The following is a 115,343-nucleotide window of genomic DNA, read 5'->3' as shown; positions in this document are numbered from 1 at the left end:
ACTGTACGCGGCGTGTCCCATGTACTCTGGACCGGCAAGCCGACACAGCCCGGCGTGGACGCCCGCAACGCTGTGTTCTATGGCGACCGCGCCATCGACCGCTCTCCCTGCGGCACCGGCACCAGCGCGCGAATGGCGCAATGGTTCGCCAAAGGTAAACTGAAAGTCGGCGATACCTTTGTGCATGAAAGCATCATCGGCAGCCTGTTCCAGGGCCGGGTGGAAGATGTGGCGACAGTTGGCTCCTATCAGGGGATACGACCCAGCGTGCAGGGATGGGCCAGAGTCTACGGTCACAACACTATCTGGGTGGATAGCGAAGACCCCTACGCCCATGGATTTGAAGTGAAATAATAAGCACGCCCGCACAAATCATCGCTCGCCCAGAGGAAATTTTCTTGACTACTGCAGCGAGCGCCTAAAATGATACTATTAATCAGGCGGATAAATAGCTTCCTTCTATTTGTCCGCAACGACAGGACCTGCGCATGTCAGGCCCTGTCTCCCGCGGCTAGCCGCCGCGCAGGCGCATCCATGCGCCTGAGTATTAACATGCCAATATCATTGCCATGTTAATATCGCCTCCTTTTTTGACACCCGGGATCATTTATTGTCCGTTATGAGCACCGCAGCCGTTTATAAAACCCGTACACAGATGGTCGCAGATATTCTGCGTAAAAAAATTCTCTCTGGAGAAATTGTGGCGGGGGAACCTTTGCGACAGGACGCCATCGCCAAAGAGTTTAACGTCAGCCGCATCCCGGTGCGGGAGGCGCTGTTGCAACTGGAAGCGCAGGGGCTGGTTTGTTTTGAGCCCCACAAAGGCGCCACGGCGACAGAGTTGCGTCCTTCGGAAATTCGCGAGCTGTTTGAGCTGCGGGCGTTGATTGAATGTCATGTGCTGGACCAGGCCATCGACAACATGACTGATCTGGATCTGGCCGCGGCGGAGAAAATACTCAAAGCCTTTGAGGAAGCGGTGGAGAGCGGAGATCAGGTGGAGAGCTGGAGCGAGCTGAATTACGAACTGCATGCCGCCCTCTATCATCCCGCCAACCTGCCTCAGGCGATGGAAGTGGTGCGTAGTCTTAACATCAAATCCGACCGCTATATCCGTCTGCAATTGTTGTTCACTACCGGCATAGAAAAGGCCGAAAGGGAACACGCGGATTTATTGGAATTCTGTCGCCAGCGCAACAAGAAAGCGGCGTCGGCGTTGTTGAAAAAACATATTCTGGAAGCCGGTCAGGCCATTCATGATTTACTGATCGAACAGGCGGGCGGCGCGAGCCACTGACCACGCAATATCGCCGCCGCGCAGGCGCATTCATGGGCCTGTTTATCAACATGCCAATATCATTGCCATGTTAATAATAACGCGTTAAATCGAGGTGTTTATGACATCGTTCTGGGTGGTGGATACGAAATGTAAAGTCGCGCCGGAGAGCACTCTGCCGCAGGATGGCAGCGCCTATTACTATGGTCGCAGCGTCGTTCCTGCGCAGACCCGGGAAGAAGCAATCGAGAATCTGACGCGCTATCTTGCCGACGACGGCATTCTGGTCGAGGAAGTGCAATCAGCCGTGTTATATGAAAACGGCCACTGGGATGCAGTGGACGAGTTTGAATTGCCCCAAAGCTATGCCGACGCCAAGTTGAACAACGAGATTGAAATCGGGTGTTTTATCTCGGAAAACGCCCGCAATGAAGTTTAAGGCGGCGATCCCTGCCACCTTTCTTCTTATGAGTGGCTCTAACGCGGCGAGGTGATCAGGCGGCTGTCCGCGCTTTTGATTGCGCCGCTTTTCTAACACCTGCGCCAAGCAAGCCCAGGGATAACAGCGCCCAAGCGGCTGGCTCCGGCACATCATGTGGCTCTCCGGCGTCAAAGGGCGTAAACTCGCCAGCGACCTGCAGACCGGTGATGGCGCCTTCAAAGATAGCGAACCCAAAGCCCAGTCCGAACGCATCGCCTACGCCGGCAATGCTCCCATCCACGGGATATTCGGCGAAGTCCACCTGATAGAAAATACCGTCGCCCCAGGCGCCGTCCGCCCGGTAGCGGGAGTTGGGCGCATCCGGCGAATAACCGATTTCACTGTACGCCGTCAGCAAGGCGAAGCGCAGATCGTCAGTGCCGTAAATAGTCAGCTGATAAGGCGAGAAGCTGGCTCCGGAGAAAAAGACGCGGTTGATACCGTCAATATCGTCCGGCGCGGCGCCGACGCCTGAATCTGAAAGTTCATTGCCGCCGGCATGGTGATAAACGACATCCCCTGCATGGTCCGTCCAGGCGACGCTGGCGTCAAACTGACGGCCTTGTTCATCGCGCAAGAACGCAGGAGAGTCGCCCACCGCCACTTGATTCCAGTGCGCGCCGTCCGCGCCGACGTAAGCGGTTTCAGTGTTGTTCGCTGTGAAGTCGATATTGATCACTGTGGCGGATGCAGGAAGCGCGCAAAGTGCGAACATGGTCGGCGCCAGGGATCGGCTGAGCTGTTTCAGTAGGGGATTCATAATGTGACTCCAATGCCTTTGATGAGCAATTCTCCCAGAGGTCTGGAAGAGCGTTATAAGTTGCGAGCGATGCTTGCTCTGCGTTGGAGTAAACTTTAAGAGATTCGGCGCGGGTCTTACTTGTCAATTTCTGCTATCTTCATGTCAAAACCGCTCATTAAGAGCGAGTACAAGTGTCGAGACGCGTTATTCATCCCTGAAATAGCTATTCAGCTCTGACATAGTCACGCAGATGCGCCAGTAATTCCGGTACGCTGATTTCGGAATAAGCCTGCGTCAGTTCGAAGTAGCCATATTGAACCCAGTCGGCGTACCAGGCGCGGTTATGAGAAGGGCTGCTGATGGTGATGAGATCTTGCCCAACCGCCAGGAACTCTCTTGGACTCATGCCGTAGTACATCTTCACCGACTTGTTCAGATGCGACAGATCGTAGAAACCCGCCTCCGCCGCGGCGTGCGTCAGGTTATGGGCGATACTGTAGCGCTCGAAGAAATATTGCAGGCGACTGACGATCTTGTATTTGTTATAGCTCAGGCCGTTTAAGGCGCTGAATAAGGTCATGAAGCGGGTCGGGCTCAAATGCACCTGCGCGGCTATCTCGTCGATGGACAGATCGCTGGTTGGATTGCGGATGATATGGGCGACCGCCTTGGCGATACGCTTATCGTATTTCTTCAACGTAATGAGGCTTTCCTCCCCATAGATGGCGTTGAACAGACACCAGGTGGCGATGGGATGGGGGATGTCGCTTTCGTCAAGATAGAATAAGGTTTGCTGCAGCAAATCATTATCCTGCTTGTAAAAAATGTCTTCTACGCAGAGGTCCCAGGCGTAATTGCGCAGCAAAAAAACATGATCCTCGGCGGCGGGATTGAGCGGAAGCAACGCCATTCGCGGCGCTTCCGAACTCACTGTAAACGGTTTGTTGGGCGCCAGCAGAAACGTATTGGAACAATACCGCTCTCCCATGAATTCAATGACGAACGGCTGACTACCCATTAACAGTGTGGGCGTAATTCCCATTGAATGATGGGGCTGTGGTCGACCGTTGTAAAAGAGCAGGGACTTATCGCCCCATTCGTAAAGCTTTGGCTGCATGAACGTGAATAAATATAAAATCCAAACAAGAGATGATAAGGAGTTATGTTAGCAAATGCGCGCGACGCCAGCTTGCAATAACCTGTTGCGTCAGGCTTGTCCGGCTTGGTTTAAAACCACGGATAAACGCCTATAATCATTCAACAAAATGGATTTCCCCTGACCATCTGCAAGCAGACTGACAAAACCCATCATGGCTACTCTCAAATATATACTGGCTCCCATCTGTTTATTATTCGCCGCCGCTCATGTGAATGCGGAATACTGGTGCGGCTACAGTGATGACAATCTCCGCGACTGGCGGGTCAACAAGGCCAGCGAGTGCCGCTTGCCGACAGGAACGGGGGAGCTGGTGCTGATCGAAGCCGAAAAACACTTCAATGTATCCAGCAATACCTGGTTTACGCCGGTGAAAGGGCGTCACCCTGGCGCTGTCTTGCGCAAGTGTGAAGGGGGCAAGGCGTCTACATTAACCGGGGATACCATGCTGACCACCGCCAAGTTGCAGAAAATCTGCAGCCTGAAAAAAGATGGCGGGCATGAGCTACTGACTTCCGATGGCGTTCAGGCGACAGTGGAGTGCCAAAACTATCAGGCCACGAATATCAGAATTAAAACGGAAGCCGGCGAAAAAGACTGCGGTATGCCGGAGGTTCTGAAAGTGGCGACGCCGCACTTCAAAATCGAGTCAGCCAGGTATGGTCTCGACAGCGCGGACGTCACGCGACGGGGCATCGCGCCGGAAGAGGAACTGTGTTCGCTGGCGGTGACGGACCCAACCTATCCTGAAGATCTCACCATTGCGTTTGTCTGGGGTGATGTCGCCTGTCATTTGACCAACTACTACAAGAACAGGCATGCCTGCGGCTGGTTCGCTAATGATAACGGCATGCGCGGTTCGAAGATGTCCAGTTTTTACGCCCAGCCGGTGCTGGCCAAACTGTGCCAGAAGACCAAAGACGGCGAAGTGGAGGTCACCAAACCGTTTCGACGCCTCGATAACCATGATGAAAGCCTGTCCTACGTAAAGGGCTATATCCAGTGCGTCAAAGGCGCGCCGACGGGCATCAAGCTGGCGATTAAACCTCTGGTCGGGGAAACACAGGAAAAGCAGTGTCCCATACCAGAGGCGTTGCTGAAGGATAAGCCCGTTCATAAATCCTGACCGTCGAAGAATGGGCTCAGTGAGTCCCATTCTTTTTGTTCTGGTTGCTGCGTTGCGTTTTGTTGTAGCGATGTCTCAGTTCGCCGATGGCGGCCGCGGTCAGAATAAGGGCAATAATTAGCGCGATATTCATGGGGTTTCTCCGTTTGCGTTGTTGATGAAACGGATGTTAGGGCGACCCCATGCGCCGCTGAATCTCGCGGCTATCCAATCGCTCTCTAATTTATCTCAAATTTATATTAATGCTTGTAAATCAATGGATTGAATGGCGCGTGCGAGCCTGAAATCAGGCGGTTCAATCGAATAAATGATTGTCGATCAGCACGGCGGAGACCTCGCTGAGAGGGATGACTGCATCAAACGTTTCCCGATTGCGCAGCTCCTGCAGGCGAATCACTTTGGCTCCGACTTCTTTTAATACCCCGTGTAATTCGACGCCGGAATTCAGCAGCACACCGATCTTTTTGTCCGCCTGTCCTCGCAACACGTCTTGCAGAGAATCACTCTCTTTGATCACCAGTTTGGGCTCCGCGGCAAGCGAAGTCGTCGACATAAGAGCGATCCATATCCCAAGCAGCCAGGTTTTAGCATTCATGATCAGTACCTTTAAGATCCCAAGTGAACATTTATCTATCGGACTATTAACATGGCCTGACATGCGCAGGTCCGTCTGATTAATAATATAATGCGCAGGTCTTCTCAACGGGGTCGCCTACGACGGGCTTGAACGACAACTGAATCGCCTTGGGCTGCTGTTGGTCGCATAGCAGATAGGCGTCCAGCGAGGTTTTGTCTTTGTGCTCAGAACGCCACCAGCCTGTTGGGGTTAAGGCGATTTTGTCCGCGCCGTCGGCGCAGCGGCTTTGCAGTTGTTCCTGGGTGAAGAAGTCGCTCACCGTCGCCCCGGTGCGTTGCGCATTGTGACTGACCACGCCGCATCCAACCGGGTTTGAGCTGCTGTCTGTGCAGCGTTGTGAGCCCCATATCCAGCCGAACTCAATGGCGTCGATCCAGGTGGGGTCTTCCGCGGTGAGAAGGCAACTGGCGGTTTCATCAATGCCAAGACCTGCTAGTTCGTCACGGCGAACCCCGTACCAGTACTCCGGATCTTTAACGGCGTTAGGGTGATTCGTGGTTAAGGCGGCGGGCAGGGCGCAATGTTTTTCCGCCGTCGACGTCTGCAAATGAATGGATTGCGGCAGGTATCCCGCACAGACCAGCGACGCACGAGCGCCGCCGCGTTCGGCGATGTCGACTTCGCCGTCGCCTTGCGCCATGCAGCGATCTTTTAAAGTGACGAAATTCAGCAGGCTGTTATTTTTGTGCCCCTGTCGCTTGTGGTTGTTCTCACAGAAGAAGATGTCGCCAGCGATATCGCCTGTGTCCGCGGATTGGTAATAAGAGGAGCTGATCTGCGCCATGCGCTCACCGATGGCCAGACCAAACTGCCCCTGATCCGTCTCCAGCATGCAGGCGCTGGCGGGGTCGATGCCCAGACGTTCCATACGTCCTGCATCGACGCCACACCAATAAGTCAGCGCCGGCGGCGCATCCTCACGGCCATACATGAGCTTGACGATAAGCGCGACCCCCGCCAGCAGAAGTAGCGAGCCGCCCACTATCATGGGCCTTCTGCACCGTGGCGGGGCGATGGATGTGGTCGAGTGAGGCGTCGTCTCCGTTGCAGGTTCAACTGGCGGCGGCTCTATGGCGTTATTCGGCGTTTTTTTGGCCTCTGGTTCGGGAACTGGAGTCTCCAAGGGCTCCGCGGGAGGCGGGGAGGTCATATCCGGTTTGGGCGCATACGGAATGACGGAGACTTCCTTGAGCAGGCGGTAGCCCTTTTTAGGAATGGTCTCGATGTATTCAGGGGCTTCACTGCTGTCGTTGAACGCTTTGCGCAATTGCCAGATGGCGGTATTCAGCGCCTGCTCGCCGACATATTCGTTTTCATTCCAGACTTTCTGAATTAGAGTTTCCCGGCTCACTGTACGACCGGGATTTTCCGCCAGCGTCAGAAGCACTTTGCAGACTTTATCGCTCAGTTGATGCTCCGCCGCTTCACGATAGAGCCGGTTCGTTTCCACATTGATGCGCCACTCGCCAATTTGCATTTCTTCATAATCTCGGTCGGACACGGGGCACTCCTGCGCTGAAAACGGTTGGATTGCATTATACAAATCTCTTACCGGATATCAGCACAGGAGTTAAGAGTTATTCTCAATTCACTAGGCTCGCCTATGGTTGCTCAGGCCTCGCAGATTTTAAGTTCAGATTCGCTCAGCCATAACTGCGAGGGGCAGATGCCGAACAATAACTTGTGGCACTTATTTAAGTGCGCCAGATCCGCGAATCCGGAATCATGCGCGGCGGTAGTCAAATTACGGCTGCGAGAAAACTGCTTGATGAAATACAACACACGAACCCCCAGGCGAAAGCGCGAGAATGAAATATTGGTTTCCTGCTTGAACAATCGACTGAGATGCGCGGCGGAAATCGGCATAAGTTCCGCATAATCGTCGATGGATTGGGAAAGATCCGGATTCTTCAACAATAATTCGATCAGCTTGCGAACTCTACGATCCATTAAAGGTGGAGCAAGCGGATATTGTTTAGGGTTAAGAATCTGATCCAATATCTCCTTGGCGTCATTGGCGCACGGACGCCTCTTACATAAGTCCCGGAAAGCGCGTGCAATATCACACGCGTCCAGGAAATCAAAAAGAAGCCCGTCCTGCTCACAACAATAATAGTTATAGGTCAGGGTGGTTTTAATATTGCGCCAGAAATGAGATGACACAAATGCAATGCGCTGGTTACTTAAAATGAAATCGCAACGGACATTAGCGGGAATCATCAAACAGCGCGTGGAAATAACCTCGCCATTCGCCAGTTTAACGTCAAACTCATTATCCAGACTGACAATAAAACTATCCGCAATATGTTGCCAATGATAGGTCCCATCAAAGCGACCCATATAAAGACATAAATTGTTCCAATGATAATACAGCGACTGATCCATTTTTCACCTCTCGCATCGATCAAATGTCAATGCGATCGATTATCGAGAGGCGACGATTTTCATGAATCTCGCGGGTATCCGGTTTCTCTCCAATTTATCTCAAATTTATATTTATCCTTTATAATCAACTTGTTGAATGGTTGTTATTGGCGTGAGTTTAGCTTCTGATGGCGCCATCCTGAAAAGTCGAAGGGCTCAGTAAATAGGATGTCAACCACCAATAAGATGGTACGTCTCATAAGAATGTAAGCATGTGCATACGGCGCTGTTTTCGTAAACAAGAGGAGAGAGAAGTTTTGATGGCTTTTACACTGGACTCATTGGACAGGGGGATGTATCTTCTAAGTCTTGCATTTAAAAAGCGTGAATGCGAGACAAAAAATTATTATGTGTAGCGAGGCAGCATGATCTCACCTGTTCCTAATCAATTATGCAAAGAAAGTAGAGAGGACGGGCCTACATTACGTAGATTTATTATTGACACCGAATTAAAGAAATTAGGCAGTGTTGGCCATACTATTGGTGTTGAATATGAATACTCTAATGAAGATTATAGCCTGAGTTATTGGGTGATTTTCTTCGGTATTACCGTATACCAATGTTATCCATCACGAGTCCATGATTATTGGCACAGAATGCCGCCATTTTCTGAAGCTGGTTTTTGTTTTGTTTCAGATCCCTCAGATTTAATCCGTAAATTAGAAGAATCATCAGTTATTCAGGGGCAAAAACACTATATTCTTGAATTTGAGGATGATGTTATAGAGGTCGTCTGCGATAGACTGGTTTTTGGAGAGGGTGAATTTAAAGTCGAAAATTTTGTTGCAGCTAACACTAATATTCATTTGCACAATATTGTTGGTCGATTTTAAAATTGAAAATATAAGAGAACCCCTGAAAAACGTTGGCTAGGTCACGAGTGCAAGGTAAAAGTCGGCGAAAAAGCGCAGCTTATCGTGAATAAATGAGCATTTTGAGCCCACCTTTAACGCCGCAATGGCGCCGCCTGTAGCTTTTTTGCGGTTTCTTAAGTTTAAGGATATATGTAATGGGATTTGTCGAATCTCTGATGCCACTTAATGTAGTCTACGCTACACCATTTCAACCTCTCAGCTTGGTGCAAGTACTATTGGATTCTCAACGGTATATTGTAGAACAATCAAAAAATCCGTGTTTAAAACTAGAGATCGATACATAACAAAATATGCTATGGATATCTTTCCTTACTCTAATCGACGTCACTGGTGTTAAGCGAAGGGCTATATTTTGAGTCACGAAGAATCAAACATACACATTTCTCGATGCGATGAGTGCGGTAGCGAATTTTTTTTCTTCAGCTTCGAAGATGTCAGCGTTGTGCCCAGAATGCGCTCACCAATTATACGACTATGAAGCGTGCGACCACGAGTTCGATGAAGGGCGATGCATTAAGTGCTACTGGGATGGAACTGTTTCGGTTTATGTTGAAAACATAAAGAAATCGTAGTCAGGGCCGAGTCGGGACTTTAACCATCAAGGCAAAGGGTGGGGTCTGTTGGCGCATTAAACTGACTCTGAAATCTGCGCTGTAAATTTGACGTTAGGATCAATCAATAAGCGCCACTTTCAGTCAGCTCGGCCACACGGCTAGAAAAAAGCCGGCGCAAGGCCGGCTTGGAATCGGGCGCTACTTAGATGCTAGATCAAGAGGCCTTGCGGCGACGCGCCGCAAAAAGGCCCGCCAGGCTCAGGCCAAACAGGCCCAGTGCGGTTGGCTCAGGACACTCAATGGTGTCGATGGTCAGCATCTTCAATTTGAAGTGATCGTTCAGTTCGTTGCACAGCTCGCCCAACTCACCAAACGCGGGATTGTAAGCGCCAATCAACCAGAACTTGGAAACCAGATCCGTGCTGGTCGCGGTTTCTTTGGTCATGGTATTGGAGTAGTTACCAGCCACGTTCCAGCCGTCGCTGAGCAGGCCTTCCCAATCTTTATCATTCAGATTGTAGGTAGAAGCGCCGCCGGTGTAGGCGAGCAGGGAGACATCTGAATCGTAGGCGTACCAGCCGTTTTGAAATGAGCTCAGGCTGACTGCTTCAGAGAAGGACAACATGATCATGTCAAAATCGCCATCGCGACCTGGATCATTGTCTGTGGAATGCTCTGGGGTGGCGCAACGAGTCTTGCTGTATTCGTCGTCGTTACAGACTCCAAGACCATTCCAGCGGCCCAGACGGGCGCCTTCGATTTTATCGTCCGCAGGACCTTTTGTGTCGCTCCAGCCGGTTACGGTGAGGTTCATACCGTCTTTCGAATAAGAAAGAGAGTTATTGTATGAACCGTAACGAACGCCTTCGGTCAGGTCCCAGGTGATTTGGCTTGCATAGGCGGAAGACGCCGTCAGCGCTGATAATAACAATCCCTTGGTTAATGTTTTTAGCATATGAATACTTCTCTCCATTGTAGATTTACTTAACAAAGCAAATCGACCTCAGCAATTCCTATGCCATGCATATATATCAACGGTTTTGGCTGTATAACAAGTTTTTAATGTCAATTAGTTTGACAAAATATAAAGCGAAAACAATGTTATTTTAATGTGATGGTTAGTTACTTAAACAGGGCGAATTGATTATGAAATGGCCCGAAATAAACAATGTTAAGCAAAACTAATCTAAACCCTATAGTTAATAAGTTTGAGTCTGCCCGAATGGTCCTCCATTAAGGGATAGTCTTTTGAGAGTATATGAAAGAAAAAACCTAGGGTTTTCCAGTGTAAAGGTGGGATTACACTGAAACTGGCGGCTTTATACACTTTGCTTAAAGGGCGTATGGACGCTGTCAGCAAAGTATTAAATCAGCAGAAACGACAGGCTATTCGAACGTCAGAATGCAAAAAGGCGACAATGGTGACGGTCCCATTATCGCCAAGGATAAAGCTGCTAAGGCTTAAAGAAACGGATTATTGGAGATAAAAGTTAACGGTCTTCTCGTCGCTCCAAACGCCCGTCGCATGCTCGCCCTTGATGGAAATAACATAGTTGCCGGTTTGCCAGTTGCGGTATGCGCTGGACGGCGCGAGTTCCACATTGTAGGTATATGAGTAGGGGGCGTTGGAGGAGCTGGTGGCCAGCACGTTCCAGTCGCTCCAGCACTGGCTTGTAGACGAGCCTGTCGCTGGATTAATGCATTGTCCGTTACGAGTAATCTTGCGCTGGAAGCGGGAGATTTTGTCGTAACTTTTTGCGTTCCAACGAAACATAACATTACTGCTGTCGTTCTTACTGACCCGACTGGGAGACAAGGTAAGCTGGCTCAACTTGAAAGCGCCGCCAGTGACATTGATGAACGCCGTATTGCTCAATTTGCCGCGGTTGTCTTCCGCCACGACGCCCCATTCGCCGGACTGCGGCAGCAGGTTGTCTTTGGTTTTGAAGGACACGCTGTAAAGCGTGTATGGGCGATAGTCATTGTCATACTCTACCCGGGATGAGAATTCCGGAGCGCTAGTGGTCACCGCCGTCGTCAATAGATCAACAGTTTTTGACGGTACGGATACGCCCCCCGGTTTCTCCGTCAGCCAGAGCCGTTGAATCGGCGACAGGGAAGTGAACTTATAGTTATTGCTCGCTTGATAGGTCACCTGAGGGAAGAAACTGCCGTTGATGCGGAAGTGAGGATCGCCGCCGCCGGCGAAATTCTCAATGCGCTCCACCCAGTTCTGGTCGAAAAAGTACGAATCGGAAATATCCGTGTTGTAGCGTCCTTTGAAAGGATCGACCAAATGCGGTGAAATTTCCATGTGCGTATGCGTGCCGCGTAGCCCCGCATCTCCTGAGTAGCCAATTCGCGCCAGCCGTTGCAGAGAGCCGACCCGAGCAGGTAACTGGATGCGGGAAGGTGGCGCAGGCGCGCAGTTATCCGGGTATCCAGTCACATCGTTGATCATGACTGTCCCGCACTCCAGATGCAGCAAACGCGTACTCATCTTGCTCCAGCTGGGAATATCATCGATACATTGTTTCAGGGCCGGGCCTGACGGAAATGCGCGAGCGCAATCCTCCGGCGTTTTGTTCAGGTAGGTGGTCAGGTACAGATGGTTGCCTGCCGACCCCACTGGTTGATTGGGCGCATCCTCCACACCGTCGTAAATGCCAGTCACAAATGTGTCGGCGCCTTTGGGGAATGGGTTAACGAGATAGTTGCCGGATTCGCCGGTTTTGCCGAAATCAATGAAGCTGGTCCAGAAGTCCGTTCCGCTGTGCCCATCGTAAACCGGTTTGCTGGCGTCGCCGTCGTACGGCAAGGTGCTGGAAGAGTGACTATGGTCGTAATAGCGCCAGATGCCCCGGAACTTTTTCCGTTCTACCGGTAAGGTGATTTTCGGATAGTAGCGACGGGCGAACTCTTTAGGGTTGCTGTAAAACAAGCTGCTGGCCTGCGCTTCGGTGATAGCGCCGCTTTGCAGGTCTTGTCGCAAGGGATTGCTAAAGTGATAGTCTTCAAAGCGCACGGTGGAGGCTTTCTGCGGCGACTCGACAGCGTGGGCGATAGTAACGACAGTCGCAGCGCTTATCGCCAACGCCAAAACGCCGGGGAATGTCCGCATAAATAAGTGTGGTGAAGAACGGTTAGATTTTGTTGATAGAGATGAACGCGACATAGATAAATTTCCTTTTACTATGATTGGATCTGCGCTGAGCGCTTCTTGGTGCGGTCGCTTTCAACGCAGCGAGGCCATCTTATCCACGAGGCATTTTGCTGACTTGTAAAAAAACGGCGCCATTAAAGAGGCGAGACTTAAGATATTGCGCACTTGGAGCATGCCGATGATGGTTGTAGTTATTCTGTCATGTTCATGGGGTATACCTATCAATAGCCAGTAGCGCTTCTCAAGCCCATTCTGATCCACGAATGGCCCCTTCAAATACGCAACAGAAGTCACTTATCTATGCAAGTACGGTTGGTTGATCACTCATGGTTGGCTGCCGGGGATGGAACTCTGGATACGGGGATGATGCTGTCCCTGGTCAATCGCAAGCTGGAGCAAATCAAAGACATTGCGCAGTGGATTGCGCGCAAAAGCGGGGAATGCGCTCTGGAGCGGGTGCTCAACTACACCGCTTTGGTGAACGCGCTTTTGCGTTGCAAAGATTCTCTTACCGACCATGACGAGTCCTTCAGACAGGAAGTTTTCTGCGCGCTGAACGCACACGCCACCGTGCAATTGCTGGCGGCGGAGCGGAAAATTCATTACGAGTTTGGGCATATGGATGTATGAAGCAGCTATTTCAGCAGTGAGAATAGACCCCCCTCCATGCCTTTCTGCTTAAAGCGAAAAAAGAAATCGCCTGCGTCCAATCAAGTAAAAATTTCAATAGAGTATCAGGTTTTTTTAAGTAATTATTATGTGTCTTTATGGTATCTTTTTGAAAATGGGTTGATGCGAAAAATAATATTCATTTTTTGGCGGTATTGAATATATGGTACTAGTATAAATTTTGGCGATATAGAGATCATGGGCGCACGGATTGCGAAGCTCTCTGTGCGGTATTGTATCGCTCCGCTTTAAATATGAATTTGAAGTCGGTTTCTTTCATCATGTTTAAAGGACTAAATTATGAACATGAAAGCGCTCGGAGCTATTCTATTTCTAATTTCAGTTAAATCCCTCGCATCCCCATGTAATCTAGATGGCGTTGAAGCATGGGCCGCCAGCTTTCCCAAAGCAGTAATTGAAAGTCATAACAACTCACCCACTCGGGGTGTTGGAGACGTGACATATAAGTATCTGTTTCCGGAATATGAATGCGGCAGAGGCGATGACTCGCCTCTGGATCTGGTTTTTATAACTATTGATGAGCTCGATGAGAGTCTTTTTGAGTTATTGTCCCGCTTGAGTGGCGAGTTGCCAATTGATGCGGTGGTGATGGAAATGAATCGCGGCAAAACAGAGTTGAGTGACGCCCGCTTTGGTTATTATCAATTTCTAGAAAAGGTGAAGGACTATCAGGCGATGGGGTGCCTCGACATGCCCCAGACGGAGCTTGCCTGCACAGTGCAAAGACAGTACGCCAAGCAGATGATAACGCAGTCCATCAGTAAATTTCGGGCGGGTCTGGACAGGTTCAACCCACAGATTGGCAAACTCCGATCCATGCGTAACAGCGGCGTAGGGTTTGAGGTGAAGCAGGGGCTGAGCAGTCTTCTCAGGCAAATCATACAGTTGACCTCTATTCAAAACACGCTTTTGTCCAGGGCGGTTGTTGAATTTAATGGCGCTGCGGACAAGCTCGGAGGATTGATTGACGGCGTACGTCAGCCCAGTCAAGAGATTGCTGACGCAGCTAGTGACGCTTGGTCAAGCTATTTGGGAAACGAAGGTCAAGTCCATAATTATTTTATTACCGCCTATGAGGAAATGAGGAATCAGCTCGTGGAAAGCGAGCCGGAAAATGTAAAGCTCAAGCAGTGGCTGGATTCTTCCGGAAACACGCACTGTACTCTTAAAGACGGTAATCTGGACATATATTTGATTGAGGAAGGTGACTGTGAAGTTGACGTCGCCCAGGATATAAGGCTCCTTCGGCAGAGAGAACTCTATTTCAATCAACTCTATATTCGCTCCACTGTTTTGCCATACGCCAGAAAAGTAAGTGACGACACAGGGAATGAGCTTTCAAATCTGGATTTGAAGGCTTGGTTTTACAGAATATATAACAATAGTCCTGAATATTTTGGTAGACAGGAAATAGATGGTGGCGACGGTTTACATGGCGTTATATTCTATCGGGAGTTGTTTGATCCATTGAACTACAGGACGCACTATCAGGGGCGTGATCAAGCGCTGGCCAAATATCAGGATGAACGATTCTATATGAATTATATAAAGCGCAGGGAAAATCTGTTCAGACGTTTTGAAAAGTATCCCAATATTCAAGGTTATGACAGCTACTTAACTCCAACAAAACGTATAGGCTCCTGGTCGCCGGACCCGAGTCGTTTTCTGAATCATGGGCTTTGGCGCGAGTATTACAATAATGAAGATAAAATATCCTTGCTCTCACAGCAAAGAGAGATATGGGAAAGTAATGACGACAACCAGGGGTTGTTGCTCAATGGATACTTTGTTGAGCCTGGGTTTGTGACATTTAAGTACAGACTTGAAAATGCACAAAGTCTCTCCAGCAAAGTGACTGTGTACATCGATGGACTCTCCGTACTTGAAGATAGCGGAGAGAGTGGGAGTTGGAGTCAGTTCAACGGCTATCTGTCAAAAGGCTTTCATACCTTGGAGGTATACCATTCAAATGCGGATAGCGTCGTTTTAGTCGCAGATGTAGTGCATCCGCCGCTAAGGCCGGTGCGCTGGGGCCAGACTGACGAGGCGCCGATACCCAGCGATATCGAACAGGAAGGAGACTGGCATGGCGTGCTGTGTCCTTATGGCGCCTATGCGTCAGGCGTTCAAGTCTCATTAGGGCCCTCCAAGTCTAATAACTGGGAAGATGAGCGCGGTATCGAAGCTATGCGCCTGTACTGTACAGACAAAAACGGGAACCGTTCCGTCATTGTCAAAATAAAGGATGAAAGCGTCTTTACCGACTGGGGTTTAAAGTCAGCCTGTCCCCCAGGGGAACATTTCATGGATGTGAAAGCCAGGAGGAATAGCGTTCATGACGGAGGCGATGAAACCGGCGTTAACGCCATTGAGTTCACCTGTAGCGGTGGAAGGAAAGTGGCGCCGGATAATGTTCTCCACATGGGAGAGTGGAGCGATCCGTTGTCTTCCGATAAACGGGCTATTTGCGGCGTCAAAGGGAAGATTCAGTCCTTTCAGGGAAGAGACCGCGATGATACCGGGCTAAACAGCCTGGAATTCGTCTTTTGCGGTTACGAGGAGGAAACGGAAAGTGACAGGGAAGCGGAAGCGCTATTCGCCGACTATGTCGACGTTGAGGATAAGCGGCTACGCATTTTCGATATCGGTCACCCCGCCAGCGCAAACCCTGACGCCGACATCAACCCTGGCGTCGCATGCGTGACTGTAGGGGATAAATTTCCAGAAATTTTTCACGGTGATTATGTGTTCACCCATACCTTCTATGGCGGTAGACCGGAATATCGTCGCACGGATGGCGGTTACATGTTGCGCTACTGGTCTTCCGCATGGCGACTATGGAAGCCGCGATGGGTTCCAGAAGACAATAATCGTCTCAGCTATTATTGGCAGACATGGTGGGGTAGCAGCGCCTATACGCCGGAGGAGTCCTCATCGTATATATCACCGTGCCTTTAGCATTGGTGATATCCGGGGTCTTTAGCTGGCGTCACTTGTGGTGCTGAAGCGGAGGTAAAGGGGTAAGGCTCCGATACCGATATTGATACCATGGACTCGGACGTGAGAGTTCGGGTCCATTTTTTTGCACTAATTCTGATGTCTGTCCCCTCTAGGCTGCACCGGATGCGAGCGAAGGTCTATGCGGCGTGGCTGTCAAATTGCCCTATTATAGGGCGAGACACTATATAACTTGCTGTTTCTAAATAGGTTTAATGAACCCCTGGCCTCTAAATTGCGTTATTGGAGTCAGCATTTGCGTGGCCGACGCCAAAGTGAGTCCATCACTGTAAATGAGCAGGGCATAAGGAGTATGGACAGATATTCCTGGAAAAGGACGCCAATTGGTCGTGACCGGCCAACGCCAAATGCCATCACCAAACTTATAACATGATGTGAGAGTTGCAATGGCTTACTTAATCCCCTCAGAGTTTGTGACCAAGATGGTCGATGCTGGCGAATCAAAAATCTTCATGTCTACGCGAGACACCTTGATCCGGGCGTATATGGCGGGCGCTATATTGGCGTTGGCGGCGGTATTCGCCGTCACGGTTGCGGTGCAGACGGGCGTGTTTCTGGTTGGCGCCATGTTGTTTCCTGTTGGCTTCTGCATGCTCTATCTGATGGGCTTCGATCTGTTGACTGGCGTGTTTGTGCTCACGCCTCTGGCCTTGCTGGATAAACGTCCGGGCGTGACGACCCATGGCGTTTTGAGGAACTGGGGGCTGGTGTTCCTGGGCAACTTCGCCGGCGCGCTGACGGTGGCCTTCATGATGGCTTTCGTGTTCACCTATGGTTTTAATACGGACCCCGGTGCGGTGGGAACCAAGATCGCCAGCGTGGGCGAGGCCCGTACTCTCGGTTACGCGCAATATGGCCTGGCCGGATGGCTGACTATTTTCCTGCGCGGGATGCTGTGTAACTGGATGGTGTCCATGGGCGTGGTCGGCGCGATGATTTCTACGACGGTTTCCGGTAAAGTTCTGGCGATGTGGATGCCTATCATGTTGTTTTTCTTCATGGGATTCGAACACTCTGTTGTGAACATGTTCCTGTTTCCCTCGGCCATGATTATGGGCGGCGATTTCTCTATCATGGATTACTTCATCTGGAATGAAATTCCGACGGCGCTGGGTAATCTGGTGGGTGGATTGGCTTTCACCGGACTGACCCTGTACAGCACTCACTACAAAACAGCGCCGAAACGCAAGCTGGCGGCGTCCGGTAAAGAAGCGATGGCTTGATCGGAGCGCCTGATTACACAACACCTGAGGACAGTTGCCGGCGTCTGCGAACGGACGTCGGGGCTCACTATATTTATGCGCAATGAGCTGACGCTTTCCTTCGGTCAATGGACCGATAAAGGCCGCAAAGAGATCAATCAGGATTTTCATGGCGGTTGTGTTCCCAAGGGCGTGCAACTGACGATGAAAGGCGCTGCGTTTGCGATGGCCGATGGGGTCAGCAGCAGCTCGGTCAGTCAGATCGCCAGTGAGACGGCGGTGAAAAGCTTTCTGGAAGACTACTTCTGCACCTCCGACGCCTGGACTGTGCAGCATGCGGCCCAACGGGTTTTGCGGGCGACCAACTCCTGGCTGTATGCCGAAGGCCAGCGCAGCGTGTATCGTTATGACAAGGAAAAAGGCTACGTCTGTACGTTTAGCGCGGTGGTGTTCAAATCCGACATTGCGCATATCCTTCATGTCGGCGACACCCGCGTTTACCGTCTGCGGGACGGCGCTCTGGAGCAGCTGACCCACGATCACCGTTTGTGGGTGTCGCAAAGTCAGAGCTATCTGAGTCGGGCGCTGGGATTCAGAGAGCATATTGAAATCGACTACCAACCATTGCGGCTCAAGCTGGGCGATATCTTTATCATGGCCACCGACGGCGTGTATGAATACTGTGACGCCCATACTTTAATCGAGGCGTTACAGGAGCCCGATGACCTGGACGCCATCGCCAAACGCATGGTCGATCATGCGTTGGAGCAGGGCAGCAAGGACAATTTGACGCTGCAGATCATTCGCGTAGACGCGCTGCCTTGTGACGTGGATTCTTTGTTTCAACAACAGGTGGAAACCCTGCCGCTTCCCCCGATTTTGCAGGTCGGAGCGGAGTTTGATGGCTATCAAATCCTGCGCTGCCTGCAAACCAGCAGTCGCAGTCATGTTTATCTGGCGGTAGATACTACCTCCAACACCAAGGTGGTAATAAAAACGCCAGCGACGGATCAGCAGGGCGATCCCGCCTATCTGGAGCGCCTGCTCATGGAAGAATGGATCGCCCGCCGCATCAATAGCCTGCATGTGGCGAAGGCCGCGCAATTCGAGCGACCGCGGCGCTATCTCTACACGGTGAGTGAATACATCGAAGGCCGAACGCTGAACCAGTGGCTGCGGGATCACCCGCGACCGGATCTGGAAACGGTGAGGGGCATTGTGGAGCAAGCGGCGAAAGGGCTGATGGCTTTTCACCGCATGGACATGCTGCATCAGGACTTAAAACCGGACAACCTGATGATTGATGCGTCCGGCGTGGTGAAAATCATAGATTTTGGCTCAACCCGGGTAGGCGGCGTCGCGGAGAACGATCAAGGGCTGCGCCAGCCCAACCTGCTCGGCGCCGCCTTGTACGCCGCGCCGGAATACTTCCTGGGAGAAGTCGGCTCCCCTGGCTCGGATCTCTATTCATTGGGCGTACTGACCTATCATCTGCTGTCCGGCGAATTCCCCTATGGCGCCGACGTCGCCAAAACCCGCACCGCCGGCGCACAGAAACGACTCACCTACAAATCCGTGCTCAGCGAAGAACGAGACATTCCCGCCTGGATCGACGCCACCCTCAAGAAAGCCGTCCAGCCCAATCCCCACAAACGCTACACCGAAATCTCGGAATTCCTCCACGACCTTCGCCACCCAAACCCCGCCTACCTCAACCAGACTCGGCCTCCTATTCTGGAGCGTAATCCGGTGATGTTTTGGCAGGGGGTATCGTTGGCGTTGTTGGCGATTTTGATCTGGCAGGTAATGAGATGATGAGTAAAGGCGTCACCCTTGTCAGTGCAAGAGGTTATATAACCTTGCGCGTGAATTTGTATTTGCCGTACAGAGTTGGCGAGTCTAAGTTTTTATTCTGAGCCGGAACATTTACCACTTCAATCTCAAAAGTTGGGAGGGAATGTGATGATAGCGCTACGTTTGGCAATTCCACAGTGATTGGCGTTATGAAATTAGTGGTTAGAAAATTAAAAGGATTGCCAAGTCGTTTAAAGGGGGTTGGTGAGAACATAATTTCCGCAGTTCTGATAGCCATCATATTTGGGCTTTGGAACGACTATTTCTATAAAGTTGATCGTTTGAGTGGGCGTTGGAAAGTAGAGTTCTATGTTGAGAATTCCGAGTACAACCCATACAAGGGAATGACAGCTACTCATGAAATTTTCTAATCCAAAATGGCCTTGGTATTTCTGGTTTAGGTGAAAAGGTAGCGGAAGAAACAAATAGCGAGTCCATTGCGTATCACCCTTCCAAGAGAAGCCATTCTGAAATTTCAGGCACGATAACGTATAAATTCTTTTCTGATAATCTGGTCGACTTAACTTTAAAGGAGGATGGGCTAATCAGAAAAAGCTCAACCTTTGTTCATTTAGTCGCCGAGTCAAGCGACAGCATGTCGGGGACATTCTTTTCGACAGCAGCAAATTCAAAAGGCGCCGTTTCTTTCAAGCGAATCCAATATGGCCAGTAGTTCTATTGCGTCTGTTCACACCTAATACCCCGACGGAGCCACCCCAAACGCCTGTCTGAAACTCCGGTTAAAATGGCTTTGGTCGTAGAAGCCGACGCGTTGGGCGATCTGTGCGATGGAGAGGGAGCCTTGGGTCAGCAGGGCGCAGGCTTGTTCCAGGCGGAGTCGTAATAGCCAGGCGTGGGGCGTCATGCCTACTGTGCGTTTGAACTGGCGGAGAAAGAGGAATCGGCCCAGTCCGCATAGGGTGGCTAAATCGTCCAAAGTGATTTTTTCAGAGAGATTCGCCAGACAGTAATCCTGCATGCGTCGCCACTGAGCATGGGAGAGGGCATTGGGATCGCGTCTGGGTTTGATGGCCCTTGTATACGTGAATAATGCCTCCAGCACTGACAGCCATTCTGACTGAATCTCCAGCGTGGAAACTCTCTCTGAGCGCATGGCGTTGTGAAGATGAAAAAGACGGGTCGCAGTCGCTGAATCCTCAAAGACATTGCCAAACAGTTCCGGGCCAAGATGCACGTCGCTCAGTTCTGCGCTGGCCTCCTGCATCAGATTGTAAGGCGCTCTAAAGGTCTTTAGCGTGTAGGCGTCGCTATCGCAGGCGCCGTCATGAATTTCTCCCGGTGGCATCAGCGAGATAAAACCGGGGCCCAGAACCCGTGTCTCCCCTTTGTATTGCTGACGCTGCACGCCTTCAGTAACGATACCGATGTGATAATCCAGATGATAATGACGGCCGAAATCAAACTGGGCGAAGCGACCTGCGCCAAGCACCAGTCCGGGGATGTCGGCGCTGCGTTGATACTGAATGCTGTCATTCATGGGCGATCGGAATAGCTGAAGTCAGACGTGAAACCTACGGAGCAAAAGGACTATAGCAAGCCTTATCATCTGCTGGAAGGCTGGGAACAGCGTCAATATTTTACAAGGCAGGTAGTTCTTTCTGAGCTATCGTCCGTCCAGACAGGAATATTTTCCATACAAAATCACGAGGAGATGAGGGGAGCGTAATGAGCCTGCATATCGAAACGCCTTTGCTGGAATCGCGACCATTGAGCATGGCGTCGCAACGTTCGATCTGGTTGAAGCTGGAGGCGCTGCAGCCGCCGGGCTCTTTCAAGATTAGAGGCGTGGGCGCCGCCTGTGAGCATCATAAAGCGCAGGGTGCGCAGCGTTTTATCTCCTCATCCGGCGGCAATGCCGGGTTGGCGGTGGCCTACGCGGGACGTCGTTTGGGCGTTCCCGCCCTCGTGGTCGTGCCGGAAACCACGACAGAAAGAGCCAAAGAGCTGCTGCGTCTGGAGCAAGCGGAAGTAATCGTTCACGGCGGAAGCTGGCAGGAGGCGAATGAGCATGCGCTGGCGCTGGTTGGCGCCACGGACGCCTTTATTCATCCCTTTGATGATCCTCTGCTGTGGCGGGGACATGCGACCATGATAGATGAAGTCGCCAAGACGGGAATGAAGCCGGACGCGGTGCTGCTCTGTGTGGGAGGCGGCGGCATGCTCTCTGGCGTGGTCGAGGGCTTGCAGCGCAGTCAGTGGGCGGATGTTCCCGTTATCGCTGTTGAAACTCAAGGCGCAGCGTCCTTTCACGCGGCGTTGGAGGCTGGTCATAGTGTGGAGCTTGAGCGTATCGACAGCATCGCCACATCCTTGGGCGCCAAGCGGGTATCGACAAGAGCCCTGGAGTGTGCGAGGCAGCATAGTATTCATAGTGTCGTCGTCTCTGACCCCAGCGCGTTATCCGCCTGTGAGCGCTTTCTGACGGATCACTGTATTTTGGTCGAGCCGGCGTGCGGGGCCAGTCTGGCGGCTGTGTATGAAAACCATCCTGTTCTGGCGACGTTCGACAGGATTTTGGTGATTGTCTGCGGCGGGGCGACAGCGACGATTGATCAAATTCGAAAGTGGGCGGAAGCAGGATAAGTTTGTCGCTCTGGGAGGCCCTTCGACAGGCTCAGGGCGAACGGGGGTGCCTAGTCGAGTAGTCTTCAGGATGGCCTTCGACGGAACGGGGTGGGGTTGTCGTTTGTGGTTTGCTTATGTGTCCTCTCCTTTATCGGAAAGGCGGCAGCGATCGGCTGTCTGGATAATAACAACCACCAAGAAACCGTTCGCCCTGAGCTTGTCGAAGGGCGGCAGTCGCGTACTGGCCTTGAGCAAAACTGACCCAACGGGAAATAACGTCCACTTGAGCCGACTGGTTTGGAGGCGCTTTGGAAAGCCCTTCGACAGGCTCAGGGCGAACGGAGTGGTGGGGGGCTGAGTCGGATAATCTTGCTGGGAGGTTCTTCGGCAGGTTTAATGCGAACGGGGCGTCAATCGCTGTTCTGCCAGGTCAGCACGCCTTTCCTGGGATAAGGGCCGAAGCCGTTGAAAAGTGAGCGGCCTTCCACTTCGACAATATTGATATGTATCCATGCTTCATGGGATTGACGAAGCATACTTCGGTCGACGCTGATTTGGTCATCAAGCTCATACTCTTTCAATATTGCTTCTATCGCCCGGGCGTCATCTTCGGATAGGCCGAGTGTCGCCCCTACGCCGAACCAAGGGTGGCCGGTGAAGTAATTTTCCAGTTCATTTTCAGGGCTGTCCAGATTCAAGTCCGGTATACCAATTGTGTTCGCGATCGGGATCAATACGCCTTCGTATTCGGGCTGCAAGCAGGCGGTTCCGCCGGTTTGATTGCTGTAAATCACCCCGGATTTACAACTGATAATAATGGCGGTTCCAACAGATTCGTATAAGGTGATTTTCATGGTTGTGCGAGACCCTGACAGGCTTTGGCTAGGAAAGCAGTTTCTAATTTATAACCAGCGCTTCGTTGATGCGGAATACTGTTTCGCCAGATTGCGAATGCGTTTATTGGCGCCTTGGTCTGCGAGTTCTTTCATCATTTCCCGATCCATATCGCTACGCTCCAGCAGGATACAAGGGATTCTATCACTTCCAGACAATCAAGGTCCTGAGGCTGTTAAAACTAATATGAATGTCAGCGTTAAGTGTCGACGTGTAACTTGTCGAAAACGTTAGAAATTCTTAAAACAAATCGCTCTGCAAATTAGGTAGGATTGGCGCTGACGCCAATAAAAATCAGGCGCAGGAAACAAGATAGAATATTACCTATAAGAGTATCCCTATGAGCATAGAATCCCTTGTCGGCACATGGCTGCTGGATGGAAGCATTTCCGTCAGCAGTGACATTGCACAGGAGCCGGGCGGCGAGCATGACGACAGAATCAAATCAGGGCTGCGCGGCTCTGGCGAAGAGTTGGTGGATAGAGTCGCTCCGGCTAGCGGGTTGACGTTAACCATAGAACAAAGCGGTTTCTTTACTGAAGAAAAAGAGGGCGAGCCTCAGGTTAAATGGTTCGACACGGACGGCGTTTTGACGCCGCAGGTGGTTCCGTTCAGCGGCGTGGTGAAATCACACAAGTCCGGCGTGTTTCTGCAGGCGGACGACATTCCCTCGTGGGCGGCCCCAACCAATCGATATTCAGTCATTCTCCGCTATGACGATGGCGACACCACCATCAGCGACCAGATTTATCGCGTGGACGATAAACTGGTGCGCACGGTGAATGTGGTGACGGATGAAGCCTATCTTGACCGCACGGTGATTGTTTACAGCAGACTCTAAAAAGCAACGCGGCGACCATCGATGAACAATGGTCGTGGCGAGCTTGTCACTCATCGAAGAAGGGATGCTTCGATAGAACTAAAAATGCGTGCATATAACCGTGCGACTTGCGGGGTCGCTGAGGTTATAAAACAGTTGCATGCAGTGAACGCGGAGCATGGCGGATACGGCGGCTGACCACTCTCATCCTTTGGATAATTGCGGGCGACCTTCTTCTACAGCCCTTTCCAGAGAATCAGCGTATCTATTCGCTCCAGAAAGATTTCCCGGCTAACCTTACACTTATTATCCTGGTCTTCGGCTTTGGAGCAGCCATCTGTTCCATGAAAAGCATTCCTGCTGAGTTGGGCTGCCGTATTATGACTGATTCTGGGAGTTATTTAGAGGTTCCCTAAATATGAAAGATAAAAACAAGGGTATTGGCCTAGGAAAAATGGAAATGACGAGTATTTGGATACTCATGGTAATGTTGTAGAAGAATATCCAAAGTCCGAAGAGTTTTAATGGGTTGTACACATGCCTTATATTGGAAATTAATTTATGAGGTATTCACTTTATGGTTTCTSAAAAATTAATTAAAAATTGCGTTTGTAATCTGAAAGATACTTTGGAATTTCTTTCAGATGAGGTTAAACAGGTTGAATACAAGAAAAATGTTTATTTTGTTCATGTCCCAGATGAATTGCTTGCTCAATGGGAAAACTATATGAGAACGGTTAAAGATGTGAAATGGTTTGGTGAATTATTTAATGAAGAAGAAAAGAAAGTATTATTATTTCTTGATGAATCTATAAAAACGTTTATTGAGAAGAGTGGCGATTCTATTCCTGATGTTGAAGAAATATTAAAAGACCAAGATTGGAAGATTGTTGAGCGGGATGCTAAGGTTGCTATTAGTAAAATAGTGTGGGATGAAAGAATTAAAGGAATAAAAGGGAATAATTAAAAATCAAAATGGAATATGGCTGTGGACGCGTTATAAAAAGAAGAGGTGGTTGTTATTGGAAAATTCCTGAATATACCTGAGGTGGTATTGAGAATAAGTATCTAAATAAAAGAAGGTTCCTTAATTTTCGCGTTATTGGATATTTGCCTCAATGTCCGTATGCGTCTACTTTTTAATCGATAGCCTGAGTGCAATAACAACCCCCTAACTGATGAAGCGGAGGTAAGTATGAACGTTTCAACAGAAGTCCAGGCCGCTATTCTTGCGGCGGAGAAGGTGTTTATGAACACTTTCAGCCAGGGCGACGCCGCTGGCATTGCCGCCTGCTACACCGATAATGCGCAACTGATGCCTCCCCATGCCGACTTTGTGGAAGGGCAGCCGGCGATTCAAGGCGCGTTTCAAGCTTTCATGGACATGGGCGTTAAGGAAATGAAACTGGAGACCCTCGAAGTAGAGGGATATGGGGACGCTGCGTCTGAAGTCGGCAAGTTCGCGCTTGAAGGTGAGGACGGGCAAGTGCTCGATCAAGGCAAATACGTTGTTATCTGGAAAAAAGAAGCCGGGAAATGGAAGCTGCATCGGGACATTTTTAACAGCAGCGTGCCGGTTCCTCAGTAACAGGATCGACGCTTATTGCTATTGGTATGCCGGACTGACTTCATGGGCGATCACGTTTACGCGTGGCGCCCTGAATGACGCCTTTGCGTCATGCCGTATTCAGGCTGCACCGTCCAGGCTTATCTCCCCACTTACGCCTATATCGGCGATAAAGTCCTGATCATGACTGACCACTAACAAGCTGCCGGTGAAATCACGCAGGGCTTGCGCCAACATCAGCCGGGAATCCAGGTCCAGATGGTTGTCCGGTTCATCCAACAACAATAGGGTGTCGCCGGGCTGATGACTGATAGCCAGCATGGCGACTTTCATTTTTTCACCGCCGCTTAAGGTGGCCACGGCTTGGTCCGCTCGCTCTCTCCTCAGTCCAATCCCCGCCAATAGCGTGCGCTGGTCTGTCTCCGACAGATGAGGGCAGAAATGCGCCAGGTTTTCCTGTGCGGACTTGGCGGTATCCAACAGAGTGAAATGCTGGTCCAGATAGCACAGTCCGGCGCGGACCTGAATATCTCCGTGAACAGGCGACAGGCGTCCGGCGATAGCTTTCAGCAAGGTGGATTTACCGCTGCCGTTGGCGCCGGACAGGCGGATTTTCTCTCCAAAATCGACAGAGAAGGTGATGTCGTTTTCCTGTTGGATATAAGGCAGGCGCACTTCGGTGATATCCAGAATGCGGGAGACGCGTTTTTCTGTTTTGCCCAGGGACAGGCTCTGCTGTTTGAGCATTTCATGCTGCTTGTTCAGCTTGCTGAGCTGCTCCTGCGCCTGCGCCATTTGGCGGTTCTGGTTGCTTTCCCGGGAGCCGCCGGCGCGTTCCGCGTCCTGTTTTTTGCTGTTCAGTAGAACCTTCGCCTGACTGCCTGATCGCGCTACCTGCTTGCCCTGGCCGGCCCGTTGCTGCGCCTTTTCCCGGTTCTTTTGCATGGTTTGGCGCATCTGTTTGATCTGCGTCTTTGCATGGTCGATGCGTCGTTCCTGGCTGGCCAGTTCATTGGCGCGCTGTTCGGCGTAAACGTCATAGGCTCCGCCGTAGTGATGCACGCCGAGGCTATTCAGCTCCAGAATGTCGTCCACGCAACGCAGAATATCGCGATCATGACTGATGATCAGAACGCCGCCGTGGAAGCGCCGCATTTGTTCGATCAGCCAGCGTTTGCCCTGTTCGTCCAGGTGGTTGCCTGGTTCGTCGAGAATGAGATAGCCGTAATCGGATTGGAAAAGTTGATGCAGTGCGAGCCGGGTGAGCTGCCCGCCACTCAGAGCCTGACAGGGTAAAAAGGGGTCTACAGGCAGTCCCAGCGCTAATAATTGCTGCTCCAGTTCTTCCCGCAGCAGCCAGTTGTCGCCGATCAGTTCGAAATCATGAGACTCACATCCGCCCTCAGCGACTCGGGAGAGGGCTTCCAGCTTATCGCGAACACCTAGAAAATCGCTGATAGTTTCATGCTGAACAAGCTTTTCCTCCGCGCCAATCTGTCGCAGCCAGCCCACTCGGCAAAAAGTGGTGACCGAACCGGAATAGGGCGTCTTATCCCCTGTCAGCAACGCCGCCAGAATCGACTTACCCGCCCCGTTGCGTCCGACCAGCCCGGTGACTTTATCGTCCAGAGTGAACGTCAGATCGGAAAACAGGGTGTCGCCGTTATCAAAGCGATAAGTTAAGTTTTGCACGCTGATGCTGGCCATAAAACCTCCTGTAAATGGCGGAAAGAGACGCGCCTTGGAATAACGCCAGGAATAGTTCGCTGATGAATGCGTAGCGAAAATGGCGTTGGGCGGCGCGTGGGAAAAACCACAAGTAGAGTAGCTCAAACCGGTTTTTGTTGCTATAGCTAACTCATTAACAAATATAGATATTTTATTTAAGCGTGGCGGTTCAGCGCGTCGCTTCTACGACAGGCAAACTGTCGACAAACTGCTCAAAACTGACGATTTTTCCCTGCTTCAGCGTCCACAGATGCATGACCCGGGCGGTGAAGTGTTTACCGCTCTGTTTATAGACCCCGGAATAATTTCCATAGGCCGCGACTTTGTCATCCTGCGCGACATAGCCTTCCACAGTGAATTGATAGTTATCCCAATCCGCCGCCAGACGCTTAAATACATTCTCAACAATCGCTTCGGGGCCAATGTACGTGCCGGCATAGGGAAACCCAGCGGCTTCCGTCCATCTGACATCCGTCGCCAGATGCTTCAACAAATTACGGCCATTTTCCTCTGAATTGGCGCCTTCATAAGTGCTTTTGATGATATCGAGATTGGTCATAAACCCTCCGCCTGTATTTTGGGTTAATCGGTATGAATTTAAATCAGGGGGAGGGAGTTTAAATTGCACAAAAGAGAGGAAAAACCGGGGAATAGTCAATTCACTGTTGCGTAGAGTGAGCAGGTAAACCTTGTCACTCACTGTTCCTCTCCGAGCTGGCGCATCCATGCGCCCGGTTATTAAGTCATATCGTCGTCATGCTGAAATCACTCACCTACATGCACAGAAAAACCCGTCGCCTGCGGCGCGATTTCTGGTTGCAGCGTCAGCTCTGGAATCCGGTAAGCGCCTTTGTTTTGTTGGCGATAGGGGATGGGTGGAGTGCTCCAAAGAGTGTCGAGTCGCTGTCCGAGTTGGTCGCAGATGTTGGAGAATGTGTCGTCATCGGTGCGGCTGGTGCGATAGACGACGAAGGGCGGCAGCACGTCAAAGCCGGGATAAAATAGGACACCGTGCTGGATGGGGAACAGAATGTCGTCGATGGGGCCGTTAATGCCTCGCGGGCTGTAATGGGATTCCCAGCCTCCCGTTGTGACGATCAACATGGCGCGTTTTCCCGCCAGGGTTCCTTCTCCGTAACGGTCGCCCCAGTGGGAGTCTGAATGCTCTCCCACGCCATAGGCGAAACCGTAGGCGTACACGCGGTCGATCCAGCCTTTTAAGATCGCGGGCATTGAGAACCACCATAACGGGAATTGCAGAATGACGGCGTCAGCCCAAAGCAGCTTTTGTTGCTCCGCTTCGATGTCTTTGCTCTGAACGCCATTCTCGAAGGCGCTTTTGGAATCCATAGACGGATTAAAGCGGTCTTGCGGATTCCGCGCGGTGTTATCCTGGGCATCCAGCGCTGCTTTCCAGTTCATCGCATATAAATCAGAAACCTGAACCTCATGACCCGTGTTTTCGAGACGACGGACAGCGAAGTCTTTGATTGAACCATTCAAGGATTTTGGCTCTGGATGGGCGTAAACCAGTAGAACTTTCATTACAGCTCCTTACGTAGCGTGAAGATTGTGTTCACTCAGAATAAGGAGTGCTAAGGTATTGTTGAAATGAATTTCTGAAATTCCAGGTATTGTTGTGATTAATTTCCACCGATTGGATTTAAACCTTCTGCTGACGCTGGATGTGCTGCTCACGGAACACAATGTGACCCGGGCGTCGGAGCGGCTACATCTGTCCCAGCCTTCTGTCAGCATCCATCTCGCCAAATTGCGGGAATACTTTGATGACCCGCTGCTATTGCCAGGGCCGCGGGGCATGCGTCCCACGGCGAGAGCGGAGGAGCTGCGCGAGCCGCTGCGTCTGGCGTTGGCGTCTTTGGCTGAGGCCGTTGCGCCAACTCGCGACTTTGACCCTTCTGTTGCGAGTCATACCTGGCGCATCGCGGCTTCGGATTACAGCGAGTCAACCGTTTTACAGCCGGCATTGCCCGGTTTACGTGAGCTCTCCCCTGATTCAAGGCTGGCGGTGCTGGATATCGTGCCGGCCATGCTCGCCCGACAGGCGGAGAGAGGGGAGGTTGACCTGATCTTTCACACGACGGAGGACGCGCCGCGAGGGTTGCATCAACAGGCGTTGTTTCAAGAGCGCTATGTGCTGGTGGGGCGCGCAGGCCATACAAAACTCAAGCGCAAGCCGACGCTCAATCAGTTCTGCCGACTGGAGCATGTCATTGTCTCCAAAGATGGAGGCGGATTTTATGGCGCAACGGACGAACAGCTGGCGAAGTCCGGCTTGGAGCGTCGCGTTGTACTCTCCGTGCCTCACTTCCTGTTTCTGAGAGAAGTCATCGCCACTTCGGATCTGGTGGCGATGCTGCCCTCGCGACTTGTCGCCGACAACGACAAATACCGCGTCGTTGAACCTCCGGTGGAGATACCGGGGTTCGAAATGTCCATGTTCTGGCACGAACGTTCGCACAGAGACCCTGCGCATGAGTGGTTGCGGGAGTATTTCGTCAGGGAAGTGGGGAGTACAATTCAGTGATGATAATTACTTCGTTATTAATAGGTTAGAGGCACTTGGGAAAATGACGCTTTACTAAGAAGTGAAAGGGCGCGTAGCGCCCTTTTTGCGGCGTATGTTGACTAGTTGCGCTGTGGAAACACTCCGTCTAGCGCAATGCAAAATGGTATGGACAGAAAGGGCTGTTTATTTTCATGTCCTGCCGATGCGCCAGTGACTGCAAGCATCTGGTTAGACATGGTAACCAGCGTACCCAAAGGAGGCTGCTTGTAGTCTGGCTGGACGTCACCTCCCTGATACGCAAATAACTGGTTTCCGGGCTCAGGTGTGGTTCCTGCGCTGGTCACCGCGCTTAACGTATGATTATGAGAGGGAATTTGACTGGATGTCAGCTGGATCGTAGAGTTGCCGCCGCTTTGCCCAGGTTGGTATCCACTCAGCCCAGTCCCTGTTCCCCAAGCAATAGTGGCGCGTCCCTGCAAGTTTGGAAGACCGAAATTAGTCGCGCCATTTCCTCCGTAAAGAGTGCCAATGACGGCATATAACCCAGGGTTTTGGCTAATTGGATATATTTGTCCGCTACAGTACGCCCAGTTTGCAGGTGCGAATTGATAGGTGAACATGCGGATTTCGCCGTAAAACGGGTCAGACATGGCTCCTTGCTCCTATAGTTAGTTGCGGGTCGGGTATGTTCCGTTCATGGAAATTATAAAAGCCAGTGCGAGATAGGGCATGATGTTAGAGTGTGCTCCATCTCCGCTGTTGTTGCCGATCGCTTGCGGCGATAAGGTCGTAATGCTTGTCGGGTCTGTCGTCGTTGTATAGAAACTGACGTCTGTGACTCCTGTCACTTGGTTCGACGGACTGACATTCGTTGTCACTGCGTTGTTAGACGCCTGCAGGGCGTGCGTATGAGAAGGGATATTCGCCATGGTCAGCGTCACCGTTTCCGTACCCGTGACGCTACCCAATGGTCGAGGGGTCAATCCCGACCCGGTTCCAGTGTGAATGGGCGCGCGCCCTCGCATGTCCGGTAGTGCAAAACTTACTGTTCCGTCTCCTCCGTAGGCTGTTCCCAGCAGGCTGTATAGAGCGGACTGCTGAGCAATGGTAAGGACTTGTCCGTTACAAAAGCTCCACTGCACCGGAACAAAAGGTCCTGCGAACATTCTGATTTCACCAAGAAAAGAATCTGACATGATGCATCTCCTTTGCTGTGACTAGTTGCGTTGAGGGTATGCGCCGGATAACGCGATACAGAAATTAATCGTCAGCGACGGCTGCATGTTAGCGTGAGGCGTTACGCTGCCGCTGCTTCCGCCATTAAAGCCAATCGCTTGCGAGTTCATTGTGGTCAGATTGTCTGCAGAGCAGTAAATATCTGGTGTTTCAGCGAATATGCGGTCGTTTTTGGGGCCGCCTTTATCCGCAGGAGACGATGAGGCGTAAACGGGGTGGATATGAGCCCCCATGGTGGACTCAGTAATAGTGACTTGCTCTAATCCGCCGGTGACGCCTACTTGGGAGGAATATGACGCGCCGAGGTGAACTGGCGTTCGTCCACGAAGATCTGGTAGCGCATAGGTTGATGTGCCGTTTCCACCAAAGAAAGTGCCAATGAGAGAATACAATGCCTGGTTTTGGGTGATTTGTTGGATCTGGCCATTGCACTGCGCCCAGCTTTCAGGTGGAAAGCCAAATCCCATCATGCTTATTTGTCCGATATACGGAGTCATCGAGGCGTCTCCTTGTTTGATCCTTGTACAGCCCTGCTGCGCCGACAGGACGTCAGCCAACAGGTTGGTATCGAGAGTACTAAACAGCCGGAATGGTCTGCATTTAAGGAAATGCGTAAAGGGAAGATTAGTTGGCGTTTTTTTAAGCAGCAAGAAAGTCAGACTCAGGCATGTTCAAGCGCTGGTTACTACGTTTTCAAAATGCATGTTGATATTGCCCCCCTATCTCCCATTCACACTCTCACCCACTTTATTTCTTTTTTACTCACGGCTTGCGAAATACCTGAGTGCTCTATACTTGATCATATTCTGAACACAATAAAAATCAGGTCGAGATGGATTGGAAATCCTCTTCGGAGAGAGGTCATATCTCGGTCCAGGGTTGGGAGACAGTATCTATTTCATGGAAAGCCAGGTTCACTTCATTGCAGGATTGCCCCGGTCGGGGTCTACGCTTTTATCCGCTATTCTCAGACAAAATCCCCGTTTTTACGCCGCAATCAGCAGCCCGATTTGCGCTCTGATGAGTGGATGCCTGGAGCAGATGGGCGCGGAGTCGGAGTTCTATACGCTGTTTGACGAAAACCGGCGCCGGCTGATCTGCAGGGGGATTTTTGACGCCTACTATCAGCCGAATGCGGACTATGCGTTAATTTTCGACACCAATCGCATGTGGCCCGCCCGTCTGTATCAATTGGTGGAGCTGTTCGATAACTTCAAAGTGATCTGCTGTGTGCGTAATCCTGCGTGGGTCATGGACAGCTTTGAAAGGGTGTGTCGCTCCAATCCGTTTGAATACAGTCGCATGTTTAATCCGCAGAGCCGACAGACCGTTTATACGCGATGTGAAGCGCTCGCCGCGGAAAGCGGTTCGGTCGGCATGGCGTTAACGGCGCTGAAAGAAGCGTTCTATGGCGAGTTGTCCGACCGGCTGTTATTGATCGATTACGATCTGTTGACCCAATACCCCCAGAAAACCATATCTCTCCTGTATCAGTTCATTGAGCAGCGAGAATTTCCCCATGATTTCGACCACGTTGAATTCGACGCCGATGAATTTGATCACGCCATCGGCGTAAAAGGTCTGCACCGGGTGAAGAAGAAAGTGGAGTTTCGCCCCAGGCCCAGCATTTTGCCTCCCGATCTTTTCAAGAAATACAGTGAGTTGGCGTTTTGGCTTGATACCTCCGGGACCAATGCGAGTTGCATCGCGCCCAAGCAATAGCAGCGTCAGGCGAAGACTTATGGATAACACGGACATCTGCGATGTCCGATAGCGAGTCAGACTTATGAATAGATTTCTGCTGAATGGATTAACCTCTGTCTTTGTTTCCCTGGGACTGAGCGGCGCTTCACATGCGGGCTTGGGCGCAGGCGGTGGGTATTCCTATCAGGGCGGACGGCGGGGAAGTTCTGGCGGGGCCTATGCCGGATTGCTGGCGCAGGGTTCTGCTGCGGCGCTGCCTGTCGGAAATGCGTTGTCGGCGGGATGGGAGCGCACTCCCGCGCCACGCTCAACGGCTGACGAACTGGAGCTGGCCAACGCCACGGCGACCAAAGAGCTGGTGATTATCGACGCCGCCGTGCCTGAGAAGCATCGAATCTATGAACAGCGGGCGGCGGGCGTGGCGTTTGAAGTATTGCGCGAGGGAGAAAGTGGTCTGGCGCAGTTAACGGCGATTCTGTCTCGCTATCGCAACCTTGAGGCCCTGCATATCTTTTCCCATGCTCAGGATGGGGCGCTTTACCTCGGCGACTCTGTGGTCAACAAGGAGGCGCTAAGCCAGGAGATCAACACGCTGGCGTCCATGGATCGGGCGATGAAGGATGGCGCGGACGTCATGTTTTATGGCTGTAATCTGGCGCAGAGTGAAAAAGGGGAGGCGTTGCTGGAGCTGGTGTCCGCAGCCGCTCATGTGGACGTCGCCGCCTCCAACGATCTCACTGGCGCGGAAGGACTGGGCGGCGATTGGGACCTGGAAATCAAAAAAGGCGACATCAAAACCAGGCCGCGTTTCGACTCTATCGCGATGGTGGATTACACCTCGATATTGCCATTCAGCGGTACGCTGGCCCTGGGCAATATGCCGACAGGTTACGCCAACGCCAAAAGCTACACGATCAGCGGCACCTCATACACTATCAAAGTTAAATCCGGCGGCAGCGGCTCCAAAGATCTGTACAACTACAACACCGGGTATGTCTACGTTTCCACTAACACGTCTTTGCAAACCACGACCAGCGTTTATTTCACCGGCGGCGAAACCTTCAGTCTGAGCAGCATCTATATCTATCAAGGCTTTGGCGCCCCTACCAAAACGATCAGGATCACCTCCAGCAAAGGCGGAACCCAGGATTCATCCGGCCCGGTCAGCGCCAGTTCGGGAACCACGATCAGCTTTTCCGGCGCGCAGTGGACGGACATCACCAGCTTTACGATCCAGTATGCCGACAGCACCACCATGCACTGGGTGAAGCTGGATAATATCGCCCTCACCAACCTGCAATCCGGGAAAGATTCCGACGGAACCCTGACCGCCTCCGCCGTCGTCACGGAACCTGTGGGGTTAAGCTCCACCGTGGACACAGCCGGGGAGGCGGTGAATCTGTTCGACTTCACCCTGACGGATGGCGGAGGTGGGGATGGCCTGCCCATGACCGTCAGTCAGGTCGTCCTGAATGTCACCGGCACCAGCTCGGATACAGAGCGAGGCAATATTATCTGGCGACTGAACGGAAATGACGCCAGCTTCGTCGCCGGCAGCTACAACGGCGCCTCGGACACCGTCACTTTTTCCAGCCTGAGCATTTCCGTTGCGGACAATAGCAGCGAAACTTACACAGTCAGCGGCTATTACGGGACCCCCACAGGGTTAACCGAAGATCACACCATTATTCTCAGTGTGGATGGCGATAGCGATCTTGTGGTGGGGGCATCCGGCACGCAGATGGCGAGCGGTCAAAGCGCTGTCACCAATGGTTCCGGCACAACGTTGGATATCGTCGCGTCCCAGCTGACGTTTTCGACACAGCCAGCGGGCTCCACCTCAGGCTCGGCGCTGACTACGCAACCGGTCGTGGCGGCGACGGATATTTTCAGCAACGTGGATGTGGATTACGCCAGCGACATCAGTCTGTCTGAATCCAGCAGCGGCGTTTTGTCCGGCACAACGACAAAGACGCCCGTCATCGGCGTCGCCACCTTTACAAACGTGGCCTACACCGCCACAGCGGACCAGGAAAACTTTGCTTTAACCGCCACCGCTTCTGGTCTCAGCAATGGGACGTCCAATACCGTTACTTCGGATGTGGTGGCGACCCAGCTGATATTTTCCACGCAGCCGGCGCCGACCAGTATTGATAGCGGCTCTTCCACCAGCTTTACCACCGTTCCGGTAGTGCAGGCGGTGGATGGCTCCAGTACGCTGGATGTCGGTTATAGCACGAATATTGCGCTTAGCGTAACGGACCCTAACGATGGCGTGCTGGATGGAACCGTCAACAGCATGTCGGGAACCGGCGACGGCGACGGCTCCGGAACCACGGTCACGCTCACGCCCAGCAGCGGCTCCGCCACTTATACCAACCTGGCGTTGCAGTACACCAACGGCGGCGCCACCGATACCATTGCGCTGAAAGCCACTTCAGGCGGGCTAAGCAGCGCAAACAGCTCGTCCATCACCTCCACCATTAATAACGCTCCCGTCATCTCCAATCTTAACGGTGATTCCGTCTCCTGGGCTGGCGTTGGAGGAACCGTGAATCTCGACTCTGGCGGTGACGCCAGCGGCAGCGATACGGAGCTGGATGCCCTCAATGGCGGCAATGGAGACTACTCCGGCGGAACCTTGACCGTACAGCGGGTTGGCGGCGCCGTCACCAGCGATCTGTTCGGGTTTAACACCAGCGGCGCTGCGTTTACGGTCAATGGGAGTGATTTGCAATCTTTAGGGCAAAGCTTCGCCTCATTCACCAACGCCAATGGCGTATTGTCGATCACGTTTAACAGCTCCAGCACTACCGCGACGACGGCGCTGGTATCGAATGTCATGAGCCGTATCACCTATCGCAATGATACACCGGGAGGGAACGCCGCAATCCGCTTCACCTTAAGCGATGGCTCCAAGTCCACCACCGCGGACGCCACCGTGCAGTCCGACAGCATCTACATCACTAACACCACTGATACGGCCTCTATCGATCAGACCAATGGGGTAAGTTTCAGCGAAGCTATCGCCATCGCCAATGCGGACGTAACGGGTACGCAAACTTTGATTCTCGCCAGCACCATGGCGGGGCAGACGATATCCGCTACATCTGCTTCCAGTCTGGCGGAGAGCCTGACTCTGGACCTGGATTCAGCCACCGGCGCCACCATCTCTGGCGGAACGCTGACCCTGGGCGGCGGCGTCACGCTGACAATGAATAACGGCAGCGGCGACACAGGGTCCATTGGAACCATATTTGCAGGTACCGGCAGCCTGAGCAAAACCGGCGCGGGCACGCTGACGCTGACTGGAATTCAGACTTATAGCGGCGCCACCACGATTAGCGTAGGCGCACTCAGCATCGCGTCTGACAGTAATGTGGGAAGTGGGCAGCTGGTGTTGAACGGAGGGACACTGGATGTGACTGGATCGACCACGATCAACAACGCCATCAATGTCGCGGCGGACAGCACATTCAGCGTCAGCAGCAGTGTCACTGCCTCCGGTTTGTTGTCAGGTTCCAACGCTTTGACGAAAATCGGCGCGTCAACGCTGACGCTGTCGAACACGGGGAACTCAGCCTCTTTCAGCGGCGCGATCACTGTCTCGGCGGGAACGCTGGCGATTTCCAGTGACGCTAATCTCTCCAGCAGCGCCATTACGCTGGATAGCGGTTCGCTGAACCTGACAGGCGCAACCTTTACCGTCGATAACTCCATCGTACTCGGGGCCGGAGGCGGCACAGTTACGGCGTTGGGCGGCGCCAAGGTTCTGTCGGGCGTGGTTTCAGGGAGCGGCAGTTTCTCTAAAACCGGCGGTCCTGCATTGACTTTGTCAGGCGTTAATACTTTTTCCGGCGGGGCTTCTATTAACGGAACAAACGGTTTGATTGTCACAGATAGCTCCAATCTGGGGTCAGGTAATGTGACATTAAAACTTAATAGCCTTCTCAGTGTGACGGGGTCGGGTGTCACCATCGCCAATAACCTGACCATGGAAGACAGCGCCACGTTGAGCAACGCTAACAATATTACCTGGTCTGGCGTGATCAGCGGCTCCGGCTCCCTGACCAAATCCGGAGCGGGAACATTGACGTTATCTGGCTCCCAGACCCAGACAGGCGGGCTTAACGTCACCGCAGGAAGCGTCAGTATCGCCGGAGACGGCAACCTCGGGTCAGGTACGCTGACGCTGGATGGCGGCTCACTCATTGTGACCGGCTCCGGGGTAACTATCGACAACGCTCTCAGCCTGGGCGCCAGCAATGGGACGATCAGCCACGCCAACGCGTTAACCTGGTCCGGCGTGATCAGCGGCTCAGGCGGACTGACTAAAACCGGTGCGGGAACGCTGACGCTGAGCGCAACCAACACCAATACCGGGTCCATAGCTCTTTCCGCTGGAACCATGGATGTCAGCGGCGCTGTCGGAGGCGCAGTCAGCGTCGCCAGCGGAACCACCCTGCAGGGCGAGGGCTCCATCAGTGGTCTGGTGACCGTGAACAGCGGCGCTACGCTGCAGATAGGAAGCTCCCCCGGCGATCTCACCCTGGGTAACGGTCTCACCGTTAACAGCGGCGGAACGCTGGTGACGCGCATCAACGGTACCACAGCCGGCTCCAGCTATGATCAATACAATGTCACCGGTACAGTCACTCTGGGCGGAACCTTGAGCGTCATCGGCAGTTACACCGGCAGCGGCGGCGAAAGTTTCGTGATCATTAGTAATGACGCCAGCGATGCTGTCAGCGGCATTTTCAACGGGCTGTCAGAAGGGGATAAATCCACGACGCTAAATGGTCTGCCGCTGACCGTAAGCTATCTCGGCTCCAGCGGCAACGACGTCGCACTTTCCATTGTGGCGCCCACCGTCACTGACGCCAAGATTTCCATATCCGGCGGCTCTGGAACCAGCGGCGCATATAAAATTGGCGATACCGTCACCGCCATCTGGGATGACACGGGCTCCGGCGATAACAATGGCGATATCACTGGCGTAAATGTTAACTTCTCCGCATTCGGCGGGGGCTCTTCCGTCGCCGCCAGCAATTCGGCGAATACCTGGACCGCGACCTACCTGATTACGTCCGGCTCAATTGACGGAACCAACCTGAATGTATCCGTCACGGCGACGGATGTAGACGGTCTCAGCAAAACCACCGCGGACACCACTGGCGCCACGGTGGATAATGTGGCGCCGTCGGTGACTTCCGGCAATATTTCCCTGTCCGGCGGCTCTGGAACCAGCGGCGCATACAAGACTGGCGATATCGTCACCGCTACCTGGAACAATACCAGCGGCGGAGAGAATAACAGCGACACTATCAGCAGCGTGAGCGTCGACTTCTCCGCCTTTGGCGGCTCTTCCGTCGCCGCCAGCAATAGCTCCGACACATGGACGGCGACCTACACCATTCTCTCCGGCGCCATCGACGCGACAAACCAGAATGTCACCGTCACCGCTACCGACAATGCCGGCAACACCAAAGCCACCGCTGGCGCGGATAATGTCACGGTGGATAATGTTGCGCCGACGCTGACCGACGCCAAGGTCTCAATTTCGGGCGCCACCGGAACCAGCGGGGCCTACAAGATTGGCGATATCGTCACGGCAACCTGGAACGACACCGCCGCGACGGGCGACAATAACAGCGACACGATTAGTACTGTGACCGTAAACTTCACCGCCTTTGGCGGCGGGGCCCCAGTCAGCGCTTCCAACAGCAGCGACACCTGGACGGCGACCTACACGCTGGTCGCCGGGGCTATCGACAGCAGTAATCTGAATATCTCCGTGACCGCTACGGACAACGCGGGTAACACCGCCTTCGTTTCGGACACCAGCAATGCGACTGTGGATACCCAGGCGCCGACAGTTTCCTCCGTTACCTCGTCAACCGGCAACGGGTCTTATAAAGCGGGAGATGGCGTGTCTATCCAAATCCTGTTCGACCAATCCGTGTTCGTCTCCGGCACGCCGCAATTGCAGTTAGAAACCGGCGCAACCGATCAAAACGTCAATTACGCCTCCGGTTCCGGCGGCTCTACGTTGAATTTCGCCTATACTGTGCAGTCCGGCGATACCAGTACGGATCTGGATTACACAGGAACCGGCGCGCTTGGCCTGAATGGCGGGTCTATTGTCGATGACGCAGGTAACGAAGCGACCCTGACTTTGGCCGTCCCTGGCGCGACGAATTCCCTGGGCGCTAACAAAGCGCTGGTAATTGACACCACGGCGCCGACTCTGAGTTTGATCACGCCCGTTACGACGCCGACCAATGACAATACGCCCAATATCACCTTCAGCACAGATGAAGCAGGAGCGCTCAGTCTGGGCGGCAGTTGCGGCACCAGCAGCTCTTTGACTATCGGCAGTACGGGCAATCACAGCATTACCCTGACGCAGACCGACAACAGCAGCGCGTTGTCGGATGGAACCTACAGCGACTGTACCGTTACCGTCACTGACGCGGTCGGCAACGCCAGTACGGCATTGGCGGTTACGGCGTTCACGGTGGATACCACAGCGCCCAGCGGGCATAGCGTCAGCTTTGACGACAGCACAATTAACGCCAGTGAAGCCGCCAGCCAAAGCTTTACTTTCGCCAGTGCGGAGGTCGGCGCGAGCTATAGCTACAGCATCAGCAGCTCCGGCGGCGGAACGACGGTTACCGGAAACGGGACCATCACCAGCGCCAGCCAGCAGGTGAGCGGGCTCAACCTGTCAGGACTGAATGACGGCACATTAACCCTGTCCGTGACCTTGACCGATCCCGCCGGCAACGCCGCTACAGCAGTTACGAACACCACCACGCTGGACAAAACGGCTCCGGCGGGGCATAGCGTGAGCTTTGACGATAGCGTCATAAACGCAAGTGAAGCCTCGAGCCAAAGCTTTACTTTCGCCAGCGCGGAGGTGGGCGCGGGCTACAGCTATAGCATCACCAGCGCTGGAGGAGGAACGCCTGTAACAGGATCAGGATCGGTCAGTAGCGCCAACCAGCAGATATCAGGCGTCAATCTCAGTGGACTGTCCGACGGGACCCTGACACTGTCCGTCACCCTGACTGACGCCGCCGGCAACGCCGCCACGGCGGTTACCAATACGACGTCTCTGGACCAGACTGCGCCCAGCGGTCAGAGTGTGAGCTTTGACGACAGCGTTATTAGCGCCAGTGAGGCCGTGAGCCAGAGCTTTACTTTCGCCAACGCGGAAGTAGGGGCGAGCTTCAGTTACAGCGTTTCCTCCAGCGGAGGCGGAACGCCAGTTACTGGTAGCGGTACAGTGACTAGCGCGGGCCAACAGGTTTCCAGTCTAAACTTGTCTGGCTTGAATGATGGTGCGCTGACCTTGTCGGTGACTCTGAGCGACACGGCTGGCAATGCCGCCAGCGCTGTTACGAATACGGCGACACTGGACCAGACTGCGCCCAGCGGACATAGCGTCAGCTTTGACGACAGCACAATTAACGCCAGTGAAGTCGCCAGCCAGAGCTTTACTTTCGCCAGTGCGGAGGTGGGCGCGAGCTATAGCTACAGCATCAGCAGCTCCGGCGGCGGAACGACGGTTACCGGAAACGGGACCATCGCCAGCGCCAGCCAGCAAATCACCAGTCTGGATCTGAGCGGACTTGCTGACGGAACCCTGACTCTGTCGGTCATTTTGACGGATACCTCCGGCAACGCCGCAACGGCTGTCACTAATACCGCAGCGCTGGATACAACAACGCCCAGCGGGCACAGCGTCAGTTTTGACGATGGCGCGATCAACGCCACGGAGGCCGCCAGTCAGAGCTTCACTTTCGCCAGTGCGGAGGTGGGCGCGACATTCAGCTATAGCATTTCCAGCTCTGGTGGCGGAACCAACGTGACAGGAAGCGGCTCACTCACCAGTGCGACGCAGCAGGTGACCGGGGTGAATGTGAGTGGACTCTCCGACGGGACATTGACCCTGTCTGTGGTGGTCACTGACGCCAGCGGCAACGCCGCTACCGCCGTAACCGCCAACGCCACGCTGGATGCGACGGCCCCGACGCTGGCGGAAACCACCGCCGTGTTGACGCCGACCTCCGACACCACCCCGAATGTAGGTTTCTCCACTACCGAGGCGGGAACCCTGGCGGTGGGCGGTAGTTGCGGCAGCGCAGCGGAAGGCGCCGTGCCCTCGGGAACGCAGACAATCACGTTGACAGGGACGGATAACAGCAGCGTCCTCGCGGATGGAACCTATTCCGATTGCACGCTGACAGTGACTGACGCCGCCGGCAACGCCAGTGCGGCGCTGACCCTGACCAGCTTCACGGTTGACTCCACCGCGCCCTCCGGGTTCTCGGTGGCCTTCAACGATACGCTTATCAACGCCAGCGAAGCCAGTGCGAGCACCTTTGTATTTACCTCCGGCGAAACGGGTTCAGAGTATAACTACAGCGTGACTTCCAGTGGCGGTGGAACCGCCGTGACTGGCTCTGGAACCTTGAGCAGCGCAAGCCAGAGCATTACCCTCGCCAGCCTGTCCGGGCTGAGCGATGGTTCGTTGACGCTGTCCGTAACGTTGACGGATGTCAGCGGCAACGTCAGCGCTGCGCAGACCGCCGCCGCCACACTGGACGCCACCGCGCCGACTCCGAGTCTCAGCAGCACGGCGTCTGACCCGACCAATGCGGCGTTCACCGTTTCCATAAGCTTTGGCGAGACTGTCAGCGGCTTCGTGGTTAGCGATATTGTCGCCGGCAACGCCAGCCTGAGCAGTTTCACGGACAATGGCGGCGGCAGCTACAGCGTGACAGCGACGCCATCTGCAGATGGAACTGTCACCCTGGATATCTCCGCCAGCGTGGCTCAGGACACCGCCGGCAACGCCAACGCGGCGGCGACGCAGTTCAGCATCGTCTACGACGGCACAGCGCCGACGCCGGTGATCAGCTCCTTCGCCAGCAATCCAACTAACGCTGCGTTCTCCGCCACCATCGCATTCGGCGAAACCGTGAGCGGATTTGCAGTCAGCGATATCGTCGCCGGCAACGCGAGTTTGAGTGGGTTTACCGATAACGGTAGTGGTAACTACAGCGTCACGGTTACACCGACCGCTGATGGTTCCGTCACCCTGGATATCGCCGCCAGCGCGGCCCAGGATACCGCTGGAAATAATAGCGCGGCGGCGACTCAGTTCAGCCTCAGTTACGATGGCAGTGGGCCCACGCTGAGCAGTTCAACGCCGGCCAACGGCGCTGTGGATGTGGAATATAACGCGACCCTGTCCTTGACCTTCGATGAGGATGTAGCGACAGGCAGCGGGTCTGCGACACAGATCAGCCTCTATCGCTCCGCCGATGATGAGCTGGTGGAAGCGATTGAAGTCAGCTCTTCTCAGGTGGTTATCAGCGGCGCCACAGTCACCGTTGACCCGACCGATAATTTCACGCCAAACCAGGGCTACTATGTGCGCATCGGCGCGGAAGCATTGACCGATACTCTGGGCAACGCCTACGCCGGTTTGACCAGCGGATTGTCTTTCACTGTAGGCAATCATGTTCCAGACGCGGCGGCGGATACGGCGACGACGGATGAAGATGTCGCTGTTTCCATCAAAGTGCTTAACAACGACACGGATGTGGACAGCCAGATCAACCCAGCCAGCGTTCTCGTGACTGCCGCCCCGAGCCATGGCGTCGCCAAGGTGAGCGTAGCCTCAGGTGTCGTCGTCTATGAGCCCGAGGCTGACTATAACGGCGCCGACAGCTTTAGCTATACCGTAGAGGATGTGCATGGCGGCGTTTCCGCTGCGGCCTTGGTATCTATTACGGTAGGGGCGGTCAATGATGCGCCGATAGCGGTGGCGGATGTCGCAGCTACTAATACAGGCGCGCCTGTATCCATAGATGTCGCCGCTAATGATACCGATATTGATGACGCGGTGGATGCGACCACGCTGACGATTGTCGCTACGCCTTCACAGGGCGCTGCGGTCGTAAACGCAGGTAAGATCGACTACACGCCGGTTGCTGGTTTTAGCGGTAGCGACAGTTTCTCCTACACAGTGAAAGACGGGCAGGGGGCTTTGTCGAATGTGGCGATAGTCATCGTCAACGTAAATGGCTCCAACGTCTTGCCAAATGCCGCCAATGACAGTGCGACGACGGATGAGGATACGGCCGTCGATATTGCTGTGCTGGATAACGACACCGATTCAGACGGCGTATTGCAAGCGTCCACCGTTACGCTTATCGCGAACGCGTCCCACGGCGCCGCAACGGTTAACGCCACTACCGGCGTCATACGTTATGAACCCGAAGAGAATTACCATGGCGCGGACAGCTTTACCTACATTGTGAAGGACAACGGCGGCTCTGCTTCCAATATCGCCACGGTCGCCGTGACGGTTAACAGCGTCAATGATGCGCCGGTCGCGAAGAATGATGCAGCGAGAATATTGGAAGTCAGCGCGCATGCGATCAATGTATTGGCCAATGACATGGATGTGGATGGCGTGTTGCAATCCGCGACGGTGGAAATCGTGGCGGCGCCATTGCATGGCGTCGTTAATATCAATGTCAGCACTGGCGCTGTCAGTTATACACCGTCCTCGACTTTTAGCGGAACGGATCAGTTCCAATATCGTGTGAAGGACGACAGCGACGCCTTGTCGAACACCGCCACCGTGACGCTGACAACCGGCTCCTTGAACGACGCGCCGCTCGCCAATAACGACAGTGCTACCACCAATGAAGACGCGGCCGTAGTGATCGAGATTCTGGATAACGACCAGGATGTGGACGGCGTACTGGACGCCTCCGCCATCAGTATCGAAAGCGCGGCAGGCAAAGGCGCGGTGACGGACAATGGCGACGGCACGCTGACCTACACGCCTGACGCCAATGTGTTCGGCTCCGACAGCTTTGAGTACAGCGTGAAAGATGACGCAGGCGACAGCTCCAACACTGCGACGGTGACTATCGCGATTGCGCCGGTCAACGATGCCCCGACGATCAGTGGAACGGCTACGGCCTCCATTCTGGAAGGGCAGGCCTACAGCTTCACCCCGACGCTGGTTGATGTAGACAGCGGCGCATTGACTGTGACCGCGACGAACCGCCCGAGCTGGCTGAGTCTGAACGCAACGACGGGCGCACTGACTGGAACGCCCGCCGTCGGCAGCGCCGGCGTCTACAGCGGCATTGTCCTGAGCGTCAGTGATGGACAGGCCTCTGCGTCCCTGGCGGCGTTCAGCATCACCGTCATTGGCGACAACGATACAGACGGCGTCGCCAATGATGTCGATACGGATGACGACAACGACGGCATGAGCGACAGCTTCGAGTTGCTATATGGCTTTAATCCTTTCGACAGCAGCGATGCCGCTGGAGACTTGGATGGAGACACTATCAGCAATTATCAGGAGTTCGTGGACAACACCAACCCGAACGACGCCAACGATTACGTCGATATTACGCCGCCAGTGGTGGTCGCGCCGGAAGACATTACTATCGACGCGATCGCGCTGTATACGCCGGTCACGTTGAGACAGATGTTGGGCCTGGCGTCCAATGCGTCTGACTCTGATGTGGAGGCCATGCTTGCGGTGCTGGCGACGGATAATGTGGATGGCGCCGATTGCTGCAGCGTGCGGGCGCAGGGGCTGTTGAACAATACCGCACTGCTGCCGCCGGGACGTAATCTCATCACCTATCGCGGCGTGGACCGTAAAGGCAATGCGGCGACCGCCACCCAGGTCGTCAACATTCGGCCGCTGGTGTCGGTGAATAAGGATCAGATCAGCGTAGAGGGCGCGACCGTGCAGTTCAGAGTGATTCTGAATGGACAGTCGCCGTTCTATCCGCTGACGATTCCTTACGTCATCGACAGTCTGAGCACCGCCTCTTCCAGCGATCATAATCTCGTCGACGGCAGCGTCACCTTCACCAAGTCCGGCAATCTCGGGCAGACGGAGGCCAGCGTCAGCATTACGCTTACCGCCGACAGCATTACGGAGAATGATGAACGCCTCATTATTCGTCTGGATGACCGCACCACCAATGCGGAAGATCTGGCGGGTGGTTATGATCCGACCAATATCTACGACATCAACGCCGGTGCGAAAATCAGGCATGTCATCACCATTGTTGAACGCAATGTGGCGCCGGACGTTACGCTGCGCCTGCGTCAAAACGGTGTGGACACCATTCAGGTCACCCCGGACGGAGGGCCGGTAACGGTTGTTGCGACAGTCACTGATCCGAATCCGGGCGACACGCACACCTACAACTGGAGCGCCACGGACAACTCGCTGGTGGATACGGATGGCAACGCCAGCAACGCTCAACTGGTGTTCAGTCCCGCCAGTCTCGCCAGCGGTCGCTATAAAGTGCAACTGACCGTCGCGGACGCCAGCAACGCCACTGATGAAGCCAAGCTGTATTTCCGTGTAGTAGCGGCGCTGCCAACGCTTGATCCGACGGTAGATTCGGACGGCGATGGCGTGAACGATGCGGAAGAAGGTGTTGCTGACGGCGACGACGATGGCATACCGGATTATCTGGATAACATCACCGCCACCAACGTACTGCCGGAAGTAGCGTCGGAAACCAGCTCTTATCTGGTGGAATGCGACCCTGGCGTGCGTTGTCGCCTGGGGCAATTCGCCATTCTGGGCTCCAACGGCGGCGCGCGACTGGAGCCGGAAGAATTGCAGACGCTGCCAGACATTAACACGGACGATTTGTTTGAGCCCCAGGGCGGCGTGTTTGACTTCGAAGTGCATGATCTGGCCACACTGGGTCAAAGCGTTCGCGTCGTGTTGCCGCAAGACGAGCCGTTGCCGGAGGGAGGCGTCTATCGGAAGTTCCAGAACAATAACTGGACGACATTTGTGGTCGACGCCAACAACGAGCTGCACTCCGCACCGGGTAATCCGGGGTATTGTCCGCCTCCGGGAGACGACAGTTGGGAAGTAGGACTGATCAGTGGATATTACTGTCTGCAATTGACCATCGAAGATGGCGGACCCAACGATGCGGATGGACTGGTCAACGCCGCCGTGGAAGACCCTGGCGTTGTGGCGGTGGACAAGCGGACGCCTTCCGACATAGATAGCGAGGGTGGCGGTTCCGGCGGCGGCGCTATTAACTGGACGCTATTGTTAGCGCTGCTGGGGCTGAGCATTCTGTCCCGGCGCTACCTGCAATTGCGCGCATCAGTCCTGGCGGCGTTTCTGATGGTCAGCCTGGGCGCGCCTGACGTCTCCCAGGCGGCGGACTGGGAGGCCATGAAGACGCGCTTGATGGACCGCGGATACCTTGAGTTTGGCGCTTATCACGCCAGCGGCTCCCAGGAAGCGGGAGAGTTCAAGCGCGGCCTGGAAAGCGAAGACGTTACAGTGAGCATCAACAACTATGACGTCTCCCGCTACGGCTATCAGTTCCTCGCCGGCTATCGTTATCACCCCTATATGGCGGCGGAAATCGGCTTTCTGGATCTCGGCAATGTCAAAGTCAGCATGAGCGCCAGCGCGCTGACCTCGGAAGCGCTCAAAAACGCCGTTGAAAAGCACTATCCCGTCAGCGGTTCCGGTTGGACGCTCTCCAACCGCTTCCTATGGCCCGTGCGGGAACAAATCACCCTTTCAGCGGAAGTCGGACTGTTCCTCTGGGAAGGCGACATCCAACTCAGCGGCGCCGACATCAATCCCGACCTCAAAGGCGACACCGACCCCATACTGGGCCTCGGCCTCAACTACCGCCTCCACAAAAACATCGACGCCTCTATACGCCTGAAACGCGCATTCTTCGATGGCCAGCATGTGGACTTGCTGGGAGTAGGGGCGGTCTGGCGGTTTAAGGGGTATTGATAATAGATTGACCTTGAATGTGATGCATACATCCGGCGTTCCTGCCAAAGGATAGAGTTATGGCCTTTGACTCTAATAAGTTAAAGAGTTTATATGATGAGCTTTCCTCACAGAGTGGGATGCGTGTTATTGAGTTTCAGATCAGCCTTGAAAGCCTATTTGGTCAGATACGGTCAATACAAGATATCTATGACTACAGACTTGGGAGAAAGCCTTGGAAGAAACTACGAGATGAGGTGATGCCAGTTTCTCGTTTTTTGAAATTCACAAATATTAAGGCCGACTATGTTCAATTTCCATTGAATAATAAAGTGCCAGATTGTTGGTTGCTGTTTAAGGACGGCTCTAAGAGGGGTATAGAAGTTACCCTTGAAAGAGGAAAAGAGAGGTTTTACTTGGCTGATGAGTTGAATGAAGTTGGTGAGGCCCCTGGTTTTATGGGGGTTCAAGATGATGCTCCTGAGGTTGAATTTGAACAAAAGAGGCGAGCAGCTGAACGTAATATGTATTCAACAGATCAGGCGCTTGATGCTTTTAAAAAGGGAATTTCTCGTTGTTTTAAGAAAAAAGGTGACGAGAAGAAATACAAAAATATATTCTACTTGATTCTCGATGCTGATTTGGAAGTTCTTCCCAGGAATAAATGGGATGTCATAAAAGCCGATCTATCTATGATGGCTGTTAATCTTCCATTTAAAGAGGTTTATGTAATTAATAATAGCTCTGAAAATATATTTGGTATTCATATAAAATAGACCGAGCGCAGTATTTAATTGAGTTGATGTAAACTCACTATACTTTCACCAAAGCCGCCTCCCGGCACACTTCCAATAACGATCCCGCCAGTTCTTCATCATTAATCGCCCGGGCGATGGCCATGCCGCCGATCATGACGACGGCTGTGCGCAGGGCTTGTTGTTCCGATGCGGCGTCTTCTGGGTTCAGGTGTTGTTGTAGGGCGTTGACGAAGCCTTTGAAAACTCGGGTGTAGGTGTCGCGTACTTGTTCTTCTCGTTGTGCGATGTCGGTGGTGAGGAAGGCCAGTGGGCAACGCACTTGTTCTCCCTGGCGATGTTCCAGGCTCAGGTAGCCATTGACCAATGCCTCTAGCTGTGGCGGCTGATTCTCGTCGGGGTGCAACATGGCTCGGCCCTGCAGGGCCGAGGTGACGATAGCCTCTGCGTAAAGCTGGGTCTTGGAGGAAAAGTGGGCGTAGAAAGCGCCGCGGGTCAGGCCGGCGTCGGCCATGACGTCGTTGATTCCCACCTTGTCGTAGCCGTTGAGGGCGAACAGTCGCGCTGCGCTGTCCAGAATTCGCTCTCGGGTTTGTTGCTTGTGCTCGGGGCTCCAGGGCATATGTTGTTCTCTCTAGGGAAGGTTCAGTGGGAAATCACAGAGTAAGTTAGTCAAAAAATATGTTCTTGATCATATTGTGTTGAAGGCTAGCATGTTGTCGGACACTAACAAAGACAGGAAATTCGATAATGAGCGCACAAGTACATATTTTTGGACCGCAATTCAGCACCTTTGTTCGTACCGTCATGTTGTGCTGCGAGGAAAAAGGCGTTTCCTATAGCCATGGCTTCAGCATCAATGGCGAAGAGGTTGAGTACAAAGGCGAGCGACACCTCAACATCAATCCCTTCGGTAAGGTGCCGGTGCTCATTCATGGTGATCGCAAGCTGTACGAAACAGCCTCCATTTGTCGTTATCTGGACGCGCAGTTCGAGGGGCCCGCATTGCAACCGGAAGACCTGTATCAGCGGGCGTTGGTGGATCAATGGTCTGCGGCGATCTCTTTGTACGTCGATCAGGCGATTGTGCGCGAGTATCTGACGGAGCTGGCGTTTCCTAAGGGCGAAAACGGTGAAGTGCGTTGGAATAAGGTGTCTGAGGCGCAGCCAAACGTTATCAAAATGCTGCAGATATTGGCGGCTCAATTGGGCGACGCTGCGTTTATCTGCGGCGAGCAATACACTATCGCCGACGCCCTGATCACGCCTATGCTGGATTATCTTTCCAACCTGCCGCAAGCCGCTGAATTGATCGCGCCAGACTCAACGCTAAGTGCTTATGTCGGGCGCATGAGACAACGCCCAGCCGCCAAAACTGTGCTGACAGCGATGGCGCGATAGACCAGTAACTTTACAGTAAGACGCGACGCCTTAAACGGGGAGTGAATGTTCCCGGGTTCTGGCGTCGTTGACATTATGAAGGGCTCAGTATGAATGACTCAGTCGTTCCGCCGGGCTGATCGCGGACTATACTCAAGGAGGAGGCCAAAATAGAAACTGCAGGACGGAATAGTGAGGAGGCGCAGGATGCTGACAAAGACTCACACAACCACCATATTCCTGTTGGCGACGATCTTATCTCTCTCCGCGTCAGGCGCAGATAAAACAGTCACGCTCACCAATGGCGAATGGACGCCTTATACCTCAGAAACCCTCAAACATGGCGGGGTGTTTACGCATATCGTCACCGAAGCTTTCGCGCTGTCGGGATATAAAGTGGAATATCAATATCATCCCTGGAAACGCAGCTATCAATTGGCGCAGGAAGGGAAAGCCGATGGTTCGTTGACCTGGGCTCCCACGCCGGAGAGGGAGCGGGACTTTATTTTTTCCGACGCCGTCACCTATAACAAGAAGGTGATATTCCACCTGAAAAGTTTTGATTTTGACTGGAAAAACATCGATGACCTGGTCGGGCTGCGTATTGGCGGCACTGACGGCTACACCTACGGCGAAGCGTTTGATAATGCGGCCAGGGCGGGACGGATATCTGTGGAATATGTCGTTTCCGACAAGCTGAATATACGAAAGTTGCTGGCGGGTCGGATTCAGGTTTTCCCCATGGAGATTGAAGTCGGTTATTCCCTGATCAGTCAGGAGCTATCGCCGGTGCAAACCTTACTTATCACGAATCATCATCGCCCGATAATGGAAACGCCTATCTGCGTCGCCATTTCCCGAAAGATTGATCCTGACCGAGCGAAACTGATACTGAAAGCCCTCAATGACGGCCTGGAAAGTCTCCGAAACTCCGGGCGCTACGAAGAAATGCTGTGGCAGTCCCGCATCGGAAAATACCGGCTTAAGAACAATACCCGTTCTCCTGGTGAAAGCGTTGAGATTCCTGGGCTGTCAAAAAATGGAGACAGACTGAGTGGACGAGTGGCGGCGGCTTTATAAACTGATCTAGCGCTTTTGGCGGATATTAAAAGCGCGCGACTTTCCCATAGAATCAAGCCTCATCAGTAAGAATTACTCCTTCAAATCAAGCTGTTTAAAGTGTTAAGGATAATTGCGAATGACAGTGTTCTACTACCAATCATTTAATTCAAACGCCAGTAAAACCCGAGACGCCATCGCAGCCTTGTCGCAGTCACATGCGCGCAGCACGCATGACAAAATGGCTTCGGGAGAAATCTTGACCGCCCGCAAAAGACCGGCGCCAGACGACGGAGATGATTCCGGTCCGCCCAAGAAAGTGGCGAAGCTGGCCGCGCCCACCGCTAATGGCGCGTCGCCGACAATTCCTGTTTTTGGTCCGCCCATGCGTTTGTTTATGGAGCCGGCAGGGGCCATGAACAAAGGCTCCCTGACGGTCGTGCAGTTTCAATCACTGGTGCAGGGCAAGGCGCGTGAAATCCATCAGGATGTGATCAGGTCCATCGGGGCTCCTATAGATCTGGGGGTATTTGGAGAAATCGACGGCAACCATTCCGACTGGAATTTCCTGAAGGATCACTTTGGAGACCTGCAACACGCCGTTTCAACGGGAAAAGCCTGCAATAGTTTTAGCGTCTATGACTGCGCAAAGCTCAAAGCCGAAATAATCGGGTCGGGGGATGGCTGGATAGCGGTTAAGAAGGACTGGATCAACATTGCGTTTGTACATGTTCCCAACGCCATCGCTAAAGATAAAGCGCGCGTCCAGCAGTTTTACCGGGATATCAACCAGGCCTTCATGTCAAAAGGAAAAGGGGGATTGGATATTGTGATGGGAGACACTAATCAGAGCAGCCGAGGATTTACCGCGACGGCGATCTCCGAAGCGCTTGATATCCCATTCACCAATGCCGGCGACTCACACGAATTCACTACCGCCGATACCCATGACAATCTCTTTCACGGCACGAACAGCAACGGTAAGGATGTCTACGATGTCGCTGTTTACAATACACGCTCGATAGATTTCAAAAAGTTCGACTATATCTCCCAGGCGGCGACTTCCACCAACTCCGCGGTGGCTTTCACCGATCATATGGGCATGGCGATTTCCGTCATGAAGAGAATTCCCTTCGTATAAAAAACAGATGGGCGGCAACCGAATGGGGAGCCGCCCGTCGCCCAATCTTTCTCCGTGAGACTGCATAAATTTTCATCATGCGCCATTGCGCAACCAAAAAGTTGCGCATATACTTGCAACCGAATAGTTGCATAATTGTTGCGATACCATGAAACGAGATATTTTCCAGGCGATCGCCGATCCGACACGCAGAGCCATTATGGTGTTGATCGCCGCGCAGGGCATGACGCCCAACGCCATCGCCGATCATTTCGAAATGACCCGCCAGGCGACATCCAAGCATATTCAGATCCTCAATGAATGCGGTCTGGTGACGCAGCAGAAGCAGGGGCGGGAAATTATTTACCAACTCAGGCTGGAAAAAATGCAGGAAATTGACGTTTGGCTGGAGCAGTTCCGTAAGCTGTGGGAAGACCGGTTCAGCCAGCTCGATGCGCTGTTAAACACCCTCAAATCAGGAGATAGAGAGCCATGAACGCGAATCTTCAGTTCGACTTCCTCGTTGATAAGGAAAACAATACCATTACTGTCAAAAGAGAGTTTCAAGCGAAGCGTCAACTGGTCTGGGATTGCTATACCAAAAGCGAGCTGCTTGACCAGTGGTTTGCCCCCAAGCCGTTCACGACGAAAACCAAAACCATGGATTTTCGCGAGGGCGGTTGCTGGCACTACGCCATGATCGATCCGGAGGGAACTGAGTACTGGGGAAGGTTGGACTATCAAACCATCCGTCCCATTGAAAACTACACTGCGCTGGACGGCTTCAGCGACGCTACTGGTGAAGTTAACCCCGCCATGCCGCGCTCCAAGTGGGACGTCACCTTTGAAGATAAGGCCGGGCATTCGCTGGTTCACACTGTCATTGCTTACAACACCCTGAAAGACCTGGAAACGGTGATTCAGATGGGCATGAAAGAAGGACTGACCTCCACATTGGAGCGACTGGACGAGTTGTTGTTAACTTTCAAGTAAGCGTCCATGCGAACTTCAAGTATAGTGTGATGAAAAACCGGAAACAGCCTGCTGGCTTGCTTCCGGTTTTTGCGTATCAGGACAGTAAAAAGGAACAGACAGAATGGGGCAGCAGTTTTCAGAAATTTCAGACAAATTGACGCAGTTTATCCAGGAACAAAAGCTGTTTTTCGTGGGCACCGCCGCCCGTGAGGGCAGGGTGAATATTTCTCCCAAAGGCATGGACTCTTTGCGGGTGCTTGGCCCTAATCGCGTCATCTGGCTGAACGTCACGGGCAGCGGCAATGAGACCTCGGCGCATATTCAGGAATGTCCCAGAATGACCGTCATGTTCGCTGCATTCGAAGGCAATCCTTTGATTCTACGCCTGTACGGCGAGGCCAAAGTGATTCATAGAAATGACCCGGAATGGGAAGAACTGTTCGCCCATTTCGGTCCGATTCCCGGCGCCAGACAAATCTTCGACCTGAATGTCGACCTGGTGCAATCCTCCTGCGGCATGGCCGTTCCTTTTTACGACTACGTCGAAGACCGTGAACTACTGAAAAACTGGGCCGCCAAGAAAGGCGACGAGGGCATCAAAGACTACTGGAAGCAGAAGAACGACGTCAGTCTGGACGGCAAAGAAACGCATATTGTTGAGAAGGGTGTTTGATAGGCGTTAGGCGATGATGATATCCGCCTCGTCATCAGGAGAGCCGACGAAGTCTGAGTAGTGCTCGTGCTCCCGATCTCGTTTTCGCAACTGTGTCTTTCTGTTGCTTTTGTGGGTTTATTGTATTGATTGTTTGGCCGGGCACATAGCGCGACTGGTTAGGACTGTCGGCCGGGTAGCGGCTTCGGGCGCGGCGTTTGGCGAATAGGGGGCGTCGATGATGGCGTTTTTGGGTGGAATCTGGGAGGTTTGCGCGTTCTCACTAATCGAACTATATATTTTTGGGGCTGCGCGCTCCGGCCGCAGGTCTGGGTTATCGATTGTCCGGACCGCGCGTAAAGGGAAGCGCGGCTTATCCATTGATTAGTGTGAGTTGATCAGGAAGTTTACTGCGCATGATCGTGGCGGGGTTGCTTCCGATAATATGCAGCACCACGGAGGATTACTCGACATGACATGCAAGAATGAGAAGCAAGGCGCGGTGCATAGCGGCCTGTGCGACGTCACCTATCCCTGCACCAGAATCGCTTCTTCCACAGATATTCGCGCCACGCACCAACGGGACTGCTCACTGGGAGGCGGATTCGTCGCTTTGGGCGATGTTCACCAGACATTGGGTTATGAGGCCAGCATGGACCTTATCAACCTGGACGACCTGATCAAATTTATCGATAACCGCGCCAAATTCGGCACCTATTGCAATATTCCCAAGTCTCGCGGTCGCGCTCACTTTTGCGTGGATAAAGGACGTCGAACCGTTGAGGGGCGGCGTTTGTCCTGGCTGTGGGTGTTTCCCGACGGGAATGTGCGTCCCGCCCATAAAATTCTGACTGACAACCCCACTTACGTGTGGACCAAACAGCAAATAATCGACGCCTATCGCGCAGCCAATAATCCGGGGTTGCCCATGTTCACCCGTCACGTGGACAAGCATTCGGAACTGGCGATTACCTTCTGTCTGCCGTTGCCGTAAAGGCGCGGCGCCACACTCATCAAATCCAGATCGCCGCTGACAGCGTATTTATCCAAGCCGGGTGAATACGCTGTCATGCACGCCCCAACCAGCCTTAAACGCTAACTCTGCTATCCTGTGACTGATAATAGCTATCGTTATGATCGAGAACCTATATTGGTCAACTCAACTGCGCACGTACTATAACTGAATCACTGGACGAGACCTGTTAATAGCTTGAATACGAATGGAGAGAACGCAATGTCTGATAGCAAATGTCCCTTTCATCACGCGCCAGCGGAGGGAACATCGAACCGGGATTGGTGGCCCAACCAGTTGCGGCTCGAAATCCTCCACCAGCGCTCTTCTTTATCTAATCCGCTGGGTGAGGAATTCAACTACGCGGAAGCTTTCAAAAGTCTGGATCTGGCGGCGGTAAAGCGGGATCTGACTGCACTGATGACTGACTCTCAAGACTGGTGGCCCGCGGACTTCGGCCATTATGGTCCCTTGTTTATTCGCATGGCGTGGCACAGCGCCGGCACTTACCGCACTGGCGACGGCCGTGGCGGCGGCGGAACCGGCAATCAACGCTTCGCCCCTCTGAATAGCTGGCCGGATAACGTCAATCTGGACAAAGCGAGACGCTTGCTGTGGCCGATCAAACAAAAGTACGGGCAAAAGATTTCCTGGGCGGATCTGATGATTCTCGCCGGCAACGTGGCGCTGGAGTCCATGGGCTTCAAAACCTTTGGTTTCGGCGGCGGGCGTGCGGATATCTGGGAGCCGGAGCAGGATATTTACTGGGGCGCCGAGAAAACCTGGTTGGACGACAATCGCTATTCCGGCGATAGAGACCTTGAGAATCCATTGGCCGCCGTGCAAATGGGCCTGATCTACGTGAACCCGGAAGGCCCCAACGGCAACCCAGACCCCATTGCGGCGGCCAAAGACATTCGCGAAACCTTTGCGCGCATGGCGATGGATGATGAAGAAACTGTGGCGCTGATCGCCGGCGGACACACTTTCGGTAAAACCCACGGCGCTGGCGATGCGGCGAATGTGGGGCCGGAACCGGAAGCGGCGGGCCTGGAAGAGCAAGGCCTGGGATGGCGCAGCAGCTATGGCTCCGGTAAAGCCGGCGACGCCATCACCAGTGGCCTGGAAGTGACCTGGACGGAAACGCCGACCCAATGGAGCAACAACTTCTTCGAAAACCTGTTCGGTTACGAATGGGAGCTGACCAAGAGCCCCGCTGGCGCTCATCAATGGGTTCCCAAAGGCGGCGCTGGCGCGGATAAAATTCCCGACGCCCATGATTCCTCGAAGCGTCACGTTCCGACCATGTTGACCACGGACCTGTCGCTGAGATTTGATCCCGCGTACGAGAAGATCTCAAGACGGTTTTATGAGAACCCAGATCAGTTCGCGGACGCTTTCGCTCGCGCCTGGTTCAAGCTGACCCATCGGGATATGGGGCCGCGCGCACGCTACCTTGGACCGGAAGTGCCTGCCGAAGAGTTGATCTGGCAAGACCCGATTCCAGCAGTGGATCACCCTCTGATTAACGACCAGGATATCAGCGCGCTGAAGAGCAAGATTCAGGCGTCAGGGCTGTCCGTCGCACAGATGGTGTCCACCGCCTGGGCGTCCGCCTCCACGTATCGTGGCTCTGACATGCGCGGCGGCGCCAATGGCGCGCGTATTCGTCTGGCGCCGCAGAAAGAGTGGGAGGTCAATCAGCCTGACCAGTTGGCGCAAGTGTTGAAAACCCTTGAAGGCATCCAGAGTGAGTTCAACAATGCGCAATCCGGCGGCAAGAAAGTCTCACTGGCGGATATGATTGTGCTGGCGGGTTGCGCTGGCGTTGAGAAAGCTGCGCAGAACGCCGGACATAACATCAAGGTTCCATTCTCACCGGGGCGTATGGATGCCTCGCAAGATCAAACCGACGTTGAAGCGTTCGAGGTGCTGGAGCCTATTGCGGATGGATTCCGTAATTACACGAAGGGCAAATACGCCGTGTCGGCGGAAGAGTTACTGGTGGACAGAGCGCAACTGTTGACGCTCACTGCGCCGGAAATGACGGCGCTGATCGGCGGCATGCGCGTTCTCAACACCAATGTCGGCCAGAGCAAACACGGCGTCTTCACTCAGCGGCCTGAATCGTTGACCAATGACTTCTTCGTTAATCTGCTCGATATGGGCACAGTCTGGAAAGCGACCTCCAAAGAGGAGGATATGTTTGAAGGGCGTGACCGAGTAACGGGAGAAGTGAAATGGACCGGCACGCGGGTGGACCTGGTGTTCGGCTCTAATTCGCAGCTCAGAGCCTTGGCTGAAGTGTACGCCAGTTCTGATGCGCAGGAGCGCTTCCTGAAAGACTTTGTCGCCGCCTGGAGCAAAGTCATGGACCTGGATCGCTTCGACTTGGCGTAACCAGAACAAGCCTTTCGCTGCAAACGCGGATTTAAACGCCTGCCCGACATCGGGCGGGCGTTTTTCGTTAGACAGGGTTTGCTTATTGTTTTAAGCAGTGCGCTTTTCGATCCAGGCAATGGCGGCGCGACAATTCCAGAGCCGCTCCTTATCCTGCATCGCGATCTCAGCGGCAGTCATGCTACCCGGCTTATGCTCAAGAAGTGACTCCAAACGGGTTCTCTCAACCTGTAACGCCGCCAAAACAGGGCCGTTGTCGCAGGTGAGCAGCAGCGCTGTAATCGCCTTGATGGTTTCCTCTTGGGAGGATTCGGCGGACTGGGAGAAAGGGTTGTCGGTGACGGCGAGGCAATTCGCCACCTGGCGCTGAAAGTCCTCGTCATTGTCCTTCGTGTGCATACTTCAATCTCCGCCTTGGCTATTGAGGAGCCTCTGAAAATGGTCAGTCTCTGAAGAGGGGACGGCAATCTGTTTCGATGCGTTCTGCACCCGCCGACACTACTCTTGCAAAGAGTTCACAGAATGTAAAAAAACATCAACAACGTCTACCTAAGCGACGGCCTGAATGCATCTATAATTGTCTGCATCTGGCGAACGTCCGTCGTTAGACTTCTAATAAAACCAAAAACGAAGCCTGGGGAGCAATTGCCGCTATTACGTTCAGGACACCCACATTTTTCAGGAGGAATAATGCTCATGTCGAATTACTCACGCGTTTTGATTTCAAACCTTCTATGGCCATTGCTATGGTTACTGGCCAGTACGTCTTTGCAGGCCGCTCCCCAGGCGTCAAACGTCAGCTATGTCACAGCAATTAATACGTCTCTGGACATCAGTCTGGATAGTCTGAGCTCCAGTCAGGAAGGGTTTAAGTTTGGCATTGTCGCGCCGCCGTCTCACGGTGCGCTCAGTCCTTTGGGCCCTGTGCCAGGGCAGTCTGCGGACGGCGCCAGATGGCGGTATACGCCGCAGACGGATTTTGTCGGCGTCGATGTGTTTGAGTTCTACATTCAGGATCAACAGGGGGAGAGGGCGCAGGCCCGAGTGACGGTTTCCACGGAAGATGGGGCGATCAACCGCTATGTTTTTTCTCCCGGCAATGGCTATAACGGCGTCTCGCATATGTATGGCCCTTATGTGGCGGATGCGGTGTATGGCGCTGGCAAACCGATTAACTTCCCCTATATTCAGCCCGGAGATCGTATCGAAATTGCGCCGGGAACCCGCAGCAAAACACTGCGCATCTGGGGTTTGCAAGGAACCCCTGAGCGCCCTATCGTGATCATCAATCAAGGCGCGGTGGAACTGGGCAAGGGCGGTCACACCATTGAACTGGACGCCTGCAAATATGTGCAGATCATGGGCGTGGGCGATGATGATCTGGATACAGGCATTCATATTCATGGCGGGGCGACCAAAGGCATTCGCATGGGGGAAGCCTATACGCAGCACATTGAGCTGGCCTATCTGGAGATCGATCATACCGTTATGGCGATCAGCTTCGGCAGCAAATATCCCCTGGGCGCTGCGCCGCCCACCGATGGTATTCACATCCACCACAATGATATTCACGACATCTCCGAAGAGGCCTTCTATCTTGGCAAAGCCGCAGACCAGGGCGGCGGCGCTTACTCCACCACTCATGACCTGACGGTCGCCTACAACCGGCTGCGTGACATTGGCTATGAAGGTATTCAGATTCGCGGTCTGCGCGGCGCCAACAATCGCATTCACCATAATGAAGTGATCAATACTGGCTGGTCCCATGACGGCGGACCCAACGACATGCACGGAATCTATGGCTATGACGTGCATCAGGTGAGCATCTACAACAACCTGATAAAAGGATCGGACCGCGCTGGCGTCTATATCAAAGAGTATGAGGACACCAACGACTCTCACTTCGAGGTTTTCAATAACCTGATTATCGACTCCGGTCGCGCGGATAACGGCAAAGGGCAGGGCATATTGATTTCTGCAGGCCACAGCGCGAATCTCTACAACAACACTATTGTGGGTGCGCGCGAATACGGCATTAGTTATTACAGCGACCTGGACAGCGCCCATATCGCCAACAATCTGCTGGTGGATATTCAGGATCTGATCAGCCCCATTCGCGATATAGGCAACCTCAGCATCCTGGTGGAAGGCAACCAGTTTTACGCTGATCCGGTCCAAGCGCAGTTCGTGAACGTTGCACAGGACGATTATCGGGTGGCGGCGACTAATGCCGACATCGTGGACAACGCGACGCCGCCTCTGATTGCATCGTCGGATTACGCCGACCATCCTCGTCCAGGCGGTCCCGCGTCAGATATAGGCGCGCACGAAAACCAGCTGCCGGTCTCATGGGATCAGACATTTGTTTATCCATCATCAGGTACGCTCAACGGGACGCTGGCGGGCTATGACCCCGAAACCGACGCAATCGCCTACGCGGTGGCGACGCCGCCACAGCATGGGAGCGTGACGCTACAGGGCGCTGACTTTATCTATGTCGCTGATCCAGGCTTCCCGGGGCAGGATCAGTTTACGGTGGAGCTGAGTGATGGAGTGGGGCGGTCGACTTTGGCGACGGTCAGTATCGCAGGCGAATAGACTGAGTTTGCTGTACGCTGGACCCGATATGACGCCCGGCGTTGTATCGGGGCCGCTCTGTATAAAGTTGAGGCCTCGCCAACGTTTTTCAGAGGTTCCTTAGATGACAGACAGTATTGAATATAACGGACGCACAACAGATAGAAAAAGCGCCATCGAGTCCGTTGAACGAGCGCTATTGCGCCATGGCGATTGGGGAAGTTACGGCGACTTCTCCAAACCGCTGAATGAGTTATCGGACGAATATAAAATAACCATTGAAGAACGGCCTGACAGTTTTTCCGTCACATGCATTTCCGTCATTCCCAATAGTGGTTTTGAAGTTTCTTTTTCTGTTTTAAAGAAAGACCTGTCTATCGATTTGCATAGCGTTGTAATTGGCGTTGATTGCCCGCCGCCAGATATAGGCGAATAACCGCTTTAATTCCCTGTCTTACGCTATAAATCGCCGCCCTTCATGCGCCCATGTTGTGGTACTCTACGCAGCCGTTGATATCCATCGCGTTACAAGTAAACAAGTCAAGGAAATGCGGCTCTGATCTATGTATTGGAGATTTTGGAAACAGGACGTTATTTATGACAATGGCCGTCGTCAAAGCGGAAGTTGAGTACTGCTTTAAAGAACTTATCGCTTCTCTCACCATCGCCTACCCAATATTGATTTCTCTCAGTCTCAGCATGATAGCGGGGCTGACGGATATGATCGTTTTAGGGCGGTTCTCAACGGTTTCACTTTCCGCCGCTGTGGTCGGCAACAGCGTCTTTATTATCTTTGCGACGGCGATCAACGGTTTAATCAGGGGAATGGTCCCGCTGTATTTTCAGTCTGAAGATGCTGCGGGTAAGCATCGGGTGATTCGCAGTGGCGCGCAACTGGCGTTGTTTTCCGGGGTAGTGGGATGTCTGCTGCTGCAGTTGCACGGGGTGGCGTTGACGTTTTTAAATCTGCCTGCGGACATTGCCTTCGCCGCCAGTCGCTATCTGGATGTACTGGCCTTGGGCCTGGTTCCCCTTTCACTCAGCATGCTGGTGACCAATTTGTTTGTGGTGACCAAGAACACCAAACCTCTATTAAAAATAAGCGCTTTATCTTTTGCGATGAACGCCCTGAGCACAGTGGCGCTGGTGTATGGCTGGCTGGGATTTACGCCGATGGGGGAGCAGGGAGCGGCGATAGGAACGGTTATCGGGTATGTCTTTGCACTGGCGTTTGGCTATCGCTTGTGCGGCGCTGGATTGTTTAACTTTCAGGCGGGAAAAGACCCGTTGCGGGTGGAGAGGAAAATGCTGAGGCGCATCATCCGAATCGGCGCGCCGATTTCCGCCTCGGTGATAGCCAAGTTTGCAGCCATGTCGGTTCTCGCGATGATCGCGGCCTATTCTGGAGCAGATTCCGCCGCGGCCTTCGGCATTCTCAACAGTATCGCTTCTATAGCGTTCATTTTCGCCATCGCCTACGGGCAAGCGCAAATGTCCCGCGTAGGGGCAGTCATAGACGTGCAAGCGGAACCGCGGCGCTGGTTTATTGCTTTTCTGTTTAATGGCGTCGTTGTGATGTCGTCTTTAATCGCCGTTGTTTATTTAATTAGCGATAAATTGGTCTATTTTTATACACCTGATAGGCGTGTCGCGGAACTGGCGCTTGAGATCGTTCCTCTTATGCTGCTGGCCTGTTTGTTCGACGGGGTGCAAGCATCCGCCGGGATTGTTCTGACGGCATTCAAAGACACATTTTTCTCATTCGTATCACTACTTATATCTTATTTCGTGCTTTGCATTCCCATGGTATTAGTATGGGGTAACGTTCAGGGTGAGGGGATCGTTTTCGATCTGTTTTTCTCCATGACGGTAGGCTTGTTTGTTTTATGCATTTTGCAGGTTGCGCGTTTACATTACGTCGCAACCTATGGGCGGAATACTCTTATAGCTAACCGGCCTAAACAAAGTCGCGCCGCATAGCCTACTCTTATCGATCAAACCCTCCCTGTAGAAGCAGAGTTTTTTGACAATTGGCGGCGTTGTGAACAGCGGTAAGTTGTTCTCGCCTTTAATAGAACTTATATAAAATAAGTGCGGTTTTCGGGTATAATGCGGCGCCAAAAATTTACACTACCTTTTGTGTATAAAAAAGCGACGGTCAAAAGCTGTTCGTTTTGCCACACTGGGTGACCTTTCCACAAACTTAGGGGGACTTAATGCCTAGTAATTCTAAAATCGTCTATACACTTACTGACGAAGCGCCTCTACTAGCAACCTATTCTTTTTTGCCGATCATCAAGAAATTCGCCGCAGCTGCGGGCGTAGACGTAGAAACCAGCGATATTTCCCTGGCGGCGCGAGTTCTCGCTAATTTCCCTGAATGTCTCTCTGAAGATCAGAAAGTGCCTGACGCATTGGCGGAACTGGGCGAGTTGGTAAAACAAGCCGACGCCAACGTCATCAAGCTGCCTAACATCAGCGCCTCTATCCCACAGTTGAAAGCGACCATCAAAGAGCTTCAGGAGCAGGGTTTCAACATACCCAGCTACCCAGAAGAGGCGACAACTGAAGAAGAGAAGAAAATCGAGCAGACCTACGCCAAGGTGCTGGGCAGCGCGGTAAACCCGGTTCTGCGTGAAGGCAACTCCGATCGTCGCGCGCCTGCGGCGGTTAAGCAATACGCCCGTAAGTACCCCCACAAAATGGGCAAATGGAGCCAGGCTTCCCGTACTCACGTTGCGCACATGCGTGAAGGCGATTTCCACGCGACAGAAAAGTCTGTGATCATCGATCGTCCCATGGTCGCCAGAATCGAGTTCGTCGGCAAAGACGGCGCGGTGCAATTGAAGCGCGAACTGAAGCTGCAGAAAGACGAAGTGCTGGACAGCATGCGTCTGAGCGTCAGAGAACTGTGTCAGTTCCTGGAGCAGGAAATCGAAGGCGCGCGTCGCGTCGGCATCCTGCTGTCTCTGCACGTTAAAGCGACCATGATGAAGGTGTCTCACCCCATCGTATTCGGTCACGCAGTGAAGGTGTTCTTCAAAGACGTGTTCAAGAAGCACGCGGAAACCTTCAAAGAGCTTGGCGTTGAACCCAACAACGGTATGGGCAACGTGTACGAGAAAATTCAACAGTTGCCGATGTCCAGACGCGAAGAAATTGAGAAGGATATCCTCAACTGCTTCGAGCACCGTCCAGAACTGGCGATGGTGAACTCCGACAAGGGCATCTCCAACCTGCACGTGCCTTCTGACGTTATCGTTGACGCTTCCATGCCTGCGATGATTCGTGAAGGCGGCAAAATGTGGGGCGCGGACGGCAAACTGAAAGACACCAAAGCAGTTATCCCGGACTCCAACTACGCCACCATCTACCAGGAAGTCATCAACTTCTGTAAGCACCACGATGCGTTCGATCCCACCACCATGGGCACCGTGCCTAACGTGGGTTTGATGGCGCAGAAAGCGGAAGAGTATGGCTCCCACGACAAGACCTACGAACTGGACGCAGACGGCGTGATGCGCATCGTCGACGACCAGGGCAATGTGTTGATGGAGCACGAAGTAGAGAAAGGCGACATCTGGCGCGCATGTCAAACCAAAGACCTGCCTATCCGCGACTGGGTGAAACTGGCGGTTACCCGCGCCCGTCTGTCTGGCATGCCGGCTATTTTCTGGCTGGACGAAGACCGTCCTCACGATATGAACCTGAAAAACAAAGTTGTCGAGTATCTGAAAGAGCACGACACTGAAGGTCTGGACATCCATATCATGGGCTACGACGTCGCTATGCGCACCACGCTTGAGCGTCTGCGTCGCGGCAAAGACACCATCTCCGTAACCGGTAACGTTCTGCGCGACTACCTGACTGACTTGTTCCCCATCCTGGAACTGGGCACCAGCGCGAAAATGCTGTCTGTCGTTCCATTGATGGCGGGCGGCGGCCTGTTCGAGACCGGCGCTGGCGGTTCTGCGCCTAAGCACGTACAGCAGTTCGCGGAAGAGAACCACCTGCGTTGGGACTCTCTGGGTGAATTCCTGGCGTTGGCGGTTTCTTTCGAAGACATCGCGGTCAAGACCGGCAACAAGAAAGCCGAGATCCTGGCCAAGACCCTGGACAAAGCGACAGAGAAACTGCTGATGAACGGCAAGTCGCCTTCCCGTAAGGTGGGTGAGCTGGACAACCGCGGCAGCCACTACTATCTCGCGATGTACTGGGCCGAAGCTGTTGCTGCGCAGACTGACGACGCTGAACTGGCGGCGCAATTCGCTCCTCTGGCCAAAGAGCTGGCGGCGAGTGAAGACAAAATCGTCAGCGAACTGCTGGCCAACGAAGGCACTGCAGTGGAAATGGGTGGCTACTACCACGCAGATCCAAAACTGGTCAGCAGAGCCATGCGTCCAAGCGACACACTGAACGCGCTGATCGACGGCTAAGCGACTTTCGGAGCTACGTTGCTTATGTAAGTCGTAAGTGACGTCCGCCGAACAGGCTTAAGAAAAAGGGAGCAATCGTTGCTCCCTTTTTTCGTTATGGCTAAATAGAAAATCACCTCAATGACTAAACCGCGTCGCCGCAAACTGGTTCAATATGCGATGCACCAGATAAGTGGCGAGTAAGGTCACTACGATGGCGAAGAAAATACTGCTGATTCGGTAGAGCCCGCTGAAAACCAGGTCGTTGGTGGGGGATAGATACTGGCCGAACAGGATGCCCAGTGTGGTCAGCCCGCCGAATCCCGCCCCGGAGCCGCTGGATTCTTTGACATGCAGATAGCTGAAGAACAATGCGCCAATCCACAGTAGCGGGATCACCAGCAGCAATACGCCAGTCCAATCATACAGAATCACCTGACACAGCAAGCCAAAGGCGACGCCCAGCAGAGTCCCCATGGCGCGTTTGCGGGCGTAGCCCAGCGCGCCGTTCCAGTGCATGGGAAACAACAGCAGTAAGGTGGTTGCTTGAGCGGACATGGAGTCATTCAGATCAAATATCTGAAACACCAGAAACGACAGGGTCGCCAGCGTCGCGCCCATCAGCGCTTCATGGCGCATGCGATGAGATCCCTTTGGCTCAGCCGGTTGTGGAGGAGGCATGCGAGGGGTGGCGTCCGGTATTAAAAAGGTGGCAAGGTAGGCGATCAATACGGACAGCAGTCCCGCCAGAATGTTGCTGACCACCAGATCATTCAGGTCCACCCCAGGATAGCTGGCGAAGTGCAGCATGATGCTTAAACTGAGCACGCTGTTGGCGCCGAACAGAAACAATGGGCCTTTGGACATGCAGGCGAATTTATACAGAAACAGCCCGAAAGCGATCAGGGTCATGATTCCGGGATGCGCGCCGAACAGGCCTCCCAGCAGAGCGACTTCCAGGCCGCAGATCGCCGATGACGCCACCAGTTGGCGCGCCAGGTGCGCGTTCATCACCGGCGCCAGACCAAGCAGCAATACCGGCGTGACGGTGAAGAAGACGCCATAGTTCCAGCCAAACAACTTACTGATAGTGAACCCCAACACCGCGCCGGTGGCGATGCGCAGGCTCTGACGCAAGTCATTCTCTGAGAGTGGATGATCCCATAATCGCATAACGACGCCTGCTTAGTAGATGTAGTGCAACAAGCTGAGGAAACGAATCTGCGCCTTGGCGAAGGTGGAGAAAATCGCCCCATCCGGCAGCAGTTGAACCGTAGCGCGTGCGCCAGATGGCAGTTGTTGCGCATCAGCGGCGTCCAGTTGCAGATGCAAACGCATACGCTGCGCATCGCGCACCCAGCGGTTGGATTGCGTGGGCGTCGCCAGACGACCGTCCGCATCGAACTGGCCAGCGCTGACGCCCGCGTCGAGACTGCTGACGCGGGCCTGGAATACCTGTCCGGGTTTGCCGTCGAAAGCGACCAGCGCTTCATTGTTCAAGTCAAAGTTACGCAGACTTTTTTCGCGAAAGTCAGCGATGACGTCCAGGTTGTCGGATACCAGCGCCACCAACGGCGCCCCCGCGACAGCGTAGGCGCCCGCCTCAAGTTGCAGGTTGGTGATAACGCCATCTTCCTCTGCCTTTATCCGGGTGTAGGAGAGATTCAATTGCGCCTGCTTTAACTGAGTTTCTGCGGTGCGAATGGTCAGGTTGGCGTCGCTAAGCTCGCCCCGGCTGACTTCCAGTTCTTTCAGGTGCGCTTTCACCGACGTCAACTTCGCCTGGGCGGTGGTTGCGTCGCTTTCCGCCTTGTCTAGCTGCTGCTGAGATACGACATTGCGTTGGAACAAGGTTTTCAAGCGCAGGGCTTCGCGGTTTTTCTGACTCAACGTCGCCGATGCTGCTTCCACATCCGCTTTGGCGGCGGCGATGGAGGCATCCAGTTGCGCGTTGTTTTGTTTAACCCGCTCCAGATTCAGCTGCGCCTGCTCGACGGCGATCTTGAAAGGTTCTGGGTCGATGTCGAAGAGAATATCGCCTTTGCGCACCGGCTGATTATTCTCTACATAAACCGCTGTGATGGGACCGCTGATGCGCGGCGCCACCTTGGTGACGATACGCGTCGCCATGGCCTGCGGCGTCAGCGGCATGGCGATGTCGGCGATAAGAAAGTAGGCGAAAACAAGAACGAAAGCGATGCAGGAGTACTTTATCCACTGCGCGAATTTTTGATCGGGGGTCATAAACTCTTACTTCTTTCAAAAGGGACTACGGGTTCTGAAACTCAAGGGCATTCAAGGCGATTTGCTCCAACATGACGCCGAGCTTTTTCTGATCGTTTTCACTGATTTGATTCAGCAAGCGCCGGCGCACTTTGAGTATGTGGGCTTCCATTTGCGCGATCAGTGACTTGCCTGCATCCGTCAGGCTTACGATGCGCGCCCGTTTGTCGTGAGTACAACAATGTCGCTGGATAAGAGATTGATCCTCCAGCTGCTTTAACGTGCGCATCAGCGACGCCAACTCAATTTCCAGCGCCTCCGCCAACTGCTTCTGGCTGATGTTGTCGCCCAGACGCTGCAGCTTTAATAACGCGGTCCAGCGCGGGTAGGTCAGACCCAGCGGGGCGAGCTCCCGGTCGGCAGTCATCTTCCAAAGGCGCGAAACGCGGCCAAGCTGCTCCGCTAGGGAAAGGTCTTTGAAGGTATTGGTGGGAGGGTTCATGGCGTGGCGCTCAAATTAGTTAGCATGCTAAACAATATAATATGCTTAGCAAGCTAAGTAAATGTGAGCGGTGGAGAAATCTGGTAAGGAGAAGTACGCAGACAGCGGATTTAGGTAAAAGTTACCGTTTTCGTATAGTCAGTCTCGGTCTAACGTACTGATTTCATTTCCTCAAAATCGCTAATCCTTGCGGGGGCGTCATGGCTGCAGACTTATTTCCGTTTTCTATTCAGGTGAAGCTTGATCATACCGCGATCTATAGCATTCCACAGAAACTGGACATCGTCGTTCGGGTAAATAGCGATACTCAGGAAAGAGACAACCTGAGTCAGTCAACCACGGAGGAATATCATCCCTTTGGCGTCACGACGGTATATAGTCTCGGGGGGGGTTTGGATGAAAGCTATCGTCCGGTCCGTTATAGCGGCAGGGGAGTCGATGAGATAGGGTTGAGTCATATGGATATCGGTACTACCAACCTTGGGCTGGAAAGTGGCTTATTTCTGACTATCAAGAGTCTACTGATCAAATGAACCTGTTCCAGGCCGTTAACAATCCGGCCAATAAATAGGTCAGCCAAAAAATAGACCCACCCTGATTCTTTTACTTTTCGATAAACGACAGGGCCAGTTCCTATCTGGCCCTGCTCGCCGCTGCCGGGAGATTAAATTTACTCCCAACTAAAACGTAACGATTTGTAATGTTGGTGACGGGGAGCGCTTTAGAAAGCTCGCTACCTGTATTGATAATTCTTATCAACACATCAACAGCAAGAAAAAGGAAAACAATATGGAAGTCTATTTGATTGGACATGGCGGCTGGCTGGAAGAAGATGGTTATTTCGACATGCCGAGAAATGTGGTGCTCCATTTTTACTGTCCTCACACCAAAAAGTTCGACAGCAGTTGGGAGAATGCGGTCAGAGCCGGGCAGGCTGTCGCGCATCAGGACTTCAGTCATGAAAGAGGTCCCCAGCGTTGCCGCAACTATCGTCTGGCGCACCCTGGCGGCATTAAATCCAAAGTCGGCTACGACTCTCTGCATCCCCTGATTCCCCCACATTATATCGGCGCTAACTTGCGTGATCAGTTGAACTGCGCCGTTAAAGATCGCGTCACCCACTGGTACGTACACCTTAAAGATATCCTGAATTCCATCAGGCCCAACGGCGCTGTCTGTCATGTGCATTGGCTCGCCTGCCGCGACGATCTGAAAGGCATCGCATCGGACTTTGAAAGAGAGGCCAAAGGCAGGTATGGCGGCATATACGGCGGTGAGCCGAAAAAAGCCGTCGGCAAGCTGGACATGAGTAAATTCCAGCTGAAATTCGGATAAGAAATCGACCGCCGGCCAGACCGCTTTCCGGGGAGCATTCTTCGCTCCCTGATTGTGAGTGGTTAGCCGGCGTTTTTCAATTTGATACGCCTTGGTTCGCCTTCCTCTGCAGTCCGTCACCTCCTCTCAACCGCTTTTAGTTTCTTGCATAACCAGCTGATAAATTTAAAGTTGTCGCGGATTTGACGCATCCGTTACACTGGTTTGAATTTATCTCCCTCTATTCCCGCACTGCGTTTAATGGCCAAAGGTTTGGTCTGCGCCGGGATATCAGACAAGGACCTACGAGATGCTGTCAGAACAACAAAAAGCCCAGTATGCAAAGGATGGTTATTTACTGTTGCCGGATTTGGTGACGCAGCCGGAGCGTGAGGCGTTAATCGCACGCGCCTACGAGATCATCGAAGAAGATAATCTGGCGCAAGCCGCCCGTTTCTCCACCATTGATCGCGCCCAGATCAATAACGCATATTTTCTCGGTTCCGCGGAAACGATTCGCTGCTTTTTCGAAGAGGAAGCCTTCAGTCCTGAAGGTGAGTTGTTGCAGCCGCGGGCGCAGTCCATCAACAAAATCGGCCATGCGCTACATGACCTGGACCCGGTCTTCAGACGCTTCGCGCAGCGCCCCGAGTTCGGCGATTTGGCCCGTGATCTGGGACTGTCGCACCCTGCGCTATATCAGACTATGGTGATCTTCAAGCAGCCGCGAATTGGCGGTGAAGTCACCTGGCATCAGGACGCCACGTTCTTCTATACCGAACCCAGCAGCGTCATCACTTACTGGTTCGCCCTGGAAGACGCCACCTTGCAAAACGGCTGCCTCTGGCTGGAGCCCGGCGGTCATCAAGGCCCCCTGCGCGAACGCTATTTGTGCGAACAGGACGACCTGCGCATGCAGCCATTGAGCGACCAGCCCTGGCCAACTGACAGTGGAACGCCCATGCCCGTCAAAGCCGGCAGTCTGTTGGTCTTCCATGGTCATCTACCGCACTACAGCGCCTCCAACCGTTCCGACAAATCCCGCATCGCTCTGACATTTCATGTGGTCGACGGGGCTTGTCAGTATGCGCCGGAGAATTGGCTGCAACGGGGGAGGTTGGGGAGTTTTTCAATATGAGGATGTGAGCGTTCGCCTGATTAATAATCATAAGAGGTTGCTCTCGAGCCCTGTTTACGGCGCCGCCATGACACAGGGCAGGCAAGCCGGTAATAAAGTTCTGCGTGAAGAACTCAAATCCCTATACTGTATTCAACAATCCCTGGTCTGAGAAAATGTTACTCATTTATACCGCCGCCAGGGGCTGATCGCCGCCGTTTTATAGATGTATTGTCGATATGAGGGACAAACCCATGTCTGGTCAGGACGCGTCACCGCTCAAGATCCACGCAACCTTAGTCGAAAAGATCAATTTTGCTTGCCATCAGAGCGCTTACGCCCTGTTGCGCGAGTTGAAAATTGAGAATTCGGGCGCGGATGATCTCCTCCATCTGGTGGTCACACTGGACGCTACGCCGGCGTTTCTTAAAAAGAAAACATGGACGATAGACAGTCTTGCGGCGGACGGACAAGTTGTGATCAAGGATCGTGACCTAGAGCTGGATGGCGGTTTCCTGTTTGGTTTGACCGAATCCATGCGCGGGAGCGTGACGATTCGCGTCAATTGCGGAGATGAGCTGCTTGCCGAGCAGGCGGTTGACGTTGAGTTGCTGGCCTGCAATGAATGGGGCGGCGCAGGCTTTATGCCGGAGCTTTTAGCCGCTTTTTGTACGCCTAATGACCCCGCTGTAGATCGTTTGTTGGGACAGGCCGGCAAAGTGCTGAGGGAGGCGGGCAAACCGGACGCCATTGACGGCTATCACTCTAAAAGCCGGGAGCGGGTATGGCTGATCGCCTCCGCGATTTACTCCGCCATTGTCAAATTACAAATAGGGTATGCGCTGCCTCCCGCCAGCTTTGAGCGCAACGGTCAAAAAATTCGGTTGCCGAATCAGATAGAAACCAACAAGGTGGCCACCTGTCTGGACACAACAATGCTGTTCGCTGCGGCGTTGGAGCAGGCCGGGCTTAATCCCATCGTGGTGTTAACAAAAGGGCATGCGTTGGTGGGGCTGTGGCTGCAGCCTGAAGATCTCTCAAGCGTTCTGGTGTATGAAGCAGAGGTTTTTCGCCAGCGTATCCCTTTGAAAGAGCTTATTTTAATTGAAACCACGCTGGTGACGTCGCATCCCGCCGCGCCTTTCTCCAAAGCGGTGCAGGCCGGGAGCCAGGCGGTGTCGTTGGAAAAAGACAGCGAGTTCGTCGCGGCCATTGATATTCGCCGGGCGCGGGCGCATCGCATAAATCCAGTCAGTCTGCAGACGCCGCGATCCCTGTTCGATGAGTCAGGCAGTGAGGACGAGAGCATAGAGCCGGGGTTAGAAGAGGCGCCGTCGTTGCCCTCCTATTCCGTTCCCGATGAGGAAGATCTTTCCGATAGCAGCCCAAGCGGTCGTCTAGAACGCTGGCAGCGCAAGTTACTGGATTTATCCGCGCGTAACCCGCTGCTTAATCACAGGCCCGGTAAAACCAGTCTGGCTTTTGTCTGCAGCGATCCCGGCGCATTGGAAGACGTCTTGGCCACAGGAGCGCGAATTTCTATCGCGCCGTTCCCCAAGTTTCATGTTCAGGAACAAGATCAGGATATCTATCGGCAACGCACCGGGGACGATTTGAAGGAAGAATATGCCCGGGACGCGTTGTCGAAAAAACAGCTGCTGGTTGAAATTCCACAAGAGGAACTGGATAAGCGCGCGGTTGAAATATATCGCAAAGCGCAGACTTCCCTTAAAGAAGGCGGTTCTAACACCCTGTTTCTGGCGATTGGTTTTCTACTCTGGAAACAGAAGGACAAAGACGACCGTCGCTACCGCGCGCCGTTGATTCTGTTGCCCGTTTCTCTGGAGCGAAAATCCGTTCGCAGTGGCGTCAAGATGACCGCCAGCGAAGACGATCCCAGATTTAATACGACCTTGCTGGAAATGCTGAAGAAAGACTTCGGTATTGAAATTAGCGGCCTGCATGGGCCGTTGCCGCAGGATCATAGCGGCATTGACGTGGAAGGCGTCTGGAACAAAATCAGGCAGGCGATCAAGGACGTGCCGGGATTCGAAGTAGTGGAGGAGGTCGTCCTTGGCCATTTTTCTTTCGCCAAGTACTTGATGTGGAAAGATCTGGTGGATCGCTCCGAGTCCCTGAAACAAAGCGCGGTGGTGAAGCATCTTCTGGAAACGCCAAGAGAGCCTTACGAGAGTGATATCCGCTTTGTTGACCCTGGAGATATTGATAAAGAGTACACGCCGGCGGATTTGCTGACGCCTTTGCCGGCGGACTCGTCTCAGATGTCCGCTATCGCCACGGCGGATCGGGGCAAAAATTTTGTCATCATCGGGCCGCCGGGAACAGGGAAAAGTCAGACCATCGGCAACCTTATCGCCCACATGATGGGCAAAGGCAAGAAAGTGCTGTTTGTGTCAGAAAAAACCGCGGCGCTGGAAGTGGTTCACCGGCGACTGAAAGACATCGGCCTGGGCCATTTCTGCCTGGAGCTGCATTCCAATAAGGCGAAAAAAGCTGACGTCCTGAATCAGCTGCGCACCTCCTGGGAGAGTTTTTCGCAATCGAAGGTCAATGAGTGGCAAACGGAGGCGGAGCGACTGAAAGCGCTGCGTGATCGACTAAACCAAGTCGTCAACGCCCTCCACAAACGTCGCCGAAATGGCTTGACGGCTCACTATGCCATCGGAGTCAAAGTCCGCGATAGCGAGCTTGCAGCGAAGGCGAAGCTAAGCTGGCCTAACGCGGATTATCATGATGGCTCGCAGTTGCAAAAGCTGCGGGAAGCCGCGGAATTGCTGGGCATTCAGGCAAAAGCCGTGGGCGAAATGGTTGATCACCCATTGCAAGTTATCGCTCATTTCGATTGGCGTCCCCAATGGCAGGAAGAGGTGGTCAACGCCGCCAGACAATTACAGGCCGGCGCCAGACAAGCGGCGAAAGACCTGACTGTATTTGAGGGCGCTCTGGGAGTTAGCTTTGGCGGCGCCGACTTGTCTAAGCTCGACGCGGTAGCTGAACTGGGGCAGGTATTGCTGGACTCCTACAGGACACAGGCGTCGTTCGCCCTGGAGCCGGACGGCCCTGACCGTCTGGAGGCGCTGGAAGAGGCGGTTGGACAGCTAAAAGTCTATATCGACGCGCAATCCAGGTTGAGTTGTAAGTATGAGGCTCTGGCGTGGAAGAAGCTTGATGCTGACAGTCTCGACGTCCAGTGGCGGGACGCTAATCAGACATGGTGGCCCAAAAGCTTTTTCGCCAAACGAAAAGTACTCAAACAGATGCGTCAGCATGGCGCGCTGGGTGATCCAGACCCCAGCAACGATATCCCGGTTCTGAAGCAGTTGCGAACCACAGGCGACCACATTGACCGTCTGGATGGAATGCTGAAGGGGTTGCGCGACTGGAACGTATACGACTCAGATCCCGATGTGATCGCGTCTCTCAAACTGTTGGGGTCTCGCGCTCGCATCGCGGTGAGCAAGCTCGCCGACGACGCGGAGGGGTTGATCTTCCTGCGATCAAAAATCAGGGGACTGCTGTACGACGCCAACGACCTTCTGGCCCCGGAGGCGACCGTTGGAAGAGGCATTGCGGATTTGCTGGCGTCACTGGAGCGACTCAAGGCGATCAGCCAGCCATTTGAGGGCTTGATTGGCAATACGCTGAATGGGTATCTACCGAGCAATACGCCGGCGTTAGAGGCGATGGACGCGCTTTGTCAGGGAATAATTGAACATCATCACTCCATGAAAGACTGGTGCGGCTGGGTGCGCAGACGCTCCGATGCCCTGGATCATAAGATGGGGCCGTTGGTGGAAGCGGTTGAAAAAGGCGATGTAAACCCCGAGGACGTCATGGATATTTTCGAAGCCGCCTATTGCGCCTGGTGGTCTTCAGCGGTGATTGGCGAGGATGAAATCCTCAGAACGTTCTCGTCGCCGGAACATGAGTCGGCCATACTCCATTTCAGAGATCTGGACTCCCAATTCAGTGAACTCACGGCGCAGTATATTGCGGCGAAACTGGCGGGGGATATTCCAGACCCGGACGACATCAAACGCAGTTCATCCTGGGGCGTTTTACGTCACGAGCTGCAGAAGAAAACACGACATAAGCCGGTTCGGGAGATGATGGAGGAAATTCCCGATGTAGTGACCTCTCTGGCGCCCTGTCTGATGATGTCGCCGCTATCCATCGCTCAGTTTCTGTCGGCGGAGCAAGCGCTGTTTGATGTGGTGATTTTTGACGAGGCCTCGCAGATTACGGTTTGGGATGCGGTAGGCTCTCTGGCGCGGGGCAAGCAAGTCATTGTCGCGGGCGACCCGAAACAGATGCCGCCCACTAACTTTTTCGCCCGCTCCGACGATGATCCTGATGGGGATATCGACGCTGAGGGCGATCTTGAAAGTATTCTTGATGAACTGATCGGCGCCAGTATCCCTCAACGGGTGCTGAACCTGCATTATCGCTCGCGTCGGGAGAGCTTGATCGCCTTCTCCAACAGTCGCTACTACGACAGCTCCCTGATCACCTTTCCGGCGCCGGTGCATCCGGACAAAGGCGTTTCACTGGTTCGCCCGGAAGGCTTCTACGCCCGAGGCAAAGCCCGCCACAATCAAGGTGAAGCGAAGGCGATCGTGGCGGAGATTGTACGCAGAGTCACTTCTTCCGATGCGAAAGTGCGCGCTCAATCCATTGGCGTGGTCACGTTCAACACGGAACAGCAGACACTGATTGAGGACCTGCTGGATAAGGCCCGTTCCGATGATCCGTCCATTGAATGGGCGTTTTCCGAGGAGTCGACCCTGGAGCCCGTATTCGTGAAGAACCTGGAGACGGTTCAGGGGGATGAGAGGGACGTCATACTGTTCAGCATTACTTATGGCCCGGATGAAAGCGATCACGTGACGATGAACTTCGGGCCGCTGAACCGCAATGGCGGGGAGCGACGTTTGAACGTGGCCATGACCCGGGCGCGCTCTGAAATGATCGTCTTTTCGACAATGACGCCGGAGCGTATCGATCTTTCCCGAACGCAGGCCAGGGCGGTGGCCGATCTCAAGCATTTTCTTGAGTACGCAGAGCGGGGCGCTTCCGCATTGGGCGCTGCGATTCACGGTTCAATTGGCGATTTCGAATCGCCCTTTGAAATTGCGGTAGCAAGAGCCTTGCAGGAAAAAGGCTGGATCATTCATCCCCAGATTGGCGTCTCCGCCTACCGCATAGATTTAGGCATCGTGCATCCTGATGCGCCAGGCCTGTATCTGGCGGGCGTCGAATGCGACGGAGCGATGTACCATAGCTCCGCCTACGCCCGCGAGAGAGACAAAATCCGCCAGGCGGTGCTTGAAGGGCTAGGGTGGACGCTGTTCAGAGTCTGGTCAACAGACTGGTGGACAAACAAGGCCAAGGCGCTAGAAGACCTTCACGCCATGCTACAGCGCCACCTCGAAAAAGTGCGTGAGGGAGAGGCACAGAAGGAAGCTGGCGCAGAGGTGGTCAGCTAGCGGGTGGTTGATGCATTGCGGGAGAGAGTCCCCGCAGTGATCTTCCAATGGAACCATGGGGCTGGTGGATGTATCTTCTGGAATAAGAATAGGTAAAACACGGATGCGGGTTATACAAATGTTAGGCATCAAGGATCGTAAGTGGAAATAATCAAGAATATTGAGCCGGGTGAATTTGGTATAGAAGGCGAAGTCTACTTTCGCTGCTTCGATAAATATATTGCGCTATCCGTAGAAGGCGAAAATATCGAATTTGCGCAAATGTGTGCGGAATACCTAAATGAGCTAACCGATGAAGTCATAAGTTCTTTATGTGAGGCCTCTATCAGGTATTGCAATGGCTTTCTTGAGGCAATTGGTGAGCCGATAAAGACCTTTGAAAAACCTACAGAAGTTCTTAGCTTGATTTATCCGAGCGTATTGTTGGTTCCAAGTCCAGGAAATGAGCGCGAGCCAGTAATTCACATGGAGCTAAATTGTGAGTGGGAGCCAGAGCATGGTATGGAATGGGTTGTTCGAGGTAATAAGGTGCTCTACGTCGGCGCCTTCAATGGTGAAGATCCTTGGTCCGATTTTTGTCAAAAGGAAGCCTGGAACTATGCCTAACTAAGGCAAGCTCAATCACCCAGTGCAAAAAACACATCGGGAGCGAGGTGCCTGCTTATAAATTTGCTGACCTTCTCGGTATTGAACATTACCAATGGCTGGCGGGGCATGATATACCTCGGCATGGCGAAGAAATTGTAAGAAGTAATCCTGGAGCTGAGTTGGTTGGCTAGTTCGCCTCTAACACTCAGCAGTAAGTGACCGCTGTGCTCGGCGTTATACACCTTGAGAGTTATGAGCAATTACATAAGAATTGAACGAATCCCGTATGAAGAGCCTTACCATGTGCAGCTTGTTTGGAACGTATCCAATGGTAGTGTTTCAACGTGCTTCGAATATTATGACAAAGCGGATTCATTAAAAGAAATTGCTGGCGGGTTAGAAAATTTTCCCCGGCACAGCAGTGACGTTTTCTTATATGAAATTGGCTCTGAGAAGCCCGAAGATAATTTTGCGTACTATTTCAGGCTTAGAGCTTTTACTACTGATTCACGTAGTAGCTCGGCGCTTCAAATTCGATTTAGCAACAACAGAGATTTACCATACCGAGAAATAGTCGAATTTTGTATCGAAGCAGAACCAGCAGCTATAAATAGGCTCGGCAAGCTCTTTCGAGAATTTTCAAATCTAAATCAAGAATACATGGCTTGGTCAGATACTGAATCATTTATAGGCAGAAAATACGAATATATATAGCAATGCCAAGGGCAATTGCCCGTGCGAAAAGCGCATGGGCTGAACCTTGCTGACGCTCCGTCTGTATTGACCTAAACAAGGCCGCTCTGCAACAAATGCAGCGCCAGGGTGGATAGTTTCTGAATAGATGGCTTCTGAACGGATAGCTTCTGGATAGATAATCATCGGGGGCGGCAGGTACTGCTCTTCCTGCATGCCCCCGACGAAATAACGCTTAATTACGGATTCAACAACCCAGGCCAGGTGGAGCTATTCACCGGCTTGGGATAGCCGTCGTCCACTTTGTCCTGGCTGATGTTGTAGCGCAGGTAGCGTTGGCCGGTCAGGAAGATGTAGCCGCGGCTGTCGCTCCATTTTACGGCGGCGGTGATTTCCTTGGCGTAGCTGCCCAGTCCCGGCCAGGTGTTGTCGTTGATCGGTTTAGGGTAGCCGCTGTCCACGGCGTCGCTGTTGATGTCGTAACGAATGTAATCGCCGTTGCTCAGGAAGAAGTACACTTTCTGGTTGTGCCAGCGCAGGGCGGCTTCTATCTGGTCTTTGTAGGGCTCCAGGCCGGGCCAGGTGGCGTTGTTGATGGGCTTAGGGTAACCGCTTCTTACCTTGTCGCCGATGTTGTCGTAATTGATGTATTGACCGTTTTTGAGGAAGTAGTAGCTGGTTCCGGCGTCTTTCTGAAAGCTGGCGGTGATCAAATCCCGATATGCTTCCATGCCCGGCCAGGTCTGGTTATTAATGGCTTTGGGGTAGCCGCCGTCTGACTTGTCCAGCACCTTGTCATAACGCACATACTGTTGATCATTACGGAAGAAATAGGCCTTGAAGGCGTCTTTGCTCAATGCGGCGTCGATCTGGAAATTATTCAGGCGCAGCGCCAATGGCGTACTGTTGATCTCCACCACATAGTCCGTGACGCCGGCGGCGGTCATATCTGGATCAGACCAGCCGCGATCCATTGAATAAACCTGATCCACTAACTCGCCGTTACGGTAGATATTCGCCGGTTTCTGCTCATCGGTATACCAGGTGAAACGCTGGGTGGTGGAGCCGTCCTCCATCAGTTTGCGCACCCCCAGATCGCCGATCAACGGCAAGCCGTCCAGGCGCCAGGAAGCGTCAATGGTCACACCAATATGACGTAACACGGTGGGAGCGATAGAGGCTTGCGACGGATAGCCGTAGAGCGAATTGAACTGCGTGTTGGGAATGTCCGTCACCTGTTGCGAGAACTCCGCGTTCATCGGCTGATTGGACCCGATAAAGATGGTTTTTTCCGGCTCAGTCTGATTGCCATGGCCGCAACCCACAATCGGCGTGCGACCGTGATCCGTGGTCACTAACACCAGCCAGTTATCGGCGTTCTGATTTTGCAGGCTGGCCACTTTATCCAGAAGCTGTCCCAGGCGGCGGTCAGAGTCCTGAACGGCTTTATCGTAGGCGCTGCCGAAGCAACTGGCGTGTCCTGCATGATCGGGATCGTCCAGGTGGAGGAACACAAAGTCAGCAGGCGTCTGGGAGAGGGTTTGCAGCGCGCGATTGACCACTTCTTCATCATTGACGCCGCTGACCACCTCATCAATATTGGCGACCTCATTGGCGAAGAAATTGGTGTTGATGGGCGCCCAGTTGGCGATGCTGGCCACATAAGCGTCAGGCTTGGCGTCCTTGACCCGTTTGAATAAGCCAGGAAACTCAGGATTGGCCAGGCCCGCGTCATTGGAATTGACCCCGTGCTTGGACAGCCACACTCCGGTCAATATGGTCGCCCAACCCGGCCCGCTGATCGTCGGTTGCTCCGACGCGGCGCCCTGAATACCGCCAGTGTAGGCCTTGGTGATGTTGAGCCGGTCAAAGTTGGGCGTGTTCAAGCGTTGAACCTGCTCCAGTTGCAGACCGTCAATCCCGATCAAGAGAACTTTATTATCCGCCACAGCCAAAGACGTCATCGCCAACAGGCCAACGCCCGCCGCGCAACTCTTCCAGTTAAGCATAATCTCTCCTAGTTTTTGGGTTTATCTGGTATATACCAGCCAAAAAAGAATAGCTGCGATTGGTGACAGTGGGGTTAACCTAATATGTACTTTATTCGGTTTTAGGAACTGGGTTCGATTCTGGGCGCTGAGTTCATTTATTGACTCAGGCGACAGACGATAGGGGCGTGCCTGTATAAGCGCCCGGCAAATGTCTAGAATTCCCCTTTCTTGAATGGTTTCCACCAAGGAATAAAACATAATGCCGAAAGCGTTAGAACCGTTGTACTGCAGTGATGCGTGCAAGAACAAAATGCGGGTGAGGTCGTTCAGCGCTTGTCCTGTTTGCAAGCAGATATGGGATGCGCAGCAGCCGGAAGGTAGCCTTCATTATCGAAATAATGCGTGGAAGATGTGTGAGGCCTGTTCCCTGGCTAATCACTGTTGTGTGGTCTGTGGCGCTAAAGTTGATCGTTGAGTTCTCTTGTTTAAAAAGTGCTAAGTAAGAGCCGACCAAAAACGGCGGGAGCAGTTAGCTTCGCCAACCCGCCACTTTCACGCATAACCCTTTGGCCAGCAGTTGTGCGCTGGGGGCGCCAGTCGCTGAGCCGCCGGGTTTTTCTATGGAAACGAGCAAATGCTCCGCGCTTTGAATTAACTCCCATTCTTGCTGTGACAGACTTCTTTGCGTTTGCCCCTTCAGTTCAATGGCTCCCAAACTACTGACGGTATTGTCATCCCTTGAAACGGCCCACAGTTGTAGCGTCGCATTCTGGGCGATGACGGGCTTTTCCACGATGTTCAGGGACAACTGGCGAGCCGCTTTGTCGACGGTCACCACCATAACAGCCTGCTCATCTGTATTCTCCATCACCGCGACATAGTTAACGCTGGGCGCAAGCGTCGCCAGTTCGGGACTGATCTGTTCGGAACCGGACAGAGCAGGGTAGAGCGCGATGCACAGCGCCAAAGACAGAGCGGCGGCGGAGAGGTATTTGTAGAAGCTCAGTTTGCGTAATAGCTTCTCCATCAACTGACTGGGCGCATCGTTGATACTGGCGGATATGGCTTTCCAGGTCGCCGTTTTGGGCGCTAAAGGCGCCGTCTTCTCATGCAGCGGCTGAAACTTTTCTTCCCACTGACGCACCCGTTTGGCGACGGTCTCGTCTTGGCGCATGATGGCTTCGAAGCGTTTGCGCGCTTTGCCTCGCAGTGCGCCGATGACGTAGTTTGACGCCAGACGGTCCAGAAGCTCTGGATTTTTGTATCTTAATGGCCGAGGCATTGCGCTAACCTCCCAAGACCCCGCTTCAGCCAGACTTTGACGGTGTTAACGGGTTTTTCAATATGCACGGCGATGTCTTCGCGGCTGTAGCCGTAGTAATAAGCCATGAGGATGGCGTTGCGGTTCAACACATCCAGCGATCTCAGGCAGCGGTGGATGCGGCATTTTTCGTTTGAGTTCAGCACGTCGCGCAGGGGAGAGTCGACGAGGTTCTGCTCAAGCAGTTGCTCGATCTCATCATGGCGCTCCCGGCGCGTCTGCTCCCGGTTTTCCGCTTTCAGCTTATCCAGGGCGCGATAGCGCAACAGCGACGTCATCCAGGTCATGGGTTCGCTAAGGCTGCGGCGATATTCGTCCGCCTTATGCCAGATCTGCAAAAAAGCTTCCTGCAGAACATCATTTGCTAAATCCGTGTCTCGTAAAATTATCATGGCTACTCCATTGAGCTTCGGCGCGACGCGTTTATAAAGCTGCTCCAGCGCCTTTTGATCTTTAAGCGCAATACGCGCCAACAGATTTTCCAGTTCGTCCGGGTCGAAAGTGTTTTCCATGGCACTAAAAAACTCGCCCCGACCCATGCGGAATGCGGGGCGTCCTTATTGTTGAGTCACTTGGACGACGTGATCAGGTGAGTCTGAATGCAGCGCAAGTTGAAGTGCGCTCAGATAAAAACGTCGCCATCTCCATTAGAAAAACGAGCGGCCCTCATCCATCTACGACACCCAGAGAGAAAAAGTTACAGCGGCGGAAAACTTTTTCGTCCGTATATTTCTGGGAGCGGTTATTTATTCTGCGACTCTCTGCGGGCGTTCATGTCACGCCGGCGCAGAGAGGAGAAGAGGGCGCTTAAAAAGGCGGTTACGGTTGAGCGACGTACCACACATTGCCGACGCCGTGGCCAGTGGCGTCACCCTGTTGACGGTCGCCCACCCACAGGTACAACGGTTGATTCTTGTAAGCCCATTGATAAGTCCCGTCGTTGCGAGCGATCACGGTAAACTCGCCCCAGGTTATGGCGTTCTGTTGCGCCAGGAACCGAGGCCAGCTGTCTGCGCAGGCGTCATAACAAACGGAGGCGCCGTTGCTGTCTTTCGTGAAGGTATACAGCGTCATGCCCTGGGCGTTCGCGAACACTTGGCCGACAGAGGTGGAGACTTTGGTGACGACGCGATTGGCGCTGTCGTTAGCAGCCGTTTTGACATAGTCGCCCTGGTTGCTGGCGCTTGTGTAGGCGGCGCTGCTATAGGTTTTCTTTGCATAGTCGTCATCGCAATAACGATCCGCTTTTCCTTCAGCGTGCGCGGCGGAAATGAAACCAGTGAAAGCAACCATCAAGGCGGTCAGTGCGGCGAAGTTCTTCATGAGAATGTCCTTTTAATCTGTAAGTTGAACGGCGTTGTTGTGATCTCATTGATTAAGACGACGCCGACGCGGTGTTTGGATGCAAAATATTTTTTATTTCTTTAATTATTTTTTGGGGGGGGATGAAGAGAGCGTGTTTGACGATGCATCGCCATAGACGCTCAGAATTAAGCTAAGGCGTAGAACGGATTCGCCCCGCCTTCCAAAGAAAGCAGGGCGGCTCCTGAATTACAGCCTGAAAGATTATTGAATCATCTGCGCGATGTGCTCAGGCAACTCAGACAGCAGAGCGAGTCTGGGGGGCGTGGTCGTCAGGTCCAAAACCTCGATATTGTCGGTGGCTGCGCCATCGATGGTCACTTTGGGGGCGCACACCAGATACTCGACATTCTTCGCGCTGATCGCGATGCGCAGTCCATCGTCGTCGGTGCGTACGCCGGCTTCAAAGTCTTCTGCGACGCCGCGTAAGGTGAATCGCACAATGTGGTCGAGATTCAACAGTTCCAGCTCCGCAGTATGTTCGCCTTTATCGACGACAGTGCAGAATCCCGGTGAGGTGGATACTTTGACCACGGGTTGATTGTTCTGGTCCAGAAAGATGCCGTCGAAATCCTGACTGCCTTCGCGTCCGGGCGGGCTCACGTTGAAGAACGGAGCGCCTTCTGTTGCGCCGTTGTTGTCCCGCTGCTCGCCAATGACGCCCAATACCAGGACATCCACGCCATCGCCGCCATCGAAGAAGTCGCTGCCGTCCCCTGGCGTCCAGATGAAGAGGTCGTCGCCGCCATTGCCGAAGGCTCTGTCGCGGTTGTCGGCGCCTTTGTTGTCGCCGTCGACGCTGGAATTGAAGTCTTCTGTACCGCCGATAAGAATGTCGTCACCCGAGGCGCCGAGCATGACGTCCACGCCCAATCCGCCTATCAGAATCGAGTCAACGCCGTCTTCCGCCTGCAGGACGTCCCCTGCGCGCTGGCTCTGGTTAGAGGAGCCTCCCGGTCCGCCGGGATTGAACGACAACAGTGCGGAACTCTTGGTGTTCAGGTCCGTTCCCTGGATGACTGTGAAGTTCTTCTGATTGATATCGCCGCCGTTCTGGCCGTCGTTGTTGTCAGGCCCTTTGCCGCCGTCGCCAGAGCTGGAACAGCCGGCCGCTGTCATCATGATAGACAAAATGATCGCGCTGCTCAGCGCATGCTTTGAGTGGTTCATACTGTATTCCTTGGTCGATTCTCGGTTCAGTGGAAGTAACGCGTTTAACGTAAGCTGGTAGGAGCTGTGGCGGCCGTGGGCGGCAAGTCGTCCAGCGTGACTCTGACGGGAGGAGACTGGGAGATGTCATAGACTTCTATTTCGTCGCCGGACCGCGAAGGGCACACAACAAACTCTGTATTTTTCAAATGAACCGAGATTCTCAAGCCTGTATCCAACGTATCTGGATCGATATTGGGATCGGCTGCGATGGCCTCGTCGAAATTATTGGCGGGGCCTGTCAGGATAAACTGAACCAGATGATCGAGGTTCAGTTCGCTCATGCCCTCAGTGGACTTATCCAGAATTCGGCAAAAGCCGGGAGTTTGTTCAATCCTCAGTTCTGGAAGGCCTACGCTGGGATTGATAAAAATGCCGTCGAAATCCTGGCTTCCTGGCGTGCCGGGAGGACTAACGTTAAAGAAAGGGGCCAGGTCCGTATTGCCTTCATTATCTTGGGACTCGCCAATCAGGCCGATAACCAGAATGTCCTGGCCTTCGCCGCCGTCGAAGAAGTCATTACCGTCGCCCGGCGTCCAGACGAAAATGTCATTGCCCTTGCCGCCGAAGGCGCGGTCGCGGTTAAAGCTGTTGAAGTCCTCGGTGCCGCCGATGATGATGTCATCGCCGTCATTGCCGAAGAGCACATCAATACCCAGACCGCCGATCAGAATGTCGTTACCGTCCGTGCCGTAAATCTGATCGCCAAATTGAAGGCTTTGGTCGCCGCCGCCATTGGAGCCGCGGTTGGCGGAATAGAGTTGGTTGATGGCGGCGTTTGCGCCTTCGATGGAATTGAGGTCGTTGCCAATGACGATGTCCGCCCGCGCATTCAGCGCTCCTCCCAGTAGGGAGAGGGAAACGGCGGTCGCCAAACATGTTTTCGACAGGTTCATACATTTACCCTTTAGTGTTGTTTAAATCGTGCTGTTTAAATCAAGATCATTGATTGATGTCGGGTGTTGACGGCCGTCATCACCTTTACGACACCGAAGGAAAAAAGTTACAGCTGGGAAAGTGTTTTCTTGGACGCGCGGTTCCGATTAGGTTCGTTTAAGCGTCCGTCGGTTAAGTTGGGTCTAAGCGCTGGCGGCTACTTCAACGCCAGCGCTAGCGAGGAGAGAAGGGCGCAGCTTGCGTCCAGTCTCTGTTGTTTGCGTTCTATCTTTATGGCTTAGCGGCGAACCACACATCGCCAACGCCATGGCCAGTTGCGTCGCCTTGCTTGCGATCGCCCACCCACAGATACAGCGGCTGGTTTTTGTACGCCCACTGATACGTGCCGTCTTTGCGAGCGACTACGCTGAACTCGCCCCATGTTTTCGCGTCCTGTTTCGCCAAAAATGGAGGCCAGCTATCCGCGCAGCCGTCGTAACAGGCTGACACGCCGCTGCTGTCTTTAGTGAAGGTGTACAGCGTCATGCCCTGAGCATTCGCGAATACTTCGCCAACCGATGTAGAAACTTTGGTGACCACGGTGGTGGGCGCGCTGGCGACGGTGGACGTTTTGACAAAGCCGCCGGTATTCCCGTATCCATCGCCATAACCATTAGAAGCGCCGTAGTTATAGGAACCCGCGCTGGCGGAGGCTTTAACGTTGTAACCAGGTTTGTCGTTGTCGCAGTAATCACCCCGATCCGCTTGCCCTTCAGCATTGGCGATAGAAGTGAAACCAGCGGCGATCAGAAGAGCGGTCAGTGCGGCGAACTTTTTCATGGGTCTGTCCTTTTAAAATTGTGTGTATGTGGTCGGGCCTGAAGACCCTGTATTTCGATCTCGTAGGTAAAGACGACGCCGCTTTGGGATTTGGATGCAAAAAAGTTAAAAAAAATTTCAGATGCCGTTTTTTTTACGTCTTTCCGGCCCTTGTTTAGCTTCAATCTCGGGTTAGATACAAAGACGTCGCCGGGTAGAGAAATAGATCTGTCGGCCAGTATGTAACTGCGCGCGCCATCGCTAATCTGTCAGCAATGATTTCAATAAATCTGCAATAACGATGGATGGAAAGGAGCGTTCAAATGAGCACGCAAAGAGACGTTTTCTCGCAGTGGTTAATGGAGCTTAACAACCAGTGGGGGCTGACCTGCCTGGCGTTGGATGCAAGCAATCAATGTCACCTGTTATTGGATGATCATGAACTGTCTTTCGGCCTGAGCAATGACGAGCAGGAGTTGTCGCTCTGGTCGCCGGTGGCGTCCGCCGAGTCGTTCCTGGGGAATGCAGAACGGCTGACCGAGCTTTTGGTTATGAACTTTAATGACCACTCCCTGGCTGGCACAACTTTCGCCATGGATAGCGGCCGCTCCCGTCTTTTGTTATGTTTCCGTGTCCCAATCAAAGGGCTTGACGCTCATTCTCTAGGTAATGTCCTGCGGAACTTTGGCGAGACCATCAGTCATGTTGAAGGCGAGTTGTTGGCGTTAGCGAATCGGGGAGTAGAAAGCAGCGAGTCTGCAGGCAGTTTTCCCTATCTCAGAGCCTAGGGCCGCAAGCCCTTCGGCAGACATGCGCGCAGCCGGTTATCCTCTTCAGGGTGTTACCCGACAATACCGCTTGTATATGCCTCCGTTAACCAGTCTCTCTAAAACTTAATGGACTGAACATATAAATGCATGTATAAAAATACAGTATCAATAATACTGACGAGTAACTGGTTATGTATCGAAAAGCGGCGTCAATTGGTGGGCATCAATAAGCATGGGAACAGCTATCAAAGACGTATTTAATCTGACGCTAGTGAGCGAGATTGCTGCGGAGCTACACCGCGCCCATACTCCGTTTGATGCAACAGCCTTTGTCGCGCATTCAATGGACGGTTTGGACAAGTTGGAGCTCACTGGCCGGGCCGCACATATTGCGGAGGCCCTGCACAAGTATCTGCCTAAGCCATTTTCTGAAGCGGCGGCAGTCATCGAAGCGGCGCTTGGCCCGGAGTTACCCGCAACCGGTGAAATTGGTCTAATTCAGCTTCGCTACATGCCGCATCTTGCTTTTGTCCAGAAATACGGCCTTGATGATTACGAGGCCTCCATTCGGGTACAGGAGGAGCTGACCAAAAGGTTTACCGCCGAATTCAGCATCCGCGCCTTTCTGGTGAAGTATCCTGAGCGCACCTATGCCCAGATGCTTGCATGGACAGGCCACGAAAATGCACACTTGCGCCGACTTGCTTCTGAGGGCGTCCGCCCGCGTCTGCCATGGGCGCCGCGCTTACACGCGTATCAGCAAGATCCGCGTCCTGTCCTGGACATACTGGAGCGGTTAAAAGACGATCCCATACTTTATGTGCGCCGCTCCGTAGCGAACAATTTGAACGACATTGCTAAAGACCATCCCATGCTGACCATTGAGACCTGCCGGCGCTGGGCTGTAGATGCGTCTGAAGGCCGCACCTGGATTATTCGCCATGCTCTGCGTTCATTGGTCAAGGCCGGTAATAAGGACGCAATCTGCATTCTGGGCGGAACCGAGAATCCTTCGGTGAACATAGACGACATATCCATCACGCCTCAGCGCGTCTCGCTGGGGGAGGCCGTGCGTCTGTCTTTTGAAATTAAAAGCACCGCACCCGAGGCGCAGCGCTTACTGATCGATTATGCCGTGCACTTTGTAAAAGCTAACGGCGGAACCCGGCCAAAGGTCTTCAAACTGCGTACTCTTACCCTGCAACCGAACGAAAAAACTACCCTTAACGCCATAGTGTCTTTCGCGGAATTGAAGACACGCCGCCATTACCCTGGGCGTCACCACATCGATGTCCTTATTAATGGCGAGCCCTATCCGCTTGGTGATTTCGAGCTGACTCCGTGAGGGGGGAAGCTACTGGTAGGCTGTACAAACTGGTTGACATATTAGGATGCTCGTCCTATTTTTGATGCTAGGACGCGTGTCCTAAATTGTGGCGTGACTTGATAGACTGCATTTTTCAATAAGTGTGGGTCGGTCAAATCGCCGCCGCTGTTCACGTTATTCTGTTTGGCGGTCATCAAGACAATGAGCAATCTCACTACGCGCGAGCTGATAGTGGAAACAGCCGATCAGCTGTTCTATCAGCAAGGTTTTGAGCACACTTCTTTCTCGCACATCGCCGGCGCTATCAGTATTTCGCGAGGCAACTTTTACCACCATTTCAAAACCAAGGATGAAATCCTGGACGCCGTGATTCGGCTGCGTCTGGCCAAGACGCAAAAGATGCTGGACCAGTGGGAGGCGGAAGGTAAACATCCGCGAGAACGCATCCAAAGCTTCATTCAGATTCTGGTCATGAATAAGAAGGACATTAAACGCTACGGCTGTCCAGTCGGTACGCTGTGCTCAGAGCTGGCGAAGCTGAACCACGGTTCCCTGGTAGACGCCAACGCTTTACTCACGCTCTTCCGAACATGGTTGCGCAAGCAGTTTGTATTGCTGGGTCGCGAGGCGGACGCGGATCAGTTGGCCATGCATGTGCTGGCTTTCAGCCAGGGCGTCGCCACTCTGGCGAATGCGTTCAAAGACGAGAAGTTCATTAAAAACGAAGTTAATCAGATGCTCGACTGGTTGAAGCGATGCGAGGAAAACATGAGTTCCTCTGAATCTGCTTCCGCACCGGAACTAACAGGAGAAAGATAACTGATGTTTATCGTGCTGCTGAAATTCTCAAACAATAAAAGCCAGGCTGGCCAGTACCTGTCAGGTCACAAAGACTGGATCAATCAAGGCTTCGACGATGGCGTCTTTCTTCTGGTTGGAAGCCTTCAGCCCAGCTCCGGGGGCGGCATATTAGCGCACAATACCTCTCTGGCGGAGCTGCAGGAGAGAGTCAATGCAGATCCGTTTGTGGCTGAGGATATTGTCGCCGCGGAGATCATTGAAGTAGCGCCTTCCAATACCGATGCGCGTCTGCAGTTTTTGATGAATTGAGACGACTTGCCTCTATTTTCAGACCTACACAACAAGGATAAAGATTAATGTCCGTCACGATAGAAAGTGCAGAGAGCAAACCCCGTTGCAGCTGGAGCCAGACGCCGGATTTTCATGCGTACCACGACAATGAATGGGGCTTTCCGGTGAGAGATGATTTTCGTCTATTCGAGAAGCTCTGCTTGGAGAGTTTTCAGTCCGGTCTCAGTTGGAGATTGATTCTCGCCAAGCGGGAAAACTTTCGCGCCGCCTTCCATCACTTTGACTTCAATAAAGTAGCCGCGTTCACGGAAGAGGACGTTAATCGATTACTCAAAGATGAAGGCATCGTGCGCCACCGAGGCAAAATCGAAGCCGTCATCAACAACGCCAAATGCGCCCAGGCGCTGGTGGAGAAAGAAGGCTCGTTGGCGACGTTCATCTGGCGCTTTGAACCCGCCCACGACCAACGCCAAAAACCACAGACCGCCTCAACCTCCCCAGAATCCGTCGCCCTGTCGAAAGCACTCAAAAAAATGGGCTGGAAGTTCGTCGGCCCAACCACTGTATTTGCATTCATGCAGGCCATGGGACTGATCAACGATCACGCGGAAGAGTGCGCCGTCAGGGCGGAAGTGGAACGCTCACGAGAGGTTTTTCAGAGGCCTTGAGTTTCTTTTCCTTAAACATGAATATTGCCAAACCCACCTTGGCTAATGACCCAACACCATGATCACGCCCACCGCCATTCTCATACACGTCAACGATATCGAAGCAGGTTTGGCCTGGTACAAGAAGGTTTTTCCGGCTGCGCAGGAGCGTTGTGTGGACGGGTTTCGGTATCTTGATGTTGAAGGTTTTCATATTGAGATTGTTTGGGCGGATGCAAAAGTGCCTGCTGGAAAAGCGGGGACGGTGTTGTACTGGTCCGTTGCGAATTTGGCGGATGAGATTGAGCGGCTTTTGGTCTTGGGATCGACTGTTTATCGTGGGCCTATGCAGATTGAAAACGGGTTGGGCATGTGTCAGGTGACGGACCCGTTTGGTAATCTCATAGGCCTGAGAGGGCCTTATTCTGCGTCCTGATTTTTCAGGTTGTTGCGCACCGATAGGCTGACTCTTCTCAGACGAACTCAAGCCAGCCTTGTCTGTTTATTCGATCACGTTAGCGCCGAGCGCGTCCCGGTATTTCTCGACCAATTCGATCCAGGTTTCTGAATTGGCCACGATGAACTGGTAGGTGTGGTCGTTCATCAGTGTGACCTTAAAGCCCTCGGGCAATAATGGGGGAATGCTGTGTTTTTCTACCTTGGCGATATCGGTGAGGGGGATGTTGTAGGGGCCGAGTCCGAAGTCTTCGTTATAGGGAGCGAAGTGCAGGGTTTCGGCGGTCATCCACAACTTGCCGTCGGCTTTTGCGACGCCTCGTTGGATTGTGGAAGTAGAAGATTTGATCACCTTTTCCGGAGCGGTGATGTCGGCTTGGGTTACCATTTGTGAGCCTCCTTGTGGCGTGTGAGTGGTTCGCTGCGGCATGAAATAACTGCATCAACAACAGCTCAACGTCCTGATAGCGAATATAGAACGGCCGACGGTAAAGATAAAGCGCGGCGAGAAGCAGGTGAGCCTTATATGACACCGGTCTCAAATAAGGCGATCAGAGCGTCCGCTACCTTGCGCACCCGTGGCGATCGTCGCAGGTCCGGGTGGATGACCAGCCACAGTTCTCGCACAATCGGACAGGCTGGTTCTTGAATGGGTTGTAACTGAGGATAAAAGCGCTCCATGAAACAGGGTAAGACGCCAACGCCTACGCCGCCGACAATCGCGCTGGCGAGCACGTTCAGATCATTGGAGCGGAAAACCAGCGGCGAGTGGGGCAGTGTATCCAGCCATTGTTGCTGCGGAGCGAATTGCATGCTGCGTTCGTAGCCGACGTACTCCCATTGTTCCTGGGAGCGCGTCGCCAGATAGTCGTGGCCGCCATAAAGGCCATACTGTAACTTGGCCAAGGGGCGCGCCGCCAAATCTGGCTCCTCTGGGCGGCGCATACGCAAGGCGATATCCGCCTCGCGCTCATGAAGGTCGGCGTTTTGCAGATCGCCCACCAGTTCCAGTTCGATGTGCGGCAACTGTTTACGTAGCTCACCCAAATGCGGCGCCAGTATCAGGCTGGCCAGCAATGGCGGTGTTGAAATGCGCACGCTGCCCGATAGCCCGGACATGCCGTCTGCGATGCGAGTAAAGCTTTGCGCCTGGGACGCCATCCGCCGCGCAGGCTCCAATAAGTTTTGACCGTCTTCAGTGAGACGCCAGCGTCGCGGCAGACGATCAAACAGCTTCACTTCCAATTCCCGCTCCAACATATCCACCCGACGCGCAACGGTGCTGTGCTCGACAGAAAGCGTGCGCGCAGCGGCGGACAGGCCGCCCGCCTCCGCCAGCGCCAGGAAATAGCGGATGTCATCCCAGTTAATCGATTTCATTGTGCAATTATGCACAAATGCTGTGTGGTTTTGGGGAATTTTCTACAAAGCATGCCGCAGTTAAAGTTTACGTAGCTAACAAGGAGCTAACAGGACACCCACCACAGTAAGAGCATTAAGGAGTTCAGAATGAGTACGCCTATCCGTATAGAAATGTCCCAAATTGGCGAGCCGTCCGTATTGCAGCCGGCGACCTTTCAACTATCGCCTCCGGCCCCGGGAGAAGTCCGCCTTCGCCACCGTATGGTGGGAGTGAACTTCGTGGATATCTATTTCCGTTGCGGACTTTATCCCATCGCCGAGGACCCCCGCGTATTGGGTGTTGAGGCAGTGGGCGTGGTTGAGGCGTTGGGAGACGGCGTCACTGGCCTGAGTATTGGTCAGCGCGTCGCCTATGCCGGCTTTCCGTTAGGAAGCTACGCCAGTCATCGAAATGTGGCGGCGGAGAGATTATTACCGGTTCCCGACTCGGTCTCTGATGAAGCGGCGGCCTCTGCATTATTGCGGGGAATGACCGCCCACATGCTGTTGAACCGGGTCAGACCTGTCGCGGCGGGTGATTCGATGCTGGTTCACGCCGCCGCCGGCGGACTGGGGCAGGTATTGGGACAGTGGGCGAGCAAGCTGGGCGTGAGATTGATCGGGACCGTTGGCAATGCGGAAAAGGCGGAAATCGCCCGCCGCAAAGGCTACGAAGATGTCATTCTTTATCGCGAGCAGGACTTTGCTGAAGCAGTGAAGCGGCTGACTGACGGCGCTGGCGTAGACTACGTCATCGATGGCGTTGGCGCGGACACGTTGATGCAAAGTCTGGCGAGCGTGGGGGCCTTTGGTACGGTCGCCAACATTGGGCAACCCTCCGGCATGTTGCAGAGCCTGCCGATGGAAGCCATGGCGCGTGCGGTTCAATTCACCCGTCCCAGCGTGTTGCTGCATATGATGGATTTACGCCACTACCGGATCAGCGGCAATGCGGTCATGGAACAACTGGCGAATGGGTTGACCGTAGATATCGCGGATACAATTCCCTTGGAGCAGGCCGCCCAAGCCCATGCATTGCTACAAAGCGGGCAGACGGTTGGAGCGGTGTTGCTGTCGGTATAAAAACAGGTTTGCGTCCGGTCGGCCCGGCTGGACGCAGAGGTTGTCAATCTTCTGCTGCGGCTGATAGGCTTTGGCGCAATCAAGCTCTATGATCAATAAGGATGATGCTTGTCGCTTTCTTCACTTAGGCCGGTCTGTGAATCCCCGGATATAAAGCACAAACAGCATGGGCGCGGTGAATATTACCGACGCCCCCATATAGACGGTTTGCAGGACCATTTCGAGGCGTCCAGTCAGAAACATGATGCCGGCGATTTCCCAGATGAGATAACAAAACCACGCCAGTTTGACGCACAGAAAAACCAGACAGACCGCGTATACATAACGCCATACCTGGGATGGCGGCGCGTTGAACGCATAATGGCAGGCGGCGATAAGGGCGATCACATCCGCCAGAATGAGCGGGATTTGAATGGGCGACAACTGGCCTGTCTTGAGAATTTTAACGACGCCCAGAATCAACAACAGCAAGTACAGGGCGATATACGCCAGCCACGCATTTCGGCGAAGTCGGGAAGGGGACGTCTGGAGATCCACGGCAATATCAGATGTTGGTTTTTGATAAGGGTTTTCCAGGTCCATAACCACCGCTCGCGTATAGATTCTCGAACTCGAATACCGGAATACTAACGCATGTCAGAATAGCTGAATTGTAAAATCCTGCTGTTTTTGATGGCGAGTGTTGAGAGATTAAAAATGGGGGCTGGGCCGCCCCCAAGAGGTGTTAGTTCAGTCTTCAGCATTTATGCGGAGGTGATTCCAGGTTAGCTTGAACCCTGTCACTCCTGGACTTCCCTTTTAGCAAGGCGGCGAGAGACGCCTGCTGATTCCGAGGTATTACTTACACAAAAGGTCTACCGCTAACCCCGTTAATTCTAGAAGTCGGCGTCGCGGTGTTTGTAGAATATTTGGTGAAACTTTTGTGGCGTTTTTGCAATAGAAGAGAGGTGGCCAAGAGCCGACCAATCAGAAAAAATATGAAATATCGACAGGACTGTAGGGTGAATATCGCCAGCCTCAAAGAAAAACTTGCCTCTGAAGATATTGACGACATTTATGATGCATTAATTGATATCGGCAAAACCAACCGTCACGAGTTGATGGAAGATGTCAGGCGCTTTCTGCAACACCCGGAGCCGGATCTCCAGCGCGCCGCCATCATGGTGCTCGGAACCTGCTGGAGCATACCGGACTTCAAAAATGAGCTGATCTCTTTGATGAGTAAAGATGAAAACGACGACGTCCGAGCGGCGGCGCTCATCAACTGGGTAGGGTATTACGTAGGGACAAAAGACCCAGCAGTCCTTCTCACGCTCAACGACCTGCTGCGAGATAAAACGGAAGACCTTTTCGTTCGCATGGAGGCGTTGAGAGGCATTGCCAGAGTAGCTCGAACGGATATCGACGAAAAATTGATGCACGAGCTGGAAAGAGCGTCTTCTTATGCGGAGTTTGAGTCTTTGATTCCGTGGGAATGGGTGGATGACATTATTGCGCATACGGTCTAGAGGACGCTTTACGCGTGTGCGAGCTTTTTGCTGACCCTGCAGCAATGTCAGGGGAAGAAAAAGACGAATTTGAAGCGGAAATGAAGCTGTCGGAATTGAAGGTACCAGGAGATTTTGCGTGTATATTGGCTGTTTTTAATGGCGTTGAGAGAAGTTGAGGGAATATGAGTCGGTCGTTATCTGTGAAAGGGTGGTTGGAGTGCACGGAGGAGGATGTTGTTCTGATAAGGGATCTTGTTGAGCGACTACCTGATTTAGAAGATATTCCTATTGAGCCTACTAAGGTCGAAAAGTATTCCTTTGGATGGGTGCTTAATCCAAGGCCTAAAGGGTGGATGTGCTATGCCTTTTATGGCTACGACATCAGGTCGCGAGATGTTGATTACGTTTATTGGAAGCTGGAAAAAATTACGGCTTTGATTCCCGAATTGAACGGTTACTTTCAGATTGATGATTTCGACGCGGAGTTCTCGATAAAGAAAATCACTATCGCCAATTCGGAAATCTCCATCACCGAGGAAGAGATTTAATCGAAAGTCATCAAAAGCTGGCGTCCGTATATGGAGAAGTCATCTTCTATTGCAAATCTCCTCGATAGGTAAGCCGCCCTGATAGCCGGCAGGGCGGCATATGACGTTTATCTATTGTTTCACAAAGGCCAGCAAATCCTGATTCAGCCGATCTTTATGAGTGTCTGTAATGCCATGGGGCGCGTCTGGATATTCAATGAGTTTGGCGTTTTTGATCAGTTTCACCGCGGCGCGGGCGGAGGCGTCGATGGGGACGATCTGGTCGTCGTCGCCGTGCACGATCAGCGTGGGGATGTCGAACTTCTTCAGGTCATCGCGGAAATCTGTGGCGGAGAACGCGGCGATTGAATCGTAGGTGTTCTTGTGTCCGCCTTGCATGCCCTGGGCCCAGAATGACTGAATCATCCCTTGAGACGTTTGAACGCCGGGACGGTTGAAGCCAAAGAATGGGCCCGATGCGATATCCAGATAGAGCTGGGAGCGATCTTTGAGAGACGCGTTGCGGATATCGTCAAACACTTGCAGCGGCAAACCGATGGGATTGCTGTCCGTCTTCAGCATCAGAGGCGTTACTGCGGAGATCAGCGCCGCCTTTTTGACCCGCTGCGTTCCGTGTCGACCAATGTAGCGCGCCACTTCGCCGCCGCCTGTGGAGAATCCCACCAGAGTGACGTCTTTCAAATCCAGTGTTTCGATCACGGCGGCGAGGTCGTCCGCATAATGATCCATATCATTGCCTTCCCAAGGCTGACTGGAGCGGCCGTGGCCGCGACGGTCATGCGCCACAACGCGATACCCTTTGTCAGCCAGGAACAGCATTTGCGACTCCCAGCTATCCGAACTCAGCGGCCAGCCATGACTGAAGACCACCACGGGCGCGTCTTTGGGACCCCAGTCTTTGTAGTAGATCTGTACGCCGTCTCGGGTGGTAATGTAATTGGCGGTCTGGGATACCGCTGCGGCGGCTTGCCTGATTACGGACGTCTCGGCGGCGGACGTCTGCGCGGCGCCAGCCAGTGTGAAAAACGCCAGGGTCAGTGCGTTGAGGGGGCGGGTAAATGATTTCATGTTTTCTCCTTAATGCTTTGATGTTTTTGGCGCTAGTGGTTTTGGCCAACAAGCAGGAGCAACTTTACCCTTATGCATGATACGATATATCACAAATAATCCTGATAACTTAACCCAGAGTATCTTTATGGTAGATCGGTTGGCGGCGTTGCTGGAACACTTTTCTATTAATGCCCGTGTGTTCAATACCGGCCCTTTGTGCGGCGTTACAGACGTATACGGCAAGGACCAATATGGGCAGCTTCATCTCGTGCGCCAGGGGGCGGTGGAAGTGCGGCATGGCAGGAAAGTCGTCGCCAAAGTGGCTGAGCCGAGTCTGTTGTTCTATCCGCGGCCTTTGCCTCACCGCTTTGTCACTGATCCAGTGGTTGGCGCTGATTTCGCCTGCGCCAACCTGAGTTTTGAGGGCGGGGCGAACAACCCGGTTGTCGCGGCGCTGCCGGAATTTATCTGCCTGCCTTTATCTTCATTGCCGGGCGCCGCGCCGGTGTTGGATTTACTATTTCAGGAAGCGTTCGCCGGTAACTGCGGACGACAGGCGGTGCTGGACCGTCTCTTTGAAGTCCTCCTGATACAGGTGCTGCGGTATCTAATGGAAGATGGACGCACCCAGGTCGGTATGTTGGCGGGAATGGCGCACCCGCGCTTAAAAATGGCGTTAGTGGCCATGCATGAGCAGCCTGGAGAGGACTGGTCATTGGAACAACTGGCGGATCATGCCGGCATGTCCCGCAGCGTATTCGCCAATCTGTTTCGCGATCGCGTCGGATGCACGCCGGGCGTTTACCTGCAGCGCTGGCGTATTAGTCTGGCGCAACGGGCCTTGCTGCAGGGGGAGCCGCTCAAGTTAATTGCGGGGGAAGTGGGTTATGGGAGCGAGGCGGCGTTGTCGCGGGCGTTCAAGGCCTGTGTGGGATGCTCACCGGGGGAGTGGCGAAAGCATCAGGTTCTTTAGCTTCCCGTTATCATCCATGATGCGCACAAAATTCAGCCAATATTGCGCCCCCTGATCGGGGCGTAGTCCGTTTGCGATATTGTGAAAGAGATCGCATCTGTTACTGTTTCGCCACTGAGTTTACTTAGTTAACTCCACTTGAACAGACATAACAAACTGACTCGATTGCGCCTGAAACCAAGCACTTGGGAAGCTGCTCTTGGGGGATGGCGTTGCTGGATTTGAGTCATGGCAGGGAATGCGTTAACCCGGCGAAATACAGATTTTTAGTAGTAGATATGATTAAGAAAACGGCAATATCTCTGGTTGTAATCGTTATTTTGGTGCTCCTTGTTTTTCGTGTGCTGGGGCCCTATTTGCGGCAAATTAAAAGCGATGAAGCTGTCGCCCTCAAGGCGATCCCTGTCACCTACAATTGTGCGAGAGGAAACTGCATCGCTTTTGATGTCGAGTCCGTCGGCGCAGAAAAATATCAGCAGTACGTCAACAATCTGATTTATCCCTACAGCGATTCGGAAGCGCAAGACGAAGTCGCCACACGCCTCGCGAATCTGCTATCGGACAGCCAGATTTCCGTGTGCATGAAAGGCGTGCTGCACCAGTTTCCCATCGACTACCTCCGTCCTTTCCACAAAGGCTATGGCGGGTATGATTTTCAGTTGATGGAGATAGGGGAGAGCGCCTGTGAGGAGTGAGAGCGACGCCTAAAATGGCTCTCACTCAAGGCGGTTTTATTGGAACGCCACGGCGGATGCTGCGACCACCTCAACTCCCACGCCGAATCCTCCCATGAACTGCAACAATTGATTGTGATGCGCAATGATCTGCTGGGCGGTAAGGACGCCGTTGTCGCAGGTGGAGTGGCCGTCTTTCACCAGGGTGACCTGGTATCCCAAAGGAAACGCCTGGCGGACGGTGGTGTCAAGGCAAAGTTCGGTCTGCTGGCCGCAAATGACCAGGCGCGTTACGCCGTGCTGTTGGAGCAGGGCGTGCAAATCGGTTTGGTGAAAAGAGTTGGGTGTCTTTTTACGCAAGTGGATATCTTCAGGTGCGGAAGTAAGGCCCGGACTCAAGCGCCAACCTTCCGTTTCATACACCAACGCCCCCGCAGATTCCTCATGCAACATAAAAATGACCGGCGCTTTGGCCTTTCGCGCCTTTACGGCAAGGTCATTGATACGCGCAATCAGGTTATCGACATCGAACGCGGCTTCCTCGCCCGTGCATAATCCAACTTGCATATCGATAATCAAAAGTGCGGCGCTCATGCCTGTGTCTCCATGTCGTGATTGGTTTAAATCCAGAGCGAACCAGTCTTAAGCGAACGGCTCGGTTACGCGTGAGATAATCCGGTATAAGGTATTAATAGTAAAGGAGTTGGCTGACATTGGGACAACATGTCAACCAATGCTGACCTTCCACTGTTCACCATATGGCTACACAGTTGCAGAAGCCTCAAGGCGCACTGGCTAAGAACCAATAATCGTTAGTTAACGTACTTATTAGGTGGGCGCGGTAGTCGGTCATATTGGGGGAATGACGGTTCTGCGTGGGAGAGTTGAGTGCGATGGCGCTGGACCTGAGAGCGACTTGCGCTAACCCGGCGGACGTCTATGATTGATAAGGAAGGATTCACTGGAGAAAGTGCTTGGCGTCCATTGATTTAACGTTGTCGGTGATCATTTGATTATGTGGCGTTGCTCATGATTCGCTGTGTCTTTTCTTACGTGTTTGGCTTCTTGCTGCTTGCCGGTCACGGCTTCGCCGCTGATCAACCGTTTTCGCGCCAACTGGAATTGATCACGTCTTCTTCTATCGCTCCCTATGTCATTGCCGAGGAAAACCGCGGTCTGGTGGTGGATATCATTCGCGAGGCGCTGTCGGAACGGGAGTATGCGGTTAACTTCATATACACCACGAACCGGCGTCTGTTTGCGGAGTTACGAAACCAGCGCGTGGATGGGGCCTTTAATCTGCCTCCGGGCAATTACTCCGAGGGCGGCTATTACCTTTCCGATCCTGTGGTTTACTACCAGAATGTAGTGGTGACGCTGAACGACCAGGCGGATGGGATTATCAAAGTGGATGACCTCAAGGATAAACGCCTGGTGGTGTTCCAGAACGCCCACCTTTATCTGCCTCCTGAGTACGCCAAGATGGCGGCGCAGAATCCGCACATTGAGGAAGTTGTGGATCAACAGGCGCAAGTGCAGATGCTGTTTTTGAAGCGTACCGACGCGATCATTCTCGATAAGCGCATTTTCCATTACTACCTGAACAAACTGCATTCAACCAGCCCAATTTATGAGGCGCCTTACACCGTTCATCCCTTGTTCAACAGCGCCCCTCGTTACGCCATTTTCAAGTCCGCCAAGCTGCGTGATTTATTCAATCAGCGGCTGCAGGAGTTGAAAGACAATGGACGCTATGAAGTCATCGCGGACAACTATCTCAAGCTGGCGCAATAGCTTCGCTGTGCTGCTCGCACTCCTTTCTGACGTCGCTTAAAACCTGTCCAAATTGTCACAAAATCCACGCTTGAAAAGTTGCGTTCCGACCATAAATTGGTAAACGCCAAGGATAGCCCCTTGGTCTTTTGACTTTGTTTATATTGCTTCAAAGCGGAGGATATACAATGAACTCAATCGACTTAACCCCACTTTATCGCAACAGCGTCGGCTTTGAACGACTGGCGTCGTTGATTGATCGCGCGCTCACCGGCGAGACCGACTCGCCCGCTTATCCGCCCTACAACATCGAAGCGTTGCAAGAGAACCAATACGCCATCACCTTGGCCGTGGCGGGCTTTGCACGTAGCGAGCTTGATATCACTGTGGAGAAAAACGTACTGACCGTGCGCGGCCGCAAGGAGCAGGACGCCTCCCGCAATTATCTGTATCAGGGCATCCCGGGACGGACATTCGAGCGCTCATTCAATCTGGCTCAGTACGTGGAGGTGAAAGACGCCTCGCTCAGTAATGGCCTGCTGACGATTACGCTGAAACAGAACATTCCTGAGTCGATGAAGCCCAAGCAGATTGCGATCAACGATGGTGGGCGTTTGCTGGAGCATGAAAGCGGCGCAGAGTCTGAGAAAAAGCCTGACGCCGCCAACGAAGCGGCCTGATGGCGGAGCGGCGCCGGCGTCCGTTGTGTCGGCGCCGCAGCAGTCCGGTGCAAGACATTGTCAGTACTTTTGGTTGCCTGTGATGCATGACTTTATGTGGAGGAACGGAAGATGAAACTGAACAAACTCAATCCCTGGAACTGGTTTAAACACGAGGATGAACGTCAGGAACGGCGTGAACAACTACCGATATCCCGACAAGACGCGGCGGCCGGCGTGAACCCGCCGGCTACAGCGTCCGGCGCGGACTCGCTGCTGCGTTTGCATCAGGAAATGGATCGGCTGTTCGACGATGTGTTCAGCGCTTTTGGTATGCCGTCCATGCTTTCCCGGCGCGGGGCGTCGCCCCTTGAACGCCTTGGCGCGAGCCGGGAGTACCGGCCTTTGATCGACGTGTCCGGCGATGAAAAGCGCTATGAAATCGCCCTGGATGTCCCGGGCTTGTCGGAGTCGGATTTGTCCATAGAGGTAAAAGGCGATCAGCTATTGATTCGTGGACACAAAGAAGAGACGAGCGAGAGTAAGGACAAACAGTTTTACCGCATTGAGCGCAGCTACGGCGCGTTTCAGCGCACGTTATCGCTGCCGAACGACGCCAATGTGGAAGACATTCATGCGCAACTCAAAAACGGCGTGCTCAAGCTGGAGATTCCCCGGCGCGAACCGGACGCCAAGGAGGTGAAACGTATCGCTATTCACTCGTAACCTGGCTATGCATTTGTAGCCTAACCACTCATTTTTCACTGCACCGGGGCGGGCCTTATGAGGTCCGCCTCCGGCGACGAGGCCCGGCCTCTCTGTTCGCCGCCATGAAGTCGTCATGACGACCCAGACGTAAGGGCCTCTGATCAACTAGGGAGGTCATTAACATGCAAAGCAAAACCCAAAAGACATTACTCGGCGTCGCCGCTGGTGTGGGATTGGCGGCGATAGCGGGCCTGGGTTATTACACCTGGGAACTGAATCAGAAAGTTGCCGCCCTGGAGGCGCGGACTACGCCCAACGTCAATCTCCCCTTGAGTGCAGCGCCTGATCCCTGGCCCAAAAACTGGGACCCCTGGTCGGATAATTGGGACCCCAGCGGACAGTTTGCGGAAATGCAGAAGCGCATGGATGAGATCATGAAACATATGGCGCCGGGCAACTCGACTTTCAGCCTGCAGGGCTTTGGATTGTCATCGCCGGGACCGAACATTGACGTGAATGAGAACGCTAAAGAGTACAAGGTCACGGTGACGGTTCCAGAAGGGGAGAAGGTGGAGCTGAACGCGGACCTGGATGGGGATACGCTAAAAATCTCCGGCAAGGTAAGAAGTGAGAGCGAGACCAGCTCCGGCGGCTTGGCGGGAAAAACCGTGTCCGCCAGTCAGTTTTCTCAATCCATGACGTTGTCTGATCCGGTGATTGAGTCAGGGATGACGATCAATAACAAAGGCAAGGAAATCGTTATTACCATCCCGAAAAATACGGGATGAAAACGGGAGCGGAAGGCGCTGGCGTGCGATCGAACGCCCCGGCGCCTTCACCAACCCCGGGACTTCATGCGCTTGAGCTGATACTCCATGGATGATTGATCCATCAGGCGGCTGATCTCTTTCAGGGACAGCTGCTTGTAGCGTCTTTGCTCTTTGGCGGCTGGGGTAGCGCCTAACATCACCGGTTCCTCTTCGGACCACTTTTCGAGGTCGGTCAGATATTCAGAGCGATAACGCTGAATCGCCTCTTCGGCGAGTTGGCGGGGAGATTTTTGAGACTGCGTATCCATATGCAACACCTGAGCTGAAATGCAAGTATAAGCAAGTCGAATTAAAAGGCATGATAGGATTGATGTCAAGTGTAATTGGCTTGTATTTCAAGGGAAGGCGGCCAAATGGCGGATAGGTGAGAGTCTGTATTGAAAGCAAAGTTGTATATCTAGTGAGCGTTCAGACAAATGAAAACCTCGCCGGAGTGACCGGCGAGGGAGTGATTTTTAACGCGCAATCAAGCGCTTAGCCTAAACGATTAAGATGCCTTGAGAGACTCCGGCAGGGTAACGTCGTTGGCTTTATACCAGCCTTGAGGATCTTTCTTCAGGTTGGCGATCAGCTTCTCCAAGTCATCGTACAGGGCGTGCCGCGGTTTCCAGTCGAGAAGGTCGGCGGCGCGGCTGACATCCAGCTCATAATGATCGGATGACATATCCACCATAAACGGCTTGATGAAAGGCTTCTCACCTTTATCGATGCTGTCGGGAATAATCGGCTCGGCCTTTTCCTCCACCCAGGCGCCGGCCTTGGCCACGGGCTTGGGAACGCGCAGGGTGCGCCAGTGTTCCTTGCCGTGAATCAACTCGCCAATTCGATCCTGCAATTCGCCATAACTCACGGCGCGGTCTTCGCCAATCAACATGATGTTTTCTTTGGGCAGATCGCGGCGGCGTTGTAATGTCTTCAAAAACGCCTGCATCAAATCCTGGCGGTGCACATAGGCCTGACCGGCGTCAGTGTCGCCGGGATACAAATGGCTTTCCAGATCCTTCTCATAGATACGCGCGATCTGCTGCGACAGGACCGGCGCGGCCTGCTTGTCGTCATACAGACCGGCGAGACGCAGGATGCTGTAGGGCATGGCGCCGGCATTCTCCTTGATGATGATCTCCGCTTTGGTTTTGTATTCGGGATACACCCAATCCGGGTCCAGGGGCGTCTCCTCGGTGATGGGCGCGCCATCAGGTTCGCTGGCGCGGTGGACCAGCATGGTGCTGGAGTAGATGAAGCGCTCCACGTAGAAATTCTGCAACGCCGCCATGAGATTACGTGCGCCGTTCACGTTGACTTCCTCGTAGAGCGGGGAATCTTCCCCGGTGAAATCGAAATACGCGGCCAAATGAAAAACTGCGGCGATGTGACGGCCAAATTTCTCCCGAAAGGCGTCGAAGGTTTTCTTGACGTCATCCGGGGAAGTCAGGTCCAGAGTGTAGCTGTGATCCGCGAGAGGAGTTTCTTCACGATCCATACCGATAACCTGATACTTTCCCGTCAAGGTAAGAATGAGACTGGACCCGATATCGCCAGCCGAACCGGTGACGATGACCAGCGGTTGTGTTGAGGTGTTTGTAGTATCCGACATGACTCTTTCCAACGTTCCTTTATCTGATGAGTGATGCGACCGCTTCCTTATGCAAACTGCGTGGGTGAGGCGCTGGCTACGGACTGAACAACGCCCGGGAAAACGACCGCCTTGTCCGTTATCTGATACAAGGGCCGTGCCAGTCTAAAGTGGGTGTCCTGGTAAGACGGTGGCGTGGATGCGATGGGGCGTTGTTGTGGGTGTCTGAATAAAATAATGGGTGTCCTGATAGCTTCGAGATTACGGTCGCATTGAAAAGCGCCGATAAAGGAGCGGAACGGGTGGGTGTCCATATAAAGCGGTTTGAGTGTATGAGGTTAAGATGGGTGTCCTGATAAGGCGACAAGGCAGACTTGCACGCCGGGCTGGACAATCTGGCCTGAATTTTGATGCTTGGAAGAGACGGACGTCTTGCGTCGTCACCCTCGGCAACGTCTGTATCCGGCTGGCGTCATCCAGGAGGCTCGCCGGGAAAAGTTTCAAGGAGGGATGGAGAATGCCTTATGACCGCCTCAGCGAACTGCCCAACAATGTCTCCCAGGTCCTGCCCAAGCACGCGCAGGAAATCTATCTGTCCGCGTTCAATCATGCCTGGGATCAGTATCGAGATCCCGAAGACCGCCGCGGCGACGTCTCTCGGGATGAAACAGCGCGTCGGGTGGCATGGTCTGCCGTCAAAGAGAAATATGTGAAGCGGGAAGGGCGTTGGCGACGTAAATAGCGTCATTAACGACTAGAACATCCAGCGATTCCAGCTACCGTAACGCCTGCTGATATCGCCTCGCGGCAGGCTCAACAGGATCAACGCCAAGCCGGCAGTCAAGCTGGCGAGAGAGGCGTTCAGACTTGGGCCATAGGCGAAGGGCGTCAGCAGTAGGCAAATGCCAAGCGGGACCAATAAAAAACGTACGGGTCTTGCGACCTCCGTCAATGAGATCACTGCTACGGTGATGGTTAACGATCCTATCAGGTGATCCCAGTCCGCCATCGCGCCTTCGGTTCCGAATAGCAACCGCGTACACATCAACCCCACGCCGATGAGTATGCTCACGGCGAGATTCCAAGGCAGCCCCACGCCCCCGCCCACGATGTCTTTTATGATGGCGGCCGGGCGTTGCTCGAAGCTGGGCTCTGGCGCGACGCGTCCGCCATTGTCTTCATCGCCGAGGAAAAATACTTTCCATAGGGAGCGACCCGCTTGTTTGCGTCGATACAGAAACTGGCCGGTGGCGACCAATTCATCCAGCGAATAGGGGATCTGCAACAACATCGCAGTGGCCGCAATCAGGCAGAGGGCGCACCAGGTTTCCAGCAAAATAGGCTGAATAATGATGAAGGTGATGGAGACAATGCCCAGAGGCACAATCATGAATCCGAACAGGGCCACCAGCCAGGGCATGGTGCGCCAGCGTTTGTGCGACCCCACCAGCCCGGACAGGATTTCCAGCGCGTAGGTTAACGCGCCCACGCCAGCGTCGGGAACCGGCCAGGCTTCGGACACATACGAGGTGATGATTTCCTCCGCGCCGTTTTGGGGATCAGTGCGCGAGCCGGCGAAGAACGGCTCCCACACATCGGGAATATGTTGTAACTGATACGCGCACAGATACGTCGAGATCAGCAGGCCAACCATCGCCAGGACGATAATCGGCAGGCGTTGAAACCAGCTGGAGGGATTGCTGTCCCACCCCGGTGGAATATTCGTCTCATCCAGCTCCGCTCGGGAGGAAACCCCGGGAGAGGGCGGTAATGCAATGGCGAAGCCGGTAACCAGAATGCCCACCAGCGTGTCGTTCAAATAGGCGGCTGCGTTGGGTGTCCAGAATAGCAGCGGCGCCGACATCAGCCACAACCCCAGTACAGCGCAAACCCAGCGCGCCCAGCTAAAACGCCAGGATAGGGATAACCCGGCGAAGACCTGCAATGCAAAGCCCGCGATCACATCGCTGTATATCATGCCTGGCTCGCTATAGTCGCGCAGCGCCGGTGAACAGATGAGCCAGAGCGCCAGGGCCATGTTCATGAAATGAGCCCACAGGTTGCGGCTATGCAGGGCCCGGTATTGATCGCGATGTACGATGGAACGCGAAAATGGCGTTGATGACCGGATAATCTGTTCCTGCATAGCTAACTCCCTTTTATGTGTTCACGGGGGAAGGAGAGAGATTAAAGCGCGGCGAGGGCGTCTTTGATGGCGCTTACAAAGGCGTCGAGATCGCCCGGGTGGCGGGCTGTGATGATGTTGCGGTCGCGCACTGTGGCCTCATCCACCCATTCCGCGCCAGCGTTTTTCATGTCGGTGATGATGGACTTGTAAGAGGTGGCGCGAATGCCGCGGACGATCTGCGCCTCAATTAAAAGCCAGGGGCCGTGACAGATGGCGGCGATGGGCTTTTCCGCGATGTTAAATTTATGGATCAGGTCTATCACCGTCTTTTCCACCCGCAGCAAGTCAGGGTTGATCTGCCCGCCGGGAAATACCACTGCGTGGTAGTCCTCTACATCTACGTCTTGTACGGTCTTATCTACAGGGACTTCTTCGCCCCAATCTTTCCCGCTCCACCCTCGAATGCGGCCTGTCTGCAGGGAGGCTACATGCACGGTGACGCCTGCGTTGCGCAGTCGATCCCGGGGAACTTCCAGCTCGGATTGCTCGAATCCGTGGGTGGCGATGATGAGAACCTTGGCTTCGTTGATATTCATAGTGAATGCTTCCGTTTTCTGTTGTCCTTATTGGCGGCGCGGCTCCAAGTCTTCGAACCAGCGCTACGATGGGTGTCCTGATAGACGCGGCAATTTCCTTGCCATGGCTGAGTTTGATCAAAATGACGTGATGGCGGGCTCGGGAGCGGATGGAAAAGGGCGTCGCATTTGTGTTTTGACGGTACTTTTTCCAACTATCTTGTAAAGCTTACAATTGGGTTCCCTGACTTTCCCCTTGGAAGCCTGAGGGCATATACTTATGTCAGGCTGCGGCTGATAGGGCGGAAAACATAAATCTCCGGGTTAGGGCGCCAATGAATGACAGGCCATGAACAACGCGATATTGGTTGACGAAGGTTGGCACAGACTTGGCAAGCCTGACTGTCGTCCTGAGCAGGCGACTGCGTACATCACTTGCAAGTTGAGACAGCTTGACGAGATAAGGAGCGCCGAGGACTTGTCTGAAAACGTACTGAGTAATCTGGACGACTGTAAAGACCAGTTCTCCCTTCTGATGAGCAGTATTTCCACGAACGATTATTTTCCTCAATACATCTTCACCAATCGTTTGCTTGAATTGATTCAGATAGAAATCGAGCAAGTGCGCGAAATCGGATAAAACCGTCTGCCTGGACAATCTTCGCTTAACAAACAAAGGGAGCGTTTGCATGATCAGAAGGTGGTTTTACCAGATATCCATAGCCTTGCTGGCGGCATTGGCCTTGATTTCTCTGGTCTGGCCGACGGTATGGTGGTTGCTGGTTCTGATCGGACCGATCATCGCCATAGGTCTGTATGACGTCATGCAGAGCGAGCACGCGATTCTGCGAAACTTTCCTGTCATTGGCCACATCCGCTACTGGCTGGAGCGGATTCGCCCGGAAATCCAGCAGTACTTCATTGAATCCAATATCGACGCGCACCCCATTCCGCGGGAGATTCGCGCCATTGTCTACCAGCGCGCCAAGGGGGCTTTGGAAACCAAGCCGTTCGGCACCGAACGGGATGTGTATCGCGTTGGCTACGAGTGGGCGGCCCATGCGCTGTCAGAAACGGAGCCTCTGAAAGAAGAGCCCCGTGTGGTGATTGGCGGCGAGCAATGCCGACAGCCATATTCTTCCTCGGTGCTAAACATCAGCGCGATGAGTTACGGCGCGTTGTCGCCGGCGGCGATCAAGGCCCTGAATAAGGGCGCCAAGAAAGGCGGGTTCGCCCACAACACTGGTGAAGGCGGGGTCTCGCCCTACCATCTGGAAGCGGGCGCCGATCTGATCTGGCAAATCGGCACAGCCTATTTTGGATGTCGCACCCGCACAGGCGATTTCGATCCTGAAATGTTTAAAGACATGGCGCAGCGGGACGAAGTGCGCATGATCGAGCTGAAACTATCTCAAGGCGCCAAGCCGGGACATGGCGGCGTACTGCCTGCCTGTAAGGTGAATGAGGAGCTGGCGGAAATTCGCAAGGTGCCCATGGGAGAGGACGTCATCAGTCCGCCTCGTCACCGGGCGTTTCATAATCCAACGCAAATGCTGGAATTTATCACTCACTTGCGCGAGCTGTCGGGAGGCAAGCCGGTAGGCTTCAAACTCTCCGTGGGGCGGCGGGTGGAGTTTTTATCCATCTGCAAAGCTATCCTGGAAACTGGCGTCACGCCGGATTTCATCACTGTGGATGGCGGTGAAGGCGGCACTGGCGCAGCGCCGCTGGAATTCTCCAACTCACTGGGTATGCCCGCGCGGGACGCCTGGATGTTCGTCAACAACGCTTTGGTTGGCGTTGGCAAGAGAGACCATATTCGCCTCATCGCCAGCGGCAAGATCATGACTGGATTCCATATGATTCGCGCCATGGCGCTGGGCGCGGACCTGTGCAACAGCGCGCGGGGCATGATGTTCGCGCTGGGGTGCGTGCAGTCGTTGCGCTGTAACAAAAACACCTGTCCAACCGGCGTTGCGACCCAGGACCCCTGGCTCTATAAAGGACTGGTGGTGGAGGATAAAGCCGAGCGTGTCTTCCGCTTTCACCAGGGCAGCATCCACAGCTTTCTGGACCTGGGCGGGACGCCAGTGCGACGGCGTTTGCCCCATAAACCCGCCAATGAGAACGGAAGGGCGAGAGCAAAAAGTAAAAGTAAAAGCAAAAGTAAAAGAGAGGAGCAGAGTCTTCAACTGCTCCTATGGCGCCGCGACATACTCAACATGGATGTCCGGCGAGCGAGCCAAAGTCTGATAGACCACGCAATAGCGTTCCGTCAGTTTCATCAGAGAGCTGAGTTGTTCCGCATCCGCCTGGCTTTTGAGGTCAAAATGCAGGCGGATGGATTTGAAGCCGACAGGTGCGTCTTTCGCAACAGACAGCGTGCCCCTGAAATCAAGATCTCCCTCCGCGCGAATCACCGCATCCTGAAGATCCACCCCTGTCGCTGTGGCGACAGCGCGCAAAGTAACGCCGGCGCAGGCTACCAGGGCTTCCAGCAGCATGTCGCCAGAGCAAAGCGATAAGCCATCGCCTCCCGTCGCTGGATGCAGCCCCGCCTCGGCTATGGCTCTACCTGTGTCCACCTTGCAAGTGATTCCTTCGCCAATACGTCCCTGTGCCTTCAGCGTAATCAGCGCCGTCTCCGGCTTTTCCTTGTATTGCTGCTTCAGGGGAGATTGTAAGGCTTTGAGTTCATCCGCATTCATATACGCCTCCGGAGATTTAGGGAACCTCTGAAAAACTACCTGCGTTGCCATTGCTGCGTCAAAAGTCGGCTCAAAATGCTCATTTATTTACGATAAACTGCGCTTTTTCGCCGACTTTTTCCTTGCACTGGCGGCCTCGCCAACGTTTTTCAGAGGTTCCTTAGAGATTGGGACCATGAATGTATATTAGTTGAAGCACTAAAGATTGGAGCTGTGTCTGTATACTCACCGAGGACCGCTCATCTCTGCGCTTCATGCTTGGTTTACCTCTTAAGTTGATGAAAATATGGATAAAGTGACTAGAAACCCCTGCCTTAAATACCATTCTCTAAAAATGCTGATGACGCTGGATTTAAACAAGGCCGTAGAGCTTTTGACGAGGGAATATGGCGATTCCTTTTGTCTGGATATTTCATTGATGAACGATGCCGAACGCGAGCTCTGCATGGATGTCTCCAGCGCTGTCACTATCGTGAGAGAACGGTTTTGGATTCTTGAGAAGGAACACGAAGGAGGCTTGATCCGCCGGAGGGATCTTGAAAAGAAAATTGTCGACGAAGGCCAAAAGTAAAACGGGTCAGCTGAATAAAAAAAGCCCCCAGGGCATCTTGGGGGCTTCGGATGACGGAAAATGTTATTCCTCCATATGCTCCGTCAAATTCATCGAGGCTCTGGCGCCAGAGCCTGTTTTATAGGTGGCTACCAGCTGAATGCCGGAATAAGGCTTAAAGGCGTACAGCATGATGTGGAAGGTGCCGGCGTAGGGATAACGCCAGGAGCACCATTCCACCTGAGTGGTCGAATAAGGGCGGCAGTGGTAGTTGCTCAGCGTCGGCTGGGACTGATACATGACGTGCATATCCGCGTCGCCAGTTCCGCCGGACATCTCAATACGCAGGTCTGTCGCGCCGGCGGGAACGTTCAGGCGGAAATAAGACTTCTCACCCTGCGCGCCGGACAGGTTGCGGTACACCTGGCCATTGGACATTTCGCGGTTACTGCCCTGATCGTTGTCGTTCTCATAGCCAACTTGCAGAGAGATTCCTGAGTAGTTGGAGAACGCGTGCAGCATGATGTAGTACTTGCCGGCCTGTGGCGTGCGGTAATAGCACTGCTCGTCCTGCGTGGTGGTGTATGGACGGCAGTTGTAGTTGTTGAAGCCGGGACGACCGTCACGCTTGACGTACATGTCCACGTCACCGCGACCGCCGCTGATTTTGAAATACAGATTGCGGGAGCCAGCGGGGACATCCAGCACGTAGTAATTCAGATCTTCTTTATTGGCTGACATGTTCTGCACGGTCTGGCCGTTGCGCAGAGTGGTTTCTGAGCTGTTGTCATCCCCGCCATCGTCGCCGCCGTTGTCGTCATCGCCTCCATCATCGGGATCGCCGCCGTTGGGAACGCCGGGGTTGCTGAGGGAGCGATTGGCGCAATAACGATAGTTATCTTTGCTCAACCAGAAGTAATTACAGTCGCCGTCGTAGCTCCAGCGGCCGGTTTTCACTTTGTATCCGGACAGGGCGACGCCGTCGAGGTGGAAGTAGCTGCCGTTATATTTCAAGCTGAAATGCTGGTGAGGGCCAGTCGAGCTGCCGCCGTCGCAGAGCGCTTGAGACTGATTGTTGGCGTAGTTCGCCAGTTTCTGGTTCCGGGAAACTGTGGCGCGATTCTGAAATTGAATGTTGTCCAGGTGGTAGTAAGTAGTTGACCATCCGCCTTCGTGCAGCACTTCAACGAAACAGGAAGAGTGACGAATCGCGGTGCCTCCCGCTGACGCCACCGCCCATTTGTTGGAGGTGTTGGAGCCCCAGTAGCCGCCGTTGTTCAAGTCCAGAGATGAAAGCGGGTAGCTGCCGCTGCCGGTGTAGGTGTGCGCGCCGCCGAAATACCATTGCTCGCCAACCGGGAAGGGCAGCTGCAATAAATTATCCGGCGGTACCGCGTTACGGGTGTATGCGGCGAAACGATTAAGAGACGGAGCGGTGGAGGCTGTGGCGGACTGCGCTGTTTCTGGGAACAGGCGATGATAAACCTCCTGGAACTCCTCGACATCGCCGTCAGAGCTGTTGCGTAGTTCATCAGACAAGGACTGCGTCGCAATGCCCTGACCCACGAAAGACAGGTTCTGTTGCTCTTGCCCTACTGTTTTGTAGTAGTTGGTGGCGAGGCGGGTGGCAATATCCTGCACTTGCGCATTGAAGCCGGATTCAGAGGACAGTTCGCCCATAGGCTGCTGCATAGCTGCGAACTGACGTCCGCCATGGCTGAGTAAGCCGCTTTGCATCTCAATCAGGGTCATCAGGACCTTCGGGCTGACGGTGCTGTAACCGGCCCAGTGCGTAATCACGTCTGCTTGATCTTTCAGATGGGGCGCATGTTCTTCCAGATACGCCGCCACGTCGAAGTTCCGCATCTCGTCGTAGGAATATATGAATTGGTCGTCGGGAATTGCATCGCTATCGTAGGCTTGGGCGAAAAACGGCAGAGCGGTTAGCGCGCAGGTCAGGATAGACTTGATCATCCTTTTCATGAGGTTTCTCTTTGGGATTGAGTTGTAAGTATTAGAATTATCTTGCGCAGTCTGTATGAAGGACGGGCCCGGTGGAATCAGTAAAACGGCAGAAATTAGACTCGTCCGGTCAGGGATGGGGTTATCCGTAAAGGGTTATCCGCTATACCGTTTAGTGTAAGCGGCGTAAGCGTTATGGGTGAAATTTGAAACTTTGGTTGTGTTTATCGCAGGAAAATGAGGCGTGGCGCTCAGTTTGGCGCAATCATGAGAGGCGGGCTAATTATGGGTGTCTTGATAAGCAAACATTAAACATGGGTGTCCTGGTAAGCAGTGAACAGGGAATGGCTGCGCGATCAATCTCAATGTGCTGTAACAAGAGTAAAAGTGGGTGTCCATTTAGACACCCAAATAGAAAACCAGTCGTTATCCCAACGACTCCAACTTCCACTTCAGCCGCTCCGTCGCCTGCCTGAGAATGAAAGGAAGGCGCTTGCCAAAAGTATGCAGGGCGTAGACGTCTCTGTCTTCCGCTTGCCAGTCTGCGGCCACTCTTTCCAGCTCGCCGCGCCCAATGGCGTCCGCCACGAAAATCGATGGGGCCAGCAGCAAGCCTAATCCATGTCGTGCATAGTTGATCGCCGCCGGCAACGTATTGACCTGCATTGTCTTACCCGCATGTAAAAGAGTTTGCTCGCCGTTGTTGAACAGAGACGCTTTGTGTTGCCAGGGCAGGAGGATCAACGTGTGGTCTTGCATCTGTTGGGGATCAGGCTTGCCATGGGTGTCCTGATAAGCTTGCGAAGCGACCAGAAACGAACGCAGGACACCCAGTTTTAGCGCGTGGTAGTCGCTGTCTTTCTGAGGTCCGACTGTGATCGCCATGTCCAGTTTATGTTCAAGCAGATCGAGTTTCTGATCGGAAAAGGTGACATCAGCGATCAGCTTTGGATATTGCCGACACAAATCGGCTATCACTGACTCCACCAGCAGGGATTCAAAGGCGTGAGGAGCGGTAATTGCGACCCGTCCCTGAGGCTCCTGCTCAAAATCCTGTAACTCATCCACCGCCAGTTGCAGTGTTTCCGCCATTTGCGCGCAGCGCAATGCGAACTGGCGTCCTGCGGGCGTCAGATGCAGTCGTCGGGTGCTGCGACTCAGCAGCTTTGTTCCCACTAACGTTTCCAGTTGACTGATATAGGTGCTGATGGCTGAACGGGTGTGCCCGAGGTTTTCCGCCGCTCCTGTGAAGGAGCCGCACTTCACCACTTCATTAAACACCAACATACGATAAGGAAGCGCTTTTTGTTCATTATATCTAAACATTGAGTTTCAAAACGAGCTAATTATTGCGTTATTGGATTCGAATATTATTCCTCCCGCTCCCAAAACAGCAAGAGAGGAAAGTGAAATGTCCCAAATCGTTATCGAAGAAGTCCTGAGCGCTAGCAGAAAATGGATTGCCTGCTTTAACCGTGGCGATGTTGAAGGTTGCCTCTCCGGTTACCTGCCCGACGCCACCATGCGTGTGGACCCGGTTGGAGAGTTCAAAGGCGCCGGCGCTATCGCCTTATTCTGGCGCGATTTCGCTAACCTCAATCCATCGCAACTTGAGTATCTGGACGTCAACGTCAAAGTCATCGACGCCAAAAGCGCTGTCCTTTCCGCGAACTGGCGCATGAATATCGCCAATGGCTTTATCAGCAAAGAGCTGTGGGTGAAGCAGGACAGCGGCGAATGGAAGCTGGCGCAGGATGACTTCAGCGTTCTGAGCCTGAACCCACAGCAAAGCGCCTGAGCTTACCAGGACACCCACTTTAGTAACCGGACACCCATTTCAACGTTTGTCGTTTAACACAGAGGTATCTATGAAAAGCACATATATTCTTGTACACGCTGCATGGCAGGGCGCTTGGGCTTGGAAGCACGTGGCGGATCAATTGACGGCCAAGGGACACACTGTTATCGCACCTGACTTACCGGGTCATGGAGCGGATCAAACACCAGCCAAACATATCCGGCTGCAGAATTATGTGGCGACAGTGCTTGAAGCGGTGGATCGTTCAGAGCAGCCAGTTATCCTGGTCGGCCATAGCTTCGCGGGCGTCACCATCAGCCAGGTCGCTGAGGCGCGACCAGAGAAAATTCGCGGTCTGATTTATCTTACTGCGTTTTTGTTGCCCAACGGCGGTTCCTTTGGCGATGCCGTGGCGGGGGGCACGGGCTCTGTAGCGGTGGATAACTTCTACTTGTCAGACGATAAGACGGAAGCCTATGTGGCCGCCGAAAAAGTTCACGCCGCCTTTGCTCAGGACGCGTCTGCGGAAGCCTTTAGCGAAGCCGCCAAATACATGGTGGCAGAACCGGCTGCTCCGTTGTTTGAAAAGCTGAGCATCACTGATGAGCGTTGCGGCGCCATTCCGAAGTATTACATCGAAACAACAGAGGACAACGCTGTACCGCTTGCGGCGCAGAGGCAAATGGCCGCACAGGGAGGCGTTCGTCGCACTTATTCGATGGCCACCGGGCATTGCCCAAATTTGACTCAACCAACAGAAGTGGCGGCCTACCTGCTGGAGATTGCAGAAGAGTTGTAGGGGGTTGTAGAAAGCTGTAGGGCCTTGAAGCGGCTGAAAAAGTGCTGCGAATAAACGCATGAGCTTATCAGGACACCCACCGTATTTGAGTGGGTGTCCATTTTATTATGGCCTCATTGCCCGTTCCCCAGACTTGACGATCACCAATAATGCTGGTTATATAGCCAGCACTTTGTGACGTTAATTCAAGGATGAAACCATGCCAAAGCCACGGAATGCGCAGATTTCCGTCGAAGCCACGCCTTTTTACCACTGTATCTCCCGTTGTGTGCGGCAAGCGTATTTATGCGGTCAGGATACCGATGGCCGCGATTATTCTCATCGCCGCAAATGGGTAGAGTCCCGCATATTATTCCTGTCCTCTGTCTTCGCTATGGATGTGTGCGCCTACGCGGTGATGAGTAATCACTTCCATGTCGTGCTTCATGTCAATACAAGTCGCGCGGCATCATGGAGCGACAGAGAAGTCGTACATCGCTGGAATAAACTTTTTACCGGGACCGAACTGAGTTGGCGTTATTTGCGAGGCGAGCCAATAGAAGACGCTCACTTCCGTATTCTGAAAAAGCAGATTACTGTCTGGCGGCAGCGGCTTGCCTGCATCAGTTGGTTTATGCGCTGCCTGAACGAGCCCATTGCAAGAATGGCAAACCGGGAAGATGGCTGTACTGGCCGGTTTTGGGAAGGTCGTTTCAAGTCCCAAGCGCTGCTAGACGAGAAAGCATTGCTGGCATGCCTGGCTTATGTCGACTTAAATCCCGTGCGCGCTAATTTGGCGAGGACGCCGGAAGAAAGCCCGTACACCTCCATCCAACGCCGCATCAATGCATTCAAAAGTGAACAACCGCATCAGCCTGCTAAACTCATGCCGTTTACAGGCCCAAATCGTAATAAATCCTCTCAGGGTATTCCATTCGCCCTGGAGGACTATCTGGCGCTGGTGGATTGGACGGGAAGGGCGCAAAGAGAGGATAAATCTGGCTATATCCATCAAAGTTATCCGCCGATATTGCAACGCTTGAACTTCGATCCTGATCACTGGCTGACGGCCAGTCTTAAATTTGAGAGTCGCTTCAGAGGTTGGGTTGGCGCCTTCTATCGGCTGAAGTCAGTCTGCGCCAAGCTGGGTTACAAGCGGATTCCTGGCGGCGCTAACTCCAGATTGCTTTTGGTATGAGTAACGCAAGAGTGTGCGGTGCTGAACGAATCAAACGAAGCCCGTTAACAGGACACCCACAATAAGAGCTCGAATCAAAGTCTATCCACCAGCTTTTCTACAATTTCCAGTGGCGTTTCAAAGCAATAATCCGGCTGTTCTTCTTTCAGGCGTGTGAAGGTGTTGTAGCCCCAGGCGACGGAGCCGCATTTCAGGCCGGCTTTGCGTGCGGCTTCTATGTCTCGCAACTCATCGCCGATATAGATCGCCTCGTGGGCCTGTATTTTTTCGTTTTTGAGGAGCGCTCGAAGCTTATGCGCCTTGCCGGACAAAGACATGCCGCAACTGAAGTAGTCGAACACTTCGAGATCATTATGTTTGAGAAACATACGGATATTGCTCTCGGAATTGGACGATCCAATGCCTAATTTGTAGTCGTGATCGGTTAAACGCTGAAGCGTCTCTTTGATTTGGGGAAAGGGTTTGACGCTGGTCATCTTGCCTGCGGCGCGCTTTCTGAACTCCCTCGCCAATTGTGGCGTGCGCCAGGCGCTGATACCCAAAAAATCCATAATTTCGCCGTAGGTTTTATCCCTCAGCGTTTCGCCTTCTTCCTCGGTGACATAGCGGAAATTGAAGGTCTTTGACATATCTTGGATGTTCTTGAGAAACCAGGAGTAGGTGTCGGCGATAGTCCCGTCAAAATCGAAAATAACGTAGGCAACCACGTAAAAATCCTTTTTGTTTTAGTCGGGCGGCGGTTGAAGGACGGCTCATTGGTTTTTATCTGCGAGTAAAAAGATAGCAGCTATTTAGCGAAGGGAAAGCAGCGAAAAGTGAATCCGGTGGCTGTCCACCGGATTGAAGGTCATGGAGCCGAGAAAGATCAGTCGCACACCTGCCACTGGACCGTGCCTGAACCGGTCCCAAAACGTTGCATGGTGTACTTCTCAATGTCGATGAGATAACCCGTACGACCAAGGTTTTGCGTACAGCAGCCATCGCAGTCCGAATCGGCGCACATATCGTACACGACCACATCGATTTCCTTACCGCCCTGACGTAACCGTAGCGTTTTACCGTTCAACCAGTTGAAGTCTTTGGAGTGAACCGCCGCGATATTGTGGGCTTTGACCCAGCTTTCCGGCTGCACGCCATCCAGGCCCGCGAACTGGCCAGCCCATTCACAGCCGTTGTACTTGATGCACTCTTCGCTGTTGGGATCAGGATAAGACTCGTAATTGGTCAGATTGGCTTCGTTCCAGTTATTGCCCGCGGCGCAATTAGCGCCGGAGTCGTCTCCGTTGTCTCCATCATCATTGCCGTCGCCCGAGTCACCACCATCTTCGCCACCTTGATACTCATCCCAGAACCAGTGGCTGATGACCGGGTCATAGCCAGGATTGGCGTGAACGGCGATATACAGCTTCCCTTTGTAGCGGACGATGTCTCCTTCCACGTAGTTATGTCCCGACTGCCAATCCGGGTGCTCATCGGAGCCACCGTCCGTTGTCTCCGTTTTGGAGACGCGTACTGAGGAGGCATCGTCGTCGCGGTTTAGCTCCGCTGCGTCAGACGTGTAGAGGTCACGTACGCCTTTGAAGTTGTTGTGCTGAAACACTTCCAGCTTCAGGCCGCTGGGAACTCGCGCGGAGGACAGGTCGTCATTCAGTGCGCCACGGGAAATCAGGCTGGTTAAGTTGTAGTCGCCAACAGGAAGCTCAACGGCATAGCCCTTAAAGTGGGTGTCCTCGTAAAGCGTGACGGATTTTTCTCCGCTGTTGTTTGAATCCGCGCCATAAACTTCTATTTCCCACAATGAATAGCCGTATTCGGTTCCGCGCTTTTTACCTTTGATGCGGAGGTATCTGCCGGCTGCGTTCAGGTTGCTCAGATCGTCTATGTCTCCGTCTGAGTTAGTGACGGAACGGACAGTCGTCCAGGATGAGGCGTCGTTGGAGACCTGTATGTCATAGGCTTTAGCGTATGCCGCCTCCCACGTAAGCCTGACGCGGGATATGGATCGTTTTTCACCCAGGTCCACATAGATCCAGGCTGAATTGCCGTAGGCGCTACCCCAGCGAGTGCTGGCGTCTCCGTCGACGGCCATGTAGCCGCTGAGGTCGCTGGATTCGACAGAAGAGGTGGTGACAGGCCGCATGTGCGCCAGATTCTCCGCTGCGAAAGCGCAATGGCCGAAGCCAGCTCCCGCTGCGATAGAGAGGGCGAGCGTATGTCTGCGCCAGTGGGATGAAATCATGGGTGTCCTTCCTTATTGCTTTAATTAGGTTCATTGGCGGTCAGGCTTGGCGGTGCCTGTTATTAACGTGATACGTTTTCGAGTCTAGGTTGGGAACCGTTCCCAAACGATTACCCAAAGGGGCTAAAAGGGATCTAGTCCAAAGGTGCGCAACCTACTGCTCAGATGCAGGGATTTATTACATCTGTTTAACTGGCTAATTGTGGGTGTCCCAGTAATTTGTACGGCGGCGATGCGCTCGCTGATTATGAGAGCCTGCACGGCGGCGAATGTTTCTCTGTCGGCAAAAGTGGGTGTCCTCCTAAGTCGAGGTTTAAATACAGCGCTAATTATGGGTGTCCTGATAAGCGTGATAAGTGATAAGCATGGGTGTCCTAATAAGAGCTGAGTTACGCGACAGCTGTTAATCGACGCCCCCCAGACGCCCTCGCCACAAACCAACCTGTACAACATTAAGGAATCAGCATGCTCAAGTTGTTTACGATCAGGGATAACGGAGTTCATGAGGTTTCATCTTCTGTGTCCCAAGAGACGCTGCTGGCGGCATCCTGGATTGATGCGCAGGCGCCGGATGCGGCTGAGCGCGAACAGCTGAATGCTTTGTTGCCTGAGGATTTGCCGGAGTCATCGGCGGTGGAGGAGATTGAGTCTTCCGCGCGGTTTTTCACTGACGCTAACGGCGTGCACGTGCACTCGCTGTTTTTGTCAAATGGGGACGGCCGACCCAGAACGGTCACGGTTGCTTTTATATTGCAGACACAGCGGCTGATTACCCTGCGGCAGAGCGATTGCGCGGACTTCGGACTATTCCGGACGCGGGCGGAGAAAGGTCAGGTGGAAGTGGCTGGTCCGCCTCAACTGTTGGTGGCGCTGCTGGAGCAAAAAGTGGGGAATCTGGCGGATATGATAGAGGACACCCATCGTAAACTCGACCATATCAGCCATCAGGTGCTGGAGCAGGGCGGGGACTTGCAGGCTGCTATCGGCGGCTTGGCGCGAGTGGAGAATCTAAACGGCAAGGTGCGTCTTTGCCTGATGGACACGGAACGCGCGATCTCCTTTCTGCAGCGCCACGCCAAGCCCTGGCCGGAGATGCAGCAGACCTGCCAGGAAATCATGCGCGATGTGGAGACGCTGATGTCCCACACCACATTCTTGTTTGAGAAGATCAACTACTTGATGGACTACACACAAGGTTTCATCAATATTCACCAGAACCAGATCATTAAAATTTTCTCCATCGTCTCTGTGGTTTTGCTACCGCCCACTTTGATCGCCAGTATCTACGGCATGAACTTCAACTATATTCCTGAGCTGAAATGGCTGTTGGGATATCCCTGGGCGATCGGTCTGATGATTGTGTCTGCGGTGACGCCCTATTTGTATTTCAAGCGCAAGGGGTGGCTGTAATCGGCTTTTGCAATTGAGGCGGAGAATTGCGGTATGGCGATGAAATTTGACTTATATCCGTTTTGAAGTGTGGGTATCTGCGCATAATAATGCGCTTTTAGGATTTTTATATGTGACCAAGGAACCAGGAATGAGACGTTTGACACTACAAGAAGCCGCCCGATTATCTATCCCATTGTTGGACCTGACTTCGCTGAATGAAGCGGACACGGACGCCAGCATCACCGCACTTTGTCAGAAAGCCCGCACCCCGGAAGGCTGGGTGGCGGCAGTGTGCGTATATCCCCGTTTTGTCGCGTTGGCGAAGCAAAGTTTGAGCGATGCGCCGGTGAAAGTGGCGACCGTGGTGAACTTCCCTCACGGCGAATCGCCGGCCGACGCGGTGATTGTGGAAACCACCGCAGCGATTCGCGCCGGCGCGGATGAGATCGACCTTGTGTTTCCCTATAAAGCCTTGTTGGCGGGAGATGAAAACACGGGGCGTAAGTTAGTCGCTGCGGTGAAAGCCGCCTGCGGCGAAGCTGTGCCGTTGAAGGTCATCATTGAATCAGGCGAATTAAAAACCCCGAATTACGTGCAGCGAGCCAGTGAATTGGCGATCGCCGCCGGCGCGGATTTTCTGAAGACATCCACTGGAAAAGTAAAGGTCAATGCGACGCTGGACGCGGCGGAAGTCATGCTCAACTGCATACGCGAGTCACGCGCCCCAGTCGGTTTTAAAGCCGCTGGCGGAGTCGGCACGCCTGAGCAGGCGCGGCTCTACCTCAGTCTGGCGATGAATATCATGGGCGACGACTGGGTGTCTCCAGACAACTTCCGCTTTGGCGCCAGCAGCTTGTTGCATAACCTGCTGGTGTTATTAGGGCACGGTTCCGACCACGCCACATTGGAATATTGATCTACACTGCAATACGCAGATCGCGCCAACGAGCGCCGATAGCACAATAACAACGAACCGTCATGGAGACAGAAGTTACTTTTAAGGAGA

Annotated in this window: 101 protein-coding genes and 1 pseudogene (1 of these 102 only partly in view); 60 read left to right on the top strand and 42 right to left on the bottom strand. The window is 53.4% G+C overall.

What is annotated here, in order from left to right:
* From KP814_RS18930 to KP814_RS18920, 3 genes are all read left to right on the top strand, one after another.
* Nucleotides 1–354, top strand: the 3' portion of a protein-coding gene (locus KP814_RS18930) for a 4-hydroxyproline epimerase (RefSeq protein WP_253938473.1). The gene continues 654 nt to the left of window position 1, outside the view; the window shows 354 of its 1,008 coding nt (coding positions 655–1,008); its start codon lies beyond the left edge, outside the window; its stop codon occupies nucleotides 352–354.
* A 265-nt stretch (nucleotides 355–619) separates the two neighbouring features.
* Entirely contained in the window at nucleotides 620–1,297 is a 678-nt protein-coding gene (locus KP814_RS18925; protein WP_216738226.1) for a GntR family transcriptional regulator, read from the top strand.
* A 100-nt stretch (nucleotides 1,298–1,397) separates the two neighbouring features.
* On the top strand, nucleotides 1,398–1,715 hold the full coding sequence (locus KP814_RS18920; protein WP_216738225.1) for a hypothetical protein: 318 nt from the start codon (nucleotides 1,398–1,400) through the stop codon (nucleotides 1,713–1,715).
* A gap of 55 nt (nucleotides 1,716–1,770) precedes the next feature.
* Here the strand turns inward: KP814_RS18920 and KP814_RS18915 are convergent, their stop codons facing one another.
* Both KP814_RS18915 and KP814_RS18910 read right to left on the bottom strand, forming a co-directional pair.
* The gene (locus KP814_RS18915; RefSeq protein ID WP_216738224.1) at nucleotides 1,771–2,517 is read right to left on the bottom strand and encodes a PEP-CTERM sorting domain-containing protein; all 747 of its coding nucleotides are present in this window, start codon (nucleotides 2,515–2,517) and stop codon (nucleotides 1,771–1,773) included.
* Between the two features lie 205 nt (nucleotides 2,518–2,722).
* Nucleotides 2,723–3,616 carry an AraC family transcriptional regulator gene (locus KP814_RS18910; RefSeq protein ID WP_216738223.1) on the bottom strand — a complete coding sequence of 298 codons (894 nt, stop codon included), beginning with the start codon at nucleotides 3,614–3,616 and terminating at the stop codon, nucleotides 2,723–2,725.
* 193 nt (nucleotides 3,617–3,809) lie between these two features.
* Between KP814_RS18910 and KP814_RS18905 the strand changes: the two genes are divergently transcribed.
* Nucleotides 3,810–4,781 carry a hypothetical protein gene (locus tag KP814_RS18905; RefSeq protein WP_216738222.1) on the top strand — a complete coding sequence of 324 codons (972 nt, stop codon included), beginning with the start codon at nucleotides 3,810–3,812 and terminating at the stop codon, nucleotides 4,779–4,781.
* Nucleotides 4,782–5,076: 295 nt separating this feature from the next.
* Here KP814_RS18905 and KP814_RS18900 read toward each other — a convergent pair whose 3' ends face one another.
* From KP814_RS18900 to KP814_RS18890, 3 genes are all read right to left on the bottom strand, one after another.
* Nucleotides 5,077–5,376, bottom strand: coding sequence for a hypothetical protein (locus KP814_RS18900; protein ID WP_216738221.1), 300 nt, complete (start codon nucleotides 5,374–5,376; stop codon nucleotides 5,077–5,079).
* A 79-nt stretch (nucleotides 5,377–5,455) separates the two neighbouring features.
* Nucleotides 5,456–6,919 carry a winged helix-turn-helix domain-containing protein gene (locus tag KP814_RS18895; RefSeq protein WP_216738220.1) on the bottom strand — a complete coding sequence of 488 codons (1,464 nt, stop codon included), beginning with the start codon at nucleotides 6,917–6,919 and terminating at the stop codon, nucleotides 5,456–5,458.
* Between the two features lie 110 nt (nucleotides 6,920–7,029).
* Nucleotides 7,030–7,638, bottom strand: coding sequence for an AraC family transcriptional regulator (locus KP814_RS18890; protein ID WP_216738219.1), 609 nt, complete (start codon nucleotides 7,636–7,638; stop codon nucleotides 7,030–7,032).
* 569 nt (nucleotides 7,639–8,207) lie between these two features.
* On the opposite strand from KP814_RS18890, the gene KP814_RS18885 reads away from it, so the two are divergent.
* Nucleotides 8,208–8,675, top strand: coding sequence for a hypothetical protein (locus KP814_RS18885; protein WP_216738218.1), 468 nt, complete (start codon nucleotides 8,208–8,210; stop codon nucleotides 8,673–8,675).
* Between the two features lie 810 nt (nucleotides 8,676–9,485).
* On the opposite strand, the gene xdp1 is transcribed toward KP814_RS18885, so the two are convergent.
* Nucleotides 9,486–10,226, bottom strand: coding sequence for an exosortase-dependent surface protein XDP1 (xdp1, locus tag KP814_RS18880; RefSeq protein ID WP_216738217.1), 741 nt, complete (start codon nucleotides 10,224–10,226; stop codon nucleotides 9,486–9,488).
* Between the two features lie 519 nt (nucleotides 10,227–10,745).
* Entirely contained in the window at nucleotides 10,746–12,446 is a 1,701-nt protein-coding gene (locus KP814_RS18875) for a hypothetical protein (RefSeq protein ID WP_216738216.1), read from the bottom strand.
* Nucleotides 12,447–12,734: 288 nt separating this feature from the next.
* Here KP814_RS18875 and KP814_RS18870 point away from each other — a divergent pair, with 288 nt between their 5' ends.
* From KP814_RS18870 to KP814_RS18855, 4 genes are all read left to right on the top strand, one after another.
* On the top strand, nucleotides 12,735–13,064 hold the full coding sequence (locus KP814_RS18870) for a hypothetical protein (protein ID WP_216738215.1): 330 nt from the start codon (nucleotides 12,735–12,737) through the stop codon (nucleotides 13,062–13,064).
* A gap of 495 nt (nucleotides 13,065–13,559) precedes the next feature.
* On the top strand, nucleotides 13,560–16,082 hold the full coding sequence (locus KP814_RS33440) for a hypothetical protein (RefSeq protein WP_216738214.1): 2,523 nt from the start codon (nucleotides 13,560–13,562) through the stop codon (nucleotides 16,080–16,082).
* A gap of 446 nt (nucleotides 16,083–16,528) precedes the next feature.
* Nucleotides 16,529–17,365, top strand: a complete 837-nt coding sequence (locus KP814_RS18860) for a formate/nitrite transporter family protein (protein ID WP_216738213.1) — start codon at nucleotides 16,529–16,531, stop codon at nucleotides 17,363–17,365.
* Between the two features lie 75 nt (nucleotides 17,366–17,440).
* Complete coding sequence (locus KP814_RS18855) at nucleotides 17,441–19,159, top strand: bifunctional protein-serine/threonine kinase/phosphatase (protein ID WP_216738212.1); 1,719 nt, start codon at nucleotides 17,441–17,443, stop codon at nucleotides 19,157–19,159.
* A gap of 733 nt (nucleotides 19,160–19,892) precedes the next feature.
* Here the strand turns inward: KP814_RS18855 and KP814_RS18850 are convergent.
* Nucleotides 19,893–20,696, bottom strand: coding sequence for an AraC family transcriptional regulator (locus KP814_RS18850; protein WP_216738211.1), 804 nt, complete (start codon nucleotides 20,694–20,696; stop codon nucleotides 19,893–19,895).
* Nucleotides 20,697–20,884: 188 nt separating this feature from the next.
* On the opposite strand from KP814_RS18850, the gene KP814_RS18845 reads away from it, so the two are divergent.
* Nucleotides 20,885–21,802, top strand: a complete 918-nt coding sequence (locus KP814_RS18845; RefSeq protein WP_216738210.1) for a serine/threonine dehydratase family protein — start codon at nucleotides 20,885–20,887, stop codon at nucleotides 21,800–21,802.
* A 392-nt stretch (nucleotides 21,803–22,194) separates the two neighbouring features.
* Here the strand turns inward: KP814_RS18845 and KP814_RS18840 are convergent, their stop codons facing one another.
* Both KP814_RS18840 and KP814_RS18835 read right to left on the bottom strand, forming a co-directional pair.
* Entirely contained in the window at nucleotides 22,195–22,638 is a 444-nt protein-coding gene (locus KP814_RS18840) for a DUF6210 family protein (RefSeq protein ID WP_216738209.1), read from the bottom strand.
* A 48-nt stretch (nucleotides 22,639–22,686) separates the two neighbouring features.
* Nucleotides 22,687–22,836 (bottom strand): hypothetical protein, encoded by a 150-nt coding sequence (locus KP814_RS18835; protein WP_216738208.1) that lies wholly within the window; start codon nucleotides 22,834–22,836, stop codon nucleotides 22,687–22,689.
* Between the two features lie 182 nt (nucleotides 22,837–23,018).
* Here KP814_RS18835 and KP814_RS18830 point away from each other — a divergent pair, with 182 nt between their 5' ends.
* The 3 genes from KP814_RS18830 (at nucleotide 23,019) to KP814_RS18820 (ending at nucleotide 25,086) form a co-directional block, all read left to right on the top strand.
* The gene (locus KP814_RS18830; RefSeq protein ID WP_216738207.1) at nucleotides 23,019–23,519 is read left to right on the top strand and encodes a hypothetical protein; all 501 of its coding nucleotides are present in this window, start codon (nucleotides 23,019–23,021) and stop codon (nucleotides 23,517–23,519) included.
* A gap of 556 nt (nucleotides 23,520–24,075) precedes the next feature.
* Nucleotides 24,076–24,465 carry a hypothetical protein gene (locus tag KP814_RS18825; protein WP_216738206.1) on the top strand — a complete coding sequence of 130 codons (390 nt, stop codon included), beginning with the start codon at nucleotides 24,076–24,078 and terminating at the stop codon, nucleotides 24,463–24,465.
* A 228-nt stretch (nucleotides 24,466–24,693) separates the two neighbouring features.
* Nucleotides 24,694–25,086 carry a DUF4440 domain-containing protein gene (locus tag KP814_RS18820; protein WP_216738205.1) on the top strand — a complete coding sequence of 131 codons (393 nt, stop codon included), beginning with the start codon at nucleotides 24,694–24,696 and terminating at the stop codon, nucleotides 25,084–25,086.
* Between the two features lie 99 nt (nucleotides 25,087–25,185).
* Here KP814_RS18820 and KP814_RS18815 read toward each other — a convergent pair whose 3' ends face one another.
* The 3 genes from KP814_RS18815 to KP814_RS18805 form a co-directional block, all read right to left on the bottom strand.
* Nucleotides 25,186–26,772: an ABC-F family ATP-binding cassette domain-containing protein gene (locus tag KP814_RS18815; RefSeq protein WP_216738204.1), complete on the bottom strand. Its 1,587-nt coding sequence runs from the start codon at nucleotides 26,770–26,772 to the stop codon at nucleotides 25,186–25,188.
* A gap of 190 nt (nucleotides 26,773–26,962) precedes the next feature.
* Entirely contained in the window at nucleotides 26,963–27,352 is a 390-nt protein-coding gene (locus KP814_RS18810) for a nuclear transport factor 2 family protein (RefSeq protein WP_216738203.1), read from the bottom strand.
* Between the two features lie 206 nt (nucleotides 27,353–27,558).
* Nucleotides 27,559–28,338 (bottom strand): NAD(P)H-dependent oxidoreductase, encoded by a 780-nt coding sequence (locus KP814_RS18805; protein WP_216738202.1) that lies wholly within the window; start codon nucleotides 28,336–28,338, stop codon nucleotides 27,559–27,561.
* Nucleotides 28,339–28,432: 94 nt separating this feature from the next.
* Between KP814_RS18805 and KP814_RS18800 the strand changes: the two genes are divergently transcribed.
* Complete coding sequence (locus KP814_RS18800) at nucleotides 28,433–29,341, top strand: LysR family transcriptional regulator (RefSeq protein ID WP_216738201.1); 909 nt, start codon at nucleotides 28,433–28,435, stop codon at nucleotides 29,339–29,341.
* 101 nt (nucleotides 29,342–29,442) lie between these two features.
* Here KP814_RS18800 and KP814_RS18795 read toward each other — a convergent pair whose 3' ends face one another.
* From KP814_RS18795 to KP814_RS18785, 3 genes are read right to left on the bottom strand one after another with little or no spacing between them, the layout of a single operon-like run.
* Nucleotides 29,443–29,973, bottom strand: a complete 531-nt coding sequence (locus KP814_RS18795) for a phage tail protein (protein ID WP_216738200.1) — start codon at nucleotides 29,971–29,973, stop codon at nucleotides 29,443–29,445.
* 18 nt (nucleotides 29,974–29,991) lie between these two features.
* Nucleotides 29,992–30,489: a phage tail protein gene (locus tag KP814_RS18790; RefSeq protein WP_253938472.1), complete on the bottom strand. Its 498-nt coding sequence runs from the start codon at nucleotides 30,487–30,489 to the stop codon at nucleotides 29,992–29,994.
* Nucleotides 30,490–30,540: 51 nt separating this feature from the next.
* The gene (locus KP814_RS18785) at nucleotides 30,541–31,056 is read right to left on the bottom strand and encodes a phage tail protein (protein ID WP_216738198.1); all 516 of its coding nucleotides are present in this window, start codon (nucleotides 31,054–31,056) and stop codon (nucleotides 30,541–30,543) included.
* A gap of 403 nt (nucleotides 31,057–31,459) precedes the next feature.
* Between KP814_RS18785 and KP814_RS18780 the strand changes: the two genes are divergently transcribed.
* The 3 genes from KP814_RS18780 to KP814_RS18770 all read left to right on the top strand — a co-directional run bounded on the left by KP814_RS18780 (nucleotide 31,460) and on the right by KP814_RS18770 (nucleotide 46,864).
* Nucleotides 31,460–32,281, top strand: a complete 822-nt coding sequence (locus KP814_RS18780) for a sulfotransferase (RefSeq protein ID WP_216738197.1) — start codon at nucleotides 31,460–31,462, stop codon at nucleotides 32,279–32,281.
* Nucleotides 32,282–32,345: 64 nt separating this feature from the next.
* Entirely contained in the window at nucleotides 32,346–46,109 is a 13,764-nt protein-coding gene (locus KP814_RS18775) for a tandem-95 repeat protein (RefSeq protein ID WP_216738196.1), read from the top strand.
* A 59-nt stretch (nucleotides 46,110–46,168) separates the two neighbouring features.
* Nucleotides 46,169–46,864: a hypothetical protein gene (locus KP814_RS18770; protein WP_216738195.1), complete on the top strand. Its 696-nt coding sequence runs from the start codon at nucleotides 46,169–46,171 to the stop codon at nucleotides 46,862–46,864.
* Between the two features lie 37 nt (nucleotides 46,865–46,901).
* Here KP814_RS18770 and KP814_RS18765 read toward each other — a convergent pair whose 3' ends face one another.
* Nucleotides 46,902–47,465 (bottom strand): TetR/AcrR family transcriptional regulator, encoded by a 564-nt coding sequence (locus KP814_RS18765; RefSeq protein ID WP_216738194.1) that lies wholly within the window; start codon nucleotides 47,463–47,465, stop codon nucleotides 46,902–46,904.
* Between the two features lie 128 nt (nucleotides 47,466–47,593).
* Here KP814_RS18765 and KP814_RS18760 point away from each other — a divergent pair, with 128 nt between their 5' ends.
* The 8 genes from KP814_RS18760 (at nucleotide 47,594) to katG (ending at nucleotide 55,441) form a co-directional block, all read left to right on the top strand.
* Nucleotides 47,594–48,244 carry a glutathione S-transferase family protein gene (locus tag KP814_RS18760; protein ID WP_216738193.1) on the top strand — a complete coding sequence of 217 codons (651 nt, stop codon included), beginning with the start codon at nucleotides 47,594–47,596 and terminating at the stop codon, nucleotides 48,242–48,244.
* 186 nt (nucleotides 48,245–48,430) lie between these two features.
* A complete protein-coding gene (locus KP814_RS18755) occupies nucleotides 48,431–49,303 on the top strand; it encodes an ABC transporter substrate-binding protein (RefSeq protein ID WP_216738192.1) in 873 nt (290 codons plus the stop codon).
* A 118-nt stretch (nucleotides 49,304–49,421) separates the two neighbouring features.
* Nucleotides 49,422–50,423: a hypothetical protein gene (locus tag KP814_RS18750; RefSeq protein WP_216738191.1), complete on the top strand. Its 1,002-nt coding sequence runs from the start codon at nucleotides 49,422–49,424 to the stop codon at nucleotides 50,421–50,423.
* A gap of 148 nt (nucleotides 50,424–50,571) precedes the next feature.
* Nucleotides 50,572–50,898, top strand: coding sequence for a helix-turn-helix transcriptional regulator (locus tag KP814_RS18745; RefSeq protein WP_216738190.1), 327 nt, complete (start codon nucleotides 50,572–50,574; stop codon nucleotides 50,896–50,898).
* Nucleotides 50,895–51,395, top strand: coding sequence for an SRPBCC domain-containing protein (locus KP814_RS18740; RefSeq protein ID WP_216738189.1), 501 nt, complete (start codon nucleotides 50,895–50,897; stop codon nucleotides 51,393–51,395). The genes KP814_RS18745 and KP814_RS18740 overlap by 4 nt, the downstream gene beginning before the upstream one ends.
* 103 nt (nucleotides 51,396–51,498) lie before the next feature.
* The gene (locus KP814_RS18735) at nucleotides 51,499–52,050 is read left to right on the top strand and encodes a pyridoxamine 5'-phosphate oxidase family protein (protein ID WP_216738188.1); all 552 of its coding nucleotides are present in this window, start codon (nucleotides 51,499–51,501) and stop codon (nucleotides 52,048–52,050) included.
* Nucleotides 52,051–52,501: 451 nt separating this feature from the next.
* Nucleotides 52,502–53,023, top strand: coding sequence for a hypothetical protein (locus KP814_RS18730; protein WP_216738187.1), 522 nt, complete (start codon nucleotides 52,502–52,504; stop codon nucleotides 53,021–53,023).
* A gap of 240 nt (nucleotides 53,024–53,263) precedes the next feature.
* Nucleotides 53,264–55,441 carry a catalase/peroxidase HPI gene (katG, locus tag KP814_RS18725; RefSeq protein WP_216738186.1) on the top strand — a complete coding sequence of 726 codons (2,178 nt, stop codon included), beginning with the start codon at nucleotides 53,264–53,266 and terminating at the stop codon, nucleotides 55,439–55,441.
* A 90-nt stretch (nucleotides 55,442–55,531) separates the two neighbouring features.
* Here the strand turns inward: katG and KP814_RS18720 are convergent, their stop codons facing one another.
* Nucleotides 55,532–55,840, bottom strand: coding sequence for a hypothetical protein (locus tag KP814_RS18720; RefSeq protein WP_216738185.1), 309 nt, complete (start codon nucleotides 55,838–55,840; stop codon nucleotides 55,532–55,534).
* A gap of 297 nt (nucleotides 55,841–56,137) precedes the next feature.
* On the opposite strand from KP814_RS18720, the gene KP814_RS18715 reads away from it, so the two are divergent.
* From KP814_RS18715 to KP814_RS18700, 4 genes are all read left to right on the top strand, one after another.
* Nucleotides 56,138–58,039 (top strand): Ig-like domain-containing protein, encoded by a 1,902-nt coding sequence (locus tag KP814_RS18715; RefSeq protein WP_216738184.1) that lies wholly within the window; start codon nucleotides 56,138–56,140, stop codon nucleotides 58,037–58,039.
* Between the two features lie 103 nt (nucleotides 58,040–58,142).
* Entirely contained in the window at nucleotides 58,143–58,454 is a 312-nt protein-coding gene (locus tag KP814_RS18710; RefSeq protein ID WP_216738183.1) for a hypothetical protein, read from the top strand.
* 161 nt (nucleotides 58,455–58,615) lie between these two features.
* Nucleotides 58,616–59,998, top strand: a complete 1,383-nt coding sequence (locus KP814_RS18705) for an MATE family efflux transporter (RefSeq protein ID WP_216738182.1) — start codon at nucleotides 58,616–58,618, stop codon at nucleotides 59,996–59,998.
* A 236-nt stretch (nucleotides 59,999–60,234) separates the two neighbouring features.
* On the top strand, nucleotides 60,235–62,454 hold the full coding sequence (locus KP814_RS18700) for an NADP-dependent isocitrate dehydrogenase (RefSeq protein ID WP_216738181.1): 2,220 nt from the start codon (nucleotides 60,235–60,237) through the stop codon (nucleotides 62,452–62,454).
* 117 nt (nucleotides 62,455–62,571) lie between these two features.
* Here the strand turns inward: KP814_RS18700 and KP814_RS18695 are convergent, their stop codons facing one another.
* Genes KP814_RS18695 through slyA form a run of 3 tightly spaced genes read right to left on the bottom strand, consistent with a single transcriptional unit; the run spans nucleotide 62,572 to nucleotide 65,158 of the window.
* Nucleotides 62,572–63,606 carry a DUF2955 domain-containing protein gene (locus KP814_RS18695; protein ID WP_216738180.1) on the bottom strand — a complete coding sequence of 345 codons (1,035 nt, stop codon included), beginning with the start codon at nucleotides 63,604–63,606 and terminating at the stop codon, nucleotides 62,572–62,574.
* Between the two features lie 12 nt (nucleotides 63,607–63,618).
* Nucleotides 63,619–64,677 (bottom strand): HlyD family secretion protein, encoded by a 1,059-nt coding sequence (locus tag KP814_RS18690; protein ID WP_216738179.1) that lies wholly within the window; start codon nucleotides 64,675–64,677, stop codon nucleotides 63,619–63,621.
* 25 nt (nucleotides 64,678–64,702) lie between these two features.
* Nucleotides 64,703–65,158, bottom strand: a complete 456-nt coding sequence (gene slyA, locus KP814_RS18685) for a transcriptional regulator SlyA (RefSeq protein ID WP_216738178.1) — start codon at nucleotides 65,156–65,158, stop codon at nucleotides 64,703–64,705.
* A 200-nt stretch (nucleotides 65,159–65,358) separates the two neighbouring features.
* Between slyA and KP814_RS18680 the strand changes: the two genes are divergently transcribed.
* From KP814_RS18680 to KP814_RS18655, 6 genes are all read left to right on the top strand, one after another.
* Nucleotides 65,359–65,691, top strand: a complete 333-nt coding sequence (locus KP814_RS18680; RefSeq protein ID WP_216738177.1) for a hypothetical protein — start codon at nucleotides 65,359–65,361, stop codon at nucleotides 65,689–65,691.
* A 256-nt stretch (nucleotides 65,692–65,947) separates the two neighbouring features.
* Nucleotides 65,948–66,493: a putative adhesin gene (locus KP814_RS18675; protein ID WP_216738176.1), complete on the top strand. Its 546-nt coding sequence runs from the start codon at nucleotides 65,948–65,950 to the stop codon at nucleotides 66,491–66,493.
* A 289-nt stretch (nucleotides 66,494–66,782) separates the two neighbouring features.
* Nucleotides 66,783–67,610: a phytanoyl-CoA dioxygenase family protein gene (locus KP814_RS18670; RefSeq protein WP_216738175.1), complete on the top strand. Its 828-nt coding sequence runs from the start codon at nucleotides 66,783–66,785 to the stop codon at nucleotides 67,608–67,610.
* A 233-nt stretch (nucleotides 67,611–67,843) separates the two neighbouring features.
* Nucleotides 67,844–73,096 carry a DUF4011 domain-containing protein gene (locus KP814_RS18665; protein WP_216738174.1) on the top strand — a complete coding sequence of 1,751 codons (5,253 nt, stop codon included), beginning with the start codon at nucleotides 67,844–67,846 and terminating at the stop codon, nucleotides 73,094–73,096.
* A gap of 141 nt (nucleotides 73,097–73,237) precedes the next feature.
* Entirely contained in the window at nucleotides 73,238–73,702 is a 465-nt protein-coding gene (locus tag KP814_RS18660) for a hypothetical protein (RefSeq protein ID WP_216738173.1), read from the top strand.
* Between the two features lie 234 nt (nucleotides 73,703–73,936).
* Entirely contained in the window at nucleotides 73,937–74,398 is a 462-nt protein-coding gene (locus KP814_RS18655; protein ID WP_216738172.1) for a hypothetical protein, read from the top strand.
* A 218-nt stretch (nucleotides 74,399–74,616) separates the two neighbouring features.
* Here KP814_RS18655 and KP814_RS18650 read toward each other — a convergent pair whose 3' ends face one another.
* From KP814_RS18650 to KP814_RS18620, 7 genes are all read right to left on the bottom strand, one after another.
* Complete coding sequence (locus KP814_RS18650; protein WP_216738171.1) at nucleotides 74,617–76,386, bottom strand: hemopexin repeat-containing protein; 1,770 nt, start codon at nucleotides 76,384–76,386, stop codon at nucleotides 74,617–74,619.
* 511 nt (nucleotides 76,387–76,897) lie between these two features.
* Nucleotides 76,898–77,650 (bottom strand): anti-sigma factor domain-containing protein, encoded by a 753-nt coding sequence (locus KP814_RS18645; protein WP_216738170.1) that lies wholly within the window; start codon nucleotides 77,648–77,650, stop codon nucleotides 76,898–76,900.
* Nucleotides 77,635–78,201: a sigma-70 family RNA polymerase sigma factor gene (locus tag KP814_RS18640; RefSeq protein ID WP_253938471.1), complete on the bottom strand. Its 567-nt coding sequence runs from the start codon at nucleotides 78,199–78,201 to the stop codon at nucleotides 77,635–77,637. The genes KP814_RS18645 and KP814_RS18640 overlap by 16 nt, the downstream gene beginning before the upstream one ends.
* A gap of 307 nt (nucleotides 78,202–78,508) precedes the next feature.
* Complete coding sequence (locus KP814_RS18635) at nucleotides 78,509–79,012, bottom strand: hypothetical protein (RefSeq protein ID WP_216738168.1); 504 nt, start codon at nucleotides 79,010–79,012, stop codon at nucleotides 78,509–78,511.
* A gap of 243 nt (nucleotides 79,013–79,255) precedes the next feature.
* On the bottom strand, nucleotides 79,256–80,221 hold the full coding sequence (locus tag KP814_RS18630; RefSeq protein WP_216738167.1) for a hypothetical protein: 966 nt from the start codon (nucleotides 80,219–80,221) through the stop codon (nucleotides 79,256–79,258).
* Between the two features lie 44 nt (nucleotides 80,222–80,265).
* A complete protein-coding gene (locus tag KP814_RS18625) occupies nucleotides 80,266–81,156 on the bottom strand; it encodes a calcium-binding protein (RefSeq protein WP_216738166.1) in 891 nt (296 codons plus the stop codon).
* Between the two features lie 271 nt (nucleotides 81,157–81,427).
* The gene (locus tag KP814_RS18620; RefSeq protein WP_216738165.1) at nucleotides 81,428–81,976 is read right to left on the bottom strand and encodes a hypothetical protein; all 549 of its coding nucleotides are present in this window, start codon (nucleotides 81,974–81,976) and stop codon (nucleotides 81,428–81,430) included.
* 302 nt (nucleotides 81,977–82,278) lie between these two features.
* On the opposite strand from KP814_RS18620, the gene KP814_RS18615 reads away from it, so the two are divergent.
* The 6 genes from KP814_RS18615 (at nucleotide 82,279) to KP814_RS18590 (ending at nucleotide 86,227) form a co-directional block, all read left to right on the top strand.
* Nucleotides 82,279–82,743 (top strand): CesT family type III secretion system chaperone, encoded by a 465-nt coding sequence (locus KP814_RS18615; protein WP_216738164.1) that lies wholly within the window; start codon nucleotides 82,279–82,281, stop codon nucleotides 82,741–82,743.
* 214 nt (nucleotides 82,744–82,957) lie between these two features.
* Nucleotides 82,958–84,070, top strand: a complete 1,113-nt coding sequence (locus KP814_RS18610) for a DNA alkylation repair protein (RefSeq protein WP_216738163.1) — start codon at nucleotides 82,958–82,960, stop codon at nucleotides 84,068–84,070.
* A gap of 183 nt (nucleotides 84,071–84,253) precedes the next feature.
* The gene (locus KP814_RS18605) at nucleotides 84,254–84,871 is read left to right on the top strand and encodes a TetR/AcrR family transcriptional regulator (RefSeq protein WP_216738162.1); all 618 of its coding nucleotides are present in this window, start codon (nucleotides 84,254–84,256) and stop codon (nucleotides 84,869–84,871) included.
* A gap of 3 nt (nucleotides 84,872–84,874) precedes the next feature.
* Nucleotides 84,875–85,162: a YciI family protein gene (locus KP814_RS18600; protein WP_216738161.1), complete on the top strand. Its 288-nt coding sequence runs from the start codon at nucleotides 84,875–84,877 to the stop codon at nucleotides 85,160–85,162.
* 47 nt (nucleotides 85,163–85,209) lie between these two features.
* Nucleotides 85,210–85,812, top strand: a complete 603-nt coding sequence (locus KP814_RS18595) for a DNA-3-methyladenine glycosylase I (RefSeq protein ID WP_216738160.1) — start codon at nucleotides 85,210–85,212, stop codon at nucleotides 85,810–85,812.
* A gap of 58 nt (nucleotides 85,813–85,870) precedes the next feature.
* Nucleotides 85,871–86,227, top strand: coding sequence for a VOC family protein (locus KP814_RS18590; RefSeq protein ID WP_216738159.1), 357 nt, complete (start codon nucleotides 85,871–85,873; stop codon nucleotides 86,225–86,227).
* 66 nt (nucleotides 86,228–86,293) lie between these two features.
* Here KP814_RS18590 and KP814_RS18585 read toward each other — a convergent pair whose 3' ends face one another.
* Nucleotides 86,294–86,635 carry a hypothetical protein gene (locus tag KP814_RS18585; RefSeq protein WP_216738158.1) on the bottom strand — a complete coding sequence of 114 codons (342 nt, stop codon included), beginning with the start codon at nucleotides 86,633–86,635 and terminating at the stop codon, nucleotides 86,294–86,296.
* Between the two features lie 134 nt (nucleotides 86,636–86,769).
* A complete protein-coding gene (locus KP814_RS18580; protein WP_216738157.1) occupies nucleotides 86,770–87,627 on the bottom strand; it encodes a LysR family transcriptional regulator in 858 nt (285 codons plus the stop codon).
* 129 nt (nucleotides 87,628–87,756) lie between these two features.
* Here KP814_RS18580 and KP814_RS18575 point away from each other — a divergent pair, with 129 nt between their 5' ends.
* The gene (locus KP814_RS18575; protein ID WP_216738156.1) at nucleotides 87,757–88,731 is read left to right on the top strand and encodes a quinone oxidoreductase; all 975 of its coding nucleotides are present in this window, start codon (nucleotides 87,757–87,759) and stop codon (nucleotides 88,729–88,731) included.
* Between the two features lie 120 nt (nucleotides 88,732–88,851).
* On the opposite strand, the gene KP814_RS18570 is transcribed toward KP814_RS18575, so the two are convergent.
* Nucleotides 88,852–89,313, bottom strand: a complete 462-nt coding sequence (locus KP814_RS18570; RefSeq protein WP_216738155.1) for a hypothetical protein — start codon at nucleotides 89,311–89,313, stop codon at nucleotides 88,852–88,854.
* 395 nt (nucleotides 89,314–89,708) lie between these two features.
* Here KP814_RS18570 and KP814_RS18565 point away from each other — a divergent pair, with 395 nt between their 5' ends.
* The 3 genes from KP814_RS18565 to KP814_RS18555 are packed head-to-tail and all read left to right on the top strand — an operon-like array spanning nucleotide 89,709 to nucleotide 90,769.
* A complete protein-coding gene (locus KP814_RS18565; protein ID WP_216738154.1) occupies nucleotides 89,709–90,239 on the top strand; it encodes a HEAT repeat domain-containing protein in 531 nt (176 codons plus the stop codon).
* A gap of 14 nt (nucleotides 90,240–90,253) precedes the next feature.
* Entirely contained in the window at nucleotides 90,254–90,397 is a 144-nt protein-coding gene (locus KP814_RS18560; protein ID WP_216738153.1) for a hypothetical protein, read from the top strand.
* Between the two features lie 6 nt (nucleotides 90,398–90,403).
* The gene (locus KP814_RS18555) at nucleotides 90,404–90,769 is read left to right on the top strand and encodes a hypothetical protein (RefSeq protein WP_216738152.1); all 366 of its coding nucleotides are present in this window, start codon (nucleotides 90,404–90,406) and stop codon (nucleotides 90,767–90,769) included.
* A gap of 111 nt (nucleotides 90,770–90,880) precedes the next feature.
* On the opposite strand, the gene KP814_RS18550 is transcribed toward KP814_RS18555, so the two are convergent.
* Complete coding sequence (locus KP814_RS18550; RefSeq protein ID WP_253938470.1) at nucleotides 90,881–91,837, bottom strand: alpha/beta fold hydrolase; 957 nt, start codon at nucleotides 91,835–91,837, stop codon at nucleotides 90,881–90,883.
* 127 nt (nucleotides 91,838–91,964) lie between these two features.
* Here KP814_RS18550 and KP814_RS18545 point away from each other — a divergent pair, with 127 nt between their 5' ends.
* Both KP814_RS18545 and KP814_RS18540 read left to right on the top strand, forming a co-directional pair.
* The gene (locus KP814_RS18545) at nucleotides 91,965–92,792 is read left to right on the top strand and encodes an AraC family transcriptional regulator (RefSeq protein ID WP_216738151.1); all 828 of its coding nucleotides are present in this window, start codon (nucleotides 91,965–91,967) and stop codon (nucleotides 92,790–92,792) included.
* A 278-nt stretch (nucleotides 92,793–93,070) separates the two neighbouring features.
* A complete protein-coding gene (locus KP814_RS18540; RefSeq protein ID WP_127970730.1) occupies nucleotides 93,071–93,487 on the top strand; it encodes a hypothetical protein in 417 nt (138 codons plus the stop codon).
* 36 nt (nucleotides 93,488–93,523) lie between these two features.
* Here the strand turns inward: KP814_RS18540 and KP814_RS18535 are convergent, their stop codons facing one another.
* Nucleotides 93,524–94,060: a cysteine hydrolase family protein gene (locus KP814_RS18535; protein WP_216738150.1), complete on the bottom strand. Its 537-nt coding sequence runs from the start codon at nucleotides 94,058–94,060 to the stop codon at nucleotides 93,524–93,526.
* 435 nt (nucleotides 94,061–94,495) lie between these two features.
* On the opposite strand from KP814_RS18535, the gene KP814_RS18530 reads away from it, so the two are divergent.
* The 4 genes from KP814_RS18530 to KP814_RS18515 all read left to right on the top strand — a co-directional run bounded on the left by KP814_RS18530 (nucleotide 94,496) and on the right by KP814_RS18515 (nucleotide 97,394).
* Complete coding sequence (locus tag KP814_RS18530; RefSeq protein WP_216738149.1) at nucleotides 94,496–95,260, top strand: ABC transporter substrate-binding protein; 765 nt, start codon at nucleotides 94,496–94,498, stop codon at nucleotides 95,258–95,260.
* Between the two features lie 167 nt (nucleotides 95,261–95,427).
* Nucleotides 95,428–95,919 (top strand): Hsp20 family protein, encoded by a 492-nt coding sequence (locus KP814_RS18525; RefSeq protein WP_216738148.1) that lies wholly within the window; start codon nucleotides 95,428–95,430, stop codon nucleotides 95,917–95,919.
* 111 nt (nucleotides 95,920–96,030) lie between these two features.
* Nucleotides 96,031–96,624 (top strand): Hsp20/alpha crystallin family protein, encoded by a 594-nt coding sequence (locus tag KP814_RS18520; RefSeq protein ID WP_216738147.1) that lies wholly within the window; start codon nucleotides 96,031–96,033, stop codon nucleotides 96,622–96,624.
* A gap of 164 nt (nucleotides 96,625–96,788) precedes the next feature.
* Entirely contained in the window at nucleotides 96,789–97,394 is a 606-nt protein-coding gene (locus KP814_RS18515; protein ID WP_216738146.1) for an Hsp20/alpha crystallin family protein, read from the top strand.
* A 47-nt stretch (nucleotides 97,395–97,441) separates the two neighbouring features.
* On the opposite strand, the gene KP814_RS18510 is transcribed toward KP814_RS18515, so the two are convergent.
* Both KP814_RS18510 and KP814_RS18505 read right to left on the bottom strand, forming a co-directional pair.
* Entirely contained in the window at nucleotides 97,442–97,684 is a 243-nt protein-coding gene (locus tag KP814_RS18510; RefSeq protein ID WP_216738145.1) for a hypothetical protein, read from the bottom strand.
* Between the two features lie 239 nt (nucleotides 97,685–97,923).
* Nucleotides 97,924–99,030, bottom strand: coding sequence for an NAD(P)-dependent oxidoreductase (locus KP814_RS18505; RefSeq protein ID WP_216738144.1), 1,107 nt, complete (start codon nucleotides 99,028–99,030; stop codon nucleotides 97,924–97,926).
* Between the two features lie 496 nt (nucleotides 99,031–99,526).
* On the opposite strand from KP814_RS18505, the gene KP814_RS18500 reads away from it, so the two are divergent.
* Nucleotides 99,527–99,751 (top strand): ChaB family protein, encoded by a 225-nt coding sequence (locus tag KP814_RS18500; protein ID WP_216738143.1) that lies wholly within the window; start codon nucleotides 99,527–99,529, stop codon nucleotides 99,749–99,751.
* Between the two features lie 12 nt (nucleotides 99,752–99,763).
* On the opposite strand, the gene KP814_RS18495 is transcribed toward KP814_RS18500, so the two are convergent.
* The gene (locus tag KP814_RS18495) at nucleotides 99,764–101,155 is read right to left on the bottom strand and encodes a vitamin K epoxide reductase family protein (RefSeq protein WP_216738142.1); all 1,392 of its coding nucleotides are present in this window, start codon (nucleotides 101,153–101,155) and stop codon (nucleotides 99,764–99,766) included.
* A 41-nt stretch (nucleotides 101,156–101,196) separates the two neighbouring features.
* Nucleotides 101,197–101,733, bottom strand: a complete 537-nt coding sequence (locus tag KP814_RS18490) for a type 1 glutamine amidotransferase domain-containing protein (RefSeq protein WP_216738141.1) — start codon at nucleotides 101,731–101,733, stop codon at nucleotides 101,197–101,199.
* A 328-nt stretch (nucleotides 101,734–102,061) separates the two neighbouring features.
* Between KP814_RS18490 and KP814_RS18485 the strand changes: the two genes are divergently transcribed.
* Nucleotides 102,062–102,352 (top strand): hypothetical protein, encoded by a 291-nt coding sequence (locus KP814_RS18485; RefSeq protein ID WP_216738140.1) that lies wholly within the window; start codon nucleotides 102,062–102,064, stop codon nucleotides 102,350–102,352.
* A gap of 49 nt (nucleotides 102,353–102,401) precedes the next feature.
* A pseudogene (locus KP814_RS18480) lies at nucleotides 102,402–103,754 on the top strand (FMN-binding glutamate synthase family protein); the annotation flags it as partial.
* Between the two features lie 156 nt (nucleotides 103,755–103,910).
* Here the strand turns inward: KP814_RS18480 and KP814_RS33435 are convergent.
* Entirely contained in the window at nucleotides 103,911–104,216 is a 306-nt protein-coding gene (locus tag KP814_RS33435; protein WP_371824069.1) for an OsmC family protein, read from the bottom strand.
* 490 nt (nucleotides 104,217–104,706) lie between these two features.
* On the opposite strand from KP814_RS33435, the gene KP814_RS18470 reads away from it, so the two are divergent.
* Nucleotides 104,707–104,991: a hypothetical protein gene (locus KP814_RS18470; protein WP_216738138.1), complete on the top strand. Its 285-nt coding sequence runs from the start codon at nucleotides 104,707–104,709 to the stop codon at nucleotides 104,989–104,991.
* 63 nt (nucleotides 104,992–105,054) lie between these two features.
* Here the strand turns inward: KP814_RS18470 and KP814_RS18465 are convergent, their stop codons facing one another.
* Both KP814_RS18465 and KP814_RS18460 read right to left on the bottom strand, forming a co-directional pair.
* A complete protein-coding gene (locus KP814_RS18465) occupies nucleotides 105,055–106,953 on the bottom strand; it encodes a pre-peptidase C-terminal domain-containing protein (protein WP_216738137.1) in 1,899 nt (632 codons plus the stop codon).
* A 405-nt stretch (nucleotides 106,954–107,358) separates the two neighbouring features.
* Nucleotides 107,359–108,258: a LysR family transcriptional regulator gene (locus KP814_RS18460; protein WP_216738136.1), complete on the bottom strand. Its 900-nt coding sequence runs from the start codon at nucleotides 108,256–108,258 to the stop codon at nucleotides 107,359–107,361.
* A gap of 85 nt (nucleotides 108,259–108,343) precedes the next feature.
* On the opposite strand from KP814_RS18460, the gene KP814_RS18455 reads away from it, so the two are divergent.
* The 3 genes from KP814_RS18455 (at nucleotide 108,344) to KP814_RS18445 (ending at nucleotide 110,706) form a co-directional block, all read left to right on the top strand.
* Nucleotides 108,344–108,730: a nuclear transport factor 2 family protein gene (locus tag KP814_RS18455; protein ID WP_216738135.1), complete on the top strand. Its 387-nt coding sequence runs from the start codon at nucleotides 108,344–108,346 to the stop codon at nucleotides 108,728–108,730.
* A 70-nt stretch (nucleotides 108,731–108,800) separates the two neighbouring features.
* Entirely contained in the window at nucleotides 108,801–109,529 is a 729-nt protein-coding gene (locus KP814_RS18450) for an alpha/beta fold hydrolase (RefSeq protein WP_216738134.1), read from the top strand.
* 199 nt (nucleotides 109,530–109,728) lie between these two features.
* A complete protein-coding gene (locus tag KP814_RS18445; RefSeq protein WP_216738133.1) occupies nucleotides 109,729–110,706 on the top strand; it encodes a transposase in 978 nt (325 codons plus the stop codon).
* A gap of 74 nt (nucleotides 110,707–110,780) precedes the next feature.
* Here the strand turns inward: KP814_RS18445 and KP814_RS33155 are convergent, their stop codons facing one another.
* Nucleotides 110,781–111,413: an HAD-IA family hydrolase gene (locus KP814_RS33155; RefSeq protein ID WP_216738132.1), complete on the bottom strand. Its 633-nt coding sequence runs from the start codon at nucleotides 111,411–111,413 to the stop codon at nucleotides 110,781–110,783.
* A gap of 158 nt (nucleotides 111,414–111,571) precedes the next feature.
* Complete coding sequence (locus KP814_RS18435; RefSeq protein WP_216738131.1) at nucleotides 111,572–112,945, bottom strand: discoidin domain-containing protein; 1,374 nt, start codon at nucleotides 112,943–112,945, stop codon at nucleotides 111,572–111,574.
* Nucleotides 112,946–113,410: 465 nt separating this feature from the next.
* On the opposite strand from KP814_RS18435, the gene corA reads away from it, so the two are divergent.
* Together corA and deoC are read left to right on the top strand one after the other, a co-directional pair.
* A complete protein-coding gene (gene corA / locus KP814_RS18430; RefSeq protein WP_216738130.1) occupies nucleotides 113,411–114,355 on the top strand; it encodes a magnesium/cobalt transporter CorA in 945 nt (314 codons plus the stop codon).
* 130 nt (nucleotides 114,356–114,485) lie between these two features.
* Nucleotides 114,486–115,253 carry a deoxyribose-phosphate aldolase gene (gene deoC, locus KP814_RS18425; RefSeq protein WP_216738129.1) on the top strand — a complete coding sequence of 256 codons (768 nt, stop codon included), beginning with the start codon at nucleotides 114,486–114,488 and terminating at the stop codon, nucleotides 115,251–115,253.
* Nucleotides 115,254–115,343: the final 90 nt, after the last annotated feature.

It is taken from the genome of Hahella sp. HN01 (assembly GCF_018986435.1).
GTDB lineage: Bacteria > Pseudomonadota > Gammaproteobacteria > Pseudomonadales > Oleiphilaceae > Hahella.
Note: the sequence above shows the minus strand (reverse complement) of the source record. Positions and strands in the feature narration are given on the sequence as shown.

Excerpts from the sequence above, each read along its gene's own strand:
- KP814_RS18755 (WP_216738192.1), top strand. The coding sequence starts at position 48,431 with ATGCTGACAAAGACTCACACAACCACCATATTCCTGTTGGCGACGATC.
- KP814_RS18750 (WP_216738191.1), top strand. The coding sequence starts at position 49,422 with ATGACAGTGTTCTACTACCAATCATTTAATTCAAACGCCAGTAAAACC.
- KP814_RS18785 (WP_216738198.1), bottom strand. The coding sequence starts at position 31,056 with ATGACTCCGTATATCGGACAAATAAGCATGATGGGATTTGGCTTTCCA.
- KP814_RS18735 (WP_216738188.1), top strand. The coding sequence starts at position 51,499 with ATGGGGCAGCAGTTTTCAGAAATTTCAGACAAATTGACGCAGTTTATC.
- KP814_RS18575 (WP_216738156.1), top strand. The coding sequence starts at position 87,757 with ATGAGTACGCCTATCCGTATAGAAATGTCCCAAATTGGCGAGCCGTCC.
- KP814_RS18610 (WP_216738163.1), top strand. The coding sequence starts at position 82,958 with ATGGGAACAGCTATCAAAGACGTATTTAATCTGACGCTAGTGAGCGAG.
- KP814_RS18585 (WP_216738158.1), bottom strand. The coding sequence starts at position 86,635 with ATGGTAACCCAAGCCGACATCACCGCTCCGGAAAAGGTGATCAAATCT.
- KP814_RS18505 (WP_216738144.1), bottom strand. The coding sequence starts at position 99,030 with ATGTCGGATACTACAAACACCTCAACACAACCGCTGGTCATCGTCACC.
- KP814_RS18920 (WP_216738225.1), top strand. The coding sequence starts at position 1,398 with ATGACATCGTTCTGGGTGGTGGATACGAAATGTAAAGTCGCGCCGGAG.
- KP814_RS18465 (WP_216738137.1), bottom strand. The coding sequence starts at position 106,953 with ATGAAAAGGATGATCAAGTCTATCCTGACCTGCGCGCTAACCGCTCTG.
- KP814_RS18690 (WP_216738179.1), bottom strand. The coding sequence starts at position 64,677 with ATGACCCCCGATCAAAAATTCGCGCAGTGGATAAAGTACTCCTGCATC.
- KP814_RS18715 (WP_216738184.1), top strand. The coding sequence starts at position 56,138 with ATGTCGAATTACTCACGCGTTTTGATTTCAAACCTTCTATGGCCATTG.
- KP814_RS18760 (WP_216738193.1), top strand. The coding sequence starts at position 47,594 with ATGAGCGCACAAGTACATATTTTTGGACCGCAATTCAGCACCTTTGTT.
- KP814_RS18635 (WP_216738168.1), bottom strand. The coding sequence starts at position 79,012 with ATGAAGAACTTCGCCGCACTGACCGCCTTGATGGTTGCTTTCACTGGT.
- KP814_RS18535 (WP_216738150.1), bottom strand. The coding sequence starts at position 94,060 with ATGAGCGCCGCACTTTTGATTATCGATATGCAAGTTGGATTATGCACG.
- KP814_RS18625 (WP_216738166.1), bottom strand. The coding sequence starts at position 81,156 with ATGAACCTGTCGAAAACATGTTTGGCGACCGCCGTTTCCCTCTCCCTA.
- xdp1 (WP_216738217.1), bottom strand. The coding sequence starts at position 10,226 with ATGCTAAAAACATTAACCAAGGGATTGTTATTATCAGCGCTGACGGCG.
- corA (WP_216738130.1), top strand. The coding sequence starts at position 113,411 with ATGCTCAAGTTGTTTACGATCAGGGATAACGGAGTTCATGAGGTTTCA.
- KP814_RS18510 (WP_216738145.1), bottom strand. The coding sequence starts at position 97,684 with ATGGATACGCAGTCTCAAAAATCTCCCCGCCAACTCGCCGAAGAGGCG.
- KP814_RS18615 (WP_216738164.1), top strand. The coding sequence starts at position 82,279 with ATGAGCACGCAAAGAGACGTTTTCTCGCAGTGGTTAATGGAGCTTAAC.
- KP814_RS18540 (WP_127970730.1), top strand. The coding sequence starts at position 93,071 with ATGATTAAGAAAACGGCAATATCTCTGGTTGTAATCGTTATTTTGGTG.
- KP814_RS18600 (WP_216738161.1), top strand. The coding sequence starts at position 84,875 with ATGTTTATCGTGCTGCTGAAATTCTCAAACAATAAAAGCCAGGCTGGC.
- KP814_RS18570 (WP_216738155.1), bottom strand. The coding sequence starts at position 89,313 with ATGGACCTGGAAAACCCTTATCAAAAACCAACATCTGATATTGCCGTG.
- KP814_RS18485 (WP_216738140.1), top strand. The coding sequence starts at position 102,062 with ATGAACAACGCGATATTGGTTGACGAAGGTTGGCACAGACTTGGCAAG.
- KP814_RS18495 (WP_216738142.1), bottom strand. The coding sequence starts at position 101,155 with ATGCAGGAACAGATTATCCGGTCATCAACGCCATTTTCGCGTTCCATC.
- KP814_RS18730 (WP_216738187.1), top strand. The coding sequence starts at position 52,502 with ATGACATGCAAGAATGAGAAGCAAGGCGCGGTGCATAGCGGCCTGTGC.
- KP814_RS18650 (WP_216738171.1), bottom strand. The coding sequence starts at position 76,386 with ATGCTTAACTGGAAGAGTTGCGCGGCGGGCGTTGGCCTGTTGGCGATG.
- slyA (WP_216738178.1), bottom strand. The coding sequence starts at position 65,158 with ATGAACCCTCCCACCAATACCTTCAAAGACCTTTCCCTAGCGGAGCAG.
- KP814_RS18565 (WP_216738154.1), top strand. The coding sequence starts at position 89,709 with ATGAAATATCGACAGGACTGTAGGGTGAATATCGCCAGCCTCAAAGAA.
- KP814_RS18860 (WP_216738213.1), top strand. The coding sequence starts at position 16,529 with ATGGCTTACTTAATCCCCTCAGAGTTTGTGACCAAGATGGTCGATGCT.
- KP814_RS18870 (WP_216738215.1), top strand. The coding sequence starts at position 12,735 with ATGCAAGTACGGTTGGTTGATCACTCATGGTTGGCTGCCGGGGATGGA.
- KP814_RS18700 (WP_216738181.1), top strand. The coding sequence starts at position 60,235 with ATGCCTAGTAATTCTAAAATCGTCTATACACTTACTGACGAAGCGCCT.
- KP814_RS18665 (WP_216738174.1), top strand. The coding sequence starts at position 67,844 with ATGTCTGGTCAGGACGCGTCACCGCTCAAGATCCACGCAACCTTAGTC.
- katG (WP_216738186.1), top strand. The coding sequence starts at position 53,264 with ATGTCTGATAGCAAATGTCCCTTTCATCACGCGCCAGCGGAGGGAACA.
- KP814_RS18705 (WP_216738182.1), top strand. The coding sequence starts at position 58,616 with ATGACAATGGCCGTCGTCAAAGCGGAAGTTGAGTACTGCTTTAAAGAA.
- KP814_RS18620 (WP_216738165.1), bottom strand. The coding sequence starts at position 81,976 with ATGAAAAAGTTCGCCGCACTGACCGCTCTTCTGATCGCCGCTGGTTTC.
- KP814_RS18805 (WP_216738202.1), bottom strand. The coding sequence starts at position 28,338 with ATGAAAGTTCTACTGGTTTACGCCCATCCAGAGCCAAAATCCTTGAAT.
- KP814_RS18740 (WP_216738189.1), top strand. The coding sequence starts at position 50,895 with ATGAACGCGAATCTTCAGTTCGACTTCCTCGTTGATAAGGAAAACAAT.
- KP814_RS18885 (WP_216738218.1), top strand. The coding sequence starts at position 8,208 with ATGATCTCACCTGTTCCTAATCAATTATGCAAAGAAAGTAGAGAGGAC.
- KP814_RS18710 (WP_216738183.1), top strand. The coding sequence starts at position 58,143 with ATGACAGACAGTATTGAATATAACGGACGCACAACAGATAGAAAAAGC.
- KP814_RS18550 (WP_253938470.1), bottom strand. The coding sequence starts at position 91,837 with ATGAAATCATTTACCCGCCCCCTCAACGCACTGACCCTGGCGTTTTTC.
- KP814_RS18470 (WP_216738138.1), top strand. The coding sequence starts at position 104,707 with ATGGATAAAGTGACTAGAAACCCCTGCCTTAAATACCATTCTCTAAAA.
- KP814_RS18775 (WP_216738196.1), top strand. The coding sequence starts at position 32,346 with ATGAATAGATTTCTGCTGAATGGATTAACCTCTGTCTTTGTTTCCCTG.
- KP814_RS18830 (WP_216738207.1), top strand. The coding sequence starts at position 23,019 with ATGAGCATAGAATCCCTTGTCGGCACATGGCTGCTGGATGGAAGCATT.
- KP814_RS18460 (WP_216738136.1), bottom strand. The coding sequence starts at position 108,258 with ATGTTTAGATATAATGAACAAAAAGCGCTTCCTTATCGTATGTTGGTG.
- KP814_RS18780 (WP_216738197.1), top strand. The coding sequence starts at position 31,460 with ATGGAAAGCCAGGTTCACTTCATTGCAGGATTGCCCCGGTCGGGGTCT.
- KP814_RS18515 (WP_216738146.1), top strand. The coding sequence starts at position 96,789 with ATGCAAAGCAAAACCCAAAAGACATTACTCGGCGTCGCCGCTGGTGTG.
- KP814_RS18525 (WP_216738148.1), top strand. The coding sequence starts at position 95,428 with ATGAACTCAATCGACTTAACCCCACTTTATCGCAACAGCGTCGGCTTT.
- KP814_RS18770 (WP_216738195.1), top strand. The coding sequence starts at position 46,169 with ATGGCCTTTGACTCTAATAAGTTAAAGAGTTTATATGATGAGCTTTCC.
- KP814_RS18435 (WP_216738131.1), bottom strand. The coding sequence starts at position 112,945 with ATGATTTCATCCCACTGGCGCAGACATACGCTCGCCCTCTCTATCGCA.
- KP814_RS18915 (WP_216738224.1), bottom strand. The coding sequence starts at position 2,517 with ATGAATCCCCTACTGAAACAGCTCAGCCGATCCCTGGCGCCGACCATG.
- KP814_RS18605 (WP_216738162.1), top strand. The coding sequence starts at position 84,254 with ATGAGCAATCTCACTACGCGCGAGCTGATAGTGGAAACAGCCGATCAG.
- KP814_RS18670 (WP_216738175.1), top strand. The coding sequence starts at position 66,783 with ATGCTGTCAGAACAACAAAAAGCCCAGTATGCAAAGGATGGTTATTTA.
- KP814_RS18810 (WP_216738203.1), bottom strand. The coding sequence starts at position 27,352 with ATGACCAATCTCGATATCATCAAAAGCACTTATGAAGGCGCCAATTCA.
- KP814_RS18545 (WP_216738151.1), top strand. The coding sequence starts at position 91,965 with ATGGTAGATCGGTTGGCGGCGTTGCTGGAACACTTTTCTATTAATGCC.
- KP814_RS33435 (WP_371824069.1), bottom strand. The coding sequence starts at position 104,216 with ATGCTGCTGGAAGCCCTGGTAGCCTGCGCCGGCGTTACTTTGCGCGCT.
- KP814_RS18820 (WP_216738205.1), top strand. The coding sequence starts at position 24,694 with ATGAACGTTTCAACAGAAGTCCAGGCCGCTATTCTTGCGGCGGAGAAG.
- KP814_RS18490 (WP_216738141.1), bottom strand. The coding sequence starts at position 101,733 with ATGAATATCAACGAAGCCAAGGTTCTCATCATCGCCACCCACGGATTC.
- KP814_RS18450 (WP_216738134.1), top strand. The coding sequence starts at position 108,801 with ATGAAAAGCACATATATTCTTGTACACGCTGCATGGCAGGGCGCTTGG.
- KP814_RS18645 (WP_216738170.1), bottom strand. The coding sequence starts at position 77,650 with ATGCCTCGGCCATTAAGATACAAAAATCCAGAGCTTCTGGACCGTCTG.
- KP814_RS18500 (WP_216738143.1), top strand. The coding sequence starts at position 99,527 with ATGCCTTATGACCGCCTCAGCGAACTGCCCAACAATGTCTCCCAGGTC.
- KP814_RS18845 (WP_216738210.1), top strand. The coding sequence starts at position 20,885 with ATGAGCCTGCATATCGAAACGCCTTTGCTGGAATCGCGACCATTGAGC.
- KP814_RS18590 (WP_216738159.1), top strand. The coding sequence starts at position 85,871 with ATGATCACGCCCACCGCCATTCTCATACACGTCAACGATATCGAAGCA.
- KP814_RS18900 (WP_216738221.1), bottom strand. The coding sequence starts at position 5,376 with ATGAATGCTAAAACCTGGCTGCTTGGGATATGGATCGCTCTTATGTCG.
- KP814_RS18855 (WP_216738212.1), top strand. The coding sequence starts at position 17,441 with ATGCGCAATGAGCTGACGCTTTCCTTCGGTCAATGGACCGATAAAGGC.
- KP814_RS18445 (WP_216738133.1), top strand. The coding sequence starts at position 109,729 with ATGCCAAAGCCACGGAATGCGCAGATTTCCGTCGAAGCCACGCCTTTT.
- KP814_RS18695 (WP_216738180.1), bottom strand. The coding sequence starts at position 63,606 with ATGCGATTATGGGATCATCCACTCTCAGAGAATGACTTGCGTCAGAGC.
- KP814_RS18765 (WP_216738194.1), bottom strand. The coding sequence starts at position 47,465 with ATGCCCTGGAGCCCCGAGCACAAGCAACAAACCCGAGAGCGAATTCTG.
- KP814_RS18795 (WP_216738200.1), bottom strand. The coding sequence starts at position 29,973 with ATGTCTGACCCGTTTTACGGCGAAATCCGCATGTTCACCTATCAATTC.
- KP814_RS18745 (WP_216738190.1), top strand. The coding sequence starts at position 50,572 with ATGAAACGAGATATTTTCCAGGCGATCGCCGATCCGACACGCAGAGCC.
- KP814_RS18580 (WP_216738157.1), bottom strand. The coding sequence starts at position 87,627 with ATGAAATCGATTAACTGGGATGACATCCGCTATTTCCTGGCGCTGGCG.
- KP814_RS18555 (WP_216738152.1), top strand. The coding sequence starts at position 90,404 with ATGAGTCGGTCGTTATCTGTGAAAGGGTGGTTGGAGTGCACGGAGGAG.
- KP814_RS18790 (WP_253938472.1), bottom strand. The coding sequence starts at position 30,489 with ATGTTCGCAGGACCTTTTGTTCCGGTGCAGTGGAGCTTTTGTAACGGA.
- KP814_RS18875 (WP_216738216.1), bottom strand. The coding sequence starts at position 12,446 with ATGTCGCGTTCATCTCTATCAACAAAATCTAACCGTTCTTCACCACAC.
- KP814_RS18530 (WP_216738149.1), top strand. The coding sequence starts at position 94,496 with ATGATTCGCTGTGTCTTTTCTTACGTGTTTGGCTTCTTGCTGCTTGCC.
- KP814_RS18890 (WP_216738219.1), bottom strand. The coding sequence starts at position 7,638 with ATGATTCCCGCTAATGTCCGTTGCGATTTCATTTTAAGTAACCAGCGC.
- KP814_RS18905 (WP_216738222.1), top strand. The coding sequence starts at position 3,810 with ATGGCTACTCTCAAATATATACTGGCTCCCATCTGTTTATTATTCGCC.
- KP814_RS18680 (WP_216738177.1), top strand. The coding sequence starts at position 65,359 with ATGGCTGCAGACTTATTTCCGTTTTCTATTCAGGTGAAGCTTGATCAT.
- KP814_RS18655 (WP_216738172.1), top strand. The coding sequence starts at position 73,937 with ATGAGCAATTACATAAGAATTGAACGAATCCCGTATGAAGAGCCTTAC.
- KP814_RS18640 (WP_253938471.1), bottom strand. The coding sequence starts at position 78,201 with ATGGAAAACACTTTCGACCCGGACGAACTGGAAAATCTGTTGGCGCGT.
- KP814_RS18720 (WP_216738185.1), bottom strand. The coding sequence starts at position 55,840 with ATGCACACGAAGGACAATGACGAGGACTTTCAGCGCCAGGTGGCGAAT.
- KP814_RS18675 (WP_216738176.1), top strand. The coding sequence starts at position 65,948 with ATGGAAGTCTATTTGATTGGACATGGCGGCTGGCTGGAAGAAGATGGT.
- KP814_RS18630 (WP_216738167.1), bottom strand. The coding sequence starts at position 80,221 with ATGAACCACTCAAAGCATGCGCTGAGCAGCGCGATCATTTTGTCTATC.
- KP814_RS18925 (WP_216738226.1), top strand. The coding sequence starts at position 620 with ATGAGCACCGCAGCCGTTTATAAAACCCGTACACAGATGGTCGCAGAT.
- KP814_RS18595 (WP_216738160.1), top strand. The coding sequence starts at position 85,210 with ATGTCCGTCACGATAGAAAGTGCAGAGAGCAAACCCCGTTGCAGCTGG.
- KP814_RS18455 (WP_216738135.1), top strand. The coding sequence starts at position 108,344 with ATGTCCCAAATCGTTATCGAAGAAGTCCTGAGCGCTAGCAGAAAATGG.
- KP814_RS18815 (WP_216738204.1), bottom strand. The coding sequence starts at position 26,772 with ATGGCCAGCATCAGCGTGCAAAACTTAACTTATCGCTTTGATAACGGC.
- KP814_RS18520 (WP_216738147.1), top strand. The coding sequence starts at position 96,031 with ATGAAACTGAACAAACTCAATCCCTGGAACTGGTTTAAACACGAGGAT.
- KP814_RS18840 (WP_216738209.1), bottom strand. The coding sequence starts at position 22,638 with ATGAAAATCACCTTATACGAATCTGTTGGAACCGCCATTATTATCAGT.
- KP814_RS18850 (WP_216738211.1), bottom strand. The coding sequence starts at position 20,696 with ATGAATGACAGCATTCAGTATCAACGCAGCGCCGACATCCCCGGACTG.
- KP814_RS18910 (WP_216738223.1), bottom strand. The coding sequence starts at position 3,616 with ATGCAGCCAAAGCTTTACGAATGGGGCGATAAGTCCCTGCTCTTTTAC.
- deoC (WP_216738129.1), top strand. The coding sequence starts at position 114,486 with ATGAGACGTTTGACACTACAAGAAGCCGCCCGATTATCTATCCCATTG.